Below are 108774 nucleotides of genomic sequence, written 5' to 3' on the forward strand. Positions count from 1 at the left end.
AAGTCTTTCACCTGCTGCTTCGTAAAGAAATGCCGGGAGACGTCCAGCATCAGACCCCTCCATCCGAATCGGGGGTAGTCGGTGATCGTCGTGCAACGCACCTGCCAGCTGGTCCTCTTTACGGCTCCGCGGCTTTCGATCTCACCGGGCAGCAGCTGCAGCAAGGTCTGAACGCCGTAGAAGACACCCGCCGGCTGGTTGGCTTTGATCACAATCGCCTTTGGCGTGACCGAAAGGGTATATCCTTCCGCGCCCAGGGCGTTGTCGGGAGTTTTATTTATAATAAGACGGATCGTCGCGGAGGAATTGCCGGCGGCGACCGATACGGCATAACCGGTGGCGGTCGAGAGATGGTCCTTCAGGTCCTGTACGGCCTGGCCCACGGCCGGGTCACTGGCTTCGATCACGATGCTCATCGGAAGCGTTAGACTGCCGGCGTCCATCTGCTGGCTGACCGGTGCGGGTATCAGCGCGATAGCGTCATCACTGCCGGGTGTTTGTGCGAACGATGCGAGTCCGGCGCCAAGTACTGTCAACAGTAAAAGGAGTGTCTTTCTCATGGTTAATGCAAGCTGGTTTAAATTTTTATAAATTGACTAAAATACTTCCTTAATAGTGGTATTTATCTGGCCGGATGTAATGTGGTCGCCGGCGGTTAAATTTTGCAGCAGACGGGCAAGTGGCGCATTCGGGGAAAGAAAAAAGATCGTCTCTCCGTCGATGTTATGCCTGCCCAGACCGGCGGCGATGAAGAAAGCGAGCCCCTCGCAGCGCAGAAAAGCGCCCGGCCTTCCGTCCTTAAAGAGCTGCTCCGTGTTGACGGCGTGCAGGGTCGCCAGCTCTTTCAGGGATTCCGTCAGCTGGCGGGAATGCATCTCCTGCTGCAGATGGCCCATGGCGCGGCCGGTCTCATACTTGTCGCCGGCGGAGCTCTTCTCCTCGCTGTTGGCGGCCTCCCGGGCCTGGTCGATGGCGGCCCTCGAGACATTGATGCGCTGGGTGATATGATCCAGCGCCCAGCGGCGAAGCCTGTTCTTAAACGCTATCTTTTCCGCATCCGTCACAGTGCAACTTTAAGAACGACCTTTTTGACCAGCTCGGGCTGGTGCCGGAATACTTCCGGCTGGTGGATGTCGGAGGGGAAAAGATGATGAACTGACCCGCGGGCAGCGTAATATAGTTGAGGGCTTCTTCGGGGATACTGTAGAGTGCGTAGTCTTTTTCGGGATTATAGGGAGAGGTCTCGGGTTGGTCGGTAAGGGGTGTGTAGCCAAATCTTTCCGTCCCGGATATGACGATCTGTATATCGGCATAGTCCCGGTGGCTTTCGGGGCTGCATTCGGCCACGGGTTTGGTGGTATATTCGTTGACGATGGCAAAGACATTGTCTCCGTCGATCAGGTACTTACCGGTTTCCATGTCGGCAAAATTGGCAGAAAGGGCGTAGTGGATGGCTTTCTCAAAGTTCGGGCTGATAACCTTATACCAATGCAGCTGGGACAGGGTGGATGTGATCATTTCGGTTCAAATATTTTCATGGAATGTGGGACAAAAAATCCTAATTTAAAAATAATTTTTTGTCCCAAAACTCTCAATGTCTGCACCCTTCGTGTGCGATTCGGCCTCCGGCCGGATCCGTACCAACTTTGATGGAAAAAAATAAATGGGAACTTTCCGGTAACCTTTTTCTCCCAGGGAAGTTTCCATTGACAGCACGGGGTAAAAATGTGGGAGAAAGGCCACCGGCATCATGAACCAACCAGAAATCTAATCAGTCGCTTGAACTCATTGACGGATAACGCGCTTATGCTAAAGGTAAAGTCCGGAGACCTGGACAAAATGGCCTTGCTGTTCCAGCGATACCATCGGCCCCTCTATGGCTTTCTGTATCATATGACCGGTCAGAAGGAGGCGAGCGAGGACATGGTGCAGAACGTTTTTTACCGGATGCTGCGGTCGCGCCATACGTTCACCGGCCAGGGGGAATTCAGGACCTGGATGTACCATCTCGCGAGGAACGTCCTGAAAGACCACCTGAAAAAGGACGGTCGCTACCGCCCAATGCCCGATTGGGAGGACCGCCTGGCCGGAGAAGAGCTGGTAGAGGAGCAGCTGGAAAGAAAGCAGGAGCTCGAAATGCTCCAGCTGAAAATGGAAAGCCTTAGCCCTGAAAGCCGGGAGGTGCTTGTCCTCAGCCGGTATCAGGACCTGAAATATTCGGAGATCGCCGGGGTGCTGGATATCAGCGTAGCCGCGGTAAAGGTGAGGATACACCGCGCGATCCGTCAGTTAAGAATGTTGTATCTGCAAACAGAATAGTATGAACTGCGAAAAAGGAAAACAATATTTGGCCGGATGGATGGACGACCAGCTGACCGACGCCGAAAAGGCGGAGGTGGAGCAGCATTTGGCGGATTGTCCCGAATGCCGGCAGCAGATGGAGGCCAACCACAACCTCTGGGATTCGATGGGGAACATACCCGTCCCCGCGCCGTCGGATAAGATGCAGGTCCGGTTCGACGCGATGCTCGAGACGTACCGGCGGGAACAGGAAAACAGACCGCCCGGCATAGCCTTTTTCTCCGGCAGCTGTTTGCCCTGAAGCCGGGCTTTACCCGGGCCTACAGCCTCGATCGTCCTCATACTCGGCGCGGGCCTTGGCTTCGTCATCAGCCGGGGAATGAACGACACCCCCAAAGGCCGGCCGGCGCAAGCTGTCGCAGCAACCAATCCCCCGAAACAGGACAGCCCTGTTACCACCGTCACGATCACCGGCTCATCCGCCAGCCAGCAGGTAGCCGATACCGGGGGCACCTCCGGCACGGGCGTCAACGACGGCACGGGCGGCGACGCCTCCGAAAAACAACAGCTGAAAGCCCTTGTCGTCCAGATGCACGAAATGCGGGAGATGGTGATGCTGGCCCTTCTGGAGAATCCCTCGGCATCCGAGCGCATCCGTGGCGTCGGCTATGCCAGCGATATCAAGTCGGTAAACAAGAACGTGCTGGACGCGCTGTTCAGCACACTGAATAATGATCCAAACAGCAACGTGCGCCTGATGACGCTCGACGCGCTAACCCGCTATGCCGACGTTCCTGCGGTGCGGCGGGGGCTGGTACAGTCCATCCTTCAGCAGGGGTCACCGCTGGTGCAGGCCGCCATGGCCGACGTTATGCTTCGGCTGCAGGAGAAAAAGGCGGTACAGCCATTGAAAGAGCTGTTACAGCAAAAAGACCTCAATGAAATGGTGAGAACAAAAGATCCAGCAGACCCTTACACGACTGATCTAAAACCAACCAAAATATGAAAAGAAAATTCATTCCCCGGATCATGGGAATCACGGGACTGGGCTTCTTATGCGCCGCCGGGACGGCCGCCTCCGCCCAGGAGTTCAAGGACCATATCAAAAAGGAGTTTACGGTGCAAAAGGCGGCCTCGACGGTCCTGGCCATTTACAATCTCGAAGGTTCTATCGACGTCCAGGGGATATGCCGGTGACAAGGTCGTGATCGAGATCGACGAAGTGATCCACGCCAGCACCCAGGAACAGCTGGAAACGGGGAAAAAGGAATTCAAACTCGGTTTCGACCAGAAGAATGACAGCATCATCGTCTATACGGCCGAGCCCTACGACACGCGGCCGCGGTATCAACCGGTGGAACGACCGGCACATCGAATATCGCTGTCAGCTGGAGTTCACCGTAAAGGTTCCCTATGATATGAGCCTCGACATCCGGACCGTCAACAAGGGCAGACTGGCGATCACCGACGTCGGCGGAACACTGAGAACGCATAACGTGAACGGAGCGATCACGATAAAAAACGCAAAGGGTACGACCGAAGCCCGGACGATCAACGGACCCGTGACCATCAACTATCTTCGCGTGCCGCCCGATACGTCCAGCTACTATACCCTGAACGGAACGCTGGAAGTCACCTATCCCGATGATCTCTCCGCCGACGTACAGTTCAAGAGCATGAACGGCAGTCTGTTTACCGATTATGACAATACGGAAACCCTGCCCGTCGCCGTGGTAAAGAACGTCGAGAAGGGCAGTAGTCGCGGTACGCTGTACAGGCTGGACATCGCGCGGCGGGTAAAATTCGGCAATGGCGGAAGGGTCCTGAAGTTCGAGACGATGAACGGAGATATCTATATAAAAAAACAATCCCAAAAACTATAGGATATGAAAAGGATAAGAATTGTATTTCTCACTGGTGTTATTTTGTTGGTGGCAGGTAGTAACAGGCTCATGGCGCAGTCGAAGGAGCAGCAGCTGGTGGTCCCCCTGAGTGAGCCCGGTAAACCGTTCAAGGTAAATGTGCACGTACTCTATGGATCGATAAAAGTAGCGCCTTATGAAGGGAAGGAGGTCGTGATAGACGTTTTTGGCGACTCTTCGCGCAAGCATAGGGACGACGAGGCGGCCCCGGGCGGAATGCACCGTATCGGCGGGGGGTCCGGCCTGAACGTCACCGCGGAAGAAAGGAACAACAACGTAGAGGTCAACGGCGGGCTGTCAAAGCTGTCGGGGATCATGGTAAAGGTTCCGGCCGGACTGACATCGCTGCAGCTGGGTGCGGTCAACGACGGCAGCATAACCGTCAACGGTGTGAGCGGCGCGGTGGAGATCAACAACGTCAACGGTCCGGTGACGGTCAAAGATGCGGTTGGATCGGTCGTTGCCAATACGGTCAACGGCGCGGTAATCGTCAATTTCAAGAGCGTCGATACCAGGGCGCCGATGGCTTTCTCCACGCTGAACGGCAATGTGGACGTGACTTTCCCCGCGGACATGAAGACCAACCTGAAGCTGAAGACCGACCGGGGTGGCGTGTTTACCGATTATGAGGTCGCGGTGGACAAGTCCCAGCCTGCAACGAAGAAGACGGAAGAGAACCATATGTACAAGCTTTCCATCGACGAGTGGATGTACGGCAAGATCAACGGCGGCGGACCCGAGGTAATGATGAAGACGATGAATGGGGACATATATATAAGGAAAGCCAAATAGCCGGCATATTTAGGTATATATTGTCATACTTAATTTATGGTATATCGATGGTCGAAAAGGAGCAGGGTCGTCTACGGCCTGCTCTCAGTGGGCGCCCTGTTCGGGGGCGCTTATCTTATATTAACTATCCTCAGCCGCGCCCCGGTTTTAGCCCCGCTGCCCGGCTCCCTGCTTTGTATCCTGGGACTAGGGGTTTTTTGGGCCATTACCCGGATCAGGCCGACCATTGGTGATCAGTCGCTGACGATAAATGAGTTGTTCACTTCAATGGTTCAAAGCGCGCGATCAGGACGTTGACCGGCGGGAGCAGGACCGCCGGATGCTGGTACCGGCTGCGGGAATGAGTCTGCGAAGTAATCGGTATATTAGCCTACACTTAAGAGCTCCGAATGAAGTCTTTCCTCATCCTTTTGTCCATCGTGTTGGCCTCCGCGACCGCGTCGGCCCAGACCACCGGGCGGCCAAAGACGGTCAAGCCGCCGAATACAACCCGAAACACCCAGCCTAACCAACTGTCCCAGTGCGCCCCAACCGCCGGAGAGAGTGAAGAGCATTTTTCCTCCGGGTACCGTTAGCTATCCCAATATTCCCTATGCCGGCGATACGCTGCAAAAGCATCTGCTGGATATCTATCTTCCTGCTAACGCAGGGCCGCACACACCACTGGTCGTCTGGATACACGGCGGCGCATGGATGCTGAATGATAAATATGCGGATATGGGTTATATGCGCGGTACGGTCCGCGGGTTCCTGGAGAAAGGATATGCCGTGGCGTCCATCGACTACAGATACAGTACGACGGCACTGTTTCCGGCGCAAATCCAGGACTGCTCGCAGGCGCTGGAATTTCTGTACCAGCACGCGGATCGGTACCGGCTCGACAACAGCCGTATCGCCCTTATCGGATTTTCCGCCGGCGGCCATCTCGCGTCGCTCATCGGCCTGTCGAACAACAATGCCATCGAGGCCTTTTTATCCTCCCGGAGGAGCGACGAATTACAAGATACGATGCGTGCTCGACTTTTATGGTCCGTCCGACTTCATCATGCTGGCGGGCGGTACCGATACCTCCATCAACAATGAGCGCAATCCGGTGTCCATCCTGCTGGGGGCAACGCCGCTGGCCCGGCCCGACCTGGCCAAAAGGGCGAGCCCGGCGACCTATGTCGATAAAAACGATCCGCCCTTCCTCATCGTTCAGGGAGAGAAGGACGAGTCGGTTCCAAACACGCAATCAAAAATGCTCCATTCCCTGGCTGACCCTTGCCGGCGTACCCAACGAACTGATCGTCGTCCCGAATGCTCCCCACTACGGCGAGATGTTCGACGCGGAGCATATCCGTGACCGGGTGTTTGCCACGCTGGAGAAGTATATGAAATAAGAGAACCAATAATTATTGTATCTTCGTCTTGCTTCGGATAGGGGAAATATTGTTCCTCAAATCCATTTACGATGCAAATTCAATATTGCTCGGATCTCCATCTTGAATTTCCCGAAAATCAAAAGTTTCTTGCGAGACATCCCCTGAAACCTGCGGGGGATATTCTTGTCCTGGCGGGCGATGTTGTTCCTTTCTGCGACCAGGAAAATGCCCGCGGATTTTTCGACTTTGTTTGTGATCATTTTTTCGGTATACTGGGTTCCCGGCAACCATGAATATTATGGTTCCGATATCACCGACAAGCAGGACCCCCTTTTCGAAAAGATCCGGGATAATTTATTTCTGGTAAACAATTGTTCTGTCGTCCACGAAGGCGTGCGACTGATCTTTACGACATTGTGGAGTCGGATCAGCCCGCAACTGCACTGGGACATGCAGAGAAGCGTCTCCGACTTTTCGGCCATCCGGTTCCGGGAAGAGAATTTAACCCCCCGCAATTTTTCTTTACTTCACGAGGAGTCTCTGCGGTTCATGAAAACGGCTCTCAGCGAAGGAGGGGAGAACTCGACAGTCGTCGTTACCCATCATGTTCCTACACTGATGAATTACCCAGGGTCTATAAGAACAGCTCCCTGACAGAGGCCTTCGCCTCAGAGCAGTTCGATCTTATCGCGGATTCCGGCGCCGACTGCTGGATCTATGGACACCATCACATCAATACGCCCGAATTCAAAATCGGGAAAACGCGGTTAGTTACGAACCAGCTCGGATACGTACACCGATATGAGTACAGGTCATTTGACCGGGGCAGGTTCGTGGAAATTTGAGGCCATCCGCCGGTGATAGGTCTCCTGCAACTTCCTGATCTCCGCGTCGTAAGTCGGCCGGTCAAAAAACGCTTCGGGATGGTATCCCTCACCCGGCTTGTGTTTCTTCTGCAGGTCGAACTGGCTGGCGTGGGAGGAGAGCCAGATATCAAACTGCATCTTCGGCATCTGACTTAGCGTATAAGCATAGTCCCGGCCTACTTCGGGGTAGGTTGGCATCGAGGGAAGTTTTGTCTCGCTGAGAATGGACGGCATATTGACGATCAGCACCTGGTAGCTGCGCGACTCGTCTTTCACGGTGACGGCAAAACTACACGCGCCTTTAGTATGCCCGGGATGATGCAACACCGTGACCACGGTCCCGCCGAGCGAGACGAGATCCTTGTCGTGCAGCAGCCGGTCGGCTTTCACCGGCCCGAACATCGGTCCATGACCCCCCATGTCAAAATCCGAATTCCCGCCATCTGCCATTACCGGGGCGTCTTTTTCCCCGATCATCAGCCTTGCACCCGTCTGACGTTTGATCGCCGCCATCGCACCAACATGGTCGAAATGGGCGTGCGTCGCGAGGAGTATCTTTATATCGGAGAATTTGAATCCAAGGGCCTCGACGTGTCTGCGGATCATCGTATCCGACCCGGGCAGACCGGTATTGATAAGGATATGACCCTTCGGCGTGGCCAGAAAATAGGAACAAAGGTCATAGGTCCCCACATAGTACAAATTTCCGGCGATCCGGAAGGGTTCCTGGTCTTTGACCCAGGCAGTGTCGAAATTGGGGACGTATAATTTCTGGGCAACTGAGCTCAGCCCGAGGCTCGTAATTACTAAAAGGATGGCAACCGATCTTTGTATGTACTGCATGACGATGGAAGTTAGCAAAAAGCGCGGACCCGCGGCGCGGGGCTTAATAAATAAAAAAACCTCCATAGAAATGGAGGTACGACCTATTATAACTATTAACACCTTGCTTACTTGGTAATCATCAGCTGACGGCTTTCTCTTGCACCATTCCCGTCGACAACCGACAGGATATAAACGCCGGGAGCGTAATTTCCTACAGCGAACGTAACCACCACACCGGCACCGGCCTGCGCTGTTTTTTCCTGCATCACCTGTCCGGCCATATTGATCAGACGAACGTCGGCCTTTGCGGTAGTGGCGCCGGTAGCAACACCCAGCGATACGTTAACATACTCTTTTGCGGGGTTGGGGAAGAAGCTCACCGAGCTGACCAGGCTGGTACGAACAACCTTTACTTCCGTATAACCAAAACTATTGTCGAGATCGCTCATCCTCAGGCGGTAGTAGTTGGTGCCGGCCAGGGGTTTTCGTCGGTAAAAACATAGTTGGAAGCCATATCGCTGTTGCCCTTTGCTGCAACCACACCGATCGTCGACCAGATCTGTCCGTCAGCGCTGCGTTCTACACGAAACTCTTTGCTGTTAACCTCCATCTTCGTGTCCCAGTTCAGCGTGATCGTCTTGTCGTTATTCAGGATCGCGCTAAAACCGACCAGGACAACGGGCAGCGTCGTATTTGCAACCGCGCCGGCAGAACCCAGAGAAGCGGGACCGTAAACAGCAGGATTCGCACAGGCGTGGGGAGCCGCGCCGCCGCAGTTGAGGTTGTTATTCTGCGTCGATTTGGTCTTTGTTGCGGCCGGGGCAGAATGCGTGCTGGGATGATAGTCGTAGTTCGACCAGTTATTATACGAGTTGTTTACATTCCCGATATTGACCGAAGAGTTGTCATACAGGGTCAGGGTAGGGCCGCTAACCGTGAAGGCTGCATTGCTGGTCTGCGATCCGTTGCCGATAACGATCTGGCTGTTGGTCATCAGGTTTATCGGGGTGCTGCTGCCACCTGTAGACATCATCGTAGCATTGTCGTTCAGGTAGACCACACTCGAAGTCAGGTCAACCTGGTAGCTGGTATTGAAATAAGAGCTATTATTAAAAGTGAAGACGCTGGTCGTCAGCGACAGGGGAGCGTTTACTACCACCTGTCCGTTGCCGTTGACCGTCATAGTAACCGAAGAAAAAGTAGTGGTAGTCACCGAACCGCTGTACTGCAGATTCAGGGTCTTGCTGTTCAACGTGATATTACCACCGGCAAAAGAACAGTTCTGACAGGTTACGTTGGCGTCGATGTTCAGGGTAACATTGTTCGCTATATTGATCGTACAGGAAGCACAGGTCGCGGGCATAACCGAAGACCAGTTCTTGTTGGAGTTGATATTATAAGTAGTGCCGGCAAAAGAACCAAGGCTCAGGGTTATCAGGGCGGCGATCAGTGTGGTGGTGTAAATGTTACGTTTCATACTCTGCGTTTTAATAGGTCGGATTATTTTCCTGACTGGAATATTACCAAGTCAGTGCCATTAATTCAAACCATTAAAAATCAAAGAGATACGCGCTTGTGCCATCCATCCAAACATCCAACAATGGGACCGTTTTCCCAATTTGGGTTATTTTCCAACAGACGTCGCCGTCTTCCCGGCTTCTGTTGCCGGGGCCCTTCCGTCTAATTCCGAGATCAATTCCGCGACCAGCGCAGTCCAGCCCGTCTGGTGACTGGCGCCCAGGCCCTGCGAGGAATCGCCGTGAAAATATTCGTAGAACAGCAGCAGGTGTTCATTCCCCGGTTTCTGGTAGAACCAGTTATACTTCCCGTGGGAAGGCCGGGCCCCCGTAGCATCCTTTTTGAAAAGGCTGATCACCCGGGCGGTCAGATGGTCTGCTATCTGTTCGAGATTCATCGACTTACCCGAGCCCGCAGGGAACTCGACCTGCAGACTGTCACCATAGAATTTCCCGTACTGCCGGATAGACTGTATAATAATATAGTTGATCGGTATCCAGACGGGACCGCGCCAGTTGGAATTACCGCCAAAAAAGTCGGAGGTCGAGTCTCCCGGGTCGTATTTGATATTGTAGTCGATACCGCTGATGTTGATGGTGTAGGGGTGCTGTTCGTGGTATTTTGACAGGGCCCTGATCCCGCCAGGCGACAGGAACTCCTCTTCGTTGAGCAGCCGGTCCAAAAGATAGATCAGTCTCTTCTGCGGCACGAGCGACAGCAAGATCTGTTCTCCGTCGCTGTGCTCCTCGTTGGGCCAGTACCGCCGGTTCTTCAGCCGGTAGTTCTCGAACCACGTGATCCTCTTCTTAAAATCGGTCAGCTTGTGCAGGGTCTTCTTCTCGATGATGCTCACGGCAAACAGCGTCGTCAGTCCCACAATGGACTGGATCCTCAGCTGTACCGGCGAGCCGCCGATGGACAGCGTATCGTAGAAGAAACGGTCTTCTTCGTTCCACATGCCGTGTTCGTTGAGCGCCTCGGCGATGAGAACAAAATGCTCGAAGAATTTGGTGGCCGTATCTTCGAACGACTCGTCCTTCATGGCGATCTCCAGCGCCATATCCATCATGTTCAGCGCGTACATCCCCATCCAGCTGGTACCGTCGGCCTGTTCCAGCTGCATATCGCCGCCCAGAGAGTGACTCCGGTTGAAAACTCCGATATTATCCAGCCCGAGGAAGCCTCCCTCGAACATGTTATTGCCGTTGGCGTCCTTCCGGTTGATCCACCAGGTGAAATTGATCAGCAGTTTCTGGAATATTCTTTTGAGAAAGGAGATATCTCCTTTGCCGGTCCGCTCTTTTTCTATCCTGTAGACGGTCAGCGCGGCCCAGGCCTGTACGGGCGGGTTGACATCGCTGAAATTCCATTCATACGCCGGTATCTGCCCGTCGGGTTTCATATACCATTCGCGCATGATCAGCATCAGCTGGTGCTTGGCGAATACCGGGTCCACCATCGCCATGGATATGCTCTGAAAAGCCAGATCCCATGCGGCATACCAGGGGTATTCCCATTTATCGGGCATGGCGATGATATCCTGATTTTTCAGGTGTTTCCAGTCATGGTTGCGGCCATTCAGTTTGCCGGCATTTACGGGAGAAATGCCGTCGCTGGTAGTCAGCCAGCGCTCGACGTCGAAATGATAATACTGTTTGCTCCAGAGAAGCCCCGCCAGCGCCTGGCGCTGAACGGCGGCCATCTCCTTGCTGATATGCGGAGGCAGTATGGCATGATAGAAGGCGTCGGCCTCCTGCTTGCGGCTCTGGAAAAGACCCGCGGGATCTCCGCTGAAAGGCTTCTCCATGATCTTATTGCTCAGGCGCAGATAGATCGAACGGGTTTCGCCCGGCGCCAGCGTATATTTATAAACGGCGGCGAATTTAGTTCCGCTCTTTTTGTTCTTCAATAACTCGAGGTTCTTCCCTTCTATGATGGCGTCGTGAAAAGCGTCCTTTACAAATGGCGTCTTGTTGGGGACTCCGGAAACCTTTTCAGTGTTGGTCTCATTTTCCGTGAACAGGCCATAGTCGGCCGGTTGAAAATAGAGATAATAGGGTCCCAGCCTGCTGTGCGTCGCCTTCACGGAGCTCTTGTCCCGGCTGGTTATGATAGGCTTTTTTCCAGTCCGTCATTGTTGCCGCGGTTGTAGAACCAGAGGGTAGGCAGGACCGTGATAGGGGCTTCCTCTGTATACCGGTTCTGAATGTCGATACGAATAAAAACGTCGCGCGCGTTCTGCTTGGCGTAGGTGATCGTCACGTCGAAGTATTCGTCGTTGTCAAATACACCCGTGTCGAGGATCTCGTATTCGGGCTCGTCTCTGGAGCGTTTCCGGTTCTCCTCCAGCAGCTGCTTGTAGGGAAACTCCTGCTGTGGATACTTATACAGGTACTCCATATAATAGTGCGTGGGCAGATTGTCCAGATAATAGTAGAGTTCTTTCACGTCCTCGCCGTGATTCCCTTCGTTATTACCCAGGCCAAAAAGCCGCTCCTTCAGAATGTGGTCCTTCCCATTCCAAAGCGCTACCGCAAAACAAAGATTTTGAAAAAGTCGGAGATACCCCCCAATCCATCCTCGCCCCAGAAGTAGGTTCTGCAATGCGCATGGTCATACGGAAAATAATTCCATGCGTCCCCGTATGCGCTATAGTCTTCCCTAACCGTCCCCCATTGTCTTTCACTCAGATATGGACCCCATTGTTCTAAAGGTATCTTTTTGGCAGCGTTAACCGCCAATCGTTGATGTTCAGCCGTCATGATTTTTGTCATTCACCTATAGTTACAAGATCGGCAAGCAAGCGTTTCCAGCCGGAAGTTACTAAAGTTCCGGCGGCAAGTGCCACTATTCCTGGCTTATTATTATTTTATCAAATTTGAACAGATGTGAATAAATTGATCGAAAAAGACCGAACTTTAACCCTTTAACTATATTCAATTTTGACTTTTAAAGAATTCGGCCTTAACGAAAGCCTCCTCGAAGGCATAGAGGCCTCAGGATACGAAAACGCCACCCCTGTACAGGAACAGGTCATTCCAATTATATTAAACGGCAGGGATCTTATTGCTTCCGCACAGACCGGCACCGGAAAAACGGCAGCTTTTCTCCTTCCCATCGTCAACAAGCTTATCAATGCACGCCACGACGATCAGATAAGTGCGCTGATCATCGTCCCCACGCGGGAGTTGGCTGTCCAGATCGCTCAGAACCTGGAAGGGCTTTCCTATTTCACTCCGATCAGCTCCATCGCCGTCTATGGCGGGGGAGATGGAAGCAGTTTCTCTACGGAAAAGCAGGCGCTCTCGAGTGGTGCGGACATCGTCATCTGTACCCCAGGAAGAATGATCGCCCACCTTAATATGGGCTATGTGAAGCTGAAGGCGCTCCAATTCCTCGTCCTCGACGAGGCCGACCGTATGCTGGACATGGGCTTCTATGACGATATCATGAAGATCATCTCCTTTATTCCGCCGGTGAGGCAGAACCTTTTGTTCTCGGCGACCATGCCCGTCAAGATCCGCGATCTGGCGAGAAAGATCCTCCATGATCCGGAAGAGATCAATATTGCGATCTCCAAGCCGCCGGCAAAGATCGTCCAGAAGGCATTCGTCGTCTATGAACCACAAAAGATACCACTCGTAAAATGGTTGCTTAAGTCAACTAATCTAAAGAGTACGCTTATCTTTTGCTCGAAAAGCACAACGTGAAACAGCTGACGGCGGAGCTGCGCAGGTCCCGTTTCAACGTCAAGGAGATCCATTCGGACCTCGAACAGGGCGAGAGAGAGCAAGTGCTGCTGGAGTTCAGAAGCCGGCGTTTACCCATACTCGTTGCGACGGATATTCTTTCGAGGGGCATCGACATCGACAGTATCGAAATGGTGATCAACTATGACGTTCCCAATGACGGAGAGGACTATGTCCACCGTATCGGCCGCACGGCACGCGCGGAGACAGACGGTATCGCCTTTACCTTCATCAGCGAAAAAGAACAGAATAAATTCCGGTCGATCGAAGAATTGCTCGGCCAGCCCGTGGACAAGGAACCCGTTCCCGCGGAGTTCGGTCCGGCGCCTGAATATTCTCCCCGCAGCAAGTCGGGGCGGGGCGGACGCGGCGGCGGTGGTGGCAACAGGAGACGGCCTGGCGGCAAACCCGGTGGCGGCCATGGAGGCGGCCCGGGTGGTCACGGCGGTCACTCGCGGAACAATTCTTCCGGTCATCAGGGCTCCCGGAATCATGGCCAGCAGGGTTCACGCAACCATTCCGGCGGCGGGGGACAGCGGGGGCCCGGGTCGGCTCCCCAGGGCGGTCATGGCGGCGGCCACGACAGGAGCGGAGCCCAATAAGATCAGTGAATATAACTAAGCGCGATCCCGCCGACCAGCCAGATCAGTACGATCACAGGCGAAGGCAGCCGGGAATATTTCAGCAGCAGCCAGGTCACGATGATCACCGTCAGCTTCATCACAATGTCTGACCATAGGGCCGTCTGGAGGTCTCTCATCATATACAGCGCAGCGCCGATCATGATCCCTGCTACCACCGCATTGATTCCTTCCAGCGCGCGGTAGACGACGGCGTATTTCTTCAGGTTGTGCCAGATGGGAAAGAAGAATAGCACGAGCAGTGCGCTCGGCAGGAAAATACCCGTGGTGGCGATAAAGCAGCCCAGTATCTGGTACCCTGTGCCTTTGTCCTTCATGATGATCCCACCCATATAAGAGGCAACGGAGAACACCGGGCCCGGTATCGCCCGCACCATCCCCCAGCCGGAGTAAAAATCATCCCTGTTCATCTTGATGATATTCGGATTCCGCTGCAGCAGTGTCTGCGACTGCGGGCGGGCTACATATTGTTCGTAGGTCATCGGCATCAGCACGTTGCCGCCGCCAAAGACCAGGCTTCCGAAACGGTAGGTATTCTCAAAAAGGTTCAGCGGCCGGCGACTCGGCCAGTTGTTGTTCTTCGCCAGTTCGGAAGCTGGTACCCGCCAGAAGGAAGATGACGGCAAACAACCAGATATTCCCCCACTTGACCTTCTTCGGCAGAACGTCCTTCTGCGGGATACGCCGGCTGCTGATGCTGGTCACGAACCCAGCGCCTACCAGCAGACAGGGAACGATCCACGGCGCCTTGAAAAGTAAAAAGGTCACGATCGTACTGATGACGAGGATCACCCGAGTGATGGTATTGTGTACAGAGATAGAAAAGGCTTTCTGTGCGGCAAAACAAAGGAACCCGATGGTCATCGGTCCGATGAAACGAAAAAGACCCGCACTCTTCATCGGAAAGAAGGAGAACAGACCCATCAGGATGCAAGCCGGTAAGGTCCAGATAATAAGCGTGAGCATCGCGAGCACAACGCCACCCCGTTTGTATCCGATAAGGGTAAGCGTTTGCGTAGAGGAAGCGCCAGGCAACAACTGACAAAATGCGTTGTAGTCGATCAACTCTTCTTCGGTCACATCCTTCCTCCGATATACAAAGGTCTTCAACATCATGCTGAAGTGCCCCTGCGGCCCGCCAAAAGCCGTGATACTATATAGAAAAACCGTCTTTAGAAAAGCAATATGTCGAAACAGAACTGTCAATACGGCCACAATATACAATATTCCTCCCTGCGCATTGATGGGGAATCGGTATATTTAGAAATACCAACACCCCTGCAGCATGAAAAGCCTCCTCCCTTGCTTTCTCATTCTTCTGACCTTTACAACACAGGCACAAAAAAGGTTTCAGCCGCAACCACGTCCGGGGCTACCCGCGAAACGATCCGCGCCGCGATTAACGCAGCTGCCGACAGGATCGAACCCAAAACCATCGCCTGGAGAAGGGATTTCCACCAGCATCCCGAACTCGGCAATCACGAGACGAGGACGGCAAAGATCATCGCCGATCATCTCCGTGCTCTCGGCCTGGAAGTACAGGAAGGGGTGGGGAAGACCGGAGTAGTAGGCATATTGAAAGGTGATAAGCCAGGACCCGTCATCGGACTCAGGGCCGATATGGATGCCCTGCCCATCGTCGAAAGGACGCCGGTACCCTTTGCCTCGACGGTCAAATCCAGCTTTGGTGGTCAGGAGGTCGGCGTGATGCACGCCTGCGGACATGACTCCCATATGGCTATCATGATGAGCGTGGCGGAGGTTCTGTCGGGAATGAAAAGCAGTCTGAAGGGAACGGTAAAATTCATCTTCCAGCCCTCCGAAGAAGGTCCGCCTCCGGGTGAGGAAGGTGGCGCGCCGCTGATGATCAAAGAGGGAGTCCTCGAAAACCCAAAGGTGGACGTGGTTTTTGGGCTTCATATCAACTCCGCTACAGAGGTCGGTAAGATCAAATACCGCAGCGAGGGTGCGATGGCGGCCTCGGACTGGTTCACTATAAAAGTACACGGGAAAGGTTCCCACGGCTCGCAGCCCTGGGCCGGTATCGATCCGGTGGTCGTTTCAGCCCAGATCATCGAGGGTCTCCAAACTATTATCAGCCGCCAGACCGAATTGACAAAGGATGCTGCGGTCATCTCCGTCTGTGTGATCAACGGAGGCGTGAGGTCCAATATCATCCCCGAGGAAGTCGGGATGACCGGGACCATCCGAACCCTGGACACGGGTATGCAGCGGAGCATCCATGAGCGTATGTACAGGACCGTGACCCGGATCGCCGAGAGCGCCGGCGCTACCGCCGAGCTGTCCATCGACAACAAGACCCTGATCACGTACAACGACCCGGCCCTCGTGAAAAAGATGCTTCCCTCGCTGCAGGCGACCGCGGGTGAGGATAATGTTCTCTGGATGGACGCGGTCACCGGGTCCGAGGATTTCTCCTTCTTTGGGGCAAAGGTTCCTTCCTTTTTCTTCTTTCTGGGGGGTATGAAAAAAGGACAGGATCCCCATACGGCCTTTCCGCACCATACGGCTGACTTTTATATCGACGAATCAGGTTTCAAGCTGGGTGTAAAGACATTTTGTAACTTAGTCTTTGACTATGCGGACCAAGTGCATAGTTAATTTATCTCATGCGTAAAGCCTTATTCAATTATGGATATTGAAAGTATAAGGGAATATTGTCTGGCAAAGAACGCAAGTGGAAGAGGGGTTTCCGTTTGGAGAGACCGTCCTGGTCTTTAAAGTGAAGGGAAAGCTGTTTCTTTTGGCGCGGCTGGATACTGCCCAGTTGGAATTCAATGTAAAGTGTGACCCCGAGAAGGCTATCGAATGGAGGGAACAGTTCGCGGCGGTTGCACCCGGATATCATATGAACAAGCGGCTCTGGAATACTATTACGATGGATGGAAGCATCCCGTCCCGGACTATAAAAGAGATGATCGACGACTCCTACCGGCTAGTTGTGAAGTCTCTGCCGAAGAAGGATCAGACTGGTTTGACATCCGACCGGCCGTAATGCGAAGGCAAGTTCATAACAATAAACCCCCTTTCCGGGGTTCTTTATAAGTAGTATCTGTTCCTCTCCATTTCAATCCTCACGTTTTCCGGTACCAGATATCGGATGGACCTTCCTTCTTTTATAGCCTTTCTGATCTCAGTGGAAGATATGGGTAGTAGGGGTGCATTTAATATATGGACATCCTTTGCCCCGGGGTAGGGTGAGATGTGCTCGTGTTCCGGCCTCCGGTATACATAGACAGAGTAATTCTTAAGCAGCCACTCATAGTTCTTCCATTTGGGGAGGTTCTGATAACTGTCGCTACCCATGATGACGGAGAACTCGTTGGTCGGGTATTTTTCCTGAAGATAGGTGAGGGTGTCGACGGTGAAAGAGGGCCTGGGAAGTTTGAACTCGATATCAGAGGCCTTGAATCGGCTTTCGCCCTCTACAGCCAGTTGCACCAGATAGAAACGGTGATATTCATTCAGGAGGGAGGCCGAGGGTTTGAGGGGATTCTGAGGTGACACTACAAACCATACCTGCTTGAGATCAGTATGCTGCACCAGATAACTCGCAATCAACAAATGTCCATGGTGGATTGGGTTAAAGGAGCCGAAGTACAGACCAATCTTCATTAGTACCCCTCCTCCATAAAGATCGTGGATGCTTCATCGAGACGAAGGCTCAGGTTATAGCCTGCCACGGTGATGGAAATAGGGTCTCCAAGGGGGCGATCTGCTCTACTTTTATCAGCTCACCGGGCACACAACCCATCTCCATAAGTTTGAGAAATAGTTCGTTCTTTTCAAAAGAATGGATCCTTGCAATGGTTCCGGGCTCTAATTCAGATAATCTCTTCATATTTTTCCCCTGGTGGGGTTATTTATCATTGTACGCTGGGGGCTGTCCTTAACTTTGGCTCACCGGAGTGATCCCATATACTTGCTGGAGGGTGTCCAATGAGCCACCAAAATTAATCTTTGTTATGTCAAATATCCTTACGATTTTCGGAAATGCCTTCACCTTCAACACCTACGATCCAGTTTCACTTCCTTTCCGAGGTTCCCCTAAGAGACAGACTGCGCCTTAAAACTTTCCTTCCTTCTCTGTTCAAAAAAGAAAAAAAACAGCTGGCGGAGCTCCGGTATATCTTTTGTTCCGATGACTATCTTCTCGAGATCAACAAACAGTACCTAAAACACAATTTCTATACTGATATTATAACCTTTGATCTATCCGAAGGGAATCAACCTATAAACGCCGAAATATACATTAGTGTTGATCGTGTTAGGGACAATGCCCGGTCTTTTGGGAATACTTTAAAGAATGAATTACACAGGGTGATCTTTCATGGTGCCCTCCACCTTTGCGGATACAAGGATAAAAGTCAGCAGGATGAAAAACTAATGCGGAAGATGGAGGATCAATACCTTAAATTATACTTTCCGGGATAATCAATGTTTCACGTGAAACAACCCTCCGCGGGGAACCGCAAAATATATCCCGTCAAGCGGCGTTCCACGTGGAACGCCGTTTTACCGGAATTATTCCACAAACCACCCAAGCCGGAAGGCTCCTTTTATGGTAACTTTGCGCCATGTTTCCTCAATATGATGTAATAGTAGTCGGCGCCGGACATGCAGGTTGTGAAGCTGCAGCCTCAGCCGCAAACCTCGGATCCAGGGTCCTTCTTATAACCATGAACATGCAGACCATTGCCCAAATGAGCTGTAACCCAGCTATGGGTGGCATCGCCAAAGGGCAAATTGTTCGTGAAATAGATGCCCTCGGAGGATACTCCGGAATCGTCACCGACAAAAGCATGATCCAGTTTCGCATGCTCAACCGCTCAAAAGGACCTGCCATGTGGAGTCCAAGAGCACAAAGCGATCGTATGCTTTTCGCCGCCACGTGGCGCGGAATGCTCGAACAAACCCCCAACGTAGATTTCTATCAGGATATGGTCAACTCTCTCATCGTAAAAGACGGGAAAGCCTGTGGCGTAATTACCGGACTTGGACACGAGATCCATAGCCGTGCAGTTGTAGTCACAAGCGGAACCTTTCTCAACGGCGTCATCCATATCGGCGAAAAGAGATTTGGGGGCGGGAGGGTAGCTGAAAAAGCAGCCACCGGTATCACCGAACAGCTCGTTAGTTTGGGTTTCGAAAGCGACCGTCTAAAGACCGGTACCCCTCCCCGTATTGACGGACGAAGCCTCGACTACAGCAAAATGGAGGAACAAAAAGGGGACGAGGAAATAGTCGGCTTCTCCTACCTGGACATTCCCAAACCACAACAGCAACGCAGCTGCTGGATCACCTATACCAATCAGACCGTTCACGACATTCTCAAGACCGGCTTCGACAGGAGTCCCATGTATACCGGTCGCATCGAAGGGGTAGGGCCGAGGTACTGTCCTAGTATCGAAGACAAAATCAACCGGTTTGCCGAACGTGACCGGCACCAGCTCTTTATAGAACCCGAAGGCTGGAATACGGTCGAAATTTATGTCAACGGCTTCTCCACCTCTCTCCCTGAAGAAGTCCAAAACCAGGCGCTTCGCCAGGTACCCGGCTTCGAGAACGTCCGCATATTTCGTCCCGGCTATGCCATCGAGTATGACTATTTCCCGCCAACCCAGCTGAAACACTCACTCGAAACCAAGCCCCTTGAAAACCTGTTCTTCGCCGGACAGATCAACGGGACCACCGGTTATGAAGAAGCAGCCTGCCAGGGCCTGATGGCAGGTATCAACGCCCACCAAAAGATCAATCAGCTCGAACCACTCATTCTTAAGAGAAGTGAAGCCTATATCGGAGTACTGGTCGATGACCTGATCAGCAAGGGAACCGACGAGCCCTACCGGATGTTTACCTCCCGCGCGGAGTTCCGGACACTCCTGAGACAGGACAACGCCGACCTCCGCCTCACCGAAACGAGCTATCGCCTCGGTCTGGCGTCGCAGGAAAGAATGGAGAAAACGATCCAAAAACAGCAGGGAGTAGAAAAGATCAAAGAAGTCCTCAAAGACTTCTCACTCGAACCTTCGGAGTCCCTCGAATACCTGAAGGAAAAAATTCAGCCGCGCTGCTTCAAAAACAAAAAGCGCTTCAGGTCCTGCTTCGTCCCAACATCGACCTCAACTCGATGTCAACTGCTATCCCCCGACTCAAAGAAGCGCTCAACGGTTACAATACCGAGACCCTCGAACAAGCAGAGATACAGGTGAAGTACGACGTATATATTGAAAAGGAAAAAGAACTCGTCGCAAAGATGGCCCAGCTTGAAGACCTTCTCATACCCGAAAATTTCAACTACGACCGGATCTCATCCCTCTCCAACGAAGCACTCCAGAAATTCAAAAAGATCAAACCAAGAACACTCGGACAGGCCAGCCGTATCAGCGGCGTCAATCCAAGCGATGTTCAGATACTGATGGTTTTCATGGGACGATAGTAAAACAAAGCCCCACATCTACGATGTGGGGCTTATATAATTGATAATCAACTAGTTATATCTATAGCCCGTATTTTGCGCTGATTTCCAGCATCCTTTCTATCGGTTTTCTCGCCGCAACCATCAGCCCGGGATCCATCAACAATTCAGGCTCTTCATACTTCATACACAGGTATAGCTTCTCAAGCGTATTAAGCTTCATATGCGGGCAGTCATTGCACGCACAGTTGTTGGTAGGGGGAGCGGGTATAAAGCTCTTCTGTGGGGACGCCAGCTCCATCTGGTGAAGGATGCCGGCTTCGGTGGCAACAATGTATTCCTTCGAGTCGTCTTTCTTCGTATAATTGAGAAGCGCCGTCGTGGAACCTATAAAATCCGCCAGCCGCAATATCGGTTCTTCACACTCGGGATGCGCGATCAGTTTTGCTTCCGGATGACGGATCTTTAGTTTCGTGATCTTCTCCAGGCTAAAGATCTCGTGTACCATACATGCTCCATCCCATAAAAGCATATCCCGCCCGGTCTTCTTTATCAGGTATGCCCCGAGGTTGCGGTCGGGTGCAAAAATGATCTTCTGCTCTTTCGGTATACTTTCCACGATCTTTTGTGCGTTGGAAGAAGTGCAGATAATATCGCTCAGCGCTTTTACCTCTGCGGAACAGTTGATATAGGAGATTACAATATGATCCGGATGCTTTTCCTTAAATGCCCTGAACAAATATCCCGGCGCCGAGTCCGCCAGCGAACAGCCCGCCCTGAGATCGGGAAGGACGACCTTTTTGTTGGGATTGAGGATCTTGGCGGTCTCCGCCATAAAATGGACGCCGGCGAAAACGATCAGATCGGCAGTGGTCTTTTCCGCCTGCTGCGCCAGGCCAAGGCTATCGCCGAGATAATCCGCGACGTCCTGGATATCCGAATTCTGATAATAATGCGCAAGGATGATCGCATTCTTCTCCTTCTTCAATTTTTCGATCTCGAGAAAGAGATCCAGCTCAGGCGAAACGGATACATCCAAAAAGCCGTTGCTGGTCAAATTCCTTTTCGCTGTTTCAATGTTAATATCTGCCATAGTATTTAATAATAAATATTTTATAAAAATAATCTACTACTATTATCTCGGTGGATTCGTGGATAACAATTTCGTAACACAGCTTGAAATTAGAAAACTACGTAGTTATTCACCGTATTCCACATTTACTTAACAATCGTATCTCCTTTTTGGATGCCTGTTTTGGCCGCTTTTCCACTTCTGTGGATGAAAAAGGGCTCCGGAAAACTATTTTGATGCTCCTATGTCAGCTGCCGTGGAATAAACCTTGAATTGTACACCGCCTCTCTCCCGCCATCCGACCCAACAAAAGTTGTTTTCCATCTATCCCCCGAATCCGAGCCGGCAAAAACCGGCTTTTCCACCGGTTTGCAAAGTTATTCATAACTGCCTGTTGATTACAGTTTCACGCAAATGTTTCACAAACTCTTCAAAAAGCCGCCAGTGCACTCCCGTCTGCTAAATTTCATACCGTCCTGCCTTTAAAACGCTGAACAGAAGCCCTTTTAACACCCTTTTCCACATTTTGTTCATAATACCAATTCCCCTATCTTCGCCATCCATTTTGCCCCAAAATACCATAATATTATAATGCAGGGGTGAGATGTAAAATAATCGAAGCAACTAGTCTATGTCAATTATTCAGCAAATACGGGAGAGAGCAGCGTGGTTAGTTTTTGGTGTAATCGCCTTGAGTCTGATCGGCTTTATCTTCATGGATGCCCGTACTACCCGTCTCTTTAGCGGTAACAAATCGTCGGATGTTGGTTCTGTCAATGGAAAAAACATCGGGATCGCAGATTTCCAGCGCCAGATCACGTCGGCCGAAGAGCAGGCCAAGATGCGTGGCTATCCCATGAACGAAGCCATGCAGCAGAATGTAAAAGAGTCCGTCTGGAGACAGATGGTGGAAGACGCGCTACTCACTGACGACTATGCGGCCCTGGGCCTCGACGTCAGCGACAAGGAAGTAAATGATATGCTCGTCGGCGCCAACGCTATCCCCGATGTCAAGAGGGCCTTCACGGATCCCAAGACCGGAATATTCGACAATCAGGCAGCTGCGGCTCAGATCAACCAGCTGAGGACCCTTTATAAATCCGGACCCAAACGTAGCGCGGACAACCAGCGTTATGAAGCGGCCCGCAGCTTCTTCGAAGAATCTGTTCCCCAGATCATCAAGATGCGTCTCCGCGAAAAATATATGGCCCTGATGGCGAACAGCTCTTACGTTCCGAAATGGATGATCGAAAAGGCGAACGCCGACAATAGCCAGATCGCGAAAATATCTTACGTCAATACTCCTTACTTTACGGTTTCTGACAGTGCTATCAAAATATCGGACGGAGAGATCCAGGACTATATCAGCAAACACCAGAGTCTGTACAAACAGGAAGAGAGCCGTAGTATCGCCTACGTGACCTTCGATGCTTCCGCCAGCTCAAAAGATTCGTCCCGCCTGAAAGACCAGCTCTCCGAGCTCGCCGCTCAGTTTGCAAAAGCGGACGATCCCCAGGCCTTCCTGAACCGCGTCGGAAGCCAGCAGCCCTATTTCGACGGCTACATCGGAAAAGCCCGGATACAGGTTCCAAATAAAGACTCCATCTTCGCCCTGCAGAAGGGACAGACGTACGGCCCCTATCTGGACGCCGGCAGCTATACGGTCGCAAAACTCATAGATATAAAGACGCTTCCCGATTCCGTTCGCGCGCGCCATATCCTGGTTGCAACGACCAACCCCCAGACAGGCCAGCCCATTATGGATGATAGCACCGCGAAAAAGAAGATCGACAGCATCAAGACCCTGCTCGCAAAAGGCGAAAGCTTCGACAGCGTCGCCGCCAAACTTTCCGACGACCCCGGTTCCAAGGAAAAAGGCGGAGACCTCGGTTATTTCACCGCAGACCGCATGGTAAAGGAATTTGCCGACTTCTGCTTCAACGGCAAGAAGGGTGAAAAAGGCGTCGTAAAAAGTCAGTTCGGATACCATTATATAGAGATCATGGATCAGAAGGATTTCGAACCTTCTTACAAGATAGCTTACCTGAGCAGGAAGATCGAACCAAGCCCGGAAACCGACCAGGCAGCGTCCGGTCTCGCCAGCCAGTTCAGGGCTGAAAGCACCGACGCCAAGGCATTCGACCAGAATGTGGAGAAAAGCCATCTGCAGAAATTACTGGCTCCCGATATCACTCCCGCCGAATACACAATTCCGGGACTAGGTACCAAACGCGAGCTGGTCAAATGGATCTATGGCGCCAATCTCGGAGAGATCTCCGATCCTTATCCGGTGGAAGACAAATATGTTGTCGCCATCGTAACCGAGATCAATAAGGAAGGGACCATGTCGCCTGCCAAGGCAAGAGCCCAGATAGAGCCGATCCTGCGCAACCAGAAGAAGGCCGAACAGATCGCCAAAAAACTCGGCAGCCCCGCTTCCCTCGATGCGGTAGCCAGCGCGTCCGGCCAGCAGATCCAGACGGCCGACAGCCTCCGGTTCAATTCTCCCTACCTGCCCAACGGCGCCGGCCAGGAACCCAAAGTGATCGGCACCGCCTTCGACAAACAGCTGGCCGGCAAGCCCGTTTCCCCAGCGATCAGCGGAACCAGCGGAGTATACTTTGTCCGGGTAGACAATGTCAGCGCACTCTCCAATGCGGAAGCCGACATCCAGCAGCAACGCTTCATGCAGGAACAGCAACAGCGCTACGGAGTGCAGAACAGACTGATCGACGCACTCCGCAAGATTGCTACGATCAAGGACAACAGGGGTAATTTTTACTAAAATTTCTTCCGCATAAGTCTAAAGACCCCGCAACCCGCGGGGTCTTTTTTTGTTATATCTTTGTACTGTGAGCGAAGAGATCATCAATAAAGTGGCACAAAGCGGGTTACTCAACCTGGACCTCGAAGATTACTATCCCCGGGAAGAGATCGTCGTCTTCGACCTGAAGCCTCTTTTGTTCATGGAGATGATCCTGAAAGAAAAAGATTTTCGCGCCGCGCTGCAGTCCGTCGACTGGGCGTCCTATCAGGACAAGATACTCGCCGTCACCTGTACGGCGGACGCCATCATTCCCGCCTGGGCCTATATGCTCGTTGCCGTGGCCGCTGAACCGTATGCAAAAAATATCGTGTTCGGCGACAGACAGGCCGCCCTGCAGCAGGCTCTTCTCACCAACCTTCGTTCGATAAATATCAACGAATTCATTGATAAAAGGGTTATTGTAAAGGGATGCGGAGACCTCTCCATAGAAGGCTTTGCCTATATGGAAATAGCAAGGCTCCTGCGTCCCGTGGTGAGAAGCATTCTATATGGCGAGGCATGCAGCAATGTCCCCGTATACAAAAAGAAATAACGCCTGCTTCGCCGAATCTAATGTCCGCTGCGCGCATGGCGCCTGCGGGGTAAAGTCCGCCAGGCGCGTGGCGCCGACGGGTAAAGTCCGCTGGTGCGTAATTGCCTCCGGCGGCGATAAACCGGAAAAGCTATGGATGTCGAAATTTTAGCCAGAGTACAGTTCGCCTTCACTATTGGTTTTCACTACATCTATCCCCCTCTCAGCATTGGTCTGGGACTAATGCTCGTCATCCTCGAAGGCCTCTACCTCCGCACAGGCAACCGCATCTACGAAATGGCCGTCCGCTTCTGGATCCGCATCTTCGCACTCATCTTCGGAATCGGCGTCGCCACCGGGATCATCATGGAATTCGAGTTCGGTACTAACTGGGCTACTTATTCGAAATATGTCGGCGATATCTTCGGCAGCGCCCTGGCGGCGGAAGGTATCTTCGCCTTCGCCCTGGAATCGGGATTTCTCGGGATCCTTATCTTCGGCTGGAACCGCGTCGGACCGCGCGTACATTTCTTCTCGACCATCATGGTCTTCTTTGGTTCGCTCTTTTTCCGCGGTATGGATCGTAGTTGCCAACTCCTGGCAACAGACGCCGGCGGGTTTTCATATCGTCGGCGAAGGCCTCAACGCCCGGGCAGAGATAACCGATTTCTGGGCAATGGTCTTTAACCCTTCCAGCGTAGACCGCATGCTCCATGTATGGGTCGGCGCCATACTCGCCGGGGCCTTCATGGTCCTCAGCGTGAACGCCTGGTATCTCCTCCACAAAAAACACGAAGAGATCGCCCGCCCGACATTCAAAATATCCCTGGTCGTAGTGACGATCTTCTCGCTGATGCAGCTGTTCATCGGCCACCGCAGCGCCGACGGCGTATCCCGCTACCAGCCGGCCAAGCTCGCCGCGATGGAAGGGCATTTCGACAGCTCGGCCCGGGCCGATATGTACCTTTTCGGCTATGTCGACAAGAAAAACGAGACTACCAGCGGAGTAAAGATCCCTGGCGGACTCTCCTTCCTCGTTCACGGCGATTTCCAGGCGCCGATACCGGGGCTCCGGGCTTTTAGACCCGAAGACCGCCCCTCACAGGTCAATTCGGTATTTCAGTTCTATCATCTTATGGTTGCCGCGGGCGTCGCAATGATCGGCCTATCCCTTCTCGGTTGCTGGCTCTGGTGGAGGAAGAAACTGTTCGAGTACCGCTGGCTGCTCTGGGTATATGCATTCAGCGTGCTCCTGCCCCAGCTAGCCAATCAGGCGGGCTGGTTTACCGCTGAGATGGGAAGGCAGCCCTGGGTGGTATACGGATTGCTCCGAACCTCGGACGCCTTGTCCCGCGCCGTCACGGCCAACCAGATCATCTTTTCGCTGATCCTTTTTACCATTGTCTATATCGTACTGTTTGCCCTCTTCCTGTTCCTGCTCAACCGGAAGATCCAGCACGGACCCGTAGATTATGGAACGAAAGAGGAGATAGAATCGGGAGCCCGGCGGGACAATCCGCTGCTGGAACACGAACCGGCCGGAGAACATTGACCGGGTGTCCAGCCGGACGGACCAAAAATATTGAATATGGAAACATTCCTCGGACTTGACTACACGACCTGGTGGTTCCTCGTTTTTGGCGCGGTGATCAGCGGATATGCCATCCTCGACGGTTTCGACCTCGGGGCCGGGTCGCTCCACCTCTTTCTGAAAAAGGAACAAAGCCGCCGGATCGCCATGAACGCCATCGGGCCCATCTGGGACGGCAACGAGGTCTGGCTGGTCATCGGCGGCGGGGCGCTCTTTGCCGGATTCCCAGTAGCCTACGCCGCAATATTTTCCGCTTTCTATGTTCCTTTTATGGTTTTTCTGGTCGGCCTGATCTTCCGCGCCGTGAGTATCGAATTCCGAAGCAAGGAGCCCTGGCCCTGGTGGAGGAAGTCGTGGGATATCGTCTATTGCGTCGCGTCCATCGTCATCTCCCTCTCGCTGGGACTCATGCTCGGCAATGTCGTGGAAGGACTGCCACTCGACGAGCACCAGGAGTTTGCAGGCAGCTGGCTCTCCTTTTTCAATCCTTTCGCCATACTCGTCGCGATCACCACGCTCGCGCTGTTCATGATGCACGGCGCCATCTTCCTTACGATGAAGACCGAGAACCGCCTCTTCGTAAAACTGCACGTCCTGGCCAATAACTTTATCGTCTTCTTTGTCGTGAGTTTTGTGATCACCACCCTGTACACCCTGCTCTATATTCCACACCTGAGCGACTTTTTCAAGGGACATCCGGTGTATTTCATTATCCCGCTGCTCATGACGCTGTCCATCGCCAATATTCCGAGACAGGTGAAAGTCGGAAAATACCGGTATGCTTTTGTCAGCTCGGCGGTCACTATCGCGCTGCTGCTGATCATGGTGGCACTGGAGGTTTTTCCGTATCTGCTTTACTCGCCGCTGCGGCCGGAGAACAGCATTACCATCTACAGCGCTGCGTCTTCCGCGCGGACCATGCATATCCTGCTGATCATGGCGCTGGTAGGAACGCCCCTCGTGGGGCTATATACTTCCTTTGTTTTCTGGACTTTTAAGGGGAAAGTCAAGCTGGATGAAATGAGTTACTAGTCGATCGGGGCCTCGGGCCCGCATGGTGCCGGCGGCAGTTCACGTGACCCGGCGGCAGGACGCTAGAGCAGCGTCCCCCGCATAACAATATAAGCGACCGTGAAGTAAATGATCAGTCCGGTCACGTCCACCAGCGTAGCCACAAAGGGCGCCGAAGATGCCGCCGGATCTGCGCCTAATTTTTTCAGTAACAGCGGCAGCATACTGCCCGAAAGGGTCCCCCACATAACGACGCCGATCAGCGCTAAAAACACGGTGGATGCAATGGCCAGATAGTGCGGGCCATAGTCGTAGAAATGAAACTCCTGCCAGAAGAAAACACGCAGGAATCCGACGACGCCAAGGATAGTGCCCAGCACCAGCCCCGAAAGGATCTCCCTGCGGACTACCCGCCACCAGTCGCGGAAATTGATCTCCCCGAGCGCCATCGCCCGGATGATAATGGAGGAAGCCTGGCTGCCGGAATTGCCCCCGCTGGAAATGATCAGCGGGATAAAAAGGGCCGAGGACCACGGCCTTGCTGATCTCTCCTTCGAAATGACCCATTGCGGTCGCCGTCAGCATCTCGCCAAGGAAGAGGATGATCAGCCAACCCGCGCGCTTTTTATCAGGCTGCCGAAAGAAATGGTGGTATAGGGTTCGTCGAGCGCTTCGGAACCCCCGATCTTCTGTATTTCACGGGTGCCTTCGGATTCCGCCAGTCTCAGGACGTCGTCCAGCGTAACGATGCCCAGCAGGACCCCGTTGTCGTCGGTCACGGGCAGCGCGTACCGGCTGTTATTTCGGAAGACCTTGATGGCCTCCTTCTGCGCCGCGTTTACGTTGAGCGCTATGAACTGGTAGTCCATGATCTCGGCCACGAGCGTGCCAGGGTCGACGATCAGAAAATCCTTGATATTGATATCATCGATCAAAACCCCTTTTCATCGACTACGAACAGCCAGTTGAGCGTCTCGGTCGCCTGGCCGCGTTTCCGGATTACGCCAAGTACGTCCTGGCAGGTCTCGTTGGTTTTTATGGACACATAGTCCGGCGTCATCAGCCGGCCCACGCTGCCCTCTTCATAGCCCAGCAGTTCCAGCGTCTCCGCCCGCCGCTCGGGGGTCAGGACCTTTAACAGCTCTTTTACATAATTACCCGGCAGCTCTTCCAGAAATGCGGTCCGGTCATCGGGCTGCATGGCGTTGAGCAGCTCGGCCGCCTTTTCTTCCGGCAGCGCCTTGATGATGATCTCCTGCTTGCTCTTGCGGAGGAACTTGAATGCCTTCGCCGCGTGTTTTGGGTCCAGATGCTGGAACAGCTTCACGGCCCACTGCGTATGTCGGTTGGTGAACTCGGCAATGTCGCGCGGGGTTAGCTTGTTCAGCTTGACAAAATCGGTGATCTTATTGTGCTGGAGCAGGTTTTTGATATCATTCAGGTTGAGCATAGGTCAAAAATAACGATCCCGGGCGTTCTGGCAAACTCTCTTCCATGGCTCAACTACACCAGGTTCGGGGGTCAGTCGCCCGGCACGTCTCCGCGATTCACGCCCGCGAAGAAAGCCTACTGTCCCGCGGTTTCACGCGTGGTTCACCATCCCTGGCGGGAAGCGCGGGGTAACGGTTCACGCGTGGTTCGTGGGTCCCGCGCCCGAACCTCCCCGGCCGGACGGTGGGACACACAGGGGACGGTTCACGTGGTTCACGTCTTCAACCTATGGAGAAAGTAACCCGTCGGAATAATGTAAGATCAGATCCGGACCCGCCACAAGATCCACAGACAACAGATTCACAGGATTGGGATTCCCGGCAGTAGTAAAATGCGGCATCCCGCCGCTATACGAAACGATCAGGTCGCTCCCTTGTACACGCTGTACACTGGCGGGGAACCGCGAAGAAAAGTAAGTCCCTTTTATGAACTGATTGGCCAGTAGCTGGACCACCGCGCTGTAACTGGCCGAGTCGATCGCGCCAACACTATCATATCCTGCATTGCGGAAGGCGTTATTGTTCGGGGCCAGCAGTGTATAGCTCGCTCCGCCCGGCAGGATGGCCGAATCGTAGAAATTGGTCCGGTAGATAGCCGCGGCAAAAAGCTCAGGCTGGTATCCTGGAACAACAGCTCCGGAAGGGAGTCTACCGGCGGCGTCAGCGTGGAATTGAGGAAATATACCTTCGCCTTACCCACCTGCCGCGGAGTGCCAGAGGCGGTATAGGAAGTGGTGTTGAATACGATAACCCCGCCCAGACGTTCCGCATAAATGGGCGAGCCCAGCAGGGTAGGATTGGCCGTCAGCGTGCCGCTGTCCGCAGCCAGCCCCGAAGGAAGATACTGGTACCGGAGTAGCCGGTCGGCTACCGCGGAGCTCGCGGAGTCGATTATACTTTCGGGGTAGCCTGCCTGCCGGAGCGCATTATTGGTCGGGATCAGGATCGTCGCGGAATCGTCGGCCAGCAGGGCCACGTCATTGCCCCGCAGCAGCAGGTGGTGGAACAGGGTCAGGCTGGTATCCGTATTGACCAGCGTCTGCAGCGGCGTATTGGGATTGTTGACCGTAGACGACTTCGTCTTCGTACAGGCGATCACGCCCATAAAAAACAGGACGATGAGCATCCAGGCCATCCAGCCGCCGGCCCGGGGGCCGCCAGCACCTATGACGGAAAAATTCTTCATTTACAGTTTTTCGTACAGCGCTCTCAGCCGGTCGCGGGTCATGATCTTCTCCCAGTCCTTTCCGAGGGCGTTCTCCCACAAAGGCTTCATCACCAGAGAAACGTCAATCATCGTATTGAATTGTTCGTCGGTAAGACCTTTTGTGATGTGCTGGGGGATATCGATCTTGTTTTTTTCCACCATCTTTTTGAACTCGTAGACACCAGCCGGATAGAATTCCTCCAGCTTGTCAAAAACGATACAGTTGCCGATGCCGTGCTTGGTTCCCAGCAGATAAGCCAGGCCATAGCTGACCGCGTGCGCCACCCCTACCTGAGAATAGGCAATGCTCATGCCCCCGGCATAGGAGGCCATCATCAGCTTGTCATCGGAATCGGCGTCCCATACGTCCTTGTTCACATAGACTTCCCTGGCAGAGCTGCAGGGCCTTTTCACCGTATGACTTGGAAAACTCATTCAGATAGGTGCCGGTCAGGCTTTCGATACAATGGATATAGCAGTCCATACCCGTATAAAAACGCTGATTGACAGGGGCTCCCGCCGTCAGTTCGGGGTCGAGGACGATCTGGTCGAAAGGCGTATAGTCGGAGTTCATCCCAAGCTTCTTGGTCGGGCCGGTCAGGACGGTCGTACGGGATACTTCTGCCCCCGTTCCGCTAAGTGTCGGGATACCAACCTTATAAACACCGGGAAGCTTTACCAGGTCCCAACCCTGATAGTCTGCCGATGAACCGGGATTGGTCATCATCAGCGAAACCGCCTTGGCCAGGTCCATAGCTGAGCCACCTCCAATCCCCACGATGCCGCTGACGGTCCCAAATTCCTGTTTCAGCTGGGAAGCCAGCTTGTCCACATAAGAGGTCTTGGGTTCATAGGTGACGTCGGCAAAGATCAGCTGGTCCTTACCCCGCAGCGGGATGCGGCGGACCAGAGGACTATTTTCAAAAAATGATCGAGTAAAAAAACCATCGGAGCATCCCCCTTGCGCTGGGGTGTCAGAATTTCATCGAGCTGGTTGAAACATCCCCTGCCATAGACCACATATCCTACCATCTTAAAATTACGGTGCTTCATAAAATATTAAAATTGAGCCGTAAAATTAAGGGAATGTTACCATACTGGGGCAACGGGCCACCGCCCCGCCGGAATCGTCGGCTCCTACGGCAAACAGTGCCGCAGCCCCAAAGACCCCGGCACTGTCTCCGAGACTGGGCTTCAGCAAGGGCACTTGCACGCCATTGTTAAAAATGAACTTCCCCAGCTGGGCCAGGGCCTTCGGTATACAGGGCGTCGATATTCCCTACACCCCCGCCGATGACCAGCACGTCAGGGTCGAGCAGATTCGTAATAACAGAGATCCCTTTGCCAAAGAAATGACAGAGACGCTCGATCGTTTTTGTGGCCGCGGGATCGGAGCCTTCCTTGTGGCGGCTGACGATCTCTTTCAGCTTTAACCGCTGGCCGGTGAGTTTTTCGTAGTAGCGTTCGGTACCCGGTCCGGAGATTACCGTTTCCACACAGCCGGACTTGCCGCAGTAACAGGGTCCACCCGACTCATCGAGGAAATTATGACCCCATTCCCCGCCGATACCGTGCCGTCCGCTCCAGATCTTTCCATCTATCACGATCCCGCCGCCGACACCCGTGCCCATGATAACGCCAAAAACCATCTTCGCGTTAGGCGCGGACGTTTTGACAACGCCCCAGTGCGTTTCAGCCAGTGCAAAACAGTTGGCGTCATTGGCCAGCTCGATCCTGAGTTGCAAATTTTTCTCAAGATCTTTTTGCAGCGGCTTACCATTAAGGGCAACGGTATTACAGTTCTTCATCGTCTGTAAGGTGGGATCGAGGACACCCGGAGTGCCGATTCCGACAGCGGTCGGCTTCATTCCGGACTGCTCCTCCATATTGGCCACCAGCCTTGCAATCTGGCCGATGATGTGGTCGTATCCCTTCGGTGCTTCTGTGTCCACGCGCGTGCGGACAAGTGGTGTGGGATTGTCAATCGATTCGAGTATGACACCTTCGATCTTGGTGCCACCGAGGTCAATGCCCCATAATGGTTGATTCATTTTTTTTGCAGTTCGTTTATCGGAGTGCGCGCGGGACATCGTCTCAAACGCCCTCCGGGCGCTAATTTAACGAATCAGCGTTTTAGCATTTTCACAAAAATCAGGAAAGGAGTTTAGCAGCCCTCTCGAGGTCTTCCGGGGTGTCGATCTCAACGCCCATATAGGTCGTGACCACCATCCGCATGGGGATCCCGTTCTCGAGATAGCGAAGACACTCGATCTTCTCCACCGCTTCCAGCGGACTCATCGGCCAGGCGGTGAACTGGAGGAGCGCCTGTTTGCGGAAGGCATATACACCGATATGTTCGTAATAGGTCACGCCCGCCGCCGCGTCACGGCGGTAGGGGATGACGCTGCGGCTAAAGAACAGGGCATTGTTATTTTTATCCAGGGCGACCTTGACGTAGTTTGGATCATCTATAAACCGCTGCTCCTTCAGCACCTGCACCAAAGAACCTACCTGCACCTGCCTGCCTTCCCCGCCGCGGAAGACAGACAACAATTTTTCCAGGGGTTCTTTGCGGACAAAGGGCTCGTCCCCCTGCACATTGACGACGATGTCCACGTCCATATCCGCGACGGCTTCCGCGATCCGGTCGCTACCGCTTTCGTGTGAACGAATACTCATTTTCGCCTTACCCCCGTGACCGGTGATCTCCTTATAGATAACGTCGCTGTCTGTGACCACCATCACTTCGTCGAACAGGCCCGTAGCGACGGTATTGTCGTAGGTATGCCGGATCACGGTCTTGTCGCCCAGCGGCTGCATCAGTTTGGCCGGAAAACGGGTTGCCGCATAGCGTGCGGGAATCATGGCAATTATCTTCATATTTAATTCAATATTGTCCGAAAATAAGTATATTTAGAACATTAACATTTGCCTGCCGGAACCGGACAAGATCCGGTTCTTTCGACACTAACGACGTCCGACCCGGACCGCTGTCAGAACCAAAACCATATTTTCATGCAAACAACCGAACTGCTTAACAGCTACCTCGCTGAAACGGCCGGGTGGGACGAAATGTACACCGACAACAACGTACGTCAGCAATACCGATGCGTACTGGACCTGCTGGAGCGGATGACCATCGAAGAGCTCAACAGGAAGGAAGAGCTGGCAAAAAAGATGTTCATGAGCCAGGGCATTACTTTCACGGTTTATAGCAGCGGCGAAGGTATAGAGAAGATCTTTCCGTTTGATATTATTCCCCGCATTATTACGGCTTCCGAATGGAACTATATCGAGACTGGCATCCGCCAGCGGCTGAAGGCTCTCAACCTGTTCCTGAAGGACGTTTACAACAGCCAGTTCATCCTCAAGGATGGGGTCGTCCCGACGGAGATCGTCTACAGCTGTCCCCATTTTCTCCGGGAAATGATCGGTTTTCCCGTTCCCCACGATATTTACGTGCACGTTGCGGGCATCGACCTGATCCGCGACCAGGACGGTACTTTTTATATACTCGAGGACAACCTGCGCACGCCCAGCGGTGTAAGCTATATGCTTGAGAACAGGGAGATCACAAAACGGCTCTTCCCCGACCTGATCCCCGGAACAACGTCCGGACCGTGACGGAATATCCGGATATCCTCCATCGCAATCTCGTGGCCCTGTCCCCCCGCCAAACGGCCAGTCCCACTATCGTTCTGCTGACACCGGGCATCTATAATTCCGCCTATTTCGAGCATACGACACTGGCCCGGCTGATGGGCGTCGAGCTCGTGGAAGGCCGCGATCTGGTGGTGGAAAACCATCGGGTATATATGAAGACGACCGCGGGTCTCCAGCAGGTGGACGTCATCTACCGTCGCGTCGACGACGAATTCCTCGACCCCCTCGTCTTCAGGCCAGACAGCATTCTCGGCGTAGCCGGCATCATGAGTGCCTACCGGAAAGGCAACGTGGCCATTGTCAACGCTGCCGGCAACGGGGTCGCGGACGACAAGGCGATATATGCCTATGTTCCCGCCATGATCCGTTATTACCTTAACGAGGAGCCCATCCTGAAAAATGTGCCCACTTATCAACTCGACAACAGGGACCAGCGGGAATATGTCTTCTCCAACATGAACAACATGGTTGTGAAAAAACGAATGGTAGTGGGGGTTACGGCATGCTGATGGGCCATTCCGCGAGCGACGAGGAAATTGACCGCTACAGGGCTGAAATAATCAAGGACCCCCGGCAGTATATCGCGCAGCCGATCATCAATCTCTCCTCGGCGCCCTGCTATATGCACGGCCGGCTCAAACCACGCCGCATCGACCTGCGCCCCTACGCTCTCTGCGGGCCCGGCGGTATTCAGATCGTGCCCGGGGGCCTCACCCGCGTAGCGCTGCGGGAAGGCTCGCTGGTGGTCAACTCATCCCAGGGCGGCGGCAGCAAAGACACCTGGGTACTTGCCTCTTAAACAATAAAACCTAAACCTCTTCGGATATGCTAAGCAGAGTAGCAGATAGCCTATATTGGATGAGCCGCTATATGGAACGCACCGACGGCATTCTACGCATGCTGCGGATCAACTACGCTTCCTCCCAGGACGATATACAGGATTTTTCCTGGCGTCCGGTCCTTCGCATTTTCTCCTATATAGACGACGAACACGCCGCGGCCATCTCGCACAAGTCGCGCGCCGTCCTGCAGTACATGGTCACCGACAGAGAGAACGCCAACTCCGTGCTCAACATCGTCACCCGCGCCCGGGAGAACGCCCGCAGCGTACAGGACCATATCACAAAGGAGCTGTGGCAGTGTCTGAATGAGTTTTACCATACGGTTCGCGACGGCAATCTGATCCGCGGCCTCCACGAAGACGATCCGGTCTCGATCCTGGACGTGCTCATCCGGCAGGGACTTTTATACTATGGGGTCACCGACGTCACCATGGCCAGGGGCGAAGGATACGCCTTTATCAATATCGGAAAATTCCTCGAGCGCGGCGTGCAGTCAGCAGACATTCTGGACATCAAATTCAGCGACCTGGATATTACCCGGATGGACACCACCTACTGGAAATACCTTCTGCTCTCCATCTCGGGTTATGAACTCTATCTAAAAACCTACCGCAGCGGGTTCGACGCCCGGAATGTCCTCGAACTTGTCGTCCTGAACGAGGACTTCCCCGGTCGGTCCTTTATTCGGTAAAACAGCTGCAAAAGTATTTCGAACGGCTGAAGACCGACCGCAACAAGGAAGGCTATCAAAAGCTGGACTTTCTTATCGGAAGATTTCAGAGTCGCATAAAATACAGCACGGTCGACTCCATCCTCCAGCAGGGGATCCATGGCTTCCTCAACGGGGTCAGGCAGGACCTTTATGAAATGGGAAATGCATTCAACCAGCACTATTTTGCCTATACCTAAAAGAGCATTTCCCTATCTTTATCCTTCATCTACTATGCCCCGGTTCAACATCCACCATATAACGAAGTATACGTATGAAGGTCTGGTAAGGGATAGCGCCAACCAGATCGTCCTGTATCCGATAAAAGACGAATACCAGGAAGTACTTTGCCATGACCTTTATATTACCGGCGAGCCGCCCGTGGAAATATTCAGGGATTATTATGGCAATGAGGTCGGCTCGTTCACCCACGCCGACCCCCATACCTCTCTCACCATCGACAGCCGGATCGAAGTGATCACGAAACAGCGTCCGCCGCTGAACGACACAACGGACAAGGCGGAGCAGTGGCGGCAGCTCGAAGACCTGCGGTGGCAGGCGCCATACATCGACTATTTAAAGCAGGAGCAATTCGATTCGCTTGGAAAGGTGCTGGAGACGGTCTGCCCTGACAAGGCGCGGTCGCAGACGCCGCTGGAGGCGGCGCAGCAGCTAAAGACCTATGTATTCGACCGGTTCAAGTATATCAAAGGCATCACCAGCGTCGAGACGACCCTCGACGAGGTGTGGCGCTTGCAGGCGGGCGTCTGCCAGGACTTTGCCCATATGCTGCTCGTCTTCCTGCGGCAGATACAGATACCCGCCAGGTATGTCAGCGGCTATATCTGTCCCAACCGCAATGGCATGCGGGGCGAAAGCGCTACGCACGCCTGGATAGAGGCCTATATTCCGTCGAATGGGTGGGTGGGGCTCGACCCAACCAATAACTGTATCGCCGGCGATCTCCACGTGAGGCTGGCCGTAGGCCGCAGTTTCTCGGATTGTTCTCCAGTAAAGGGGACGTATAAGGGCGTGGCCGGTCAGACGCTGGAAGTTGGTGTTTCCGTTGCTTATGAGGCCGAGCAGCTCGTTGAGGACGTAACTACGACCCTTGTGATACAGCCCGCGTCCAATGGGAACGCCGACGGCTCGAATTCCTACCGGAGATATATGGAGATGATGCAGCAGCAGCAGTGAACCGTCTGGTTCACGTTCCAACCCGAAGAACGCCAGCCCGCTTTCCGTGAACCGTGTGGCTCACACACTTGGCCGTTGGTCGTTTCCGCGGTTCACGCTCCGGCCCGTGCCAGGAGGTATGCTGCTGGTGGTTGGGGGACCGCGTCGGTAGTCGGCGGCCGGTAAGTCTGAAAGGGCATCCCGAGGAGATTCCCCATCCGGTTGTTCTCCTTTTCTTCCGGATGTGTATCGATGCCATAGTGAAGGCTCTTCGTGTCCTTAACGAAAGCGAAGGTTCCGAAAATCCGGTCCCAGAAAGAAAAGATATTCCCGTAGTTGGTATCGGTCAGCGGTCGCCGGTAGTGATGGTGCACCTTGTGCATATCGGGGGAGACAATGACCCAGCCCAGAATGGTGTCCAGCCATTTCGGGAGAGAGATATTTGCGTGGTTCAACTGCGAGAGCAATACCGACAGGGACTGGTAGAGAAAGACCAGCCATACCGGGGATCCCGCTACGACCACCGCCAGCAGCGTAAATATGGCGCGGAAGACGCTTTCGCCCGGATGGTGCCGGTTGGCTGTAGTCGTATCCACCCAGGTGTCACTGTGATGCACCAGGTGAAACTTCCACATCCATTTTATACGGTGGTGCAGCAAGTGGATCAGCCAGGCGCCGATCAGATCGAGGATCATCAGCCCCACCAGTGTAAACAGCCACAAGGGCATCGGGAAAAGATAGAGCAGACCGGAGTGATGGCGGGTGCTATAGGCCGCGGCCATAATGATCAGGGAGGCAAAAAAGAGATTGACGACGATGGTCGTCAGCGTGAAGAAGAGATTTAGTCCCGCATGACGGACCCTGTGATACCGAAACCGCACCAGCGGGACGAGACCTTCCAGGATCCAGAAGAGCACCAGTCCGCCGCCCAATATCAGCGAACGATGCCATGAAGGGATATGCTCGAAATAAAGAACAAGCTTTTCCATATGGCCTCCTCGATTTTAACCGGCTCAACCCCTGGCCCACCCGCGGATCACACCCCGGCCCTAGCTATTCAGCATCAGCGGCATCACCAGCATCAGCACCTCTTCATTCTCGTCCTCTTCCGTCGGCTTGATAATACCGGCCTTGGTGGGCGTAGACAGCTCCATCCGAACCTCGTCGCTGTCCGTTGACGCCAGCATCTCGATCAGGAAGCGGGCGTTGAAAGCGATTGCCAGATCCTCACCATCATACTGACACTTCATTCGCTCGTTACCTTCGAACGAAAAGTCCACATCCTGCGCGGTCAGCTGAAGCTCGCTGCCCTGGATGTTCAGGACCACCTGATTCGTGCTCTTATTGCTAAAGATGCTCACACGACGCAGGGCGCTCTGGAAATCATTGCGTCCCACCACTAATTTATAGGGATTGTCTGCAGGTATAACGACCTTATAGTCAGGGAAACGGGCGTCGATCAGACGGCAGCTCATCTGCGTCGTGCCATGGCTGACGAACAGGTGGTTGCTGTTATAGCTGATGGTGATCTCGTCCTGGTTGGCCGGCAGGGCGGACTTGAGAAGGTTCAGCGGTTTTTGGGAACGATCAGAGAATCGTTCTTCGGGCAGCTAACGTCCTTCCTTTTATAACGTACCAGGCGGTGCGCGTCCGTCGCAACGAACTGAAGCCCTTTCTTATCCATTTCAAAGTAGACACCTGTCATGGCAGGACGAAGATCGTCATTGCTCACAGCGAACAGGGTCTTGTTGATAGCGGTTACCAGCGCCGATGAAGTTGTTGTAAAAGACGTGGTTTCATCCGAAGCAGGCTCCTTGGGGAAGTTGTCGGGATTTTCACCCATGACCTTGTACTTACCGTTGTCGCTGGTCAGCTCGACGGCGAAATGTTTGTCGATATTGAAGGTCAGGGGCTGATCGGGGATATTCTTCAGTGAGTCGATCAGGATCTTGGCGGGGATACAGACTTTGCCAGTATCCTTGGCCTCGACCTCCAGATGCACTTTCATGACCGTTTCCGGGTCGGTTGCGACAACTGTCAGCTTGTTTTTCTCGACTTCGAATAGAAAATCTTCCAGGATTGGCAATACGGTATTCGCATTGATCACACCACTAATCTGTTGCAGTTGTTTCAATAATGCCGAGGAGGAAACGATAAACTTCATGAAATTTGTCTTTGGGCGAAACTACTAATTTATGTCTAATATCCAAGATATAAGAAAATCGGGCGACAATCTACGACTCAATTTGTTAATTTCCTGTGACTAACGGGACTTTTTTCTAACTACTTTTGCGGGATGCCCTTTTCGCGCACATTATCCCCTGGAACAGGCCCTGCAAAAAGCAAGACACTACTGTGGCTACCAGGAACGCAGCCACGGCGACGTCCAGGAAAACTGTATTCCTTCGGCCTCCGCAAAAAAGACGTCGAGACGGCGCTGGCCACGCTCATCGAGGAGAACTACCTCAACGAACAGCGTTTCGCCGAGCAATTCGCCGGCGGCCATTTCCGGCTGAAAGAGTGGGGGAGGGTGAAGATCCGCTACGAGCTGAAGCAGCGCCAGGTCAGCGAATACTGTATCAGGAAGGCGCTGACCCTCATCGACGAGGAAGAGTATCAGCGGGCCCTCGCCCGGCTGGCCGAAAAAAATGGGAGACCCTCCGCGGGGAAAGCAATCTCTTTGTCCGGAAAAGGAAGCTGCAGGACTACCTCCTGCAGAAAGGCTATGAGTCGGACCGGGTCTCCGCGGCCGTCAGGACCGTGGCGGGAAAAGGAGACGAGGAGTAAACGAATTCGACCAAGGTCTTTAGCGGGAACACGGATCCCTCGCCAGCGGAAGTCGACCACCACCAGGGCCGATCACACCGGCAGCAACCGCCGAAAAACCTTACTTTCACACCATGCCTGCGCCAACGATCTCCATTACGATCATCCAGACCGACCTGAAATGGGAAGACAAAAAGGCCAACCTCCGCGATCTGGAAGAAAAGATCCTGTCTGTCCGGGAAAAGACCGAGCTCGTCGTTCTCCCCGAGATGTTCAGCACGGGATTCAGCATGAACCCGGAAAAGCTCGCCGAAGACATGAATGGCCCCACAGTAGCCCTGGATGCGTGACGTGGCAGCCCGGAAAAGGATCATTCTCACCGGCAGTATAATAATAAAGGAGGAAGAAGACTATTTCAACCGACTCATCTGGATGTTGCCGAATGGCAACTATGGGTTCTACGACAAACGCCACCGTTTCGCCTTCGCCGGAGAGGACGAACACTATACGGCCGGCCGCAAACGCCTGCTGACCTCCGTCAAAGGATGGAAGATACTGCCGCTGGTCTGCTATGACCTGCGCTTTCCCGTCTGGAGCCGTCAGACCCCGGTAAGACCTCACGACCCCGCGGATCAGGACCCGACAGATCTGGATCACCCAGTGCCAGGAACTCGGGCTCCAGGACATTGCCGAACGCGACCCGGCAGACCAGACCCCGTCGAGCGAGGACACCCCAGGCGACCCAGCCCTCGAATACGATATTTTATTATACGTCGCCAACTGGCCCGCCCGACGCAGCCTGGCCTGGAAAACCCTTCTCCGCGCCCGCGCCATAGAAAACCAGTCCTATGTCATCGGCGTCAACCGGGTCGGCGACGACGGCAACAATATCCACCACAGCGGCGACTCCATGATCATCGACCCGCTGGGAGAGATCCTCTATGAAAGTTCGGAGACCCAGGACGTCCATACGATCACCCTCCAAAAGACAACCTTACAGAGGTCCGCCGTCGTTTCCCATTCTGGCGCGACGCCGACCATTTTTCCATTCAATCATAAAGCACCTATGGCAACCGCATTCATAGCCCGCGAGATTTTCACAGGAACCGAGATACACACCGGCAGCGCAGTCCTCGTCAGGGAAGGTACCGTCACCGGCATTGTCCCAATATCGGATATCCCCGCCGGTTACCGCCAGCGCGAGCTTTCGGGTTATCTGCTGGCCCCGGCATTCCTCGACCTCCAGATCTATGGCGGCAACGGCAAGCTTTTTTCCGCCGAAATGACCACGGAAGCCCTCGAGGCAACCTATGAATACTGTCTCCAGGGCGGCTGCACACAGTTTCAGATCACCCTGGCCACCAACTCCATCGAGAAATTCCTCCGCGGGCTGGAGGTTGCAAAACAATACCGCAACCAGGGCGGGAAAGGCCTGCTCGGCGTCCACCTGGAAGGACCCTATATCAACCCCGTCAAAAAGGGCGCCCACATCGAAAAGTTCATAAAAAAGCCGACCGAAGAAGAATTGGCCAGCTGCTGCATGAGGGAAAAGAGATCTTCACCATGATGACACTCGCCCCGGAACAATGCGATCCGGGCTGCATACAGCTGCTGCAGCAACAGGGAGTCGTCGTTTCCGCCGGGCATAGCAACGCGACGTACGAACAGGCGATCGACGGATTTTATCTCGGCATTCCCGCCGCCACCCATCTGTTCAACGCGATGTCCCCCTGCAGGGCCGCGCGCCTGGAATGGTCGGCGCCATCTATGACCACAACGACGTCCGGGCAAGCGTCGTTTGTGATGGCGTACACGTTGACTTCGCCTCCATCCGCATCAGCAAAAAGATCATGGGCGACCGTCTCTTCTTTATTACGGATGCTGTAGCCGAAGTTTCCTATGGCGAATACGTCCATGTATTCAAGGAGGACCGGTTTACCCTCCCGGACGGGACCCTCTCCGGCTCTGCCCTCACCATGCTGCAGGCCGTCCGCAACGGCGTCGAAAAAGCGGGTATCCCCCTGCCGGAAGCACTCCGCATGGCCTCGCTATATCCCGCAGGATTAATGGGAATCGAAAACAGATTTGGGTGCATCCAGCCCGGATCACAGGCAGACTTCGTCCTGCTCGACGACCAGCTGAACCTTTTACAAGTATTTGTAGAGGGGGAGTAAATGTGAACCGCGCGGTTCACGCCGGGAGGTCACCGCGCAAAGGGAAACCACGAACCAAACAGACGGAGGCCGTGAACGAGGAAACAGGGCCGACCGGCGGGACCGTGAACCAGAGAACCCCGAGGGGCAACCGCTGCGGTCGTGAACCAGGAAACAGGGCCGACCGGCGGGACCGTGAACCAGAGAACCCCGAGGGGCAATCGGCGCGGCCATGAACCTATATCTTAAACCTCACCGTCGCCATCGCCCCCTTCCCGGGGCCGTCACTGCTCAACCCCACCACGCCATCATGGCTATCCATGATCGTCCTGCAGTGGTGTAGCCCCATCCCCGCGCCGCCGGCCTTCGTCGTAAAACCCTGCTCGAACAGCCTGCCTACCATACCCGTGTCAAATCCATTCCCATTGTCGCAGACCTCCACCGTCAGATAGTCCGAATCCCGCCAGGCCTTCAACTCTATATTCTTCTCTCCACTATTGGCCGCGACAGACTCGATACTGTTCTTCAGAATATTCAGCATCACCTGCATCAGCCGGGTCTTGTCGCCCCTCACCGCCGGCAGCCCGTCCGGCAGCTCGAAGGAAACAGCAACCCCGTGCTTGTCAGCAGAAGCCAACAACATCGACATACTGTCATTGATAATATCCCGAAGGTTCACCGCCTTCCTCTCCTTGTCCTGCCCGCTGATATACTGCCGCTGGATATTCAGGATGTCCTGTATCCGCGTGATGATGGTCAGCTGCTCCGTGATCGTCCGGCCGATCTCCTCCTGGTTGCTCTTCTGCGTCTGCGCGATACCCCCAGCATTGTCGCCATGGCGTCCACCCGGGTCTCGCCGATAGCGCCGGCCAGCGCCACCCGCTGAGACTGGACAAAAGCGGACAGCTTTACCAGATGTTCCGGATTGTCGTTCTCCTGCATCCGCCGGATCCGCGTAAGATAGGACCCGAAACCCACCACCGCATTTCCAATATCGTGCAGGATATCGGAAGCGATCTCGTGCTTGCCCTGGGCTACGGCCTTGTCCAGCAGCGCGGCAACCTGCCGTTCGAGCTCTTCCTTTTTTATATTGGCCGCGTCCAGCGCTTCCTTCTGAAGCCTCTCCACCTTCGCCGCCTGCAGGACGCGGATAGTACGGGATTTGTTCAGCTGATAAGACCAGAGTCCGCAGATAAAAAAGATCACGGCCGCCAGTACGATGTGAATGATAAACGTGTTCAGCTCGAAAGACTCCAGCTGCGTAAAATAGACGCCGTCGAGCCCGCCATTCTGCAGGTAGCCGAACATCGCATGATGACCGACCACCACGACCGCCATCGGGATCTGCAGCTTCCAGTTCTGATACGTGATCAAAACCGCACTGCCAATAAAAGCTGTAAAATGCATCTCGAACATCCCGTGCATCTGATAGATATACTGCGCCATGAACACGGCCAGTACGACGCTGAGAACATACTGATACAGGTCAGACTCCGGCGCGAAAAAACGCGCGGAATAATATGCCGCAAGCGACAGACCCCCGACCCCCACGGCTATCAGCCAGGTATCATAGTAGAAGGCCAGCAGCAGTCCCCCAACAAAATAGGAGGCAAGGAAGTAGTCCATCAGCTGGTCGGACCGTCTTTTCACTTCAAACCCGGCAGCCAAGGCATGCTGCTGCAGCTCGGGATCGGCGTGGAGAAGCTTTTTTCATTTTGTACAGGTTGGAAGCTGACAGCCATACGCCTTTACAGCGTATGGACTAAATGAGAGATCAGGGTGATTGCTCAACAGGTCTTCAAGGGCGAGACGGGCAAAATCGCTCTTCTTATTGGTACAATAGCGGCTCTTGTTGTAATTTCCCCGATAATATAGTTTGTGTCCGGCGTCGATGATCGCGGCCTGCGGAGTAGAATATACCCCGCACTCACGGGCGATGGCACTGTCGAACAACACAGGAATATCCAGCCCGAATCTGTCCTCGGATCTCCCGCACCGTATGCGGCTTGTCGCTCATCACCACGATCGCAAAATCGGCCTTCGCCCCGTACTGTTTTACCAGCGACTGAAAATGAGGCATGTTGAATCGCGAACACGGACAGGATGGATTAAAGAAATGCAGGAACAACGGCCTGTTGCCCGACTGCAGCTGGCGAAGCACATTTATCGGAGTGCCGCAGCTCACCGTCTTATATCCTTCCGGAACCGGCGTCGGCAGACTGTACTTCCAGTCATAGAACCAGAAGAACGAGGTTATGCCGATAAAGATCAGGGCCAGCAAGGCGGCCATGGTATACTTTTTTCATAGACTATAGTGGTAGTGCGATCGTAAAGACGGCTCCATTGTCATTCTCCACCCAGATCTCGCCGCCGTGCGCAATGACGTATTGCTTGACGATGGCCAGGCCCAGCCCGGTCCCGTTGTTCTTCTGCCGGGTGACGAACGGTTCGAAGAGGGTTTTATGAATATCCGCGGGAATGCCTTTTCCGTTGTCACGGATAGAGATGAGCATAGTGCCGTCCCCAACGGCGGCGGAAATATCGATATGGGCATTGGCGACCTTCTGATCCTGCAGGGCTTCGACGGCATTGCAGACAAGGTTCATGATACAGCGTTTGAGCTTGCTTTCGTCACCCGGCACGGTCAGGTCACCGAGGTCTCCGACCTGGATCGTTACCGGCAGCCTCGTGTTTTTTGACTCGGCCAGCCGGATGCCTTCTTCTATGACCTTCTCCAGCTTCACGGGAACTTTTCTTACGGGATTCTCCCGGATAAAATCCAGAAAATCCTCGAATATAGCCGAAGCCTGCTCGCCGCACTGGTCGACCATATCCAGCCAGTCGCTCTGTATGCCTTCATCACGCATCATACCCGTAAGGACCTTGATGTTCTTGATGGGCGAACGAAGGTCGTGCATCATCATGCTGACGGCCTTGCCTACTGCCGACAGTTTCTCGCGCTGCATCAGCTTCTCCCGAAGCTTCCGCGTTGCGGATAGCCTTGGCGGCATTCAGCACGAAAAGTTTGAGCAGGTACATTTTCTCGGTCTTCAGCCTTTCCTGTTTTTTCAGGATAGCGAATACGGTATAGTTGTCCAGCCGCGCAAGCACGACGTCTTCGAACTGCGCTACCTCGCCGTCATTGACCCGGACGGATTTTACCTGCCCAATGAGCTCGATCATATTGATCTTTTGCTCGATGGGCCCGATGCTGAATATCTTCTCGTAGTTGTCGTTCTCGTGGAGTTTGCCCAGCAGGGCAGTGTCGGTGTCCACATAGGTGGCCGAGCTGGTCCAGAATATTGCGCAGCAGCGGCATCAGCTGTTGTTCGTCGAGGCTGATGGAGGAAATTGCCCCGATCAGGTTTTCCAGATTGCGCAGCTTATTGTAGTCGGAGACGGCTTTTGTAGCGAGTTGCGTGATCTCCTCGGAAGCGTAGGGCTTGCAAGTGGTAGCCTACGTTCTCGCCGGCGCGCGCCACGATGTCCTCGATGCTCCGGTCGCTGAAGGCGGTTACAAATATGATCTCCGCTTTGTTGTCGTATCTCCTTATCTGTTCGGCGGTCTCCATCCCGTCGAGCCCGGGCATGCGCATGTCCAGGAAGATGACGGCGTAGGGGCGACCCTCGTTGACCGACCGCTTCACCATTTCTACGCCTTCATGCCCGTTGGCGGCCTTGTCCACCCGGAATTTCGGCATATTGCCGTTCTTGGGCGCGGCGGCGGCCGGCGCGTCAAACAAAATGCTCGCCGCCATGTCGATGTTCTCGCTGTCAACGCTTTTCTTTCTGGGCACCAGGATCTCTTCGATATTATCCCGGACCATTTCCTCATCGTCGATGACAAGTACGGATGCATTTATGATCTCTCTCATTTTCTGCTGGATTTATATTTTATCAATGTTTGAACGTAATGGTGGTCAGTGAGCCTCTGCCCCTGCCCTCGCTGGAGATCGATATGTCCCCGGCGTGACTTTCGACGATCGACCGGCAGTTGTGCAGCCCCAGCCCTGTACCGGAAGACTTTGTCGTAAACCCCCGGTCGAAAAGCCGTTGACCCGTTGCCTCGTCAAAACCGCAGCCACTGTCCTTTATCTGCAGCGTCAGCAGGCCATCGGCAACCATCAGCCGGACAGAGATATCTTTCTCGGCGCCGGTCATATCGATGGCCTCCATGCTGTTCTTCAGAATATTGAGGATGACCTGCATCAGCCTTGTGCGGTCACCGACAATGGGCGGCACCTGCTCGGGAACTTCTTTTGTCACCGAGATGCCCCGCTTCTCCATCGAAGCGTGCTGCATGGAGAGACAGTCCTCGATAATACCGCGCAGGTTGATATTTCTCCGGTCCAGCGTAGCCTGCCCGTTGACATACTGGCGCTGGATATGCAGGATCTCCTGCACATGGGAGATGATATTGGTCTGCTCGGCTATCGACTGAAGGATATCGTCGCGCTGTCCCTTCTGCGTTTCCACCATGCTGTTGAGCATATTGACCACGGCGGCTGCTTTAACGTCTCCCAGCGCGCCCGCAATGTGCGCCTGCTGAACGGAGAAAAAGGCCGCCAGTTTGGACAGGTTGTCGCTGCTGTGCTGGTCCAGGGAACGGCGCATTCTGGTCAGGTTCGATCCGATGCCCACGATGGCGTTGCCGATATCGTGCAGCACGTCGGATGCGATCTCGAATCTTCCCTGCATGACAGACTTCTCCAGCATCGCCTGATGCTTCTCCGATATGTCGTCGATCGAAACGACCATCGTATTGTCAGGAAGTTTGCTTATAGTGATGGTGAACTGTTTCTGAGAAAAGCCGATCACTTCATTCAATACGATCACGCCGACATTATTACCAAACGCCTTTGTCTTCTTCAGAACGTCAGGCGCAACAAGTCCAAGCAGGGGAAACAGATTGTCCTCGTCCAGCCCGTTCGCCGCCATGGCGGGTGGAGTGTCGCCTGCGCCGCTACATTCAATTCAAGGATCCGCCCGTCGTCACTAATCTCGATGAGACACACGGGAGCGTGCTTCATCATCCATCTGATCCGTTGCTCGGAAGCGCTGATTTGATTTTCCATGCTGCAATCAACGGAAGAAAACGAATACTGTATCTGGAGATCACCGCACATATATATAAAATAAATAGAACCTACTAGCGCAGTCTTCGCTTTTGCCTATTCGGCGAATAAAGCCGCGATTCAACTGAATAAAAGATATCTGTCCACAGTTTATGAGCAAGTTATGAGCAAGTCGATCTCCTCCAGAATCACTATTTATTTATCTGTTGATCAGCAGACGCTGAATAGTTATTTCAATGGTCATGACCCGGCTCCTATCTACAAACGGCAAGCTGAGCCACGCTTTCGAACAATATATTATGACGTCCATCCAGGCGGTAAAAAGATATTCCGTCCTTTCCTATAAGATCTGCTACAGGAACGACCAGGATAAGGAGTATATCGATCCCCTGATCTATGCCATCAAAGGACATTTTTCGGAAAGGAGGCTGCTGAAGCAGGCGGAGTTCGAGAAGTTCAAACGCCGCACCTATTTCCTGCTGTTCATGAGCCTTGGCGTTCTCATGCTCTGTCAGGGACTGACGAGTATATTGGAGAAAGCGGTCCACCAGCTGTCATCGAGCATCATCAACGGTCTGGACGTATTCAGCTGGGTGATCCTCTGGCATCCTATAGACAGACTTATCTTTTCGTGGAACCCTTATCTGAAAGAAATATCCATAGAAGACAGACTGGCCAACGCCGAAGTGATCCTGATAAAACATGAGGAATAGCATACTTATGATAGCGCTATTGGTTGTAAATACGATACAGGGACAGACCCGCACCGGGTTCGAAGGATATTATTATACGGGCTGCAGCGCAAATTCCGCGCTGGTGCCCAGAGTGTATTTTCGGAGCGGCAGCAACTGGTACGGCGAAGCCCGCTATAACTATGAAAGCGGCCAGACCCTTTCGCTTTATGCCGGACACAGCTTCTCCCATGAAAAAGACCTGACCTGGTCTGTCACGCCAATGGTCGGCGTCGTTGCCGGAAAATTCCGCGGAGTCTCCCCAGGGGCCAATGCAACGCTGGAAATACAACGTGTCAGCCTCAGCTCGACGCTGCAATACACAGCATCGGCCCGAAACAGCGACGAGAGCTTTTTCTTTGGCTGGACAGAGCTCGGCTACCACCTGACGGATCATTTGTATGCAGGGGCAGTACTTCAGCAGACGGGATTTTGCAAAAACCACAGCAGCCTTGACCCAGGGCTGCAGCTGACTTTCTCGGCGGGAGCCTGGCAAATCCCGGTGTATGTCTTCAGTCCTCAGGGAGCACAGCGCTACTGGGTATTGGGGGTCAGCCGGGAGTGGGTATACGGAAAACCGATCAATCACGCAAAACCTACCACCACACCATGAAAAGGTTGTATATCATATTCTATATCGCGGGCGTAATCGCCGTTGTCCTGCTGACCCGATCCACCGTGTGGCTGTTGGCCGGGATTCTGGGGTGCATGCTCTTTCTGCTCTACCGCATCTATGCCAGCCGGCTGCTGACCGTGAGCATGAGGGCGTCCGCGCTTGAGCAGCAAGTAGAGTCCCTCTACGACCAACTGGACTCCAGCATCCGGAAAGAACAGCGGCTGAGCAAGGCCGCCGAGCAGGCCACCGCCGTAAAGAAAAGAGTGATGGCCGCGATGAGCCACGAGATCCGAACGCCGATGAACGGCGTGGTGGGCATGGCCACCCTGTTATCAGAGACCCCGCTGGATGCGCAGCAACGCGAATACATCAGCGGCATCCAGCACTGCAGCCACCGAGCTCGATCGCCGTGGTCAATCATATTCTTGTAGACGACATGTTAAATATCTCCAAGGCCGGAGAAGACAAAACCCCGCTGATGAACGAAGACTTTGACCTGAGAAGCTGTATCGAGGAAGTGCTGGATATGTTCGGCGCTACCATCGGAACGACCGGTCCCGAACTCCTTTATCATATCGACGGCGAAATTCCCGCGCAGCTGTCCGGCGACGCGGGCCGTCTTCGCCAGATACTGATCAATCTGCTCGAAAACGCCGTAAGGGCCACCAGCCACGGCGAAATATTTGTGGGTGTCAGGCTGCTCAAAAAAGAAAACAACAGGCTGGAGCTCGGCTTCGAAGTCCGCGATACGGGTGTCGGGATACCTGCGGAGAAGATTGGAAGGATATTCGAAGGACTGTCCGGTTCACTGGATGCCGCGAACGCGACCGCTGCGGACGCGGACGAACCCTCGGGCCTGGGCCTCGTCATTTGCCGCAGACTCGTGGAGATGATGGATGGATGGATCGAGGTCCAGAGCGAGCCCGGAAAAGGATGCACCTTTACCTTCTGTGTACAGGTGAGCCTCGGCCGCAAACCACTGAGAAATTCCCTCCACCCCGGCATGGCGGCGCTTCAGGGAAAAAAGATACTTCTAATAGACGACAACAAGCTCGCCCTTTCCCTCCTGTCAGGTCAGCTGCAGCAATGGAAAGCTATACCGGTAATTGCCGGCTCCGGAAAACAGGCCCTGAAAGAACTCTCGGCCGAAGGCGGCTTCGACCTGATCATCGCCGATGCGGGCCTGCCAAATAGCAGCCAGCTGACGGGTTCCATACGGGAACAGAGTCCCCATACGCCGGTGATCCTGATGACCCGGCCTGGAGCTGTCGGGAAAGATGCGGCTGGCGTCACCGCCCAGCTGAACAAGCCGGTAAAGCAACACCTGCTGAGAGATCAGCTGGTCCACCTCTTTTTCTCGGCAGATTCCGGCGATACCCCCGGCGGCAACAACAATACCGCCGCCCCCGCTGAAAAGCTCAATGCCGACTTCGCCGGCCGCTGCCCCCTGCGGATCCTGGTCGCGGAAGACAACCCCATGAACCAGAAAATAGTCATGAAAATGCTCACCAGACTTGGATACGCGCCGACCATGACGGCCAACGGTAAAGAAGTGCTGGAAGAAGTCAGCAACCAGCGCTATGACGTGGTATTCATGGACGTACAGATGCCGGAAATGGACGGCCTCGAGGCGACCCGGATGATCCGGCTTTGCCTTGAAGTACAGCCTATTATCATCGCCATGACCGCCAACGCCATGCAGGGGGACCGCGACAGCTGTCTGCAGGCCGGAATGGACGACTATATCAGCAAACCGATCGACCTCAACGATCTGCTGAACCAGCTGGAGAAATGGAGCTCCGTCGTCAACGGCAACCGCAAGGTCTCGTGAACCGCGGGGGTATCCGATGCCGGGACATCCCCCTGCCTGGCTCTCCGCGACCCTGCGGACCCGCACCTGTTTTTAATGGTTTCCACTTATAAAACACACCTATTATCTACTTAAAATTAAAACCACCTGCAGCATGTTAAAACCCGCGCCTACTAAAAATCGGTATATTGATCTTCCAATTTTTCCTTCTCATTTCCTCCCTTAAATATTCCCATCGCTAGCCCCCGACCAACCGGAGTAACAGCGTATTTCCACACATCACATCATCTTACCCCAAACAAACACAAAATGAAAAAAAGTCTAATTTTTTCAATCGCCTGCTCGTTCTCTATTCCCCTCTTCGCCCAGGTCGGGATCGGCACAGCCTCTCCCAATTCGACACTGGACGTTCGCGGATCGATGTCAACGGCCTACCGGTCGTTCACCGGCGCTACATCTGCCGCGTCTTCAGATAATACCCTGGCCTTTACCGGTACATCTGCGACTACGCTGACCCTTCCGGACGCCACTACCTGCTCCGGACGTCAATACTGGATAAAGAACGCCAGCGCGACCTCCCCCGCTCCGGTCCTCACCGTTGCAACGACTTCTTCACAGACCATCGACGGCAACACCTCGTGGATCCTGGACGAAACGAACGAGATCATCCGCGTCGTCAGCAACGGCGCCAACTGGTATGTATTGAACCAGGACGTTGCCACCGCCAAGACCGGGACCACCGGCGGCGCGTGGAATGAAGGCGGCAACCGCGTCCCTTCCGCCAAAGCCATCGGCACGATCAGCAATTTCGACCTCCCCTTCATCACCAATAATACCGAGAACATGCGCCTTACGACCGGCGGATTCCTCGGCCTGGGTACCACGTCTCCGTCCGGCAGGATCCACGCCGTCTCACAGAACTCCGAGTTCGGCGACGACTATATTTTCGACGACTATGGCGCTGGTGTCTCTCAGGGAATATTTATGACCAAGTCGAGAGGAACGGTCGCATCCCCCGCCAACCTCGTCAGCGGTGACCAGATGGGCTGGCTGCGTTTTGTACCCCGCTACAACGGATCGCTCGGATATACTCCCGGATCATCGGTCGAGTGCAACTACAAGGGGTCGGGGACCAACAACCTCACAGACATGGGGTTCTTTACGAGCGGAACACAACAGATACAGATCAGCGAGAATGGCAATGTCGGGATCGGAACGACTACTTTCGACGCCAGCAATCCGGAGAAGCTGCTGGTGCAGGCGGGATCGACCAGCTCCTATAACGTGATCAGCGGAAAAGGCACTATCGATAACTACCTGCAGCTGAATATCCAGAACCAGTCCAATACCGCCAACGCCAGCTCGGACGTCGTGGCCACGGCCGCGAACGGCAATGAAACTACCAACTATATCGACATGGGCATCAACTCCGGTATCTATTCCAATGCGTCGCAGCCCATCACGGGCGGCGCCAACAACGCCTATCTGTATAGTACAGGCAAAGACTTCGTCATCGGCAACGGCTCTTCCGGAAGAAGCCTCATCTTCTTCACCAATAGTTTTGCCACCGCGGACGAGAAGATGAGGATCACCTCGGCGGGTAACGTGGGCATCGGCACTACCAGCCCCGCCGACAAGCTTTCCGTCGCGGGTGTCGTAGCTCCTTCCGCCGATAATACCTATACCCTCGGTAAGAGCACGGCAAGATGGAGCGCCGTCTACTCGGCGAACGGAACGATACAGACCTCAGACGCGCGTCTCAAAACCAATATCCGGCCCCTTCACTACGGGCTCAAAGAGGTCATGCTCCTGCAGCCGGTGCGTTATAACTGGATCGACCAGCCGACCGGCGCTGAGAAGATCGGCCTTATCGCTCAGGACGTCCGCAAGGTCGTACCGGAGGTCGTCGTCGGGGACGAGACAAAGGAAAATCTGGGCATGAACTACGCCGAGCTGGTTCCGGTGCTGATCAACGCCATCAAGGAACAACAGCACGAGATCCGCGACATCCAACACCAGATCAATCACCTGAAACGGTCAAAATAATCGCCATGAAACAACTACTATCAGCTATACTCCTGCTTCTGCCCGGCGCGTTTGTTTTTGGCCAGGCAGGCATCGGCACGACTAGTCCGACGTCGTGGCTGGACGTGCGGGGATCGTCCTCTGCGACCATCCGCACGATAACCGGTTCCGCTACGGCGGCCTTCAACGACCAGACCCTGATCTTCACTGGAACTTCCGCGGCTACGCTCCTGCTGCCGGACGCCTCGGCCTGTACGGGAAGGATGTACTGGATAAAAAATGCGAGCACGACGCTGCCCACGCCGGCCCTGACCATCGACCCCGCCGGGTCACAGACCATCGAGGGGGGCGCCAGCTATCTGCTCGACGAACCCTACGAGCTGGTGAAGATCACCAGCGACGGATCCAACTGGTCGGTGATGGCGGCAGATATTCCGGTACCCAAATCCACCACCGCCGGCGGGTCATGGGAAGAAGGCGGAAATACCATCAAGACGATAAAGTCCATCGGCACTATCAGCAATTATGACTTCGCCTTTCTCAACAACAATACCGAGTCGATGCGGCTTTCAGCAGCAGGTCTTCTTGGAGTGGGCACCAACGCTCCCGACGGCAGACTGCATTTTGTCTCGCAGAACAGCGAGTCGGGCGACGACTATATCTTCACCGACTATTCCAGCACGACCACCGCGGGACTCTATCTCAGAAAGGCACGGGGTACGGTCGCGGCGCCGGCCAACCTGGCGCAGGGCGATATAATCGGTCAGTTCAGGGTCGCCCCCGTGTACAACGGACAAGCTGACGCGCAACGACGGCTCGGGCTTCGACGCCTACTACCAGGGCAACGGAACCACCAATCTGTCGGACCTGCGCTTCTATACTTCGAACACCGAGCAGATGCGTGTAAATGAGCTTGGCAACGTCGGCATAGGCGCTACGGCGTTTAATTCCAGCAATCCCGAACAGCTGCTGGTCAACGCCGGCGGCACCTCGTCCTACAACGTGATCAGCGGCAAGGGCACCATCGACAACTATCTCCAGCTGAATATCCAGAACCAGTCCAATACGTTTAGCGCCAGCTCAGACGTGGTAGCGACCGCCCCGAATGGCAGCGAGACCGCTGACTATATCGACATGGGCATCAATTCCGGACTTTTTATCAATGGTTCCCAGCCGATAGTCGGCGGCGTCAACACCGCATATCTCTATAGTACCGGCAACGACTTCGTCATCGGCAACGGTGTATCCGGGCAGAACCTCATCTTCTTCAACGGCGGTTTCGCCACCACCAATGAGGCTTTCAGGATCACCCCCACCGGAGTCGGGGTCGGCACCAGTTCCCCCGCCGACAAACTCAACGTCGGGGGCGTTCTCGCTCCCACGCTGGACAACAGCTATACCATGGGAAAAAGCACCAGCCGCTGGAGCGCCGTCTACGCCGCCAACGGGTCGATACAAACTTCGGACGCGAGGCTCAAGACGAATATACGTCCGCTGGACTATGGTTGGCATCAGCTGTCGGCGATGCATCCGGTGCAGTACAACTGGAAGGACAAACCTGGCGGCGCAGCCAAGATCGGCCTGATCGCGCAGAAAGTGCGGACCCTCGTGCCGGAGGTCGTCTCCGGCGATGAAAGCAGGGGCCATCTCGGCATGAACTATTCCGAGCTGATCCCGGTGCTGATCAAAACGCTAAAACAACAGCAGCGCCAGCTGGACCTCCTGAAAGAGCAGCTGGCCCACCTGGAAGACGCCAAATAATCTATTCGTTTCGCAAAACTGAAATAATGAAACCAATCATATTTTTCTTCAGCGTCGTAGCGGGTACGCTGGTCTCCCTGACAGGACGATCGCAGCAGACGATCCTTTCGGCGGGCAGCAGTTCGACGCTGTTCATAAAGGCGGGCACCATCCTCGGCGCGGACAGCCTGGTGCTCACCCCCTCGTCCAATTTCACGCTCTCGTCCAATACGCTAACGGTAACGCCTACCGCAGTCAATGTGGTCCCGGCACCCGGTATCAACAGGGTATACAATCTGACCAGCCAGATCAATTTTACGGGCACCATTCAGCTGTACTATCAGACCTCGGAGCTCAACGGAAATCCGGAATCGGCGCTGCAGTACACGGACTCGTCCATTGGTAATTTCTGGCTGGCCTCCCCGTCGAGCACGGTAAACACGACGCTGCACTATGTCCAGCAGACCGCCAGCGCACGAAATTTCATAGCTGCAACGGCCTCCCACCAGGGCACCGTACTGGCACTATCGCTGATCTCTTTCACCGGCGCATGGGAGGGCAGCAACGCCGGGCTCTACTGGACCATCGACCAGACGGCCGAATCGGCGGACTATACCGTTGAAAGAAGCACGGACGGAAGCAGTTGGACCGGCGTAGGCGTTGTCGCGGGAAAGGACGGCGACGGCATGCAGCAGTATGCGTTCACGGATGCCAATCCTCCCTCGGGTGCGTTGTTGTACCGGCTCGTAATCAGCAGGACTTCGGGACACAAAGACTATTCGAATATCGTCAGACTTCAGCGCGGGTCCGACGGGCAGATGCGGCTGGTTGCGGTCAGCCGGACGGTTACCGTCTGGTTCGACGGAGCGCTGCCTTCCAGCGTCCGCGTCGTCAATTCTGTTGGGGCTGTACTGAGGGCCGACCTGACGAGCCGGCCGAAATATGAGTTCTCCGGACTACCCGCGGGAGTATACTTCCTTCAGTATGAGATCAACGGGAACCCGGGAGTAAGAAGTTTTCTTATCAATTGACGGGTGCGGCGGCCCGGGTACGGATCAGCTCTTTTGCCCGGGCCGTTTTAAAATCGAGACCTTTGCCGATGGCCTCTGCCGACGGCAGCGCCGGCACGTCAGGCTGTATGCCCAGCCCGTTCTTTTCGCGCTGTCTGTCCACTACCAGCCTGAATCGGGGGAGCCTGAAGCGGATCCTGGTTTCCGGAAGCGTCACGTCCGGGATCATCCAGGCCGTGTTACCATAGTACGCACCCCCGGTCTCTTCGCCGACTAGCGTCACGTTGGACTGTCCTTTCAGCGCCCCGGCAAACAGACAGGTGGCCGAAAAGGAATTCCCGCCTGTAAGGATATAGACCTGGCCGTCGAAATGATCCGTTTTGTAAGGACGATAATAGTGCCGCTCGAAATAGCCGAAATGGTACTTGCCGTCGGACCTCCTGCTGCTGGCGATAAAGGTCAGGAAACTGTATAGAAAGCCATTGTTGATATAGCGGTCGTACCGGCTATGCCGCCGGATGGCGTATAGCGAGTCCGCGAGCTTGAACTTCTTGTCGATCAGATAACGCGTAAGCACAGTGGAAAGAGAGGCGTCTCCGCCGCCGTTCGACCGGACGTCGACGACCAGATTGTTCACGTGCTGGTCGGCCAGGACTTCGAAGGAGTGCCGGAAGAAGCTACGCAGGTGGTATCCGTGCTCGAAGGTATTCAGTGTCAGGAAGGCCGTATGGCTCGCGCTGTCTACCTGAAGATTGCGGGTGAACAGCAGTTCGCGCCTTTTGCGGGCGCGGCGTCCCGGCGGGCGCATCTTCTGGGCGGGCCCGGGTCCACGCTGTGCGGTTCCCGGCTGTAGCGAACGCCCCAGGCTTCGTCTGACCGTATCGCCCCGGGGGTCGTAGATCGGGATCCGCGTCTGACGCAACTTCCCGGCCGTATCGAGATAGCCGATCTCGAACGTATCCGTATAGCCGAGCAATTCTTTGTACCACGAGCTGAAATGAAGCCCCGTGCTGAGATACTGATATTTTCCCGTGAGGTTGTAGCCGTCGGTGACGATATAGGGGAAAAGCGTATCCGTCAGCTGTCGCGGCGACCAGCCGTTGATGCTTGCGATCGGTGTTCCCCTTCTCAGTACCGAATCCCGGCGGTTGAGGTTTGCCGCCACTACCATCGTATCGGGCCAGAACTTCAGGATGAGGGGAAACTGCCTCAGCTTAGCGGTGTCGAGATAGCGGCTGTATGCTTTCGAATAGCGGATGGAGGTATGCCCGCAGTCTACCTGGGCGATGACGTAACTGAGGACGGTCCTGAACTGCGGTTCGGTCATACTATCGGTGATCTCGGCATAACCCCTGTCGAAATAGTAGTTCATGCTGTCGCGGGGGTATACCAGTAAAGACTGGGATGCCAGGCCTCCAGCACGCCGCGGAATACGCGGTAGTCTTCTTTCAGCTGTTCGGGCGCGTACTTCCTGTCGGGTCTGAAATCCTTTTGGGAGGTACTGCAGGCCGTAAGAAAAAGACACAGTGTGACACTAATTGACAGTACGAATAGTTTCATGCAGGCTCATTTGGAGGCAAAGGCATTCCATCCCTGCGCCGTGATATCGAACGTATTGCCTCCTTTGGTAATGATCTTTTTTCCTTCTTCCGGCCCGGTCATATAACCGATGACGCTGATCTGTTCGTTGAGGACCAGCTTGTCGTATTCCTCCTGCGGAATGGTGAACAGCAGTTCGTAGTCCTCTCCGCCGCTGAGCGCGCAGGCCGTCGGGTCCAGCTCGAATTTATAAGCGGCCATCCGCGTGTCTTCCGCGATCGGTATCTTGTCTTCATACAGCACGCAGCCGAGCTCGCTCTGGCGACAGATATGCAGGATCTCCGAGCTAAGGCCGTCGCTGATATCCATCATCGAAGTAGGCTGGATATTCGATTTCTGGAAGAACTCGATGATATCCTTCCGCGCTTCCGGCTTGAGCAGCCTGCCGATGACATATTTTTCTCCTTCGAGGTCTGCCTTGACGCCGGGGTTCTCCAGAAAGATCTTTTTCTCCCTTTCCAGCAGGATAAGCCCCAGATAGGACGCTCCCAGATCGCCGGAACAACAGAGCAGGTCCCCTTCCTGGCGGTGCTCCTTTTTACGAATTTATCAGGCGTCACCTCGCCGATCGCCGTGACGGAGATCACAAACCCCTTTGTGAAGAGGCCGTATCCCCGCCGACCAGGTCCACGCCATAGGCTTCGCAGGCAGCATAGACGCCCTCATAGAACTCGTCCAGCGCCTCGAGGCTTATCCGGTTGCTGATGCCGATGCTCATGGTGATCTGGGTGGGGGTGGCATTCATCGCATATACGTCACTGAGATTGACGACGACGGATTTGTACCCCAGATGCTGCAGGGGGTATACATGAGATCAAAATGAACGCCCTCGATCAGCAGGTCGGTGGTAACAACGGTCTGCTTTCCAAAATGGTCGATGACGGCCGCGTCGTCTCCTACGCCCACGAGGGTCGAGGCATTCTTTATCTCGATGTTCGCCGTCAGGTGTTCGATCAGCCCGAACTCCCCAAGGCTCGATATTTCGGTCCTGTTTTCACTCATAGTCGATTCGTTTTTCCGGACCATGTCCGGTGTCCCATATTAAAGTCCCGGGTGTTTGTCGTTGACCACAGCCACCAGCTCGTCATGGATCTTCCCATTCGTCGCGATGATATGCGGCTGATAGGGCGAATACCGCCCGCCGGTAAAATCAGATACCCTTCCTCCGGCTTCTTCTACGATCAGGACCCCGGCCGCGCTATCCCAGGCCTGCAGTTTGTGTTCGTAAAAGCCGTCAAACCGACCCGCGGCCACCCAGCAGAGGTCCATCGCCGCCGAGCCCAGCCGCCGCACCGGCACTCCGCTGCGGATCAGCCTCGAAAAGACGTCCAGCGGACTATTCGGCTGGTCCAGATAGGAATAGGGGAAGCCCGTCACCAGGCAGGACTTCAGGACCGAGCTCTCGTTGCTGACGGCTATCTTCTTGTCATTCAACGTGGAGCCATAGCCTTTCTGGGCGAAGAAGAATTCCCCGATAAAGGGATTGTACACCGCCCCCAGTATCATTTCGCCGTCCTGTTCAACCCCGATAGATACACAACATAAAGGCAAACCATGTGCAAAATTTACCGTTCCGTCGATAGGGTCGACAATCCACTTGAAATTCGAGTCCGTGACGATCTCGCCGGCCTCTTCGCTCAGGATAAAATGGTCGGGGTAGTCGCGCCTGATGACTTCGAATATGGCCTTTTCGGAAGCATGGTCGGCCTCCGTGACCAGGTTATTGATGCCTTCTTTATTGGAGATGGTAAATGAACCCTGAAAATAGTGTTGCATCACGGCAGCGCCCGCCTCGGCCGCCCTTATAAGTGTGGATTTTAACATGGCACAAATATATGACCACGGCCGGGTTCCTCCTAACTGAGTACTATGGATGCCATGCTGCGGGGCGACTCCAACTGCTGCAGGGACTCGATATACTTGTTCAGTACGGCGCCGTTCAGGGTATACCTGAAATTGCGGCCTTCTTTTTCGCCTTCGATAAGACCGGCTTCCTGCAGGATCTTCACGTGGTGGGAGATGGAGGGCTGTGCAAGTTCGATCACGTCCTGAAGGCCGCTGCACTCGCCGCACCCGCCCTTTCCGGAGATATAGTGTAGTATTTTGAGGCGGTTGCTGTCACCAAGGGCCTTGGATATCTTCTCGATTTGCTTAAAGGTCAGTGTCATTATATTAGATTGACAAATGCAAATATATCAATTTTTTCCCATCTTCCAAATCCCCGCCCGTCGCCCGGTCCCACATTTTGCCCGCAATCCCAAAAAGGCGTACTTCGCAGAATATCATGATCCTCTCCGTCATTATCGTCAATTACCGGGTCCAATATTTTCTGGAGCTCTGCTTGCGGAGCGTCCAAAAATCAACACAAGATGTTGAATCAGAGATAATTGTAATCGATAATAACTCCGAAGACGACAGCCTTGCCTATCTTCGGCCCCTCTTTCCCTCCGTCAAATTTATCGCCAATACGGAGAATACCGGCTTCGCCCGGGCCAACAACCTGGCCCTGAAGCAGGCCCGGGGGAAATATATCCTCTTCCTCAACCCGGATACCATAGTCCCGGAAAATTTTGTGAAGGAGGTTTTGGAGTTTTACGCGTCGGCCGCCATGGAGACCTACAAATCCGCCGTCAAGGGGACTGGCAATCCCGCCGATCCGGGCCTGGCGGTCCACATCCCATCGGGGCCGTCGGGGTCCGCATGATCGACGGCAGCGGGCTGTTCCTGAAAGAATCGTTTCGCGGTTTCCCCTCGGCGTGGGTGGCGTTCTGCAAGCTCTCGGGTCTGACTGCGGTCTTCCCGAAAAGCCGTCTCTTCTCCACCTACTATCTCGGCTACCTGCCCTCCGGAACAACGCACCCTGCCCCCATACTCTCCGGTGCCTGCTTCTGGGTGGCCCGGGACATTCTGGAAAAGACGGGGGCTTCGACGAGTTGTTCTTCATGTACGCCGAAGACATCGACCTCAGCTACCGGATCGAAAAGGCCGGGTATACCAACTATTATCTGGCCACGACGACGATCATCCATTTCAAAGGGGAGAGTACCCGGAAAGACGCCCGGTACGTGAAACTATTTTACAAGGCGATGAGCCAGTTCAGACGGAAACATTTCAGAAGCGGGCTGTCCAAAGTTTTTAATGCGGGAATGGATCTGGCCATCTGGCTGAGGGCGGGAGTAAGCGCGGCCGGGCTCGCGGGTCGGGGAGTACGCGGGGGCGAACAGGGCACGGCGGAGGGGCCGATCCCCACCTTTCTGGCAGGCGATCCATTTGCGATCGCATTCCTGAAAAGCTCTCCCGTCTTCCTACGGGACAGGGTCCTGGTCGAAACGGCGGGACAGGCGAAGGACATCATTCTTTGCGAGGGACAAACGTTCTCCTTTGCCGAATGTATAAAAGCGCTGGAAGAGACAGAGCCGTGGAAGGCCGGCCTTCGGGTCAAATTTTATGCAGAGGGTAATGGATCGGTACTCGGGAGTGTTCACAGGGAGGGGAGGGGAGAGGTCGCGCCGCTATAGGTCAGGCTGCCGGCGATCGACGCGACCGCAAGACCTAGATCGGCAACTCTTCATCACTGATCAGTGTTCTTAGCCGGCGCCGGGTCAGTAACCAGATGACCATCATAAGAAACGTCCAGCCGATAACCCATTCATAGGCAGCCGCCTGCCCCGTACCTGGGGAATCAGCCACCGGTTGAGCATCTTCCCGATCAGCCACTGGTCCAGTACACCGGGCAGGACCAAAAAAACGGGGAAGAAGAACAGCTTTCCCGCCCACCAGGGCAGGACCACAAAAGCCTTTATCAGCGGAGGAATGCAGATCATCGCGACGATCACCAGACCCACCAGGCTGAGGAAGCGATGGTTGCCGTGGGGAAACAGAAACCGCAGCGCCGTCGTCGGATCGCCCCCGCCCTGAAGGGCCGCCAGCAGACTGTTGAAGGGCAGCGCGGCAAAAACCATCGAAACGCCTACCGAATGTTCGACCTGATCATCCTCGTCGGCAGTCATCCGCTGCCAGCCAGCCCACATTATGATAAAGTTGACCAGGGGACCGGCCAGGACCGCCAGCACCCGCTTGCCGAACGCCGAATTCGCGTCGCAAAAAGTCCAGCTATCGAAACCGCGGGAACCCCAGCACCCGGTAGTAAGCCACGCTATCAGCGTATGAGCCCAGTCGTGTACTTCGTGTATGAAGAATGTCAAAGCGACAAAACATAGGACGTAAAGGGGGTCAGTTTTAGCTTCATAAATAAATGTAACAAAAATATCATCCAAAACAGTAAGTTTGCAGCACTAACAAACGACCTGTACCACTCAATGGCGTTGATTGAAATTCAATTACCTAAATCTTTGGCTAGAGCGCTGCGGCTGCCCCAGAAATCACCTCGTCGGCAGCAATTGAAGGTATTGCGAAAATTACTGAAAAAAGCGAGATTCACAGAATTTGGTCAACAATACCGCTTCGACGAGATATTGCTCAGCAAACATCCCGGAAAAAATTCCAGGAGATCGTGCCTACTTTTGACTATAACAAGATCCACGCGGCCTGGTGGAATCAGACACTCGAAGGAAAGGCAGACGTGTGCTGGCCCGGAAAGATAAAATATTATGCGCTCTCTTCCGGCACCTCAGAGGCCGGCAGCAAATACCTGCCCATAACGAATGACCTGCTGCGCGGCAACCGCATCGTCATGATCAAACAGCTGCTGACCCTCCGCACTTACCGGGACATCCCAGTCAAGAGTATCGGAAAGGGCTGGCTGATGATCGGCGGTACCACCAGTCTCCAGAAAAGCGCCGGCTACTACGCCGGAGACCTCAGCGGCATTACCGCCCGCAAGGTTCCGTTCTGGTTCCAGCCCTTTTACAAGCCCGGCAGAAAGGTCGCCCGCACCAAGGACTGGACGAAGAAGCTGGAGGAGGTCGTCAGGCTCGCCCCCCAGTGGGATATCGGCTTCCTGGTCGGCGTGCCCGGCTGGATCCAGCTGTGCATGGAAAAGGTAATCGAGCGCTACAAGCTGAATAATATTCACGAGATCTGGCCCAACCTGGGCTTCTTCGTACACGGCGGGGTGTCCTTCGACCCCTACCGGAAAGGCTTTGAGAAACTGCTGGGGAAACCCATCACCTATATCGAGACCTATCTGGCCTCGGAAGGCTTTATCGCCTACCAGGACGCCCAGTATGCGAAGGGCATGAAACTGGTGACGAACCAGCATATCTTTCTGGAGTTCGTTCCCTTCGACAACAAGAACTTCAATTCCGACGGTGACCTGATCGAAAATCCGGAAGCCTATATGATCCACGAGGTGGAAGAGGGCAAGGACTACGCGCTCCTGCTGAGCACCAGCGCCGGAGCCTGGCGCTATATGATCGGGGACACCGTCCGCTTCGTAGACAAAGAGCGCTGCGAGATCATCATCACGGGCCGGACCAAGCACTTCCTCAGCCTCGTAGGCGAGCACCTCAGTGTCGACAATATGAATAAGGCCGTACAGCTCGCCACCGAAGAGATGAACCTGTCGATCCCCGAGTTCACCGTGGCCGGGGTACCCCATGGTTTGTTTTTGCACATCAATGGTGGTTGGCCTGCAATGATCCGGTCGACGAAGACGTTCTGAGACAAAAGATCGACGCGAGGCTGAAAGAGCTGAATGACGACTATGCGGTCGAAAGGGACAGTGCCCTGAAGGACGTATATGTAAAAGTTCTGCCGGAGGAGAAGTTTATGGAATTTATGCGTCTGAAGGGGAAGATCGGTGGTCAGCATAAGTTTCCCAGGGTCCTGAAAGGTAATATGCTGTTGGATTGGCAAAAATTTCTGGAGACCGGTAGTCTCTGAGACCGGAGTTAGAAGAACATCCGAAACTTGACATTCTATGATGGAGGCCGTATTGAAAGGATTGGCATTGGGATTCGCACTAGCCCTATCGGTTGGGCCGATTATTTTTACCATTATCAAGCAAAGCCTCAACAACGGGCACAAAGGCGGATTCAGTTTTGTCGCGGGGGTATGGGTCAGCGATATAGTCCTCGTCGTCCTCAGTAATACCCTCACGGTCTTTGTTTCGGCGCTTACGGAACATTCGACGATCATCGCCTACTGCGGCAGCGCCTTCCTTATCGCACTCGGCTTTTATTTCGTGTTTTTCAAAAAAGTATCACTGGCCCGGGACCCGGAAGGCAACGAATCCCGTTTTCGCAAAAGGGATATGGCAAAGGTCTTCGCTTCCGGCTTTCTCATCAATACGCTGAATCCGAGTGTCATCCTGTTCTGGCTGGGCAATGCGACCTTCCTCGCAGCCAACCATACGCTGCAGGAAAGGATCGTTATCTTCTCCATCTGTCTGCTGATCAATATGGCCGCCGACGTTCTCAAGGTGATGATGGCCGGGAGGCTCCGCAGCAAGCTCAACCTCCACACCCTGTCGGTCATCAACAAGATCTCGGGGACTATTCTTATCGTTTTTGGAGTTGCGCTGATCTTTTTCCACAAGCAGGTGGTTCACTAGCAGAACGGACCCCGCAGAGGATTTAACAAGTAACTTGCAAAATGAATCGTTAAGTTTGATGCGTATATGCGCCTCGCTGTCATCATATTAGTTTTATATCTCATCCCCGTAGCAACCCACGCGCAGCACGACGTCCTCGTATTACAGAAGAGAGGTATGCACGTCCGTTCGTATACGATCGGTGATCCCATGACTTTCAGAACGATCTATGACCAGTGGTTTACCGGTGTGATCGACGATCTCCGCCGGGACACGGTCTATATCAACGGACAGGCATTCGATTATAAAGAGATCGCCGCAGTCAAAAGGGACAAACCCGGCGGGGGATGGGCGCCGGCACTTATCGGCGTCGGCGTCGGTTATCTTGCCATCGGCGCATTCAACGGGGCCTATCGTCATGACGCCGCGAAGGACTGGTATACGAAGACAGATTTTTATTGTCAGCGGAGCCCTAGTCGCCACCGGTGCGATACTGATGGCCTCGAAAACGAAATCCTACGATATGGGGAGGAAATACCGGTTATTATACTTGCAGATCGGGAAGAGGTAGAGTATATTTGGAACCGAAAAACCAGTGGATGGCCAATAACAACCCAGGACTGATAGCCCGCATCTGGAGAATATTCAAACGCGTCGTCATCACCCTCTTCTTCCTCCAGCTATTTTATCTTCTCCTGCTCAAATGGGTCGATCCACCAATCACACTTACGCAGCTGGGCAGTGTATTCCGGGGCGAAGGCCTCCACCGCAGCTATGTCAGCATGAAGAATATCTCCCCTTACGCCAGGCTGGCGGTCATCTGTTCGGAAGACCAGCTCTTCCCCGACCACGACGGATTCGATTTCAAGTCTATTGAAAAGGCGATGAAGCACAACCAGAAAAGCAAGTCTCTGCATGGCGCAAGTACCATCAGCCAGCAGGTGGCAAAAAACGTTTTTCTCTGGCAGGGCAGGGACTGGTTTCGGAAAGGGCTGGAAGTCTACTTTACGTTTATGATCAGAATGGCTCTGGGGCAAGAAAAGAATTTTGGAAATGTATCTCAATATTAGCGAGATGGGCAAGGGGATTTATGGTATCGAGGCCGCCTCGCATTTTTATTTCAACAAACCGGCCAGGACGCTCACCCGCCAGGACGCCGCCCGCATCGCGGCCTGTCTGCCGAATCCGAAGGTATTTACGATCAGGCCGCTCTCGCCGCATGTGGCGACCCGCGCCGCGTGGATACAGGCCCAGATGGGAAATTTGCAGGAGGATCCCGATATCCAGAAATTATTGCAGTAGATGATGGATCACCGGGTCGGTGGTTCACGGTACCCTGCCGGTTCAACGGTTCACGGTACCCCCGCCGGTTTAATGTTTCACGTGTGGTTCACCAGTCGGTTCACGGCATCAATCCCGGCCTCCAGCCGCTGCTGGCCCTCTCCCCCGACCTCGGCCCACGGCACCGGCTGATTGATCAGTATATCGCGGTAGATATGGAACAGCTTTTCCCTCGACAGCAGGTCCGGGTATTCCCTCAGTTCGTCTTTCGTCCAGGGCAGGTCCGTCCGTGGCAGCAGATAGGCGTCATAGTGACGCTCGTTGATCTGGTCCAGGATCCACCTGTCGCAGCGCCCGAAAACGAATTCGCCCCAGACCTTCATCACATACAGATCCGTGTCGATAAAGATCATGGACTCTCCGCGTGATTCCGCCGCAGCCACCAACCTGTCCTCCAGCTCCAGCTGCCCCCGGGCAATCGTCACAAGGTCTTCGTAGCGGTAGCCCATCCCGTGCTTCAGCAGGTATTCCCTCGCGTATTCCGGGACCCAGCTTGCCTGAAAATGCGCGGCCAGTCCCTCGCAGAGGGACGATTTCCCGGTCGACTCCGGTCCTACGACGACGATCTTTTTAAGACTCTGCGGCATGTTCGACGGCTCCCGCCCTTTTGCCCCATTCCAGTAATCCGGATATGGCGATGATCAACAAAACGACATAGTATACGCTGGTGAAAACGTAGTGCTTGACAAAATACAGCGGGATCGACGCACAGTTAGTTGCGATCCACCAGTGCCAGCTTTCCACTTTCTTCCTTGTCATCAGCCACATGCCGGTATAGGCCGTTGCCGAGGCAAAGGCGTCGGCCCAGGGAATGGCCTGCGGCGCGAAACCCCGCTTGAGCCAGGTCAGTGACGCAAATACGAGGATATAGAAACAGGAAAAGAACGCCAGCTGACCCGCCAGCTCCCGCCGGGAAGACCGCGTGACCTGCAGCACATACTGGTCCTGTCGGTCCTTCCGGGTCCACATCACCCAGCCGTAAATGTTCAGAACGGTATAATAGAAATTGACGCTGGCCTCGCCCAGCAGGGAGGTCTTAAGACTGAGATAAATATAAATGATCGTATTGACGAGGCCGGTAGGGTAGACCAGAATGTTCTCGCTACGGCTGAACCAGACGCTCAGAATACCGGCGATCACCGCAATAAATTCCCACCAGCCTGTATGCTGCAGATCCTGGACGAACTGATGGAGGATATCCATTACTCAGCTTCGGCCACTACTTCTTTTACCTCGGGGATCATGCGTTTCATCATGCTCTCGATACCGGCCTTCAGCGTGATCATGGAAGAAGGGCAGCCGGAGCAGGAGCCCTGGAGCATCAGGTTGACCGTGCCTTCGTTGTAGCTCTTGAACGATATCGCACCTCCGTCCATCTCGACGGCGGGCTTCACGTAGTTCTCGAGCAGCTCTTTGATACGCTTGACCACGTCGTCGTCGTCGGCAGAGATCTCATTGCTGCCCTCGGGCTTGATGTTGACGACCTCTTCTTCATTCACGACGGGTTTGCTTTCTTCAAGGTATTCCTTGAGGAACTGGCGGATGGCGGGGATGACGTCGTCCCAGTCGGTGTCTGGCGTCTTGGTCAGCGTCACGAAATTGCTCGCGATAAAAACGCTTTTTATAAAGGGGAAGCCAAAAAGCTCGATTGCCAGGGGCGATGGTTTGGCCGACTCGACATCCGGGAAATCAATGATCTTACCGGGATACAATAACTTATTTGCCACAAACTTCATCGTCTCCGGGTTCGGAGTCATTTCGGTATAGATGCTGATAACCGGATTGCCTGTTTTGATCATAGCGAAACCATTTGAGGGACAAAGGTACTAAATAAATATTTTTCTCTGGCTCCCCATCCCTGGACAAGGGATAATAGAGGCGTGAACCGCGCCTAAGCCGCCTCCCTTTCCAGACCGGGATCGGCCGGATCCGTCACACGGGATGGATTGACCGGGCAGGATCGGGTCCACCGCAGGTTGACCCCATGGGCAGCCACGATGAACACGACGGCGAAGGGCAGGATGGCCAGTTCGTAGGAATGCCATACCTGCTTGGCTATCAGTAGGATTATGCCCCCGACGAAGAGCAGCCGGGGAGGATCCGGCCGTGGTGATAGCGGAACCCGTGCCAGAGGGCCCAGGTGCCGATCAGGAACGCCAGACCGATCATCCCAAACTCAAATAGCTGATTATGGATGATATTGATCCCCAGTATCGGGAGTGATGCCACCAGCAAGGGCAGCAGCGCGCAAGTGGATGGCGCAGAGCAGCGATGTCGTGATGCCCAGGGCATCCCAGTTGATTTTCCGGAACATAGCTTCCTTTTAGGTCAGCCGACCAATTGTGTCGGGCGACAAAAATACAACAATGTTGCAATTAATTTGTTTAAATTTTTATGTCCCCGGCACCGCCGGACAGTGCTAACTTTGTAGACTTCCGGCCAACGGCGGGACGCCAAGGCCCCAATGATTCGAACATGAAAAAGAATAAAATAGCGCTCCTCCTCGGCTTCTTCGTACTCCTGTTTGCAGGGTTTTACTTTTTCCTGACGCGTATGATACCGGGCTTCGGAGGACCCCAGCTGCCCGTGATCAGCCAGGTACCCCATTTCGCCTTCAGCAACCAGGACGGCAAGCTGATCACGGAGAAGGACCTCGACGGAAAGGTCTATGTAGCGGAATATTTCTTTACCACCTGCAGAGGCATCTGTCCCAAGCTGAACACGAATATGCGGAAGCTCGCCGAAGACTATAGCAAGGAGCCCGACTTCCGACTCCTTTCCTATACCGTCGATCCCGAAACGGACAGTGTTGCCCGCATGAAACACTATTCGGATTCTCTTGGCGCCGACCCCAGCCGCTGGTGGTTCCTGACCGGTCGCAAAGATAGCCTCTATCACCTCGCGCGCAACGGCTATCTGCTCGACGACCCGAAGAACAATGCGCTGAATATAGACGAGCAGTTCCTTCACACACAGTTCATCGCGCTGGTCGACAAAGGCGGACGGGTCCGCAAGATCTATGATGGACTGAAAAAGGACGAACTGGACGAGCTCGAGAAGGACATTTCGACGCTGCTGAAGGAGAAAGCTTCGGCGCCGAGATTTGCGAATTCTCTGTTTAACAATAACCCAGGATGATGATGGAAAAGAAAATAGACGAGCTCCTCAAAAAAATCACCTGAGCATCACCGGTGGGCGCCGGCGGATCCTCGAACTCTTCCTGCAGCAGGAAGGCGCTCTCTCGCACAGCGACATCGAGAAAAGGGCCGGGGAGAAGTTCGACCGCGTGACGGTGTATCGTACCCTTCAGGTATTTCTTGAAAAGGGGCTGATCCACAGTATACCGACTGCGGATAATTCAATACGTTATGCGTTGTGCAAAGACGACTGTTCCGGTGGACAACACCGTGATGACCACGTTCACTTCATCTGCAATACCTGCGGCAATACGACCTGCCTCGAACACGTCACGGTACCGGAGATAATGCTCCCACGGGGTTATGTGGCCGAGCAGGTCGAGATGCTGGTCAGCGGAGTTTGTAAAAATTGTAATCAGTAATGGCTGCGGCGGCGGGTGCGGGTACCGCCGCCATGAAAAGATTCTGTAAAAGAAAGCCCCGATGTAGAAACACCGGGACTTTTGGTTAAGGCTCTGATTAGTAGCTTCTTTATGATTAACGCGGTTATATATTCACCGCATACATTTTTTCAAAACGCTTATTGCAAATATAGCCGTAAAAAGGCATACGAACAAGAGGTATAAGTACTACTTTCCGGGTATTTTTTGAACTTTTTTTCTTCAAATTTTTTGCAACTCTGTACTGACAAAATCCATCAGCTGTTTGATATGCTCTTTCGAGAAGTCGAATTTCAATCCGGCAGCTGCATACAATTCCGGCAGCGTCTTCGTGCCACCGAGACTGAGTGCGTTCATGTAGTTGCTTAACGCCTTCTCTTTGTTATTCTTATACTGCATCCAAAGACCGATGGCTCCTAATTGAGCGATGCCGTACTCGATGTAGTAGAATGGAACCTCGAACAGGTGCAGCTGTCTCTGCCACCCAAACTCCCTGTACTGTTCAAGGCCGCTCCAGTCGATGGACTCGGTAGAAAATTCATTCAGGATCTGCAGCCACATCTGCTTTCTTTCCTCTACCGTGTGACCAGGGTTTTCGTATACCCAATGTTGAAATTTGTCAATAGTTGCGATCCAGGGAAAATGGTGATAACGCGTTCGAGCTGGTGCTCATAGGCGCGTGCTAAATCGTTTTTATCCTTAAAGAATAATTCCCAATGATCCATGCTAAACAATTCCATCGACATGCTCGCCACTTCCGCGATCTCCATGGGGTAATCCTTGAACGAGCTTAGCTTCAGCGGGTGTGACAGGAAAGAATGAATGGCGTGGCCGCCTTCGTGGACCATCGTCGTCAGGTCGCCCATCAGCCCCGACGAGTTCATAAAGATGAAGGGCGCGCCGGTCTCCGCTAACGGACAATTGTAACCGCCCGGAGCCTTTCCTTTCCGGCTCTCCAGATCGAAGCGTCCCATTTTTTGCATGGTGCGCAGACAGTCTCCGAAAAAACGATTCAGGTCGTCGAAGCACGCGATCGTTTTTGTCAGCAGGTCTTCGCCGTTGGTAAACGGCCTCAGCGGTTCCGTCCCTTCCGGTTCGGCTTCCGAGTCCCGGGGACGCAGACTTTCCAGCCCCAGCTTTTCCTTCTTCCGCATATTGATCTGCTTCACCAGCGGCAGCACGTATTCCCGGACCGCCTCGTGAAAACGGAAACAGTCTTCCTTCGTGTAGTCGAACCGTCCCAGCTCTTCGAACTTATAGTCCCTGTAATTCTTAAATCCGGCGTTCAATCCGATCTGGTTGCGAATCCCGATCAATTTGGTATACAGCTCGTTCAGTGCATCCCTGTCCTGCAGTCTTCTCTCCTGGACCTTCCGGTATACGTCTTCCCGCAGCCGTCTGTCGGGGCTCTCGAGAAACCTGGCCGCCTGCTGCAGGGTATATTCCTGTTCTCCGACTTTTATGGTCATTTTACCTGAAATCACACCAAACTGCTGTCCCATTACACTGGCCTCGGCCATCAGCGGAATATTCGATTCACGGAACAATTCGATGCGCTTGCGAATGCTGCGCAGATAGGTGAAATACTCCTTCTGGTCCAGCTCCTGCGTATGGGGGTTCTCCACCAGTCTTCTGTTGAGACGGTCCGCATAGGGCTGGATCTTTGGCTGGATCTCCATGAAGAAATAGTTGAAGGATTCTTCCAGCTCCTTGCTCTCCGTGTCACAGGTCATTCGGATCTGGCGCCAGCTGGCGTCCTCGCTAACTACCGCTTCCAGCTCGCTCATGTCCAGCAGCCATTTCTCCAGGTCGGCTCTGGTCTCCAGCGGGCGCTGGTCCGAGTCCTGGAAAAAGGCTCCAGCGTTTTCCAATCGGTCAGAACAAATCCATCCGGCAGGAAATGCCGTTCAGGTTTCGTCAATTCTGCTGTAGGTGTCATAACAGGTGTTTATTTCTTTTTGCCGGGGCCTTCTTTGGCTTTTCGGCAGCGGGCTCTTCGGCGGCTTTCTCCGCTTTTTCTTCGGAGCCGGCTTTTCTTCGCTCTTTGCTGCAGCGCTCTTCTTCGCCTTCGGCTTTTCTTCCTCTTCCGCCTTTACTTCAGCCTTCGCTGCTTTCTTCGCGGGCTTCTCTTCGCTCTTCGCAGTCTCGTTCTTCTCTTCCTTCGCGGCGGCCTTCTTCTTCGGAGCGGGCGCTTCTTCTACTTCTGCTTCGGCTGTTTCTGCCTCTTCTTCCGCAGGCACTTCAGAAAGCTTGATCTCTATATCGTTTGCCTTTAATACGCTAAACCATTTTACCATCTTCTTCAGGTCGCTGCTGTATACGCGGTCGAAGTCGAGGTCCGGATAGACCTTGCCGAAATAGCTTTTCAGCGCGGCGTTGTCCTTGTCGTCGGGCAGCTTTTCAGAGCTGGCTTCCATCGCCTTGAGAATATCCACCAGATTTACATTATCGCGAACCGTATAAACCTCGATACTTTCCAGGTGTGAAAAATTGTGGATACGGCTGGATACAAAACGGGTGGTCTTGTCATCCAGTGCGCGTACGATGGCTCCGTCAGATTTGCTGCTCAGCAATTCGTATAGTCCCGGCAATCCGGTGACGGCTATTACTTTGTTGTATTCCATATTGGTTTAAATTCAGTATTCATGGCCCGTGGGCCGTTTTTAAGGGACATGCAAGTTAACGTTAATTGCCTATTTGCGGACAATTATTTTCCCTGCAACTCCAGGTCTGTCAGCACCCGGGTGATCCCGTTCTTAAGGGTTTGGTAGTCGGTATAGCCCTGCGTGAGCAGGTAAAATTTCGATTCTGCTACCTGTAAAAATACGGTAGGAAAGCCGGTGACCTTTAGTTGCCGCACCAGTGCAAACTCATCATATGCTTTTTCCTTATATGCGGGGTGATGCAGCTTTCCATAGAATTCTTTTTCCGGTATCCCATATTTTATCATCAGATGCCGGTAGGCTTCATCATCGCAAAGATCGCGCCCTTCATAGTGCAGTGCATACTGAAGCTCGCCGGCGAAGGGTACGGCAAGTTCCGCATGGTAGTCCTTGAAAACGCACATCGCGATGGCAGGCTTTTCCGAGTTGGGGAACCAGTCGCTTTCGTCGGGATTGCGCATATGCCAGAGCCAGTCTTCGCCGAAACGAATGCCCGTACGTTCTTCTACGGTTTTATAAGCGCCGAGAATATAGTCGGATATGACCTTGACGGGCTGCGGTTTTTCCGGAAGGATCATTCCGCCGGACAGCACTTCGAACGCTATCTGCTGCCGGTACTCTTCGAAGATGCGGCTTATGACCGGGCTGAAACCATAGCACCATCCGCAGTAGGCGTCGTAACAATAATATAAGGTCGGGTTCATAAATTTAATTTCCTTCGGGCCGCCGGGAGCCCCTAAAATGTTTTGCCGGAAACACACCATCAGGCATGCTCCCGGCAAAGTTGAAATAAAATTATTTAAGATTGGGTTAAGATCGTGGATCTTTCAGATCAATGGCCTCTGCGGCTACTTCCTCCTCCCCCGCCGCCCCCGGACGATCTCGAACCACCGCCGCCGCCGCCACCACTGGGACGGCTGAAACCGCCGCCGCCACCGCTCGGACGACTAAACCCGCCACCGCTGGGTCTGCTAAATCCACCGCCGCCGGGATTGCTGCGCGCCTGGTTGAAATTCTGCTCCCGGGTTTGGCCGCGGTCGCGCATCTGCTGTTCGCGGTTGAGGTTCTGCTGAACCGAAGGATTGTTGTTCAGCGGCCTCCACTGGTTGGACTGACGCTGCTGCCACTGGTTGGTCGACTGATTCCGCTGGTATACATTTCCGCTGCGATCGGAGAAAACGTTGTTGCTGCCTCTCGAATAACCGCCTGGTCTTCCACCCTGCGAGTTGATAGGTCTCGAGCTGCCGTTGTAAGACGGGCGGCCGCCCTGAACGTTGACTGGCCTTCCCACGGAGCCGCGCATTCCAAAGCTGTGGTTGTCCCGGGTTACCACTCCACGGGTATTTCTGTAGACGTTGTTGTGGTAGTTGTTCACGTATACATTTCTGTTCCGGTAGTAGTTATTGCCATAGAATCCCGCAACGCGGTACCTGTTCCATGCATAGGCGGGGCGATAGACGCGGGGACCCCACCAGCCGCCGCCCCAGCCGTGCCAGTAGCCGCCGCCAAAGCCTACGCCAAAATGGAACCAGCCTAACCCGAATCCATAGCCCAGCGTCCAGCCAGCCCAGGGTTATAGCCCACGCCGAAACCCCAGGTCCAGGGGCGGGCGTAATAGTAACCATTGAACCAGGGATCATAGTAGAAACCTGTTCCATAGACGACGGTCGGACCGTAGATATAGGTGTTGAGATAACCAGGCGTATAGCCCATATATACATACTGGGGCGTCACGTCATAGATGTAGACATATTTTGTGTTATACAGTGGAGAGCTCGGCGGGATCCTGTCGACTTCGTCGGGACGCTCGGTAGACACCGTCCAGGGGCCGTTCGGGCTAGCAGACTGGAACCAGACCCCGTTATCGACAGTATAGTAGATGCCGTGGTCGAGCATTACCGAGTTGGGCGTGTTCGTCGCATACTGCATATCCGTACCCTGCAGCGGGGCAAACTGCGGATCGCCGTTGTAGTTGACGTCCGTCGACGCCGTACTGCGGTCTACCTTTGCCGTTTGAGGGATCTGTGCGTCCATGATGGCTTCCCTTGCGGCGTCTGTTCCGGCTACGCTGGCCAGTACGTTGTCCTTCGGCGAGCCTTCGGGGATCTTTGCAAAATCAGCCGGCAATGAATTGGAAGCGACATAGTGCCAGCCACCCGTCAGCGAGGACGAGCTATACCAGCGACCGGAGATGAGCACATAATATTTTCCGTCCTGATCCTGGAAGAGATCGTTGGGTGAGTTCGTCGCATAGGAGAGGCTGGTGCCCGTGATTGGCGACATGCTCGGTTTTCCGTCCGTCTGGATCAGCTCGGCGGGAGAGGTGGTCACGATGATATTGGAAACGACCTTGTCCTGCTGCGCGGCGGTCGAGTCGATATAGCCGGCGTCGCTGCTGTTGGCGTTGTCGATCGCGTTCTTCACCCGGCCTAGACTGGGGGGAACGTTACCACCGGCTTCCGAGTAGGGACCGGTAGCGCTCTGCGCCGTATACCAGCGTTTCCCGCCATAGAGATAGAATCGTCCGTCCTCCGGCTTAACGATCGTGAACGGAGAGTTGACGACTACGTCCATGCCCCAGTCCTTGTTGTTCTGTAGTTTGGGCTGGCCGTCGATCATCACCAGCAGCGACTGCCGGTCGGTGTAAATGATCCGGGGCGCGGTGGTATTGAGGTCTTTGGACAGCTTTTTCTGCTCGAGGTTCTGGTCGAGGGAAGAAAGGATCTCGTCGAGGGAGAGGTCTCCTGCTGTTGCCGGGAGGTTGGCCTCCAGCGCCGACTTCAGGCTGCTGATGAAATTGTCGTCGTTCTGGCCCGGGAACTTCACGTTGGGCACCCTGACCGACTGGATGATGACCCTGCGGGCGTCCTTATCCGTTTCCACGTTGGCTACCGACCAGAATGTGCCGAAAACGGGGTCTGTCTTGCCGTTCTGCAGGACAGAGATCGCCCATCGGGACTTGAGAATATTATCGGAGAAGGACTCCGGCTGCGGCTGGTATATTTTGACCACAGTCCCGTCGTCCGTTGTAAAACTGCGGGGCCAATCCTGCTGTTGCTGCTGCTGTTGAGGGGCGGGGCTAGCGTCCTGCGCCCTTCCGACAGCCGACAGGCTGAGGACTGCGAGGATCATTGAGAACATAATGCGAATGCTTCTCATACGTTATGTTTGTTTATCGTTAACAAGGTTTTATACAAATGCACCGGCTTTTTGGATCATTCGGCCGCGGCTATGTCGCGTGAACCGTCCGTGAACCGTCCGTGAACCGCGCGATCCGTGAACCGGGACCCGCCAAATGGCGTGAACCGGCCGTTGCGATGATTCGGTGTTTAGGGACTGAACCCCTATAACATAGGTTTGACTATTTTCGGACGCTAAAGTTTGATGGGGTTTATAAACAACTTGTTAAAATTCATGGAATTTTAATGGGAGGACAGAAAAATTCTAATCAAATGTAATTTTTTGTCTCTCATCCATCATGTCTGGACTCCGTCCGGTTAATGCGCTTCGAGCCAGTTGACCCCCGTCCCCATCTCGGCGATTGCCGGGACGTCCTGCGGCAGGGGCAGCGCCGTCTGCATACAACGCATAATTATGGGTTTAATTATCTCTATTTCAGTTTTATGTGCGTCGAAAACCAATTCGTCATGCACCTGCAGGAGCATTTTTGACTTTAGCCCGGCCTTCCCGAACTCCTCGTGCACTTTTATCATCGCCAGCTTGATCATATCCGCCGCGCTACCCTGAATCGGAGAGTTGATCGCATTTCGCTCGGCAAACCCCCGGACGGTAAAATTGGCCGAGTTGATGTCCCGCAGCCACCGTTTACGGCTCATCAGTGTCTCCACATACCCGTTCTCCCTGGCGAAGTTAATGGTATCGTCCATATACTTCTGGATGCCCTCAAACTGTTTCTTGTAGTTATCAATGATTTCCCTGGCTTCTGTACGGCTGATCCCCAGATTGTCCGCGAGCCCGAAGGCGCCCTGACCATAAATGATCCCGAAATTCACGCTCTTGGCCTTGTACCGCATCTCCTTGGTAACGTCTTTCTCTTCCACGCCAAAAACCTTCGCTGCCGTAGCCGTATGGATATCCTTCCCTTCCCGGAAGGCGGCACTCATATTGGGGTCTCCGCTGATAGCGGCGACAATACGCAATTCGATCTGGGAATAGTCCGCCGACAGCAGCAGGAATTCCTCGTTCCGCGGCACAAATGCCTTGCGGATCTCCCGGCCCCGCTCGGTCCGGATGGGAATATTCTGCAGGTTGGGGTTGTTCGAGCTCAGCCGCCCAGTCACGGCCACCGCCTGCGCATAGCTGGTATGTACCCTGCCCGTTTTACGGTTGATCATCTCCGGCAACGCATCCACATAGGTCGACCGCAGCTTGGTCAGCTCGCGGAAAGCCAATATATCGTCCACGATCTGGTGTTTGACGGCCAGCTTGAGCAGCACGTCCTCGCCCGTAGCATATTGTCCCGTTTTTGTCTTCTTTGCCTTGGGGTCGAGCTGCATCTTCTCGAACAGCACTTCACCCAACTGCTTGGGCGAAGCGAGATTGAACTGCAGCCCGGCCTGCTGGTAGACCCGTTCTTCGGCCTGACGCGCCTCCCTTTCCAGCTCCTTCGAATATTCGCGAAGAAAATCCACGTCCAGCTTTAACCCCTTCGAATTCCATATCGGTCAGGACCTTCACCAGCGGATTCTCCACCTGATAGAAAACCTTTTCCACGTCCTGTTTTTTCAGCAGCGGGAAGAACGAATGCTTCAGCTGCAGCGTGATATCGGCGTCCTCGGCGGCATAGTCGGTTATCTTCCCCAGCTCGACGTCCCGCATATTCAGCTGCCCCTTTCCTTTTTCCCGATGAGCTCTTCGATATGTACCGGCTCATACCCAAGGTATTTGGCGCTCAGCAGGTCCATGCCCCTTTTGCCCTCAGGATCGATGACATAGTGCGCCAGCATGGTATCGAACAACTCTCCCTTCAGCGTCACTCCGTACCAGCTGAGGACCAGCAGATCGTATTTCAGATTTTGCCCGATCCAGACAATGTCCGGAGCCTCGAACAGCGGTGCGAAAATCTTCAGGATGCTTTTTGTGGCATCCTGGTCCGCCGGACAGGGGATATACCAGGCCTCGCCGGGAGTTATGGAAAAACTCATTCCGACGAGCTCGGCATTGTTCGCGTCCAGACCCGTCGTTTCCGTATCGAAACAGATCTCTTTATGCTTCAGCAGCTGCTGTACGAGCCCGTTGAGCGCCTTTTCTTCGCTTACTGAGGTATAGGTATGCGTCGTATTATGAATGTTTTTCCTCCCGGCGGAAACGAGCCGCCTTCGCCTTCTTCCCTTGGTCCTTCAGACTCTTCCCCTCTTTCCACGGCGGCTTCCAGCTGGGCGCTTCCTTCCTCCAGTCTGTCGGCCGGAGCCTTTTTCTTTTTGCAGCCGCTGTCTTGACGGCATTCCCGAAAAGATCGGTCTGAACGCCTTCCGGCGGGGTGTACCCGCCTTCAAATCCGTCACCCAGAATGCGCTTGCCCAGGGTCTTGAATTCCAGCTGATTGAAGATGTCGTTCAGTGCGGTTTTGTTCCAATCCCTGAGCCTGAAATTCTCTTCGTGGAATTCGACCGGCACCTCGGTGATGATGGTCGCCAGCTTCTTGCTCAGGATCGCCAGGTCTTTCCCCCCGCGGATCTTTTCCCCAAGGGCGCCCTTGATGCTGTCCGCGCTGGCTACCACATTCTCGAGCGTACCATATTCCGCCAGCAGCTTGGCCGCAGTCTTTTCCCCTACTCCCTTGATACCCGGTATATTGTCCACCGCATCTCCCATCAGTCCAAGGATGTCGATGACCTGGCTTACGTCCTTAATATTCCATTTCTCGCAGACCTCTTTGGGACCCAGTATCTCGGCGAGACCACCCTGATAAGGAGGCTTGTATATTTTGATCTTATCCGACACCAGCTGACCGTAGTCTTTATCCGGCGTCACCATATAGACCTCGTAGCCGGCTGCGGCAGCCTGTTTGCTCAGCGTGCCGATGACGTCGTCGGCCTCATAGCCGTCCAGCTCCATGATCGGGATATTAAAACCCTCCACGATAGTCTTTATGTCCGGCATCGCGCTCAGCAGGTCCTCCGGCGCCTCCTGCCGGTTCGCTTTGTAGTCGGCAAACTCCGTGTGCCGCTCTGTCGGCGCATGCGTATCAAAACACACCGCCATATGCGAGGGCTTCTGATTATTGATAAGGTCGACGAGAGCATTGGTAAATCCAAACTGCGCGTTCGTATTCCGGCCCTTTGACGTGATCCGTGGACTATTGATCAATGCATAGTAGGCGCGAAAGATCAATGCGAATGCGTCCAGTAAGAATACCCTTTTGTCCGTATTTTCCATAGGAAGTAAAATTAGGTAATTTTAACCCTTCATCTCCTTCAACCTCTTCTGCAACCCAAACATCTCGTCCCTCAGTCTGGCGGCCTCCATAAAATCGAGGTCGCGCGCGGCTTTCTCCATATCCTTTTTGGTCCGGGTGATCGCTTTCTCCACCTGGGGAATGGTCTGGTAGACCTCTTGGTCTTCGGCTGCCGCGGTCACCAGCTCGCCGTCGGGCGCTACGGCGTAGTCGTCGCCGGGATTATAGCCTTTGATATCCAGCACCGAGGTCTGCGCGAACACCTGCTCCTTGGACTTCTTCACCGTCTGCGGGATGATGCCGTGTTCGAGGTTGTAGGCCATCTGTTTTTCGCGGCGGCGCTGGGTCTCGTCGATTGTGCGCTGCATGCTCTCTGTCATGACGTCGGCGTAGAAGATGACGAGGCCGTCGACATTTCGCGCGGCGCGTCCTGCAGTCTGCGTCAGCGATTTCTCGTTGCGCAGGAACCCTTCCTTGTCGGCGTCGAGAATAGCTACCAGCGACACTTCGGGGAGGTCGAGGCCTTCTCTCAGCAAGTTCACGCCGACCAGCACGTCGATATCGCCCAGCCTCAGCTGCCGAAGGATCTCCACCCTTTCGAGGGTGTCCACCTCGCTGTGAATATATTTTGATTTGATGTCGATCCGGTGAAGGTACTTGTCCATTTCTTCCGCCATCCGCTTGGTCAGCGTCGTCACCAGCACGCGGTCTCCCTTCTTCACCCGCTTGTCGATCTCGTCCAGCAGGTCGTCGATCTGGCCTGCACTTGGCCGTACTTCGATGGGAGGGTCCAGCAACCCGGTAGGACGCACTACCTGCTCGACAACCACACCCTCGCTCTTCTCCAGTTCATAGTCGCCGGGGGTGGCACTGACAAAGACGGTCTGACCCGTCATCGCTTCGAACTCATGAAAGTTCAGCGGCCGGTTGTCCAGGGCGCTCGGCAGACGGAAACCATAGTCCACCAGCACCAGCTTGCGGCTGCGGTCGCCGCCGTACATCCCGCTGATCTGCGGCACCGTCTGATGACTTTCGTCCAGCATGAGCATGAAGTCCTTCGGGAAATAGTCGAGGAGACAGAAAGGCCTGGTCCCGGGATTACGCCGGTCGAAGAATCGGGAGTAGTTCTCTACTCCATTGCAATAACCCAGCTCGCGGATCATCTCCACGTCGTAGTTGACGCGTTCGGCGAGTCGCTGCGCCTCGATATATTTTCCGACACTCTTGAAATATTCTACCTGTGCCGCCAGTTCGTCCTGGATCTCGTAGATCACCTGGTGAAGGATATCCTTCGGCGCCAGGTACAGGTTGGCCGGGAAGATGGCTGCGTTGTCCATGGGCCCGATCCTCTTGCCCGAAGCGATATCAAAACTTTCGATGGAGTCGATCTCGTCGCCGAAGAAACTGATCCGATAACCATAGTCCACATAAGGAAGATTGATGTCTACCGTATCTCCCTTCACGCGGAAATTGCCGCGGGCAAACTCCACCTCGCTTCTTCTGTACAGTGAGTTGACCAGCGAATGCAGGAAACCCTGGCGCGAGATCACCTGCCCCTGCTCAAGACGGATGATACCATTCTCGAACTCGGCGGGGTTACCGATACCGTAGATACAACTGACCGATGCGACTACGATGATGTCCCGTCTTCCGCTAAGCAGCTGGGTTGTGGCCTGCAGCCTTAATTTCTCGAGCTCTTCGTTGATGGAGAGGTCCTTTTCGATATAGGTGTTGGAGACCGGCATGTAGGCCTCGGGCTGATAATAGTCATAGTAGGAGACGAAATATCCTACGGCGTTGTCGGGAAAGAACTGCTTGAATTCCCCGTAGAGCTGCGCTACCAGCGTCTTGTTATGTGTCAATACGAGCGTTGGCCTTTGTACGTTCTGGATCACGTTGGCCATGGTAAAGGTTTTACCCGAACCCGTAACGCCCAGTAAGGTATGATATTGGTCTCCCCGAAGAATGCCTTCCGTCAGTTGTGCGATGGCCGATGGCTGATCGCCGGCGGGAAGATAAGGAGCGTTGAGCTTAAATTGCATGGGTGCAAAATTACCGATTTTTCTTCTTCAACGCCTTCTTAAAGGGGTCCCAGCTGATCTTCAGTTTCCCGTCGTCCCCGTTGCGGGCGCGGAGCCGCAGACTTATCCCGGCCCTGCTGTCATTCCCTTTGCTGTCCGGCGGAATATCGGGATTCCGGTCCTTTTTCAGATTGCTCAGGGGCACCTGCAGACTCATATCGGGTCCCGTCTTCAGGTCATAGGTCCCCTCCGCAAACAAAGTAAAAGCTGTGGACTGGATCTCCATCCGGTGAATAGTGATCGTCGTGGAATCCACGTCGAGCTGGTTCTTCAGTTCGGCAAAACGGATCTGCGACAGGTCCCGCTTCTTCAGCACCTTTTCGTGTATCGTTTCCATCGGCCCAAAGTCGATCAGCTCGCCGTCTTTGAGACTAAAATCGATCGTCCCCTTCAGGCTGTTAGGCGCGACCTTCGCCTTACCCGTGAGCGCGCCCGACAGCCGCAAATCGGCCGTCAGCCGGCCTTTCAGGTTGCGGGAAATCAGCGCCTCCTGACCGAAATTGTTGAAGTCGCTGAACAGCCTGGGCAGATCGACTCCCGTCAAATGCGATTCGAGGGTCAGCGGATTGGTGGTCCCGCCGGGATTGCGCTTCAGCATCGCCTTCAGCTGCAGGACGCCGGTGCCCTGCTCGATCATCAGCCGGTTCAGCGTGATCGCTTGATTGTCGAACAACAGGTCGCCCTTCGCGTGGGCTCCGGAGAATTTCCGGTAACTGATATCGGAGGCTTCCATCGCGACATGTACCACTCCTTCTTTTAACAGATTGTCGACACGCGTAAAAGTTGCTCCGAAGAGACTTCCGTGCGAGTCAGCCGATCGGCCTGAGCCTGCCGCCGAAACCCGCCGCCAGGCCGCGGTAGAACCAGCCAGCACGCTGAAATCCTCGAGATCCATATGCGCCATCTGCAGGTTCCAGTCCATACTGACATTCTCCGCATTCCGGTCGAGCAGTGCGACAAGATTTTTCGCTATTCCCTTTACGCGGATATTCGTTTTTCCCGCGTTGATCGCGAGCTGGTTGACCAGCATATCCTGGTCTTTGAATAATAGCCGGCCCTTTCCGCCGGTCAGTTCCCATTGATAAGGGACATAGGTCACTGCCGCCGAGTCGATATCCAGCCAGCCATTTACCACTGTGCCCGCCGTATCGTTCTCCGACATCGGCCCTCTGTAATAAACATTGAGATCGCCGCGACCGGCGACGAACCGCATCGCCTGGCTTCCGGTCAGGTCGTTCAGCTGGTCCAGCGTAAAATGGGAGTGGATATCGCTGGCAAGACGGGGATATTTGAGATTGGTAATAGTCATGGTATCCGATCGCAGCGGAAGGTCGCCAAGATGACCGGAGAAGCCCAGTAGCCGTATCGCGGAGTTGTCGTCCCCCCGACGGCGCCCGCGGATCCATTCGTTGGTGAAACTCGCGCGGAACGAAGTCTCCGTAAACCGGCCTATCGGTGTCAGTACGCCACCCTTGTCGAGGTTCAGCTTCACCGTGATCTGCGGCTGCGGGTCGTCGGCGTTCCCCGCGTCCAGCTGCACAGATACGGAGACGGGCCTGTCGATATCATACTCATCCAGTTTTTGCTGAATGCCAGGCGTCAGAAGAGAAGACGCAACATGCCATGGGATCTCCGGCACTTCGATCGTCAGAAAGAAGGGGTCCGGCGAGACTGCTGGAAAGAACCTGCCGGTAAAACTGACGGGATGCCCGTCGATCTTTATAGTGGCCCCGGCAAACTGAACGATCTTACTCGCCGTGTTGTAACTTACCCGGAACCGGCCCGCCAGCTTCCTGCCTTTGATAAAACTGCCCTTTGATGTGTTGAAGGAAAAACTATTTGCGGTGATGTCAGCGCCGATGCCCATCTGCAGCACGCGTCCCTCCTTGTTCATATCGCAGACAAGCCGGTGAATATCCAGATCGAAGAGCTTGTTTTTGTCCCCGAGGTCCTGCACCCATCTAATATCGGTAAGGGAGATATCGGGAGGGTTCTCCGGCTTGCCGCCGCGCAGGGAAGGTTTGCGGTCCTTGAACACATAGGTGTTGGAATAGCCCGTACTGTCTCTGTAAAAATAGACGACGCCGTGCTCGAGGGAGACCTTACTTATCCGGACTTTGCCCGAGAAAAGGCTACCGAGCAGCGGACAATCGGCATACACGGTGCTGACCTTCAGAAGATCGTGGTGGTGCCGGGACCAGAGGCTGTCCCTGAGCGAGACGTCGGACAGCTGAAAAGCAACGGACGGAAAATGCCGGAAAAGGGATATGTCCAGCTGCCCGATGCTAATATCGGCCCCGAAATGTTCCTTCACCTCTTCGGTGGCCTTCTGCAGAAGGCGGGCCTTGTTATAGTGTACATAGACGGACAGGCCTGCCCATACAAGCAATAGCAGGCACATAAGGGCGCCTGCTATTCGTAGTGTATATCGTAATATCTTCTTCAAGGTCTTTAAAAGGCTATCGAGCCCAGGTAGCCGGCGAACTTACGCAACACCGCCGCGTCTACCTCGATCTGCTCCTGCGCCTCTTTCCAGTTGCGCTGTTCGATGGCCTCCCGGATGCCCGGCAGTGTCTTGACGCCATAGCCGGTATAAAAGCCGGGGGCGTAAATGGAATGCCGGTACCAGGGGCGGCGGGGCAGACCATTATCCGACAGCAATTGTTGTTCCGCCCTGTAGAGCGCCTGATTTACAAGGTCTGCCCTGCTTCCTGTCAGGTGGGAGTGGGACAGGCTGTCGGACAACCGGGTAGTCGCCGCCTCCAGCAGGGTCAGCGCATTCTGGAGGCTCGACCAGCTGAGAAAGGGCACTTCCGCCTTTGCCGCAGGGGGCGCCAGTTGCACGGTCGGGTCGGCGGCATAGCCATAGTGGTTCTCTTTGAGCACCTGGTTCGTCAGCGCCGTGGTCTCTCTCATCTGGTCGACAAGACCGATCAACTCGTTCGCATAGCCGCTGACGGTATGAAAGAAGGCGCGGAAGTCGAAGGGAAGGACCGTGGCGTCCGCCATTCGGAGGGTGATGCGGCCCGCCGTCCTGGCGAGGGTGACCCCATACTGGAAGCTCGGGTCTTTGAATCGGCGGAAATCGTCATAGCTGTCATAGATGGAATGGTATTCGCCGCCGGAGGACTCGCCCCCAAAACCGATGTTGAAACAGGGGATACCAAGGTGCTGAAGGAAGGGAGAATAGTCGGATCCCGAGCCGAGCGCGCCCAGGCTAAAACCTTTTTTCTGTAGCAGGGCTTTTCCCAGTCTGCCGTTGTCGGCGGCGTTGACCAGCTCACGGGAGTGACGGCGGTCGAGGATGCTGATATGGGTCTCGGGGTCGGTGACGTCGCGGGCGACCTCATTCATCATCGGCTCGAGCGCATGTGACCCACCTGCTTCCAGGTAACCGCGGCCGTTCTCATCGGAGTTGATATAGACGACGGCTTTTTTCTGCAGCTCTTCGGCGTGCTGCTCCACCCATTCGGTAGAGCCGATCAGGCCGGGCTCTTCTCCGTCCCATGCGCAGTATACTATAGTCCGTTTGGGCTTCCATCCTGTCTTCCGCAGCTTCGCTGACGGCGCGGGCTTCCTCGAGCAGGGCGGACTGACCGCTGATCGGGTCGGCGGCTCCGTTGACCCAGGCGTCGTGGTGGTTTCCCCGGATGACCCATTCGTCGGGAAATTCGCTTCCGGGCATCTTTGCGATGACGTCGGTGACGGGTTTGGTATCCCAGTTGAAGGCCAGTTTCAGGTGGACCTGCGCCCTGCCGGGGCCGATATGATAGGTTATTGGCAGCGCGCCTCTCCATTCTTCCGGAGCAACAGGGCCATCCAGCGCGCGCAGCAGCGGCTCGGCGTCGTGATAGCTGATGGGCAGCACCGGTATCTTCAGGAGGGTGGGGGCGTCGGAGCGTTCGAGTCTTTTTGCCTCTTTGGTGGCGCCAACGCCCGGGGTCAGCGGGTCGCCGGGGTAAATGGGCATGTCCATGATAGAGCCCCGCTGCACGCCGTATTCGCTTTTGAATGCGCCTTTCGGATAGACATCGCCCTGGCCATAGCCGTCGTCGCGTGGATCGGAGTAGATCAGACAGCCGATGGCGCCGTGCTCCTGGGCTAGTTTTGGCTTGATGCCCCGCCAGGAATGACCGTATTTAGCTATAACGATTTTGCCTTTTACGGAGATGCCCATTCGCTCCAGCCGGTCAAAGTCTTCGGGTATACCATAGTTCACGTATACCAGCTGCGCCGTCACGTCCCCGTCGGGTGACCAGCAGTTATAGGTGGGCAACTGCTCGCGGGTCTGGCCGGACGTGGCGTCCTCTTTCAGGGCGGGTTCGGCGAGTCCGGCTTTCCAAACGGCAGGAGACGTCATTTCGAGCAGCCTTTCTTTCGGAGTGGGGAAGAGGGTATAGAAGGTTTCCGTCTGAACGTCGTAGCCCCAGCTCTTCAGCTTATTATAGATATAATCGACGACGGCCTTATCGCCCGGAGAGCCGACATGATGGGGCCGGGCGGACATGATGCGGATGCCGCTGTCGATATTGGAGGCCCGCAGATAGCCGTCGTAGGTGGACTCGAGTTGTTGCTGGGCCTGGGAGGAGGCGTCGTCGAAGCCCGCCAGCGGTTTGGGCTGGGCCCAGGTCAGGGAACAGGCCAGCAGCAGGCCCGTAGTAAGCAGTTGTTTTCTCATGATTAAACGATTTAGCGCTGTAGTCTTGTGGTGTATTGCGTGTAGTCAGGAACGAGGATCTCATATTCTTCCAGCATCAGCGGGGATGTGAGGATGAAGTCGGCGGTTGCCCGGTCGCAGGCAAAGGGGATATTCCAGGTAACGGCTACCCTCAGCAGCGCCTTGATATCGGGGTCGTGGGGCTGGGCTTCCATGGGGTCCCAGAAGAAGATGAGGATGTCGAGTTTGGCTTCGGCGATGCTGGCGCCTATCTGCTGATCCCCGCCCAGCGGGCCGCTGAGGAACTTGCTCACAGACTGGCCCAGCGCCTGTTCTATGAGACTGCCGGTCGTTCCGGTGCCATACAGCCGGTGCTGCGCCAGCGCCCGTTTGTTATAGACGGCCCATTCGATGAGCTCGGCTTTTTTGTTGTCGTGCGCAACGAGCGCTATCCGTTTGAAAGTACTCAGTTTCCTTATCGGTGTTTGCATGCCGTAAGATACCGGGCTTTAAGAATATTATAACACCTTCAAAGAAATTTTCCCGGCGATGCAGCGTTTTTCGTTCAGGCATGAAATTTGTTAGACTCTTCGTCCCATTATTCTGACGGTATCGCCGATATACTTACTAACCTAGGTCAATGAAACGACTAACCTATTGCTTTCTGTTGGCTGTGGCCATGGCATGCTCTGCCCGCGCCCAGCAGGCGCCGGATTCCGCGACGGATCCGCGTATGCAGTCGGCGGGTCAGCCGGCGATCGTCAACTTTACTGCAGCGGTAAGAGAGTCCAATAAGGTCTGGTTGGGATGGGATGTCGACAGTGCCATAGAAGGCGATTACTTTGTTGTTGAACGTAGTCCGGATGGCTTGCACTATGAGACGATAGTCGCGCTGCGATCGGCAAAGCAGCAGCGGCGTTACGAGATAATCGATATAGCACCCCCCAACGGCCCCAATTTCTACCGGATAAAATATACCAGTCAGTCTAACGGCCTTTTCTATTCAAAGCCGCTCCAGCTGAGTCTTTCCGGCGATGTCGACTTCAGGTTTTACCCCAATCCCGTAGATAAATTGTTTATTGTCCGCACCGAACACAGCATCGATATCCAGATCGTCGATGCCGCGGGTTCTATACGCCTGAGCAAACGGTTGCAGCCCGGTATCCAGATAATAAATGCATCGTCGCTCGAGCGCGGGATGTATGTACTCCGAGTTACTGATAAAGAAAGCAATAGAGCAATTTCCCAGCAGTTGTTGAAGAATTAAAAAAGCCTTAAAAAAGAAATTACCGAAAAATGGTATTGCAGAATTGATTTTATTCCTCTACCTTTATCTTGGTTTTTCATAGGATATTGGATTTTAAAACGGGGTTGAATTTCTATTCAGACCCCTTTTTTATTTTTAGGGAGTTATGGACGGGAGCCCGCACCAGCAGCGGGATGCGTAGTTATACGTATTGAATGAGTAGAACTTCCTGAACACATCGAAATTGTCAAACTTCGTCTTCACAACTCGTTTACCAGCCAATAACAATTCCATCACTCACTCGCAAGTTCCGCGGACGCGGTGCTATATAAACTCGTTCCCCCAACACTGCAAAATAGCCGGCGCAAGGCCAATAAAAAAAGCCCCGATAGACATCGGGGCCGTATACTTACTAACCCAATTAAAATAAAAACAAACTAACTTCTTAGCTATTCTGCATCTCTTTGACTTTCTCTCTGATCTTGCCTTCGATCTCGCCGGCCAGTTCAGGATTATCGTGCAGCAACTGTTTTACCGTATCACGACCCTGTCCCAGCTTGTCAGTGCCATAGCTGAACCAGCTGCCGCTCTTGTTGACGATCCCAAGTTCGACGCCCATGTCGACGATCTCACCCATCTTGGATATGCCTTCACCAAAAACGATATCGAATTCGGCAGCGCGGAAAGGCGGAGCCACTTTGTTCTTTACCACTTTAACTTTTACTCTGTTACCTACCGCTTCTTCGCCGTCCTTGATCTGCGCCATACGGCGGATGTCCAGACGAACCGAAGCATAGAATTTAAGCGCGTTACCGCCGGTTGTCGTTTCGGGATTGCCGAACATGACGCCGATCTTTTCGCGCAGCTGGTTGATGAAGATACAGATGGTATTGGTCTTGCTGATAGTAGCCGTCAGCTTTCTCAGCGCCTGAGACATCAGACGCGCCTGCAGTCCCATCTTGCTGTCGCCCATCTCGCCTTCGAGTTCACCCTTTGGCACGAGTGCGGCAACGGAGTCGATGACTACGACATCCAGCGCGCCGGAAAGGATCAGCCGGTCGGCGATCTCGAGGGCCTGCTCGCCATAGTCGGGCTGAGAGATCAGCAGGTTGTCGACGTCGACGCCTAATTTCTGCGCATATATGCTGTCGAAAGCATGCTCCGCGTCGATGATGGCGCACATCCCGCCCTTCTTCTGGGCTTCCGCTATGATATGGGTTGCGATAGTCGTCTTACCGGAGGATTCGGGGCCGTAGATCTCGACGATCCTGCCTTTGGGTAAACCGCCAACTCCCAGGGCCATGTCGAGTCCGATCGAACCCGTGGAAATGACCTCCATCGGATCCTGGCTCTTCTCATTCATCATCATCACGCTCCCTTTCCCAAAGTCCTTGTCTATTTTATCCATCGTCAGCTTTAAAGCCTTGAGCTTCTCGGCATTGGCACCTGTTTGATTTGACATAAAGTAGTTTTTAATTCTCCCAAATTTATTGATTCAGTAAAGGTATGGGAATTATTTTATACACACTAATCTTTTTAGCATTCAACACTAACTTTTTTGGTTCAGCGCTTTTTTTGGGAGGAGATCGGATCGGTTTTGCGCGGTCCGCGGAGGAAGGCGGATCGGCTTTTCAACGTCCGAACCTGGGTTGTGGCCGCAGTCTGTGAACCATTGCGTGAACCGCGGATTTTTCAACGCCAAAACATTTTAACTTTCCGGGCAACCCGGTCTTCATAAACTGCATTTAACCAGCGACGCCCGGAACCCGCCGGGTAACACAACCAGCACCGATGAATATATCCGAACAGATCGAGGACGCCCGGCATGGGGACGCAGCAGCGCAGCGGGGTCTTTTGACCTCCTCGCCGACCCCATGATGGCCCTCTGCTGCCGGTACGTGAAGAATCGCGAGGACGCCGAAGAGATCCTGCTGGACGGGTTCTGCAAGTTCTTCCGGAACCTGAAGGAGTTCCGCTACCAGGGAGATGCCGCCCTTTACGCCTGGATCAAACGGATAATGGTCAACGAGTGCCTGATGTTCCTTCGCCGGCGCCCCATTTTTTCCTTCGGGACGGAGACCGTCGCCGAAGACCTTGTCGAAGAGCCGCTGTCCAGTCTGTCGGCGTCAGAGATATTCGACCTTATCGTCCGGCTGCCCACGGGCTACCGCACGGTATTCAACCTCCACGTTATAGAAGGAATGGAACACAAAGAGATCGCCGCGGCCCTCGGTATCTCGGAGGGGACCTCCAAGTCCCAGCTGAGTAAGGCCCGGCTGCTATTGCAAAAAATGTTATCGAAAAAAGGGATTAGTTATGTCAAACGAAAAGCACGATGAATTTTCTTCATGGCGAAGCCTGCTCGGCTCACGTGACGCCCTGCCCGAACACGGCCTCGACAGCCGGGACCACAGCTGGGAAAAGCTGAACCGCCGCATCGGAAACGGACCCGTCGTCCGACGTCCGCGCCGCCATTTGATATACTGGATCGCCGCGGCCTGCCTGCTTCTGATGCTGGCCCCTGCCGCCCTGTACCTGCCGGCCAGACGCAAGTTCCCGCCCCCGCCCGACCGGGTACCGTGACCCAGCCAGCCAGTCACACCACCGAGGGCGAAGTCGTTTTCAGAACCAGCCCAACGGCTGACGAAGCGGTCGTTCCCCATCCCGTGAACCGCCGTCCCCAATCCGCCTCTGGGTTGTCAAAGCGTCCAATCCCCCCGTCGCCCGCGCCGGCGATCCCCGCCTCAAACCCCGCGTCGGCGCCCCCCGCCTCAAACCCCGCGTCCGCGTCCCCCTCAACCACTCCACCAGCCCCTATAGTCGCGGCATTATTCCCGGACTCAAACAATAAGTTATTAATAACCAAACAATTAAGAGTAGTCCATATCAACGAGATCGACAACCCCATCCATTCCGGGCCCGCCATGACCTCGACATTCAAACACAGCGGTGAACCAGATCTAAGAATCGAAATACTTCTCAAAACCCGACAATAAACTATATGCGAACCTTACTCAATGGCCTGCTTAGCCTCCTGCTGCTAAGCATCCAGGCCTCTTCCTATGCCCAGGACAGAACCTACGAACATCTTTCCCCGGAAGACAAGCTCTTTACCCCGCCTCCCTTCAGCATCAAAAGCACGTACTATGTCACTCTTGGCAAAGGCAACCGGCTTCAGGCAGAATTCGGTGATGCCAGCGGCCCCGACCGACTCCGGAATATCGACTCTGTTCTGATGGTCTTCCTCAGCGACCTCCGACCATTTCATGACTCGCTGGCCAATCCGCTGACCGCAAAACGCATCGACTATCTGTCCGACGCTTCCGGTCATAAGAAGATGCGCCTTCGCCAGGTCTTTCCCCAGGGCGCTACCTTCCTGCTCGGCGACGGCGAACCCGCCCGGCTCCGGCTGAGACAGGACACCATCTTCATCCTGCTGGTGTCTCTCCGTAATGGACAAACGCTTTATGACCGGATAGGGTTTTTTATCAACAGCTATGACGAATTGGAAAGCCTGGTCACCGCCGGCCTTGGCGAAAAGATAAGGCTGATGAAGGACGGAGGCTCCCGGAGCACGAAGGACGGGGTTTTCAGAAGGGACTCCGATCCTTCTGTCACACAGAAACCGTGGGATAAAGTCCAGCTCAGGCTTGACGGCTACCTCAACATACAGAACTACAAGAATTATTTTGTCCCGTCCGCAAGCCTGGGCGCCACCATACGCCTCGAAAGAAAATACAATATCCATACATTCGGCGCCTGGTGGGAGCCGGGTTTCTTTTTCGGAAACGACCCGCAGGGCCGGCCCGGCACCTTTCGCAACGATTTCGTGGTTCTCCGCTACGGCTATGACAGATCCGACAAGAAAGGGGCGCCCACGGAGAGTACCGGACTATATACAAACATTTCTATAGGTTATCTGGTCCGACGGGAGGGAACTTACTTTCCGGAACACAGTTTCAGGCTCTCAGCAGGTGACTGGCGGCTCAGGGGAGGCAAGCTCGTGATCGAACCACTCGTCTATTTTAACGATTTCTTCCGCGGCGTCACTCCCGGCTTACGGGTTAGGTTCCGCGCTCTGTAATACAAGCCTGGCCTGAGTTTGCGGCGACCGGGACCCTCAATGGCAGGCCTGGGGCCGCTTTTTCGTCCCATTGCGCGGGTGATTTTAAAATATACGGCAAAACAAGGATACACGGGCGTTCCACGGCTTGTTTAATACCTTTCAGCATTTGCATATATCATGGCTGCCATGAATTTGGCATTAAATTCGCCTATTTTTCCAACCAACAAAGTATGGTATCTTGGTTTGTTGCTATATCTTTGGCACATTATTCTAATCCGGCCGCATGACCATAGGCGAGGGAGAATAATAATTTTTTAAATAAATGATATTACTATGATGAAGCTTAAACAAACATTGCTCTTCACTGCTCTCTCTGTGTTCCTATTCTCTTGCGTAAGCTCAAAGAAATTCAAAGCTGCTCAGGCAAAGATCGACTCCCTTACAGCCGCTAACGCGAAGCTGGCAGGCGACCTTAAAAACTGTAACGACCTTACCGCTCAGGATGCAAGCCAAAAAACAGCTCTGCAAAACCAGATCGACGCCCTCAACAAGCAGATCGACTTCCTGAAGCAAAACCACGACGCTACCCTCAAACAACTGCAAGATCTTTCTGTTATCTCCAACTCTCAGGCAGAGAGCATAAAGAAATCTCTGGATAATATCGGTAACAAGGACGCCTATATTCAGAACCTTCAGGCTGAACTGGCGCACAAGGACTCCGTAAACATGGCGCTCGTCATGAACCTGAAAGGCGCTATCGGCAATATGGACGACAAGGATATCAACATCAAGGTCGACAAGGGTGTCATCTATATCGACATCTCCGACAAGCTGCTCTTCAACAGCGGTAAGTTCGAAGTCACTCCTTCTGCCAAGACCGTTCTCGGCAAAGTCGCTTCTGTCCTGAAGGCTCAGCCTGATATCGAGTTCATGGTTGAAGGCCACACCGACAACAAGCCTTACAATCATCCCGGCATGCTGAAAGACAACTGGGACCTCTCTGTTAAGCGTGCTACCTCTGTGGTTCGCATCCTGCAGAAGGAATACGGCCTCGACCCGGCTCATATCACAGCTGCCGGCCGTGGCGAATACGTTCCCGTTGCCGACAATGGTACTGAAGAAGGTCGCGCCGCTAACCGCCGCACCCGCATCGTTATCCTGCCTCAGCTGGATCAGTTCTTCAAACTTCTCGAGAAGAAATAACTTATTCCCAAATTACTTAGGAGAGACCTGCCATGACGGCGGGTCTCTTTTTTATCGGATTGATCAATTTTATCGGACAATCTGCGTTAAAGGACGAGAACTGGACCCCGGTCCGGCTGACACCTATTATTCCTGATTGTAGCACGGCTTTATGAAGAGAAGACTGCCGATTATAACCGTATTCACCCTGCTGATGGCCCCGGGTCTCTCCTGCCTTGCCGGAGGTGACACTACACCCGTGGCCAAAATGGGGGTATTGGACCTTCGGAAGACCAGTCTTTTCTCGAAACCGGTTCCGATCAGCGGCGAATGGGGCTTTTACTGGGATCGTCTACTCACCCCCGACAGCCTGCCCTCCGCGACACCCACCTATATTCCCTTTCCCCTGCTATGGAGCGACGTTACGCTCAACGGAGCAAAGATCCCGTCCCAGGGCTATGCAACGTATACCCTTACCATCCTTCTCCCTTCCAAAAGACCAAGGCTGGGTCTCGAGGTCCCGGACGCCTATTGTTCGTTCGCACTATATGTGAATGGTATCGTACAGGCGCAGAACGGCCAGCCGGCAACAACGGAAGAAAAAGCCAAACCTTTCTGGGTCACCCGTACCGTAGTCCTTCCCGCAAACGGCTCCGATACCCTGGTCATGGTCATGCAGGTAGCCAACTTCTGGCACAACCGCGGCGGGCCCTATAAGGAGATCCTGCTCGGCGACAAGGACCAGCTCATCCTGAAAAATACCGCGACTCAGCCTATGACTTCCTGCTGGCCGGCTGTCTGTTCATGGGAGGCTTGTTTTTTCTGGGCCTATTCGTATTCGGACGCAACGACCGCACGATCCTCTATTTCGCGTTATTCTGTATCGTTTTTAGCTACCGGATGGTAGGTACCAATCACTACGCCCTCCACTCGCTGTTCTCCGACATGGACTGGTTTATCACCACCCGTCTGGAATACCTTACGCTGTCCATAGGGATAATTCTATTCACACTCTACACCGGTAAGCTTTACCCCGACGATTCCCACCCGGTGATCCTGAAAGGGATGATCTGGTTCTGCATTCTTTATACCGCCGTCATCATCTTTACCCCGACCCTGGTGTTCACCAAATTTCTCGTCTACTTCCTGCTGGTGATGTTCCTCTGCATCGCCTATGCGATGTATATCTATATCCAGGCCGCGCGGCACAAACGAAGCGGCTCTCTCTTCGCGCTGCTGAGTACCGCCGTCATGCTGTTCATCTTTTTGATGATGAACCTGCACTATTTCCTCGTCATCCCCGACCTGCGGATACCGCTGTTCTTTCGGCTATATCGGGTTCTTTTTTCTACAGTCCCTCGCGCTGTCCCACCGCTTTGCGCATACCTTCCGCCGTGCTACATTCCTCGCGCAGCAGGGCCTCCGCGTAAAATCCGAATTTCTGTCCACCATGTCGCACGAAATAAGGACGCCCCTCAACGCTGTCATCGGGATGACGCACCTGCTGCTGCGCAACAAGCCCAGGGCCGACCAGGAAGAAGACCTCGGCGTCCTGCTTTTCTCCGCCAATAACCTGCTTTCTATCGTGAACAATATTCTTGACTATAATAAGATCGAGGAAGGCAAGATCGGCTTCGAACAGATCTCCTTTGACCTGCCCGCCATCGCCCGCAATATCGTGGCCGGCCTGAAGAACACGGCGGACGAGAAGGGAATAGCGCTCCTGATCGACATCGACCCCAGCCTCGACAAACGCCTCATAGGAGACCCGACCAGAACCAGCCAGGTGATCAATAATCTTGTACACAACGCGATCAAGTTTACCCGCGAAGGATCGGTGACGCTGGCGCTCGTCGTGGACCATCGGTGGCCGGATTCTTTGTCGGTTACCGTAAAGGTCACGGACACGGGCATCGGGATCGCGCCGGAGAAGCAGCAGATGATCTTTGACAGATTTACCCAGGCGGATTCCTCCACCTCCCGCAGCTATGGCGGCACAGGCCTGGGTCTGGCCATCACGAAGAAGATCCTCGAGCTGCAAGGCGTCCTGCTCCAGCTGCGGAGCAAACCCGGCGAAGGCTCCTGCTTTTATTTTACCCAGACCTTCCCGATCAGCGCCGAAGCCGCGGGTGAAGAGAAAAGCGCCTCGCCGGCTGACGGCCAGGCTCCCCTCCACGGCATCCAGATCCTCCTGGTCGAAGACAATCCGCTCAACGTACTCGTCGCCCGGACGATGCTGGAGAACAACGGCGCCATTGTAGACGTGGCCACCAATGGAGAAGAAGCGCTGACCGCACTCAATCCCGCACGCCATCAGCTGGTCCTGATGGACCTGCACATGCCGGTGATGGACGGCTATGAAGCCACCATCCTACTCCGTAAAAGAGGTGAAACGATCCCCATTATTGCCCTGACCGCCAGTATGCCGAAAGAGTGGAAAGCGAAGCATTCGCCGCTGGTCTCAACGACATCGTGGTAAAACCCTTTAGCCCGGAAGAGCTCTATCGCGTCGTCCTCCAGCACGCGCGAACTACTTAAGCATATTCAGCGCGTTCAGCCATGCGGGCCGCCTGGTAGCCCAGCTGCTGAGCATCGCCTCCGGCTTGAGCCCGCCCTCCAGACTCTTCAGCACATTGCCGGCGTCAGCGTACGTCTTGACGGCGCCCGCGGCCTGCGTAAGACTTCCGACACTAAAACCCTGCTTGAACATATCCGGCTTGATAAACCCGGCCAGCCCGCTGACCGACTTCGCCATACTAACGGCGCTGGACACCTTACCCGCGGCCGCGAGCCAGTCGGTCTTCCCGCCGCTGCCCCATGACGGAAGGAAGGAGGTCGGTTTTATCGCGCCCGCAAATTGTTTCAGCAGACTACCGGCATTGGCCGCTCCGGAGCTGGTCGCCCTGGAAAGTGCGTCTTTTATCTGGGCCTGGGAAGTGACGGTGAGGAGACCCGCGAAGAGGAGAAAGAGGCTTAATTTTTCATAGCATTTATTTCTAATATAAATGATTTTTCCCATATGGCCCAAAACTATCGGATACCGATGGCGGAGTGAGCGCTCAGGCGCCTGGTGTCCGGCCTACCTCCTGAACCTGGCCTCCTCAAGGTCCAGCTCGAACTCCCTTACTCCGCAGGAGCTCTTCCCCGAATTCGTTGACGCGGCGCATATGGGAGAGTTCTTTGCGCTGGATGTCCACCAGCTCGAGCAACAGCTGCCGGTAACGGGGTAAAAAGGCGGGGGCCACTTCGTCTCCTTCTTCGCTCTCGAGGCGCTTGCCGGTGATCTCTACCATCCGCTCGTACCGGGCCTTTAGCCGGTTGAATGCGTCGATCGACTCGGACTCCGCGCTGTAGGCGGTGGTGATGTGTTCCAGCGCCGCGGTAGCAAGTCTCAGCCTGATGGATAGCCGCTGTTCCTCCTCGTTCTCCTTGACGGTAATATCCAGCCTGCGGATGATATAGGGAAGGGTTAGCCCCTGGAGCACCAGGGTGAAAAGAATGACGATAAAGGTGATGAAGAGAATGAGGTTGCGGTGGGGAAACGGCGACCCGTCGCCGAGCAGCAGGGGGATGGCCAGCGCAGAAGCAAGGGAGACGACGCCGCGCATACCGCTCCACCCGACCACCAGAATGGTTTTCCAGCCCGGATTGACCTCCTTCAGCCGGATCCGTTTGCTGCATATCCGCGGCAGGTAGGCGCCGGGGAAGACCCAGGCGATGCGGATCAGTATCGTCACCAGACTGATGACGACTCCGTAGAGTATCGCGGCCCCCAGCGAGTATTCGCCCAGGTCTTTAACGATGCCGGGCAGCTGAAGTCCGATCAGGATGAACACGACGCCATTGAGCAGGAATACAAGTACATTCCAGACGCTCTGGCCCTGCAGCCGGCTGCTGTAGCTGAAGATCTCGTGCGAGCGATAGCTTACAAAAAGCCCGCCGCTGACCACCGCAAGCACGCCGGATGCGTGAAAATGTTCGGCTGTTATATACATCAGATAGGGAGACAGCAGGGTGATGACGGTATCGATACTTGGTGTCGTCGGCAGCCACCGGTGCATGGCATAGACGATATTGCCGATGATCAGCCCGATCAGTATGCCAAAAAAGACCACGCTCATGAAGTCGACGCCCGCCTTCCACAGGAGAAACTTCCCCGTAAAAATAGTCGCCAGGGCAAACCGGAAGACGATCAGCGAAGACGCGTCGTTGACAAGGCTTTCTCCTTCGAGGACGGTCACGATGGGCTTTGGCATCTTCAGATTTTGAAGGACCGTGGTGGCGGCTACCGCGTCAGGGGAGAAATGATCCCTCCCAGCAGGAAACCGCAGGCCAGAGAAAAGTCCGGGATCAGCAGATTGGAGACCAGCGCCACCGTACAGGAGGTAAAGATGACCAGCCCGAACGCCAGCATGCCGATGGGCCGCCGCATTTTCCAGAAGTCATGCCAGGACGTGTACCAGGCGGCAGAATACAGCAACGGCGGAAGAAAGATGACAAAGACGATATCCGGCTCGAGCCTGATCATCGGGATCCCCGGCACCAGACTTATGGCCAGTCCCGCAAGTACAAGGAAGATAGGATAGGAGATACGCAGCTTATTGCTTAGCATTGCCAGCATGGAAACCACGAACAAAAGGGATATGATCAGCAGAAGGTTGTCCTGTAGCATGGGTGTAAATTAAAACTTTCGGTGGCACCATTTTTGAAAATCATATCAAAAACACCGCCATGAAACTTCTTCCAGTTATCTTCATTCTGGCTTTGGCCGCCTGCCAGAGCCCTCTGCCGAAGCCGGAAAAGCACCAGGCCGACACATCCGTCACCGCGACGGCAAAGCCGCTTCCCCGGACACCAGCACCCTCGGTGGTTCCTGGTGGCTCCAGCCCGTCCTGCCCTCGGACACCGCGGCAGGCAAGACGCCGGTAATGGAGTTTGACATGGCCAAATCCCGTTTTTCCGGCAACACCGGATGCAATTCGATGCGCGGGTCGTTCTATTTTAGCAAAACGGACAGCAGCCTCACCTTCTCCGATAAAATAATTACAACAAAAATGGCCTGTCCCGGTTATAATGAACCGGCATTTATGAAAAGCCTGAGGAGCACCGCCCATTATCGCCTCCGCAACGGGGTACTGACCCTGCTCGCGGAAGACAATACGGAGCTTTCACACTGGATGAGGAAACCGGCCGTCGCGTCAAAGACGCTGAAGGCCTGATCCACAGGAAATACACAGTTCTCCCTGGCAACAGTAGCTTAACATAGGCTTCACGGTCCGTTAATATAATAGCCGGAACTTTTAGAAATAATTCAACCACCAAAAGAGCGTTTATGGCAAACACACTCGTGGATTTGACAAGGGAACTGCTAAACAGCGGGGTATTCAATCACCTTCCGGACAACGAGATCTCGCGTCTGCACTGGATGATCCTCCAGGGTCAGGAAGAAGACCGGATCCCTCTGCAGCCTTTGTTCAGCTATTGGTACCGGGGAGACTACTATTCTTCCAACGCTTCACCCGGACTACTGCAGCGGTGCAACGAATACCTGCAGCGCATGGGCCAGCCGCTCATCGACGTATACGGGGAAGAGTTTTACGAGGCTTAGACGCGGCCAACGGCAACCGCGCTGCCCGACCCTCAGATCTTCGGCCGGTAATAAGTATCCGGATCCGTCAGTACCTTCTTCCACTGACGCTGATGACTCTCCTGCCACTTCCTGTCCGGATGCACCGACCAATCCACCGCCGCCAGTTGCTGCCGCACAAAATCCCGCTGCTCCGGGTGTACGAACATCGGATGCAGATAATACCATTTACGATCCGAGGTCAGCATGTTCCAAAATTCCGCGAAGTCCGCGTACCGCGTCTCGAAGATCTTCACCTCATCTTTCGCGTCATCGTAGGTACTGTGATTGTAATAGTAGTGCACCCCCCCTCACCCGTAACCCGGTAGAGACTCCCGCCGCTGTTCTCACTGGAAATGTCGAAATAGAGCTCTTTTGCCAAGAAAATAGTATTTTCGGTTACCGAAGTCCCCCGAGGGGGTATTTTTCTGTTATCTTATTAAAAATAATTCATATGGCACTCATACCCAATAATAAAAAGAAAAAGGACGGCAAACTGCCCGCGGCCCCCAAGAGCAATATCCCCGGATTCCCCTCGGGAAAAGGTAAGGCCACCAAGGGCGCAGTAAAGAATACCCGTCTTACCGGCGGCTCGCAGCGCGGCTCCTAAGCCTCGCGGAATCCCTTTGTTTTCTGCTCCTTCTCCTGCCGGTCCTGCTCCCTTCGCGCAGCCTCCTCATCAGGAAAAGTTTTCAGCTGTATTTGTCCCCGCTTGCCTGTCTTCCCCCAGCGGACAACCAGTCTGTTGCCATCGATAGCCGACTCCCAGAACCGTTCCTCATCGGCGACAAGCCGACGAAATACCAAAAGATCGTATGTCGATGTGACCCCTGATCACCGGCCGCTAAACCACTGCCAGCCGCACCCGGTCCGCCGGGCACCACTGCTGTAGCCGGCGATGCCGGATCGTTCAACACCTTCACGACCAGCTCGAGCACTTTTTGCGGCTGGTGCAGCCAGTCCTTGGCATATACCGGCAACACCCTCCATCCAAACGCCTTCAGTATCGCCGGCCGCTGATAATACTGCTCCACCAGATTGCCGTTCCGGTAGTGCGAGTCGTCGTCGATCAGTATCGCCAGCGAATAGGCTTCGTCATCCCCGTTCCTCCTTACGGCCAGCGAACACTTGAAATCGGACTGCCCCACCTGTTCCGCCACCTCATAGCCCAGCGCCACCAGCTGCTGCTTCAGCTGCTCCCGTACGACGGTCGGCCCTAAGGCGCCCCTGGCCTCCGCCTTGCGCGGCACCAGCCCATCCAGTATCGCCCGCGCCGTCGCCATCTGCCCGAGACTGACCAGCTCGGCATACTGCAGGAAGCGGCGCAGATAGTTAGCGCCTTCATTGTATTCATTCGTGATCTGGTCATAGCGGATGCTGCTTACGACCGCCATATGTTTTCTCGCGCGGCTGAAAAGTACGTTCAGCCGTTTTTCCCCACCTTTTTTATTGACGGGACCGAAATTCATCAGCATCCGCCGCCGGCTGTCGGGGCCGTAGCAGACGCTCATGATAATAATGTCCCGCTCGTCCCCCTGTATGTTCTCCAGATTTTTGATGATAAGTCCCGTGAACTGGTCGTTCTCGGTCCTGTTATAAGCCTCTTCCAGCTGCTGCGCGAACACGGCGTCCTTCTCCGCCAGCAGGTCCAGTGCCGTCCCGATGGTATGCTGCTGCTCCTGGCTGAAAGCGACGATGCCGATACTTTCACGGACCCCCCGCTTCAAAAGCTCACGAACGATATGCGCAATATAGTCCGACTCCCCGGCATTGCTCCTCTTTTCATACACGCTGTCCGGCAGCAGATGATAGCTGATGCTTCGGTCGAACAAACACTCCACCGTGGACAAGGCCTCTTCGGGTGCGGTGATCCTGAGCGGCTGTTTTTCGTGGTGGTGAATGGTCTTATCCGGGATGGTCAGCAGGTCGCCCTCGTAGAAGGCGTGATTGCTGTAGCTGATCAGCGTCTCATAGTGACTCCTGTAGTGCCAGCTCAGCAGGGTGGAGTCCAGCTTGCGCGCGCCCTGTGCCAGCAGGCTGTCCGCGTCGTCGCTGAGCCATTCGTTCTCCTCCCGGTCTTCGGCCTTGTCCATATCGTCCGGGTCATTTCCGTTGGCGGCCGCACTGAAAAAATCCGTTGGAGGCATCTGTTTCTCGTCTCCCACAATGATCGTCTGCCCACTGCGGTACAGGGCCGGCACACCCTCTTCCAGGGTGATCTGGCTGGCCTCGTCGAAGATGACGACGTCGAAATGCCCGGTATCCAGCGGGAGGCTGTCGCTGACGCTGTAAGGGCTCATCAGCCACACGGGTTTGATATCCTTCAGCACGAGGCCACTGTCTTTCTCCGAAAGCTCGCGGATGCTTTTATAGCGCATACTCTTCCCGAACTCGTTCTCCAGTATCTTACGTCCTTCAGTATACGCTTTCTTGAATTTTTTCTGGTCTTCCGTCAGCTGGCCCGCCGGTCTGCCCGAGACCTCCAGCTGGTGCAGGAATTTCTGGCGTACATAGGCCCGGATCACCTCCGCGTTCAGCCCGAGCAGGGAACCATACGCTTCGCCCAGCTGCTGTACGGCCTTGTCCAGCGACTGCTTGTCGATGCCCCTGTAAACGCGGTTCGACTGATATACCTCGTCCAGACTTTTTCTCGCGATGGCCACGTCTATCTGTATGGTGCGCATCGGCAATAAGCGAACCGCCCTCTTCACCGGCGGCGGAAGCGCGCAGAAAGCTCTGAGCACCGGCAACCAGTCCCGCAGCCCTTCGGCATTCGCCTGGATATTCTGCAGCTCGTCCCGTATCTCCGACAGGCTTCCAGTTGGCGGCTCCTGCAGACAGCGCCGCAGTTGCGTCCCGAGCCTGCTCAGCGGCTGGTGCAGGGCCTGCAGCGCGGCGACCAGCGCCGGCCCGTCCGGATGCCGCAGCAGGTATTCCAGTTCCGGCTGTGCCCGCCGTCCATGCAGCAGGTCGATGCTGAGCCTGGCCGTATCGGGGTTGTCCATGCGATAGTCTTCTTCCAGCTTGCGCTTCTCCTCTTCGACCTCCGCCTGCGCGTCATATTCGGCCTTCAGCTGTAGGAGCAGGCTGAGACAGGTAGGTTTCACGGCGTGCTGCGAGAGATCGTAGCTGGTCCCGATCTGTTGCTTCAGCCGTTGCCAGGCGCCGCTGAACATGCTGAAGAACTTTCCTTCTTTTTCGGTTGCCAGCCTGATCGCGGCGTCGAGATCGCGCGCCGGCAGCTTGTTTGTCCATCCATTGTTCTTAGTCGCCGCCTGCTGGTGCGCGTCCTGCAGCTGTTTGTACTTCCTGAACCTGCGACCCAGCCGTTTCGCTTCCTCGCGGTCGGGGTCGGCGACGGCCATATGCCCCGTCTGCGCAAATGGATATAGAAGCACGGCCAACTGTACCAGACTCTTCAGCCGCTCGGGATCCTGCACGTGCTGCGGGTCGACCCGACAGCCATTCAGCAGGGCCTCTACCTCGTCCACCAGCGTCAACGCCAATGCCAGCGCCGCATCCAGCTGCCGGTGAGGGCTATCCGACAAAATGATCTGTTCCTGTATTCGGCTGAACGGGTGCGCAGAATAGACAGGGTCTGCACCCGACTCTTCCAGCATTTCGTCCAGTTCTTTCAGGACTACCGCGGAATCCCGCCAGTCCCGGTAAGTCGGGAGCAGCTCTTCGTCTTTGGGCGCCATAGTCAGCAAATGCTCCCGGAGAAGGATGACCCGCTCTATGAGCTGCCGCACGTCCATGCCCGCACCCGCCCCTTCCGAAAGGCTGACCGCGTGAAACTCACGGATTAGGGCGATCGAAATATTCATTTTATCCAGCAGCTGCTGGCGCCGCGATTTCAGCTGTGCCAGATCGAGCCTGTCCTGGGTGAACGCTTCGTACGTGGCCTTCAGGTTGCGGATGAACTCCCGCTTGTCTCCCTGACTGTCGTGGATATAACAGCAGAGTTCCTCGAGGCCTACCTGTTTGAGCCTGTGAAAAACCACGTCCAGTGCAGCCCTTTTCTCACAGACAAAAAGTATGCTCTTGCCCCGCGCGACAAAATCCGCAATAAGATTGGTGATGGTCTGACTCTTGCCCGTACCCGGAGGCCCCTGTATGATATAGCTGTAGCCCGCCCTGCTCTGCAGGATGGCCCTCGCCTGAGTGGGGTCGGCGGTGATCACGTGGTACCACTCGTCGGGCTTGTTCAGGTCGAAGGAATGTTCCGCGAAATTGCGCGGCTGTTCGCTGAACAGTGCGTCGAAGACGTGGTGCTGCAGCTCCTGATCGATGACCGTATTGTAGTCCCTGACCAGACTCATCTTCTTGTAGTTGAAGTTGCCGAGAACCATATGGCAGACGTCGAAGTCCCAGCTATAGGGATTGCTCTCGCTTTCTGCCAGCGCATATAACTGACGCTCGCGGGAGGGCCCGTCATCCACCAGAAAACGAATATTCGTCCGGACTTCGGAATTCACCATCGATTCCAGAAAACTGCCCCGCGGCTCGATCCGCTGACGGAAGATCTCCAGCCCCAGCGGCTTGTAGTGCTCCGGGTCATAGCTATAGGGAATGGACTGGTAGCCCGTTTCCCTGAATCCCCGGCGCCGCAGCCTTTTGCGGTAGTTGTTGACGGTCTGCCGCGCCTCGCTATGGATCAGCCGGATCCGCGGCCTGTCGATATAGTGCAGGGCGATGCCCTGGCCGGCCTCTTCGATCTGCGCCCGGACGTGGTTGTAGAACTGTTCGGGACTCATCTCGTCGAGGTCGATAAAATCCGGCAGGCGAATGCCGTAGAGTTCTTTCAGCTGTCCTGCCAGGACCGGATTGACCTCGGCGGCGTTGTCGAGGACCTTTAATACATAGTGGTCCTCTTTTAGTTTCTTATTCTTTTTCAGATCGACCGGCAACAGGAGCAGCGGGCTCTGTATCCTCTCCCGCGGCTCTTCTTTCAGGTTGTGCCAGTTGAGGAAGGCGATCACCAGCCGCAGCTGGCTGAAACCGTATTCCTGCACGTCCCGCTGCGATTCTACCCGCACCCGGTCGAGAGAGGCGGGCAGATAGCCATGATCTTCAAAACGGAGGTATTTGTTCAGAACGATCTCCTTCATCCCCGTGATCTTTTCCGCCAGTTCGCCATGCCAGGTAAACAGCAGCTCGGGACGGATACTCTGGTAGTGAAGAACGATCGGCACGCTGCTGACCGTCAGATTGACAAACCGCATATTCGGCTTGTAGTACAAAAGCCTGTTGCGACGGCTGGTATCGAACAGGCGGTTGCGCAGCCGGTTGAGGATAAAAGCTTCGCGCTGTTTCAGTTCCTTATGCACCCAGCCAGCGATCTGGCTGAGGTCGGTCTGTTTTTCCGGGTCAAAATCGCGGTAGTGTTCGAGACGCCGGATGATATCATACAGGTCCTGCGACCGGCGGCCCCTGTCCAGCTCGGTCATCTCGGTGATCAGCCGCCCCAGAGTCGGGTGTATCCGTCGGTTAAACAGCGAAGGGTTTGTGCGCTGCTGTACAAAGACAGTAAGGTCATGTCCGTCGTAGAGGTCCAGTCCCATTGCCACGCTGCCAAGGACAAGCCCCAGACAAAAAGATATCGGTCTGCGGATCGTGATGACCGAGCATGATCTCGTGGCTGCGATAGCCCGGCAGATAGGCGGGATATTTCAGCGGCTCACGTAAGTCCGTGTGGATCTTCAGCGTCTCCGAATGCATCGTGTCGTTGCCCGTGTCAGCCTGCAGCCGGATCTTGTCGGTCACGTCAAAACTTTTGGTGCGCAGTTCGGGATAGAGGGCCTCCACCCGGTAAAGTGCCTGCGCCGGCGCGTGGGCCAGGGTCTCGTCGATATCCAGCGCCCCTTCGGTGGTAAACAGGGCGTCCTCTCTTTCGAATGGTCCTACCAGCCCCGCTTCGTGGAAGCTGAGGACTTCCCTGAAAGAGGGGTATGACGAAGGCGATGCTGTCGTCGGTGGAATAGTCGCCCTTGTCAAAGGCCGTCGTGAGAAAGTCGGATAATGGTATTCGCATAGGTTTCCTGAACTTTTTGTTTGTACTGCAGCCATTTCTTATCGCTGAGCTGCAGCTCTTTTTATACGCGGAGTCAAAGGCCGCCGTTAGCTGCGTCTCCCCGGCGAACTCAAAGGCGCGGCCCGCCGGCATCTCCCCGAGGGAGGGGTCGGTCAGCACGAAGTCCAGCAGTACATAGGCGAAATAGTCCTGGATGCTGGGGTGCGCTCCGGCAAGGCGTTCTGCGAGCGCCGCGGGCGCGGAGGGGTCCTGATCCTGCGCGGTAAACGAGATCTTAGGAAAATACTGTTCCGCCAGCCCTTCGACCAGGGCGCTCCGAAACCATTCGGGACGCAGATACTCAACCAGGAACGCCCTGGTCAGATCATTCAGGTCCTTCTGCGCAAAAAGGTCCAGCCGGTCCAGTTCGGGGCTGCCCCCGATCATCTGAGCAACGAGGCCGCCCGCCTCATCAGGCCGGTCCGCCCATAGCCGAAGCGCCCTCGTCCGTATAAAATTCGTAGGATGGCTGGGGGTAACGGACCGCGTCCCCGGCTCCGCGGCAAAGACGGCCTCCGCCTGCTCGGCATAACTCTCGGCACTCACCTCCCCGAGACCCGTCGCGATCTTCAGCAGGGAGGTTATCACCGGGCCGGTGTCCCCCACCACAGTATAGGCGCCGCGGTCGCAATAAATTTCTGTATATAGTTTGAAAAGTCTCGCCGTCTCGAACCAGGGCGGCTCGCTCTGGTAGTTATTGGCAATGGCGGTGATGATCCGGTCCGCAACCTCCAGCTCTCCGTCAAAAGCGCGGAACAACCGCACATGACTCAGCTCGTGCGCGATCACGGCCAGCAGCTCGGCGTCGTTGAGCCGCCCGATGATCGGACCGCTAAATACGATATGCGCCTCCTGGTCCAGATAGACGATGCTCGCATTCATCTCGGGGCTGTCATATAGCTGCGCCTGACTGATGGTCACGACCAGGTCACCCAGCCCCAGTTTTTCGCGCGCAAAGCCGACCTTTTCGTAGAGGGCCTTGTCCGTCTCCGGGCGAAACTGATAGGTGTTCTTCAGCAGCTCGGTCCTGAAAGCGGCCAGCTGCTCTTCGCGAGTACGCGCAGCGGCAAAAACTCCCAGGTGGAGCCCTGCTGTTTAAAATGATCGCGGACTTTCAGATGATAAGGAAGAGCCTCGGGTAACATAAGACGGTAAATTAATTAACTTCTTTCATTCGGGAATGACTTCTTTAACTACATGACAATCAGGCTGGCCGCGCCAAAAACGCGGGCACCTGAGTTCGCGCGGATTTAATTAACTTCGCGGCATGCAAGACTATCTCAGCGGATTGAACGACCGGCAGAAAGAAGCGGTATTACACATAGACGGCCCTATCATGATCGTGGCAGGCGCGGGCAGCGGCAAAACCAAAGTGCTTACTACCCGTATTGCCCACCTCCTGGCCCAGGGGTGAACGCATTCAATATTCTCGCCCTCACGTTTACCAATAAGGCGGCTAAGGAGATGAAAGAACGGGTGGAAAAGATCCTCGGCGACTCCCAGGCCAGAAACCTGTTCATCGGTACCTTTCACAGCGTCTTTGCACGGGTCCTGCGCGGCGAAGCCCACCATCTGGGTTACGACAGGAACTTCACCATCTATGACACCGACGACGCCAAGAGCGTTCTGAAGACCGTCATCAACGAGCTGAACCTCGACGACAAACACTATAAGCCCAATGCGGTATACAACAGGATCTCCCAGGCCAAGAACAGCCTCGTGGGGCCTGTCGAATATGCCAACGACTATGCCGTCCAGCAGGAAGATATGCGCGCGAACAGGCCGGCTATCGCACAGATCTTCGCCGCCTACGTTGCCCGCTGCAGAAAGAATGGGGCGATGGACTTCGACGACCTGCTGGTCAATATGTACGAGCTGCTCAAGAACCATCCCGAGAGCCTGCACAAGTTTCAGCATAAGTTCAAATATATCATGATCGATGAGTACCAGGATACGAACCCTGCGCAGTACGAGATCATCAAGCTGCTTGGGGCTGCGCACGAAAATGTATGCGTGGTAGGGGACGACGCCCAGAGCATCTATAGTTTCCGGGGCGCGACCATCGAGAACATCCTCCAGTTTCAAAAAGACTATGACGACGTCAGGGTGGTCATGCTCGAACAGAACTACCGGAGCACTCAGAGTATCCTGAATGTCGCGAATGAGATCATCCGTAATAATAAAGGGCAGATCCCCAAAAATCTCTGGACGGACAATTCACCGGGGGAGAAGATCCGCCTCGTCCGGCTCATGACCGACAACGAAGAGGGAAAATTCATCGCCGACACGATCCAGGAGCAGCGCCTGCGCAATCATTATAACAACCGCGACTTTGCCGTCCTCTACCGGACCAACGCACAGAGCCGCGCCTTTGAAGAAAGCCTGAGGCGGATGGCGATCCCGTATACGATGTTTGGCGGGGTCAGTTTTTATTCAAGAAAAGAGATAAAGGACTTTGTGGCCTATCTGCGCATCATCGTCAACCCGAAGGACGAAGAAGCGCTCAAACGCATCATCAACTATCCCGCCCGCGGCATTGGTAAAACGACGATCGACAGGGCTGTACTCGCCGCTAACGAAAATAATATTTCCCTCTGGGAAGCTGGTGGAAAGAGCGAGGGAATTCGGCTTTAAGGCCGGGACGCTGGAGGCGCTGGAGAATTTTGCGGTGATGATCCGCAGCTTTGCCAGCATGCTCGAAAAGCACAACGCCTATGACGTCGCGGCCCATGTCGGCAAACAGACCAATATCGTCAAAGAGCTGTTCAACGACAAGACGACCGAAGGGCTCGCCCGGTATGAGAACACACAGGAGTTGCTCAACTCTATCAAGGAGTTCACCGAAAGACCCGACGATGACGGCGTGCTCGAACCCGAGACAAAAGGTCTGGGCAATTACCTCCAGCAGATCACGCTGCTGACGGACGCCGACGAGAAGGATCCCAATGCCGACACGGTCAAGCTGATGAGTATCCACGCCGCCAAAGGTCTGGAGTTCTCCTGCGTCTTTGCGGTCGGACTGGAAGAAATGCTGTTTCCCAACGGGATGGCTATCAATACCCGCGAAGAGCTGGAAGAAGAAAGAAGACTTTTCTACGTGGTGATCACGAGGGCAAAGCAACGACTCTGGATATCCTATGCCAATACACGCTACCGGTTTGGCAACCTGGTACAGAACGAGCCCAGCCGTTTTATAGACGAGATCCCCTCAGAATATTTAGACCGCAGTTTTGCAGGCGGCGGCATACGCAACCAGGGTTTTTCAGGACCCTCGGGATCCGCCTTACGACCGTATGCACGGCAATAGTTTTGGCGGCAATTCCGCCTCACAGGCAGAGAAAAGATACGGCCCTCCGCCGGCAAAGAAAGAGACCAAGCCATCCTACGTTCCTCCAAAGCCATACATGAGAACTATCGAGCACAATCCGTCGCCCGATTTTGTTGCCAGTGATACTTCGAGTCTGCGGGTCGGACAAAAAGTAGAGCACCAGAAATTCGGATTCGGCGAAGTTATGAGCATCGAAGGCTCTGCGCATAGTCCGATCGCAACCGTCAGATTCCAGAACAACGGAGAGAAAAAGATCATGCTCAACTTTGCCAAGCTGCGCATTGTTGAAGGATAGAGTGAGTTGCTTTTCAGCAAGGCATGATGCGGCCTGCCGGGTTTCAACGACGAAATGTTGCAAATTTTTTGCACAACTGAGACGAATTTGCAGTCGTTGGCCCGGGAATGAATCTCCTTTATAGAACTTTTCTAACACTGGGAAAAAATGACTTGATTTGCAGCAGCGATGAAAAAAATGACGGAGTCCGTCGCGCTGAAAATGGCCACAGCTATTGACTTTAACAAAATTTTGCTACCTTTTACGCATGACCGAAATGTACAAGATACAGCCGGATGGATTGTATTTTGTAACCCTAACCGTAGTTGGCGGGATCGACGTGTTCACCCGCTACGAATATTGTGATCTGCTTGTAGATAATCTAAACTACTGCATAGAGAACAAACGGTTACGGGTATACGAATACGCCATCCTGCCCAGTCAACTGTATATGATCGCGGACGTCGAACAAGGAAAAGGTAACCTGCCCAAAGTTTTACGGGATCTGAAAAGCATCTCGGCTAAACAACTCCTCCGCGCCATATCCGAACACCCCGAAGAAAGCCGTAAAGAGTGGCTCATGCGCCTGTTCCATTTTTTTGCCAACCGGTACCAGCACGATTCCGAACACCATTTCTGGCAGTTCGGCAATCAGCCCGTCGACCTCGAAAAGCTGGCCAGGAAAGAGAAGCCTCTTCCGTCACCGATCGACAAACTCCAAAGGGCCAAATGGGTCGACGACCCCCGGCACTATATCTATTGCAGCGCCTATCCCCGGCAAAGAGTAAAACTTACTTCGGTGAATGGACATCCAACGGATGTTACAGATGTAGAAAAAATAACATGAGCTATGTAAACAAAAGATACATTTTTTTGTACCTTTAAAGACATCCCTTTCCCATAACCTGTCACGTAAGCCGGACATCCTCCGGTGGAAACGCTATTTTATCACCAAACCGAAGGTTATGTTCTCAAAGGATAAGCCGAAAGTTCCCCTCGACGCGTGTCACCTTTTGACGCTGAATACGGTAGATAAGATTGATGTATTCGTCAGGCCGGCTTATAAACAGGTGATAGCAGAGGCCCTTAACTACTTCGTCGACACCCAGTGGTCTGACCATCTATAGCTGGTGTCTGATGTCCAGCCATCTCCATCTCATTATCCGGACAAAAGACGGCGTAACTCCATCCTATTTCGAGCGGGACTTCAAGAAATTTACAACGCCGGCGGTCCTGAAGACGATCGATCTGGAAATGGACTTTCGCCGCGACTGGATGCTGCGGCATTTCGAGGAATATCCCAAGTCCCTCCGAAGGCTGGAGAAGTTCCACCTGTGGCAGAACTGCAGCAGCCCCCTGCGCATCGAGGGCGACTGCGATACGCTTTTGTCCCGGATCGCCCATATACACGAGAACCCAGTCCGCGAAAGGATTGTCGAACTGCCTGAGGCTTATATCTTTAGCTCCGCACGTGACTATGCAGGGATCCGGGGTCTGGTGAGGGTAAAAGCTGGTCCGGCAGCAGGGTTTTTCGGGACCAAAATGCTGTCGCAGAACTGAGGGGCAATGACGGCTACTTTTTCTTATTCAGCGCGTCCCCGAGGGCCGCAACAGTCTTTTTATCATTCCCTACAAATAGTTTGTCCCCGACAACGGCGACCGGACGCTTGAGGAAAGTATATTCTTCCAGGATCAGCCGGCGGTAGTCCGTCTCATCCAGCTGCTGGTCTTTCAGCCCCATTTCCTTATACTTTATAGCCCGGCGGCTAAACAACGCCTCGTACGAACCCGCCTTTTCTTTCAGCTGGTCCAGCTGCTCCGGACTGATCTGTTCGGTCTTTATATCCTGCAGGGCAATCCCCTTTTTACCCGCACCCGTCTCTTCCAGGATCCGCTGACAGGTAGTGCAGGTAGCGAGATGATAGATCTTATTCATAGGCGCGAATGTAATATTTTCCTTCAATTGCCGACAAATAGTGATATTACTGCATAAACCTTTTTACAAACGATTCGTGGTAATCAACGGGCAACAGGACGAATTTATCCGCCTCGTCGACCAGCACAGGGGGATCCTGCATAAGGTATGCAGACTCTACTGCTTTACCGATATCGACCGGCAGGACCTCTTCCAGGAGATCGTCATTCAGTTGTGGCGGTCATATCCCGGATTTCGCGGAGACGCCAAATTCAGTACCTGGCTGTACCGGATCGCGCTGAATACCGCCATCTCCGACCTGCGCAAGCAGCGCCCCCCGACGACACTTACCGATCCGGACGAGCTCCCCACCCAGCTGCAGGACATCCAGTACTCCGGGGAGAAGGAACAACAGCTTCAGCTGCTCTACACCGCTATCAACAGGCTGACAGAAGTGGAAAAGGCGCTGACCATGCTCTATCTGGAAGACAAATCCTATCAGGAAATGGAAGAGATTCTGGGTATTCCCCAAAACAATCTCAGAGTAAAGATGAACAGGATCAAGGACAAACTTCGTAAAATGACAAAGGAGGCCGCTTATGGAATTGGATAGTCTTAGAGATCTGGCGCGGCAGCGCCCCTGAGGCCCCGGCACCGGCGATCGCACCGGCGGCCGTAGCCACGGCGTCGACGACGACCGCTATCCCGGTCGCGAAAGCCTGCTGCCCCTGCTGCAGCAACGGTCCCGCGGGCCCGTGGCCCGGATGCGGCGCAACCTCCGTATCGAGCTGCTCTGCATCATCGTAGCCTATGTACCCCTGATCCTCTTCTACCTGGTGGAGTTTCAGGGCAGGCTGCGGGCTATCTCGCTCGCCCTGCTGATCGTAGGGGGCTGTTCTGCGCCTACTACTACCGCAAGTCCCGGCTCCTGAACACGATGCAGTGCCTTTCCTGCCAGGTCCGCTCAAACCTCGCCCGTCAGGTCGCGACCCTGAAGAAATACACCCGTTTCTATCTGCTGGCTTCGACCATCGTCATCCCCGCCATGGCCATTCTGACCTATCTCATCTTCCATTTTCAGCTGTTCTATCCGGACAATACAAGGGTCTACCATAGCCTGTCCCCGGCGCCCTGGTGGAAGAATTCGACGATCTGGCTGCTGATGCTGATACCGTTAACGGTCGCCATGTACTACTTCAATGTCTGGTACATCAACAAACTCTATGGCCGTCATATTAAAAAACTACAGGAATTGCTGCGGGAAATGGATGAGGAATAGGAAATTTATGAAAAACACCGCATGCGAACCTTCCTTTTGATTTTTCTTCTTGCGGCCACGGGGATCATCGGCTCTTTCCGGCCCGTCCGCGTCTCCGCGCAAACCCCCGAGTCCGCGCAACCCGCCCCCGAGTCCGCGCAACCCGCCCCCGTCTCCGCGCAAACCCCCGAGTCCGCAATCCGCCGGCTGATGACCGACCAGACGGCAGCCTGGAACCGAGGCGATATCGACGACTTCATGAAAGGCTACTGGAACAACGACTCCCTCGTTTTTATCGGCAAATCCGGTCCCAGCTACGGCTATGCCGCCGCGCTTGCCCGCTACAAATCCAACTATGACAGCCCGGACAAAATGGGACAGCTGACCTTCTCCGAAATAAAGATCACCCGGCTCGCGCCGGACTACTGTTTCGTCATCGGAAAATGGGCGCTGAAAAGAAAGGCCGGCGATGTGGGAGGACGTACACGCTGCTGTTCCGAAAGATCAGTGGACGGTGGTTGATAATAGTGGATCA

Annotated in this window: 139 protein-coding genes and 4 pseudogenes (1 of these 143 running past the window's edge); 69 read left to right on the top strand and 74 right to left on the bottom strand. The window is 54.4% G+C overall.

What is annotated here, in order from left to right:
- The 3 genes in view from ACQ86N_RS44635 to ACQ86N_RS44645 are tightly spaced (at most 36 nt apart) and all read right to left on the bottom strand, a layout consistent with a single transcriptional unit that may run on beyond the window.
- On the bottom strand, positions 1 to 560 hold the 5' end (the start) of the coding sequence (locus ACQ86N_RS44635) for a beta-N-acetylhexosaminidase (protein WP_431212691.1). Its footprint begins 1246 nt before the window's first position; only the first 560 of its 1806 coding nucleotides appear in the window; the start codon lies at positions 558 to 560; its stop codon lies off the left edge, out of view.
- 36 nt (positions 561 to 596) lie between these two features.
- Entirely contained in the window at positions 597 to 1064 is a 468-nt protein-coding gene (locus tag ACQ86N_RS44640; protein ID WP_431212692.1) for a hypothetical protein, read from the bottom strand.
- Positions 1036 to 1518: a YhcH/YjgK/YiaL family protein gene (locus ACQ86N_RS44645; RefSeq protein WP_431212693.1), complete on the bottom strand. Its 483-nt coding sequence runs from the start codon at positions 1516 to 1518 to the stop codon at positions 1036 to 1038. Before ACQ86N_RS44645 ends, ACQ86N_RS44640 begins: the two co-directional genes overlap by 29 nt.
- A 288-nt stretch (positions 1519 to 1806) precedes the next feature.
- On the opposite strand from ACQ86N_RS44645, the gene ACQ86N_RS44650 reads away from it, so the two are divergent.
- The 9 genes and pseudogenes from ACQ86N_RS44650 (at position 1807) to ACQ86N_RS44690 (ending at position 7033) form a co-directional block, all read left to right on the top strand.
- Entirely contained in the window at positions 1807 to 2319 is a 513-nt protein-coding gene (locus tag ACQ86N_RS44650; RefSeq protein WP_431212694.1) for an RNA polymerase sigma factor, read from the top strand.
- A 1-nt stretch (position 2320) separates the two neighbouring features.
- Positions 2321 to 2602 (top strand): anti-sigma factor family protein, encoded by a 282-nt coding sequence (locus tag ACQ86N_RS44655; RefSeq protein WP_431212695.1) that lies wholly within the window; start codon positions 2321 to 2323, stop codon positions 2600 to 2602.
- 78 nt (positions 2603 to 2680) lie between these two features.
- Complete coding sequence (locus ACQ86N_RS44660) at positions 2681 to 3307, top strand: HEAT repeat domain-containing protein (RefSeq protein ID WP_431212696.1); 627 nt, start codon at positions 2681 to 2683, stop codon at positions 3305 to 3307.
- The gene (locus tag ACQ86N_RS44665; protein ID WP_431212697.1) at positions 3304 to 3498 is read left to right on the top strand and encodes a hypothetical protein; all 195 of its coding nucleotides are present in this window, start codon (positions 3304 to 3306) and stop codon (positions 3496 to 3498) included. The genes ACQ86N_RS44660 and ACQ86N_RS44665 overlap by 4 nt, the downstream gene beginning before the upstream one ends.
- A 7-nt stretch (positions 3499 to 3505) precedes the next feature.
- Positions 3506 to 3718: a hypothetical protein gene (locus ACQ86N_RS44670; protein WP_431212698.1), complete on the top strand. Its 213-nt coding sequence runs from the start codon at positions 3506 to 3508 to the stop codon at positions 3716 to 3718.
- Between the two features lies 1 nt (position 3719).
- Complete coding sequence (locus ACQ86N_RS44675; protein WP_431212699.1) at positions 3720 to 4184, top strand: hypothetical protein; 465 nt, start codon at positions 3720 to 3722, stop codon at positions 4182 to 4184.
- Between the two features lie 3 nt (positions 4185 to 4187).
- On the top strand, positions 4188 to 5015 hold the full coding sequence (locus ACQ86N_RS44680) for a DUF4097 family beta strand repeat-containing protein (RefSeq protein WP_431212700.1): 828 nt from the start codon (positions 4188 to 4190) through the stop codon (positions 5013 to 5015).
- A 543-nt stretch (positions 5016 to 5558) separates the two neighbouring features.
- Positions 5559 to 6360: pseudogene (locus tag ACQ86N_RS44685) on the top strand (alpha/beta hydrolase fold domain-containing protein).
- A gap of 244 nt (positions 6361 to 6604) precedes the next feature.
- On the top strand, positions 6605 to 7033 hold the full coding sequence (locus tag ACQ86N_RS44690) for a metallophosphoesterase (RefSeq protein WP_431212701.1): 429 nt from the start codon (positions 6605 to 6607) through the stop codon (positions 7031 to 7033).
- Positions 7034 to 7191: 158 nt separating this feature from the next.
- Here the strand turns inward: ACQ86N_RS44690 and bla are convergent, their stop codons facing one another.
- The 5 genes from bla to ACQ86N_RS44715 form a co-directional block, all read right to left on the bottom strand.
- Positions 7192 to 8088, bottom strand: coding sequence for a subclass B3 metallo-beta-lactamase (gene bla / locus ACQ86N_RS44695; protein WP_431212702.1), 897 nt, complete (start codon positions 8086 to 8088; stop codon positions 7192 to 7194).
- 107 nt (positions 8089 to 8195) lie between these two features.
- Complete coding sequence (locus ACQ86N_RS44700) at positions 8196 to 8519, bottom strand: T9SS type A sorting domain-containing protein (protein ID WP_431212703.1); 324 nt, start codon at positions 8517 to 8519, stop codon at positions 8196 to 8198.
- A gap of 2 nt (positions 8520 to 8521) precedes the next feature.
- Positions 8522 to 9547, bottom strand: coding sequence for a hypothetical protein (locus ACQ86N_RS44705; RefSeq protein ID WP_431212704.1), 1026 nt, complete (start codon positions 9545 to 9547; stop codon positions 8522 to 8524).
- Between the two features lie 147 nt (positions 9548 to 9694).
- A complete protein-coding gene (locus ACQ86N_RS44710; RefSeq protein WP_431212705.1) occupies positions 9695 to 11674 on the bottom strand; it encodes an MGH1-like glycoside hydrolase domain-containing protein in 1980 nt (659 codons plus the stop codon).
- A gap of 20 nt (positions 11675 to 11694) precedes the next feature.
- Entirely contained in the window at positions 11695 to 12192 is a 498-nt protein-coding gene (locus ACQ86N_RS44715) for a hypothetical protein (RefSeq protein ID WP_431212706.1), read from the bottom strand.
- 338 nt (positions 12193 to 12530) lie between these two features.
- Between ACQ86N_RS44715 and ACQ86N_RS44720 the strand changes: the two genes are divergently transcribed.
- Both ACQ86N_RS44720 and ACQ86N_RS44725 read left to right on the top strand, forming a co-directional pair.
- Positions 12531 to 13298 carry a DEAD/DEAH box helicase gene (locus ACQ86N_RS44720; RefSeq protein WP_431212707.1) on the top strand — a complete coding sequence of 256 codons (768 nt, stop codon included), beginning with the start codon at positions 12531 to 12533 and terminating at the stop codon, positions 13296 to 13298.
- Entirely contained in the window at positions 13295 to 13939 is a 645-nt protein-coding gene (locus ACQ86N_RS44725; RefSeq protein ID WP_431212708.1) for a helicase-related protein, read from the top strand. Before ACQ86N_RS44720 ends, ACQ86N_RS44725 begins: the two co-directional genes overlap by 4 nt.
- A gap of 2 nt (positions 13940 to 13941) precedes the next feature.
- Here the strand turns inward: ACQ86N_RS44725 and ACQ86N_RS44730 are convergent, their stop codons facing one another.
- Both ACQ86N_RS44730 and ACQ86N_RS44735 read right to left on the bottom strand, forming a co-directional pair.
- Positions 13942 to 14604 carry a chromate transporter gene (locus tag ACQ86N_RS44730; RefSeq protein WP_431212709.1) on the bottom strand — a complete coding sequence of 221 codons (663 nt, stop codon included), beginning with the start codon at positions 14602 to 14604 and terminating at the stop codon, positions 13942 to 13944.
- A complete protein-coding gene (locus tag ACQ86N_RS44735) occupies positions 14516 to 15193 on the bottom strand; it encodes a chromate transporter (protein ID WP_431212710.1) in 678 nt (225 codons plus the stop codon). Before ACQ86N_RS44735 ends, ACQ86N_RS44730 begins: the two co-directional genes overlap by 89 nt.
- An 87-nt stretch (positions 15194 to 15280) precedes the next feature.
- On the opposite strand from ACQ86N_RS44735, the gene ACQ86N_RS44740 reads away from it, so the two are divergent.
- Both ACQ86N_RS44740 and ACQ86N_RS44745 read left to right on the top strand, forming a co-directional pair.
- Positions 15281 to 16600 (top strand): amidohydrolase, encoded by a 1320-nt coding sequence (locus ACQ86N_RS44740; RefSeq protein WP_431212711.1) that lies wholly within the window; start codon positions 15281 to 15283, stop codon positions 16598 to 16600.
- A 76-nt stretch (positions 16601 to 16676) separates the two neighbouring features.
- Positions 16677 to 16994 carry an MmcQ/YjbR family DNA-binding protein gene (locus ACQ86N_RS44745; protein ID WP_431212712.1) on the top strand — a complete coding sequence of 106 codons (318 nt, stop codon included), beginning with the start codon at positions 16677 to 16679 and terminating at the stop codon, positions 16992 to 16994.
- 44 nt (positions 16995 to 17038) lie between these two features.
- On the opposite strand, the gene nadD is transcribed toward ACQ86N_RS44745, so the two are convergent.
- Positions 17039 to 17614, bottom strand: a complete 576-nt coding sequence (gene nadD / locus ACQ86N_RS44750) for a nicotinate (nicotinamide) nucleotide adenylyltransferase (RefSeq protein ID WP_431212713.1) — start codon at positions 17612 to 17614, stop codon at positions 17039 to 17041.
- Positions 17614 to 17840 (bottom strand): annotated as a pseudogene (locus ACQ86N_RS44755) (FeoA family protein). Before ACQ86N_RS44755 ends, nadD begins: the two are co-directional and overlap by 1 nt.
- Positions 17841 to 17992: 152 nt before the next feature.
- Here ACQ86N_RS44755 and ybeY point away from each other — a divergent pair.
- The 3 genes from ybeY to ACQ86N_RS44770 all read left to right on the top strand — a co-directional run bounded on the left by ybeY (position 17993) and on the right by ACQ86N_RS44770 (position 20438).
- Positions 17993 to 18433, top strand: a complete 441-nt coding sequence (gene ybeY / locus ACQ86N_RS44760; protein ID WP_431212714.1) for an rRNA maturation RNase YbeY — start codon at positions 17993 to 17995, stop codon at positions 18431 to 18433.
- A 143-nt stretch (positions 18434 to 18576) separates the two neighbouring features.
- On the top strand, positions 18577 to 20211 hold the full coding sequence (gene mnmG / locus ACQ86N_RS44765) for a tRNA uridine-5-carboxymethylaminomethyl(34) synthesis enzyme MnmG (protein WP_431212715.1): 1635 nt from the start codon (positions 18577 to 18579) through the stop codon (positions 20209 to 20211).
- Positions 20100 to 20438 (top strand): hypothetical protein, encoded by a 339-nt coding sequence (locus ACQ86N_RS44770; RefSeq protein ID WP_431217850.1) that lies wholly within the window; start codon positions 20100 to 20102, stop codon positions 20436 to 20438. Before mnmG ends, ACQ86N_RS44770 begins: the two co-directional genes overlap by 112 nt.
- Before the next feature lie 61 nt (positions 20439 to 20499).
- On the opposite strand, the gene nadA is transcribed toward ACQ86N_RS44770, so the two are convergent.
- A complete protein-coding gene (gene nadA, locus ACQ86N_RS44775; protein ID WP_431212716.1) occupies positions 20500 to 21474 on the bottom strand; it encodes a quinolinate synthase NadA in 975 nt (324 codons plus the stop codon).
- Positions 21475 to 22120: 646 nt separating this feature from the next.
- Between nadA and ACQ86N_RS44780 the strand changes: the two genes are divergently transcribed.
- The 5 genes from ACQ86N_RS44780 to cydB all read left to right on the top strand — a co-directional run bounded on the left by ACQ86N_RS44780 (position 22121) and on the right by cydB (position 27450).
- Positions 22121 to 24274, top strand: coding sequence for a peptidylprolyl isomerase (locus tag ACQ86N_RS44780; protein ID WP_431212717.1), 2154 nt, complete (start codon positions 22121 to 22123; stop codon positions 24272 to 24274).
- A gap of 67 nt (positions 24275 to 24341) precedes the next feature.
- Positions 24342 to 24848 carry a DUF2480 family protein gene (locus tag ACQ86N_RS44785; protein WP_431212718.1) on the top strand — a complete coding sequence of 169 codons (507 nt, stop codon included), beginning with the start codon at positions 24342 to 24344 and terminating at the stop codon, positions 24846 to 24848.
- Positions 24849 to 24980: 132 nt separating this feature from the next.
- Positions 24981 to 25514 (top strand): cytochrome ubiquinol oxidase subunit I, encoded by a 534-nt coding sequence (locus ACQ86N_RS44790; protein ID WP_431212719.1) that lies wholly within the window; start codon positions 24981 to 24983, stop codon positions 25512 to 25514.
- Positions 25408 to 26379, top strand: a complete 972-nt coding sequence (locus ACQ86N_RS44795; RefSeq protein ID WP_431217851.1) for a cytochrome ubiquinol oxidase subunit I — start codon at positions 25408 to 25410, stop codon at positions 26377 to 26379. The genes ACQ86N_RS44790 and ACQ86N_RS44795 overlap by 107 nt, the downstream gene beginning before the upstream one ends.
- A 36-nt stretch (positions 26380 to 26415) precedes the next feature.
- Positions 26416 to 27450, top strand: a complete 1035-nt coding sequence (cydB, locus tag ACQ86N_RS44800; RefSeq protein WP_431212720.1) for a cytochrome d ubiquinol oxidase subunit II — start codon at positions 26416 to 26418, stop codon at positions 27448 to 27450.
- Positions 27451 to 27512: 62 nt separating this feature from the next.
- On the opposite strand, the gene ACQ86N_RS44805 is transcribed toward cydB, so the two are convergent.
- The 10 genes from ACQ86N_RS44805 to kdsB all read right to left on the bottom strand — a co-directional run bounded on the left by ACQ86N_RS44805 (position 27513) and on the right by kdsB (position 33006).
- Positions 27513 to 27989, bottom strand: coding sequence for a magnesium transporter (locus ACQ86N_RS44805; RefSeq protein ID WP_431217852.1), 477 nt, complete (start codon positions 27987 to 27989; stop codon positions 27513 to 27515).
- A gap of 45 nt (positions 27990 to 28034) precedes the next feature.
- Positions 28035 to 28364: a CBS domain-containing protein gene (locus tag ACQ86N_RS44810; RefSeq protein ID WP_431212721.1), complete on the bottom strand. Its 330-nt coding sequence runs from the start codon at positions 28362 to 28364 to the stop codon at positions 28035 to 28037.
- Positions 28361 to 28879, bottom strand: coding sequence for a magnesium transporter MgtE N-terminal domain-containing protein (locus ACQ86N_RS44815; RefSeq protein WP_431212722.1), 519 nt, complete (start codon positions 28877 to 28879; stop codon positions 28361 to 28363). Before ACQ86N_RS44815 ends, ACQ86N_RS44810 begins: the two co-directional genes overlap by 4 nt.
- Positions 28880 to 29146: 267 nt before the next feature.
- Positions 29147 to 29455, bottom strand: coding sequence for a hypothetical protein (locus tag ACQ86N_RS44820; RefSeq protein WP_431217853.1), 309 nt, complete (start codon positions 29453 to 29455; stop codon positions 29147 to 29149).
- Positions 29344 to 30105 carry a hypothetical protein gene (locus ACQ86N_RS44825; protein WP_431212723.1) on the bottom strand — a complete coding sequence of 254 codons (762 nt, stop codon included), beginning with the start codon at positions 30103 to 30105 and terminating at the stop codon, positions 29344 to 29346. The genes ACQ86N_RS44820 and ACQ86N_RS44825 overlap by 112 nt, the downstream gene beginning before the upstream one ends.
- On the bottom strand, positions 30106 to 30504 hold the full coding sequence (locus tag ACQ86N_RS44830; RefSeq protein ID WP_431212724.1) for a hypothetical protein: 399 nt from the start codon (positions 30502 to 30504) through the stop codon (positions 30106 to 30108).
- Positions 30470 to 30958, bottom strand: a complete 489-nt coding sequence (locus tag ACQ86N_RS44835) for an iron-containing alcohol dehydrogenase (RefSeq protein ID WP_431212725.1) — start codon at positions 30956 to 30958, stop codon at positions 30470 to 30472. The genes ACQ86N_RS44830 and ACQ86N_RS44835 overlap by 35 nt, the downstream gene beginning before the upstream one ends.
- A gap of 38 nt (positions 30959 to 30996) precedes the next feature.
- Complete coding sequence (locus ACQ86N_RS44840; protein WP_431212726.1) at positions 30997 to 31179, bottom strand: hypothetical protein; 183 nt, start codon at positions 31177 to 31179, stop codon at positions 30997 to 30999.
- A gap of 167 nt (positions 31180 to 31346) precedes the next feature.
- Complete coding sequence (locus tag ACQ86N_RS44845; RefSeq protein ID WP_431212727.1) at positions 31347 to 32177, bottom strand: ROK family protein; 831 nt, start codon at positions 32175 to 32177, stop codon at positions 31347 to 31349.
- A 100-nt stretch (positions 32178 to 32277) separates the two neighbouring features.
- Positions 32278 to 33006 carry a 3-deoxy-manno-octulosonate cytidylyltransferase gene (gene kdsB / locus ACQ86N_RS44850; protein ID WP_431212728.1) on the bottom strand — a complete coding sequence of 243 codons (729 nt, stop codon included), beginning with the start codon at positions 33004 to 33006 and terminating at the stop codon, positions 32278 to 32280.
- A 303-nt stretch (positions 33007 to 33309) separates the two neighbouring features.
- Here kdsB and ACQ86N_RS44855 point away from each other — a divergent pair.
- From ACQ86N_RS44855 to ACQ86N_RS44865, 3 genes and pseudogenes are all read left to right on the top strand, one after another.
- Positions 33310 to 34588 (top strand): annotated as a pseudogene (locus ACQ86N_RS44855) (circularly permuted type 2 ATP-grasp protein).
- 71 nt (positions 34589 to 34659) lie between these two features.
- A pseudogene (locus tag ACQ86N_RS44860) lies at positions 34660 to 35540 on the top strand (alpha-E domain-containing protein).
- Between the two features lie 34 nt (positions 35541 to 35574).
- Entirely contained in the window at positions 35575 to 36537 is a 963-nt protein-coding gene (locus tag ACQ86N_RS44865) for a transglutaminase family protein (RefSeq protein WP_431212729.1), read from the top strand.
- 92 nt (positions 36538 to 36629) lie between these two features.
- Here the strand turns inward: ACQ86N_RS44865 and ACQ86N_RS44870 are convergent, their stop codons facing one another.
- From ACQ86N_RS44870 to ACQ86N_RS44885, 4 genes are all read right to left on the bottom strand, one after another.
- Positions 36630 to 37505, bottom strand: coding sequence for a sterol desaturase family protein (locus tag ACQ86N_RS44870; protein WP_431212730.1), 876 nt, complete (start codon positions 37503 to 37505; stop codon positions 36630 to 36632).
- A gap of 60 nt (positions 37506 to 37565) precedes the next feature.
- Positions 37566 to 37991, bottom strand: a complete 426-nt coding sequence (locus tag ACQ86N_RS44875) for a DNA polymerase III subunit beta (RefSeq protein WP_431212731.1) — start codon at positions 37989 to 37991, stop codon at positions 37566 to 37568.
- A gap of 92 nt (positions 37992 to 38083) precedes the next feature.
- Positions 38084 to 38680 (bottom strand): DNA polymerase III subunit beta, encoded by a 597-nt coding sequence (locus tag ACQ86N_RS44880; protein WP_431212732.1) that lies wholly within the window; start codon positions 38678 to 38680, stop codon positions 38084 to 38086.
- Between the two features lie 195 nt (positions 38681 to 38875).
- On the bottom strand, positions 38876 to 39022 hold the full coding sequence (locus ACQ86N_RS44885; RefSeq protein ID WP_431212733.1) for a hypothetical protein: 147 nt from the start codon (positions 39020 to 39022) through the stop codon (positions 38876 to 38878).
- A gap of 68 nt (positions 39023 to 39090) precedes the next feature.
- On the opposite strand from ACQ86N_RS44885, the gene ACQ86N_RS44890 reads away from it, so the two are divergent.
- From ACQ86N_RS44890 to ACQ86N_RS44910, 5 genes are all read left to right on the top strand, one after another.
- Positions 39091 to 39303, top strand: a complete 213-nt coding sequence (locus ACQ86N_RS44890) for a hypothetical protein (RefSeq protein WP_431217854.1) — start codon at positions 39091 to 39093, stop codon at positions 39301 to 39303.
- Between the two features lie 113 nt (positions 39304 to 39416).
- The gene (locus ACQ86N_RS44895) at positions 39417 to 39632 is read left to right on the top strand and encodes a nitrilase-related carbon-nitrogen hydrolase (RefSeq protein WP_431212734.1); all 216 of its coding nucleotides are present in this window, start codon (positions 39417 to 39419) and stop codon (positions 39630 to 39632) included.
- Between the two features lie 449 nt (positions 39633 to 40081).
- Complete coding sequence (locus ACQ86N_RS44900; RefSeq protein WP_431217855.1) at positions 40082 to 40849, top strand: nitrilase-related carbon-nitrogen hydrolase; 768 nt, start codon at positions 40082 to 40084, stop codon at positions 40847 to 40849.
- Complete coding sequence (locus ACQ86N_RS44905) at positions 40846 to 41169, top strand: hypothetical protein (RefSeq protein WP_431212735.1); 324 nt, start codon at positions 40846 to 40848, stop codon at positions 41167 to 41169. The genes ACQ86N_RS44900 and ACQ86N_RS44905 overlap by 4 nt, the downstream gene beginning before the upstream one ends.
- Entirely contained in the window at positions 41133 to 41456 is a 324-nt protein-coding gene (locus ACQ86N_RS44910; protein WP_431212736.1) for an amidohydrolase family protein, read from the top strand. Before ACQ86N_RS44905 ends, ACQ86N_RS44910 begins: the two co-directional genes overlap by 37 nt.
- A 217-nt stretch (positions 41457 to 41673) precedes the next feature.
- On the opposite strand, the gene ACQ86N_RS44915 is transcribed toward ACQ86N_RS44910, so the two are convergent.
- The 8 genes from ACQ86N_RS44915 to ACQ86N_RS44950 form a co-directional block, all read right to left on the bottom strand.
- Positions 41674 to 42114 carry an ATP-binding protein gene (locus ACQ86N_RS44915; RefSeq protein WP_431212737.1) on the bottom strand — a complete coding sequence of 147 codons (441 nt, stop codon included), beginning with the start codon at positions 42112 to 42114 and terminating at the stop codon, positions 41674 to 41676.
- Between the two features lie 77 nt (positions 42115 to 42191).
- A complete protein-coding gene (locus tag ACQ86N_RS44920) occupies positions 42192 to 43085 on the bottom strand; it encodes a hypothetical protein (RefSeq protein WP_431212738.1) in 894 nt (297 codons plus the stop codon).
- Between the two features lie 60 nt (positions 43086 to 43145).
- On the bottom strand, positions 43146 to 43388 hold the full coding sequence (locus ACQ86N_RS44925; RefSeq protein ID WP_431212739.1) for a hypothetical protein: 243 nt from the start codon (positions 43386 to 43388) through the stop codon (positions 43146 to 43148).
- Positions 43363 to 43725, bottom strand: coding sequence for a deiodinase-like protein (locus ACQ86N_RS44930; protein WP_431212740.1), 363 nt, complete (start codon positions 43723 to 43725; stop codon positions 43363 to 43365). The genes ACQ86N_RS44925 and ACQ86N_RS44930 overlap by 26 nt, the downstream gene beginning before the upstream one ends.
- Positions 43726 to 43744: 19 nt before the next feature.
- Entirely contained in the window at positions 43745 to 44401 is a 657-nt protein-coding gene (locus tag ACQ86N_RS44935; RefSeq protein ID WP_431212741.1) for a sensor histidine kinase, read from the bottom strand.
- Positions 44295 to 44711, bottom strand: coding sequence for a hypothetical protein (locus ACQ86N_RS44940; protein WP_431212742.1), 417 nt, complete (start codon positions 44709 to 44711; stop codon positions 44295 to 44297). Before ACQ86N_RS44940 ends, ACQ86N_RS44935 begins: the two co-directional genes overlap by 107 nt.
- Positions 44712 to 44818: 107 nt before the next feature.
- A complete protein-coding gene (locus ACQ86N_RS44945; RefSeq protein WP_431212743.1) occupies positions 44819 to 45310 on the bottom strand; it encodes a response regulator transcription factor in 492 nt (163 codons plus the stop codon).
- Between the two features lie 22 nt (positions 45311 to 45332).
- A complete protein-coding gene (locus ACQ86N_RS44950; RefSeq protein ID WP_431212744.1) occupies positions 45333 to 46373 on the bottom strand; it encodes a sensor histidine kinase in 1041 nt (346 codons plus the stop codon).
- 379 nt (positions 46374 to 46752) lie between these two features.
- Here ACQ86N_RS44950 and ACQ86N_RS44955 point away from each other — a divergent pair, with 379 nt between their 5' ends.
- The 8 genes from ACQ86N_RS44955 (at position 46753) to ACQ86N_RS44990 (ending at position 54463) form a co-directional block, all read left to right on the top strand.
- Positions 46753 to 47223, top strand: coding sequence for a hypothetical protein (locus tag ACQ86N_RS44955; RefSeq protein ID WP_431212745.1), 471 nt, complete (start codon positions 46753 to 46755; stop codon positions 47221 to 47223).
- 7 nt (positions 47224 to 47230) lie between these two features.
- Complete coding sequence (locus ACQ86N_RS44960) at positions 47231 to 47854, top strand: hypothetical protein (protein ID WP_431212746.1); 624 nt, start codon at positions 47231 to 47233, stop codon at positions 47852 to 47854.
- A complete protein-coding gene (locus ACQ86N_RS44965) occupies positions 47851 to 48288 on the top strand; it encodes a histidine kinase dimerization/phospho-acceptor domain-containing protein (RefSeq protein ID WP_431212747.1) in 438 nt (145 codons plus the stop codon). The genes ACQ86N_RS44960 and ACQ86N_RS44965 overlap by 4 nt, the downstream gene beginning before the upstream one ends.
- A gap of 5 nt (positions 48289 to 48293) precedes the next feature.
- Positions 48294 to 49688: a response regulator gene (locus tag ACQ86N_RS44970; RefSeq protein ID WP_431212748.1), complete on the top strand. Its 1395-nt coding sequence runs from the start codon at positions 48294 to 48296 to the stop codon at positions 49686 to 49688.
- A 288-nt stretch (positions 49689 to 49976) separates the two neighbouring features.
- Entirely contained in the window at positions 49977 to 51713 is a 1737-nt protein-coding gene (locus tag ACQ86N_RS44975) for a tail fiber domain-containing protein (protein ID WP_431212749.1), read from the top strand.
- Between the two features lie 5 nt (positions 51714 to 51718).
- A complete protein-coding gene (locus tag ACQ86N_RS44980) occupies positions 51719 to 52603 on the top strand; it encodes a hypothetical protein (protein WP_431212750.1) in 885 nt (294 codons plus the stop codon).
- Positions 52590 to 53453, top strand: coding sequence for a tail fiber domain-containing protein (locus ACQ86N_RS44985; protein ID WP_431212751.1), 864 nt, complete (start codon positions 52590 to 52592; stop codon positions 53451 to 53453). Before ACQ86N_RS44980 ends, ACQ86N_RS44985 begins: the two co-directional genes overlap by 14 nt.
- A 26-nt stretch (positions 53454 to 53479) precedes the next feature.
- Positions 53480 to 54463: a hypothetical protein gene (locus ACQ86N_RS44990; RefSeq protein ID WP_431212752.1), complete on the top strand. Its 984-nt coding sequence runs from the start codon at positions 53480 to 53482 to the stop codon at positions 54461 to 54463.
- Here the strand turns inward: ACQ86N_RS44990 and ACQ86N_RS44995 are convergent.
- Genes ACQ86N_RS44995 through ACQ86N_RS45025 form a run of 7 tightly spaced genes read right to left on the bottom strand, consistent with a single transcriptional unit; the run spans position 54456 to position 58209 of the window.
- Complete coding sequence (locus tag ACQ86N_RS44995; protein ID WP_431212753.1) at positions 54456 to 55814, bottom strand: S41 family peptidase; 1359 nt, start codon at positions 55812 to 55814, stop codon at positions 54456 to 54458. The two genes, ACQ86N_RS44990 and ACQ86N_RS44995, sit on opposite strands and share 8 nt — an antisense overlap.
- The gene (locus tag ACQ86N_RS45000) at positions 55811 to 56002 is read right to left on the bottom strand and encodes a hypothetical protein (RefSeq protein WP_431212754.1); all 192 of its coding nucleotides are present in this window, start codon (positions 56000 to 56002) and stop codon (positions 55811 to 55813) included. The genes ACQ86N_RS44995 and ACQ86N_RS45000 overlap by 4 nt, the downstream gene beginning before the upstream one ends.
- A 6-nt stretch (positions 56003 to 56008) precedes the next feature.
- On the bottom strand, positions 56009 to 56587 hold the full coding sequence (locus ACQ86N_RS45005; RefSeq protein WP_431217856.1) for a thiamine-phosphate kinase: 579 nt from the start codon (positions 56585 to 56587) through the stop codon (positions 56009 to 56011).
- A 37-nt stretch (positions 56588 to 56624) separates the two neighbouring features.
- Positions 56625 to 56786: an AIR synthase related protein gene (locus ACQ86N_RS45010; protein ID WP_431212755.1), complete on the bottom strand. Its 162-nt coding sequence runs from the start codon at positions 56784 to 56786 to the stop codon at positions 56625 to 56627.
- Positions 56783 to 57043 (bottom strand): hypothetical protein, encoded by a 261-nt coding sequence (locus ACQ86N_RS45015; RefSeq protein ID WP_431212756.1) that lies wholly within the window; start codon positions 57041 to 57043, stop codon positions 56783 to 56785. Before ACQ86N_RS45015 ends, ACQ86N_RS45010 begins: the two co-directional genes overlap by 4 nt.
- A 39-nt stretch (positions 57044 to 57082) precedes the next feature.
- Complete coding sequence (locus ACQ86N_RS45020; RefSeq protein WP_431212757.1) at positions 57083 to 57865, bottom strand: inositol monophosphatase family protein; 783 nt, start codon at positions 57863 to 57865, stop codon at positions 57083 to 57085.
- 32 nt (positions 57866 to 57897) lie between these two features.
- A complete protein-coding gene (locus ACQ86N_RS45025) occupies positions 57898 to 58209 on the bottom strand; it encodes an ArsR/SmtB family transcription factor (RefSeq protein ID WP_431212758.1) in 312 nt (103 codons plus the stop codon).
- Between the two features lie 116 nt (positions 58210 to 58325).
- Here ACQ86N_RS45025 and ACQ86N_RS45030 point away from each other — a divergent pair, with 116 nt between their 5' ends.
- Positions 58326 to 58745 carry a glycosyltransferase gene (locus tag ACQ86N_RS45030; protein ID WP_431212759.1) on the top strand — a complete coding sequence of 140 codons (420 nt, stop codon included), beginning with the start codon at positions 58326 to 58328 and terminating at the stop codon, positions 58743 to 58745.
- Positions 58746 to 58983: 238 nt separating this feature from the next.
- Positions 58984 to 59559: a glycosyltransferase family 2 protein gene (locus tag ACQ86N_RS45035; protein WP_431212760.1), complete on the top strand. Its 576-nt coding sequence runs from the start codon at positions 58984 to 58986 to the stop codon at positions 59557 to 59559.
- Between the two features lie 102 nt (positions 59560 to 59661).
- Here ACQ86N_RS45035 and ACQ86N_RS45040 read toward each other — a convergent pair whose 3' ends face one another.
- The gene (locus ACQ86N_RS45040) at positions 59662 to 60246 is read right to left on the bottom strand and encodes a hypothetical protein (protein ID WP_431212761.1); all 585 of its coding nucleotides are present in this window, start codon (positions 60244 to 60246) and stop codon (positions 59662 to 59664) included.
- A 308-nt stretch (positions 60247 to 60554) separates the two neighbouring features.
- On the opposite strand from ACQ86N_RS45040, the gene ACQ86N_RS45045 reads away from it, so the two are divergent.
- The 6 genes from ACQ86N_RS45045 to ACQ86N_RS45070 all read left to right on the top strand — a co-directional run bounded on the left by ACQ86N_RS45045 (position 60555) and on the right by ACQ86N_RS45070 (position 63836).
- Positions 60555 to 61664 (top strand): GH3 family domain-containing protein, encoded by a 1110-nt coding sequence (locus ACQ86N_RS45045; protein WP_431212762.1) that lies wholly within the window; start codon positions 60555 to 60557, stop codon positions 61662 to 61664.
- Positions 61628 to 61885 (top strand): hypothetical protein, encoded by a 258-nt coding sequence (locus ACQ86N_RS45050; RefSeq protein WP_431212763.1) that lies wholly within the window; start codon positions 61628 to 61630, stop codon positions 61883 to 61885. Before ACQ86N_RS45045 ends, ACQ86N_RS45050 begins: the two co-directional genes overlap by 37 nt.
- A 37-nt stretch (positions 61886 to 61922) precedes the next feature.
- A complete protein-coding gene (locus tag ACQ86N_RS45055; protein WP_431212764.1) occupies positions 61923 to 62555 on the top strand; it encodes a LysE family translocator in 633 nt (210 codons plus the stop codon).
- A 66-nt stretch (positions 62556 to 62621) separates the two neighbouring features.
- On the top strand, positions 62622 to 63158 hold the full coding sequence (locus tag ACQ86N_RS45060; protein WP_431212765.1) for a hypothetical protein: 537 nt from the start codon (positions 62622 to 62624) through the stop codon (positions 63156 to 63158).
- Positions 63134 to 63604, top strand: a complete 471-nt coding sequence (locus tag ACQ86N_RS45065) for a transglycosylase domain-containing protein (RefSeq protein WP_431212766.1) — start codon at positions 63134 to 63136, stop codon at positions 63602 to 63604. Before ACQ86N_RS45060 ends, ACQ86N_RS45065 begins: the two co-directional genes overlap by 25 nt.
- Complete coding sequence (locus tag ACQ86N_RS45070; RefSeq protein WP_431212767.1) at positions 63588 to 63836, top strand: transglycosylase domain-containing protein; 249 nt, start codon at positions 63588 to 63590, stop codon at positions 63834 to 63836. Before ACQ86N_RS45065 ends, ACQ86N_RS45070 begins: the two co-directional genes overlap by 17 nt.
- 77 nt (positions 63837 to 63913) lie before the next feature.
- Here ACQ86N_RS45070 and ACQ86N_RS45075 read toward each other — a convergent pair whose 3' ends face one another.
- From ACQ86N_RS45075 to ACQ86N_RS45090, 4 genes are all read right to left on the bottom strand, one after another.
- Positions 63914 to 64462: an AAA family ATPase gene (locus ACQ86N_RS45075; RefSeq protein ID WP_431212768.1), complete on the bottom strand. Its 549-nt coding sequence runs from the start codon at positions 64460 to 64462 to the stop codon at positions 63914 to 63916.
- Positions 64446 to 65078: a nicotinamide riboside transporter PnuC gene (gene pnuC, locus ACQ86N_RS45080; protein WP_431212769.1), complete on the bottom strand. Its 633-nt coding sequence runs from the start codon at positions 65076 to 65078 to the stop codon at positions 64446 to 64448. Before pnuC ends, ACQ86N_RS45075 begins: the two co-directional genes overlap by 17 nt.
- Positions 65078 to 65674 carry a NifU family protein gene (locus ACQ86N_RS45085; protein ID WP_431212770.1) on the bottom strand — a complete coding sequence of 199 codons (597 nt, stop codon included), beginning with the start codon at positions 65672 to 65674 and terminating at the stop codon, positions 65078 to 65080. The genes pnuC and ACQ86N_RS45085 overlap by 1 nt, the downstream gene beginning before the upstream one ends.
- Before the next feature lie 268 nt (positions 65675 to 65942).
- Positions 65943 to 66167 carry a MerC domain-containing protein gene (locus ACQ86N_RS45090; RefSeq protein ID WP_431212771.1) on the bottom strand — a complete coding sequence of 75 codons (225 nt, stop codon included), beginning with the start codon at positions 66165 to 66167 and terminating at the stop codon, positions 65943 to 65945.
- A 183-nt stretch (positions 66168 to 66350) separates the two neighbouring features.
- Here ACQ86N_RS45090 and ACQ86N_RS45095 point away from each other — a divergent pair, with 183 nt between their 5' ends.
- Positions 66351 to 67013: an SCO family protein gene (locus tag ACQ86N_RS45095; RefSeq protein ID WP_431212772.1), complete on the top strand. Its 663-nt coding sequence runs from the start codon at positions 66351 to 66353 to the stop codon at positions 67011 to 67013.
- The gene (locus tag ACQ86N_RS45100) at positions 66979 to 67434 is read left to right on the top strand and encodes a Fur family transcriptional regulator (protein ID WP_431212773.1); all 456 of its coding nucleotides are present in this window, start codon (positions 66979 to 66981) and stop codon (positions 67432 to 67434) included. Before ACQ86N_RS45095 ends, ACQ86N_RS45100 begins: the two co-directional genes overlap by 35 nt.
- A gap of 240 nt (positions 67435 to 67674) precedes the next feature.
- Here ACQ86N_RS45100 and ACQ86N_RS45105 read toward each other — a convergent pair whose 3' ends face one another.
- The 15 genes from ACQ86N_RS45105 to ACQ86N_RS45175 all read right to left on the bottom strand — a co-directional run bounded on the left by ACQ86N_RS45105 (position 67675) and on the right by ACQ86N_RS45175 (position 83762).
- A complete protein-coding gene (locus tag ACQ86N_RS45105) occupies positions 67675 to 68085 on the bottom strand; it encodes a M3 family metallopeptidase (RefSeq protein ID WP_431217857.1) in 411 nt (136 codons plus the stop codon).
- Complete coding sequence (locus tag ACQ86N_RS45110; RefSeq protein ID WP_431212774.1) at positions 68028 to 69323, bottom strand: M3 family oligoendopeptidase; 1296 nt, start codon at positions 69321 to 69323, stop codon at positions 68028 to 68030. The genes ACQ86N_RS45105 and ACQ86N_RS45110 overlap by 58 nt, the downstream gene beginning before the upstream one ends.
- A gap of 36 nt (positions 69324 to 69359) precedes the next feature.
- Entirely contained in the window at positions 69360 to 70076 is a 717-nt protein-coding gene (locus ACQ86N_RS45115; protein ID WP_431212775.1) for a DUF5606 family protein, read from the bottom strand.
- A gap of 83 nt (positions 70077 to 70159) precedes the next feature.
- Complete coding sequence (locus ACQ86N_RS45120; RefSeq protein ID WP_431212776.1) at positions 70160 to 70819, bottom strand: DsbA family protein; 660 nt, start codon at positions 70817 to 70819, stop codon at positions 70160 to 70162.
- Between the two features lie 128 nt (positions 70820 to 70947).
- Positions 70948 to 71490, bottom strand: coding sequence for a hypothetical protein (locus ACQ86N_RS45125; RefSeq protein ID WP_431212777.1), 543 nt, complete (start codon positions 71488 to 71490; stop codon positions 70948 to 70950).
- A 158-nt stretch (positions 71491 to 71648) separates the two neighbouring features.
- On the bottom strand, positions 71649 to 73274 hold the full coding sequence (locus tag ACQ86N_RS45130; RefSeq protein ID WP_431212778.1) for a hypothetical protein: 1626 nt from the start codon (positions 73272 to 73274) through the stop codon (positions 71649 to 71651).
- Positions 73275 to 73612: 338 nt separating this feature from the next.
- On the bottom strand, positions 73613 to 74767 hold the full coding sequence (locus tag ACQ86N_RS45135) for a DNA polymerase (protein WP_431212779.1): 1155 nt from the start codon (positions 74765 to 74767) through the stop codon (positions 73613 to 73615).
- A complete protein-coding gene (locus ACQ86N_RS45140) occupies positions 74649 to 74954 on the bottom strand; it encodes a hypothetical protein (protein ID WP_431212780.1) in 306 nt (101 codons plus the stop codon). Before ACQ86N_RS45140 ends, ACQ86N_RS45135 begins: the two co-directional genes overlap by 119 nt.
- A gap of 2 nt (positions 74955 to 74956) precedes the next feature.
- Positions 74957 to 75424 carry a hypothetical protein gene (locus tag ACQ86N_RS45145; RefSeq protein WP_431217858.1) on the bottom strand — a complete coding sequence of 156 codons (468 nt, stop codon included), beginning with the start codon at positions 75422 to 75424 and terminating at the stop codon, positions 74957 to 74959.
- Entirely contained in the window at positions 75417 to 76514 is a 1098-nt protein-coding gene (locus ACQ86N_RS45150; RefSeq protein WP_431212781.1) for a 5'-3' exonuclease, read from the bottom strand. The genes ACQ86N_RS45145 and ACQ86N_RS45150 overlap by 8 nt, the downstream gene beginning before the upstream one ends.
- A 21-nt stretch (positions 76515 to 76535) precedes the next feature.
- On the bottom strand, positions 76536 to 78575 hold the full coding sequence (gene uvrB, locus ACQ86N_RS45155; RefSeq protein ID WP_431212782.1) for an excinuclease ABC subunit UvrB: 2040 nt from the start codon (positions 78573 to 78575) through the stop codon (positions 76536 to 76538).
- 10 nt (positions 78576 to 78585) lie between these two features.
- On the bottom strand, positions 78586 to 81060 hold the full coding sequence (locus ACQ86N_RS45160) for an AsmA-like C-terminal region-containing protein (protein WP_431212783.1): 2475 nt from the start codon (positions 81058 to 81060) through the stop codon (positions 78586 to 78588).
- A 5-nt stretch (positions 81061 to 81065) separates the two neighbouring features.
- The gene (locus ACQ86N_RS45165) at positions 81066 to 82136 is read right to left on the bottom strand and encodes a transferrin receptor-like dimerization domain-containing protein (protein WP_431217859.1); all 1071 of its coding nucleotides are present in this window, start codon (positions 82134 to 82136) and stop codon (positions 81066 to 81068) included.
- On the bottom strand, positions 82021 to 83292 hold the full coding sequence (locus ACQ86N_RS45170; protein WP_431212784.1) for a PA domain-containing protein: 1272 nt from the start codon (positions 83290 to 83292) through the stop codon (positions 82021 to 82023). Before ACQ86N_RS45170 ends, ACQ86N_RS45165 begins: the two co-directional genes overlap by 116 nt.
- An 11-nt stretch (positions 83293 to 83303) precedes the next feature.
- The gene (locus ACQ86N_RS45175; protein WP_431212785.1) at positions 83304 to 83762 is read right to left on the bottom strand and encodes a methylglyoxal synthase; all 459 of its coding nucleotides are present in this window, start codon (positions 83760 to 83762) and stop codon (positions 83304 to 83306) included.
- Between the two features lie 149 nt (positions 83763 to 83911).
- Here ACQ86N_RS45175 and ACQ86N_RS45180 point away from each other — a divergent pair, with 149 nt between their 5' ends.
- Positions 83912 to 84538, top strand: a complete 627-nt coding sequence (locus ACQ86N_RS45180) for a T9SS type A sorting domain-containing protein (protein ID WP_431212786.1) — start codon at positions 83912 to 83914, stop codon at positions 84536 to 84538.
- A gap of 424 nt (positions 84539 to 84962) precedes the next feature.
- Here the strand turns inward: ACQ86N_RS45180 and recA are convergent, their stop codons facing one another.
- On the bottom strand, positions 84963 to 85979 hold the full coding sequence (recA, locus tag ACQ86N_RS45185) for a recombinase RecA (protein ID WP_431212787.1): 1017 nt from the start codon (positions 85977 to 85979) through the stop codon (positions 84963 to 84965).
- Between the two features lie 415 nt (positions 85980 to 86394).
- Between recA and ACQ86N_RS45190 the strand changes: the two genes are divergently transcribed.
- Positions 86395 to 86856 (top strand): RNA polymerase sigma factor, encoded by a 462-nt coding sequence (locus ACQ86N_RS45190; RefSeq protein WP_431217860.1) that lies wholly within the window; start codon positions 86395 to 86397, stop codon positions 86854 to 86856.
- The gene (locus tag ACQ86N_RS45195; protein ID WP_431212788.1) at positions 86834 to 87100 is read left to right on the top strand and encodes a hypothetical protein; all 267 of its coding nucleotides are present in this window, start codon (positions 86834 to 86836) and stop codon (positions 87098 to 87100) included. Before ACQ86N_RS45190 ends, ACQ86N_RS45195 begins: the two co-directional genes overlap by 23 nt.
- Before the next feature lie 13 nt (positions 87101 to 87113).
- Here the strand turns inward: ACQ86N_RS45195 and ACQ86N_RS45200 are convergent, their stop codons facing one another.
- Positions 87114 to 87320: a hypothetical protein gene (locus ACQ86N_RS45200; protein WP_431212789.1), complete on the bottom strand. Its 207-nt coding sequence runs from the start codon at positions 87318 to 87320 to the stop codon at positions 87114 to 87116.
- Positions 87321 to 87518: 198 nt separating this feature from the next.
- Between ACQ86N_RS45200 and ACQ86N_RS45205 the strand changes: the two genes are divergently transcribed.
- The 5 genes from ACQ86N_RS45205 to ACQ86N_RS45225 all read left to right on the top strand — a co-directional run bounded on the left by ACQ86N_RS45205 (position 87519) and on the right by ACQ86N_RS45225 (position 92244).
- Positions 87519 to 88601, top strand: coding sequence for a hypothetical protein (locus tag ACQ86N_RS45205; RefSeq protein WP_431212790.1), 1083 nt, complete (start codon positions 87519 to 87521; stop codon positions 88599 to 88601).
- Positions 88602 to 88958: 357 nt separating this feature from the next.
- Positions 88959 to 89786 carry an OmpA family protein gene (locus ACQ86N_RS45210; RefSeq protein ID WP_431212791.1) on the top strand — a complete coding sequence of 276 codons (828 nt, stop codon included), beginning with the start codon at positions 88959 to 88961 and terminating at the stop codon, positions 89784 to 89786.
- A gap of 151 nt (positions 89787 to 89937) precedes the next feature.
- A complete protein-coding gene (locus tag ACQ86N_RS45215; protein WP_431212792.1) occupies positions 89938 to 90672 on the top strand; it encodes a hypothetical protein in 735 nt (244 codons plus the stop codon).
- The gene (locus ACQ86N_RS45220; RefSeq protein WP_431212793.1) at positions 90579 to 91337 is read left to right on the top strand and encodes a 7TM-DISM domain-containing protein; all 759 of its coding nucleotides are present in this window, start codon (positions 90579 to 90581) and stop codon (positions 91335 to 91337) included. The genes ACQ86N_RS45215 and ACQ86N_RS45220 overlap by 94 nt, the downstream gene beginning before the upstream one ends.
- Positions 91252 to 92244 carry an ATP-binding protein gene (locus tag ACQ86N_RS45225; protein ID WP_431217861.1) on the top strand — a complete coding sequence of 331 codons (993 nt, stop codon included), beginning with the start codon at positions 91252 to 91254 and terminating at the stop codon, positions 92242 to 92244. Before ACQ86N_RS45220 ends, ACQ86N_RS45225 begins: the two co-directional genes overlap by 86 nt.
- Positions 92245 to 92295: 51 nt before the next feature.
- Here the strand turns inward: ACQ86N_RS45225 and ACQ86N_RS45230 are convergent, their stop codons facing one another.
- The 3 genes from ACQ86N_RS45230 to ACQ86N_RS45240 all read right to left on the bottom strand — a co-directional run bounded on the left by ACQ86N_RS45230 (position 92296) and on the right by ACQ86N_RS45240 (position 94437).
- Positions 92296 to 92784 (bottom strand): hypothetical protein, encoded by a 489-nt coding sequence (locus ACQ86N_RS45230; protein ID WP_431212794.1) that lies wholly within the window; start codon positions 92782 to 92784, stop codon positions 92296 to 92298.
- An 82-nt stretch (positions 92785 to 92866) separates the two neighbouring features.
- Complete coding sequence (locus ACQ86N_RS45235; RefSeq protein WP_431212795.1) at positions 92867 to 94021, bottom strand: cation:proton antiporter; 1155 nt, start codon at positions 94019 to 94021, stop codon at positions 92867 to 92869.
- A 29-nt stretch (positions 94022 to 94050) separates the two neighbouring features.
- Positions 94051 to 94437: a cation:proton antiporter gene (locus ACQ86N_RS45240; RefSeq protein ID WP_431212796.1), complete on the bottom strand. Its 387-nt coding sequence runs from the start codon at positions 94435 to 94437 to the stop codon at positions 94051 to 94053.
- A gap of 145 nt (positions 94438 to 94582) precedes the next feature.
- Between ACQ86N_RS45240 and ACQ86N_RS45245 the strand changes: the two genes are divergently transcribed.
- On the top strand, positions 94583 to 94984 hold the full coding sequence (locus tag ACQ86N_RS45245; protein ID WP_431217862.1) for an META domain-containing protein: 402 nt from the start codon (positions 94583 to 94585) through the stop codon (positions 94982 to 94984).
- Between the two features lie 113 nt (positions 94985 to 95097).
- A complete protein-coding gene (locus ACQ86N_RS45250) occupies positions 95098 to 95373 on the top strand; it encodes a hypothetical protein (RefSeq protein ID WP_431212797.1) in 276 nt (91 codons plus the stop codon).
- A 32-nt stretch (positions 95374 to 95405) separates the two neighbouring features.
- Here ACQ86N_RS45250 and ACQ86N_RS45255 read toward each other — a convergent pair whose 3' ends face one another.
- Entirely contained in the window at positions 95406 to 95696 is a 291-nt protein-coding gene (locus ACQ86N_RS45255) for a hypothetical protein (RefSeq protein WP_431212798.1), read from the bottom strand.
- A 149-nt stretch (positions 95697 to 95845) separates the two neighbouring features.
- Between ACQ86N_RS45255 and ACQ86N_RS45260 the strand changes: the two genes are divergently transcribed.
- Positions 95846 to 96001 carry a hypothetical protein gene (locus tag ACQ86N_RS45260; protein WP_431212799.1) on the top strand — a complete coding sequence of 52 codons (156 nt, stop codon included), beginning with the start codon at positions 95846 to 95848 and terminating at the stop codon, positions 95999 to 96001.
- On the opposite strand, the gene ACQ86N_RS45265 is transcribed toward ACQ86N_RS45260, so the two are convergent.
- The 5 genes from ACQ86N_RS45265 to ACQ86N_RS45285 all read right to left on the bottom strand — a co-directional run bounded on the left by ACQ86N_RS45265 (position 95998) and on the right by ACQ86N_RS45285 (position 102609).
- A complete protein-coding gene (locus ACQ86N_RS45265) occupies positions 95998 to 96147 on the bottom strand; it encodes a WGR domain-containing protein (protein ID WP_431217863.1) in 150 nt (49 codons plus the stop codon). The two genes, ACQ86N_RS45260 and ACQ86N_RS45265, sit on opposite strands and share 4 nt — an antisense overlap.
- The gene (locus ACQ86N_RS45270; RefSeq protein WP_431217864.1) at positions 96084 to 100955 is read right to left on the bottom strand and encodes an AAA domain-containing protein; all 4872 of its coding nucleotides are present in this window, start codon (positions 100953 to 100955) and stop codon (positions 96084 to 96086) included. The genes ACQ86N_RS45265 and ACQ86N_RS45270 overlap by 64 nt, the downstream gene beginning before the upstream one ends.
- On the bottom strand, positions 100927 to 101157 hold the full coding sequence (locus tag ACQ86N_RS45275) for a hypothetical protein (RefSeq protein WP_431212800.1): 231 nt from the start codon (positions 101155 to 101157) through the stop codon (positions 100927 to 100929). Before ACQ86N_RS45275 ends, ACQ86N_RS45270 begins: the two co-directional genes overlap by 29 nt.
- A gap of 1 nt (position 101158) precedes the next feature.
- Positions 101159 to 102385: a M48 family metalloprotease gene (locus ACQ86N_RS45280; RefSeq protein ID WP_431212801.1), complete on the bottom strand. Its 1227-nt coding sequence runs from the start codon at positions 102383 to 102385 to the stop codon at positions 101159 to 101161.
- Positions 102386 to 102477: 92 nt separating this feature from the next.
- Positions 102478 to 102609, bottom strand: coding sequence for a hypothetical protein (locus ACQ86N_RS45285; protein ID WP_431212802.1), 132 nt, complete (start codon positions 102607 to 102609; stop codon positions 102478 to 102480).
- 122 nt (positions 102610 to 102731) lie between these two features.
- On the opposite strand from ACQ86N_RS45285, the gene ACQ86N_RS45290 reads away from it, so the two are divergent.
- The 7 genes from ACQ86N_RS45290 (at position 102732) to ACQ86N_RS45320 (ending at position 106626) form a co-directional block, all read left to right on the top strand.
- The gene (locus ACQ86N_RS45290) at positions 102732 to 102878 is read left to right on the top strand and encodes a UvrD-helicase domain-containing protein (protein ID WP_431212803.1); all 147 of its coding nucleotides are present in this window, start codon (positions 102732 to 102734) and stop codon (positions 102876 to 102878) included.
- Positions 102875 to 104098, top strand: a complete 1224-nt coding sequence (locus ACQ86N_RS45295; RefSeq protein WP_431212804.1) for an ATP-dependent helicase — start codon at positions 102875 to 102877, stop codon at positions 104096 to 104098. Before ACQ86N_RS45290 ends, ACQ86N_RS45295 begins: the two co-directional genes overlap by 4 nt.
- Entirely contained in the window at positions 104070 to 104771 is a 702-nt protein-coding gene (locus ACQ86N_RS45300) for a 3'-5' exonuclease (RefSeq protein WP_431212805.1), read from the top strand. Before ACQ86N_RS45295 ends, ACQ86N_RS45300 begins: the two co-directional genes overlap by 29 nt.
- Before the next feature lie 97 nt (positions 104772 to 104868).
- Positions 104869 to 105087, top strand: coding sequence for a hypothetical protein (locus ACQ86N_RS45305; RefSeq protein WP_431212806.1), 219 nt, complete (start codon positions 104869 to 104871; stop codon positions 105085 to 105087).
- Positions 105088 to 105334: 247 nt separating this feature from the next.
- Positions 105335 to 105913, top strand: coding sequence for a hypothetical protein (locus ACQ86N_RS45310; RefSeq protein WP_431212807.1), 579 nt, complete (start codon positions 105335 to 105337; stop codon positions 105911 to 105913).
- A gap of 118 nt (positions 105914 to 106031) precedes the next feature.
- Positions 106032 to 106193, top strand: a complete 162-nt coding sequence (locus ACQ86N_RS45315; RefSeq protein ID WP_431212808.1) for a hypothetical protein — start codon at positions 106032 to 106034, stop codon at positions 106191 to 106193.
- Between the two features lie 10 nt (positions 106194 to 106203).
- A complete protein-coding gene (locus tag ACQ86N_RS45320) occupies positions 106204 to 106626 on the top strand; it encodes a hypothetical protein (RefSeq protein WP_431212809.1) in 423 nt (140 codons plus the stop codon).
- Between the two features lie 13 nt (positions 106627 to 106639).
- Here ACQ86N_RS45320 and ACQ86N_RS45325 read toward each other — a convergent pair whose 3' ends face one another.
- The gene (locus ACQ86N_RS45325; RefSeq protein ID WP_431212810.1) at positions 106640 to 107002 is read right to left on the bottom strand and encodes an arsenate reductase family protein; all 363 of its coding nucleotides are present in this window, start codon (positions 107000 to 107002) and stop codon (positions 106640 to 106642) included.
- 76 nt (positions 107003 to 107078) lie between these two features.
- On the opposite strand from ACQ86N_RS45325, the gene ACQ86N_RS45330 reads away from it, so the two are divergent.
- The 4 genes from ACQ86N_RS45330 (at position 107079) to ACQ86N_RS45345 (ending at position 108761) form a co-directional block, all read left to right on the top strand.
- Entirely contained in the window at positions 107079 to 107594 is a 516-nt protein-coding gene (locus ACQ86N_RS45330; RefSeq protein WP_431212811.1) for an RNA polymerase sigma factor, read from the top strand.
- A gap of 151 nt (positions 107595 to 107745) precedes the next feature.
- A complete protein-coding gene (locus tag ACQ86N_RS45335; protein WP_431212812.1) occupies positions 107746 to 107913 on the top strand; it encodes a hypothetical protein in 168 nt (55 codons plus the stop codon).
- Positions 107914 to 107918: 5 nt separating this feature from the next.
- The gene (locus ACQ86N_RS45340; RefSeq protein WP_431212813.1) at positions 107919 to 108260 is read left to right on the top strand and encodes a hypothetical protein; all 342 of its coding nucleotides are present in this window, start codon (positions 107919 to 107921) and stop codon (positions 108258 to 108260) included.
- Positions 108261 to 108281: 21 nt separating this feature from the next.
- Positions 108282 to 108761, top strand: a complete 480-nt coding sequence (locus tag ACQ86N_RS45345) for a YybH family protein (RefSeq protein WP_431212814.1) — start codon at positions 108282 to 108284, stop codon at positions 108759 to 108761.
- Positions 108762 to 108774: the final 13 nt, after the last annotated feature.

Origin of the sequence: Puia sp. P3, assembly GCF_050632245.1 — a bacterium.
In the GTDB taxonomy this organism is placed as follows: domain Bacteria; phylum Bacteroidota; class Bacteroidia; order Chitinophagales; family Chitinophagaceae; genus Puia.

What these genes read in the sequence shown, in the direction of transcription:
- ACQ86N_RS44645 (WP_431212693.1), bottom strand. Translation starts at nt 1,518, where the DNA reads ATGATCACATCCACCCTGTCCCAGCTGCATTGGTATAAGGTTATCAGC.
- ACQ86N_RS44650 (WP_431212694.1), top strand. Translation starts at nt 1,807, where the DNA reads ATGCTAAAGGTAAAGTCCGGAGACCTGGACAAAATGGCCTTGCTGTTC.
- ACQ86N_RS44655 (WP_431212695.1), top strand. Translation starts at nt 2,321, where the DNA reads ATGAACTGCGAAAAAGGAAAACAATATTTGGCCGGATGGATGGACGAC.
- ACQ86N_RS44660 (WP_431212696.1), top strand. Translation starts at nt 2,681, where the DNA reads ATGAACGACACCCCCAAAGGCCGGCCGGCGCAAGCTGTCGCAGCAACC.
- ACQ86N_RS44665 (WP_431212697.1), top strand. Translation starts at nt 3,304, where the DNA reads ATGAAAAGAAAATTCATTCCCCGGATCATGGGAATCACGGGACTGGGC.
- ACQ86N_RS44675 (WP_431212699.1), top strand. Translation starts at nt 3,720, where the DNA reads ATGAGCCTCGACATCCGGACCGTCAACAAGGGCAGACTGGCGATCACC.
- ACQ86N_RS44680 (WP_431212700.1), top strand. Translation starts at nt 4,188, where the DNA reads ATGAAAAGGATAAGAATTGTATTTCTCACTGGTGTTATTTTGTTGGTG.
- ACQ86N_RS44690 (WP_431212701.1), top strand. Translation starts at nt 6,605, where the DNA reads ATGCCCGCGGATTTTTCGACTTTGTTTGTGATCATTTTTTCGGTATAC.
- bla (WP_431212702.1), bottom strand. Translation starts at nt 8,088, where the DNA reads ATGCAGTACATACAAAGATCGGTTGCCATCCTTTTAGTAATTACGAGC.
- ACQ86N_RS44700 (WP_431212703.1), bottom strand. Translation starts at nt 8,519, where the DNA reads ATGAGCGATCTCGACAATAGTTTTGGTTATACGGAAGTAAAGGTTGTT.
- ACQ86N_RS44705 (WP_431212704.1), bottom strand. Translation starts at nt 9,547, where the DNA reads ATGAAACGTAACATTTACACCACCACACTGATCGCCGCCCTGATAACC.
- nadD (WP_431212713.1), bottom strand. Translation starts at nt 17,614, where the DNA reads ATGAAGATTGGTCTGTACTTCGGCTCCTTTAACCCAATCCACCATGGA.
- ybeY (WP_431212714.1), top strand. Translation starts at nt 17,993, where the DNA reads ATGCCTTCACCTTCAACACCTACGATCCAGTTTCACTTCCTTTCCGAG.
- mnmG (WP_431212715.1), top strand. Translation starts at nt 18,577, where the DNA reads ATGTTTCCTCAATATGATGTAATAGTAGTCGGCGCCGGACATGCAGGT.
- ACQ86N_RS44780 (WP_431212717.1), top strand. Translation starts at nt 22,121, where the DNA reads ATGTCAATTATTCAGCAAATACGGGAGAGAGCAGCGTGGTTAGTTTTT.
- ACQ86N_RS44790 (WP_431212719.1), top strand. Translation starts at nt 24,981, where the DNA reads ATGGATGTCGAAATTTTAGCCAGAGTACAGTTCGCCTTCACTATTGGT.
- cydB (WP_431212720.1), top strand. Translation starts at nt 26,416, where the DNA reads ATGGAAACATTCCTCGGACTTGACTACACGACCTGGTGGTTCCTCGTT.
- ACQ86N_RS44815 (WP_431212722.1), bottom strand. Translation starts at nt 28,879, where the DNA reads ATGCTCAACCTGAATGATATCAAAAACCTGCTCCAGCACAATAAGATC.
- ACQ86N_RS44825 (WP_431212723.1), bottom strand. Translation starts at nt 30,105, where the DNA reads ATGAAGAATTTTTCCGTCATAGGTGCTGGCGGCCCCCGGGCCGGCGGC.
- ACQ86N_RS44840 (WP_431212726.1), bottom strand. Translation starts at nt 31,179, where the DNA reads ATGAAGCACCGTAATTTTAAGATGGTAGGATATGTGGTCTATGGCAGG.
- ACQ86N_RS44845 (WP_431212727.1), bottom strand. Translation starts at nt 32,177, where the DNA reads ATGAATCAACCATTATGGGGCATTGACCTCGGTGGCACCAAGATCGAA.
- kdsB (WP_431212728.1), bottom strand. Translation starts at nt 33,006, where the DNA reads ATGAAGATAATTGCCATGATTCCCGCACGCTATGCGGCAACCCGTTTT.
- ACQ86N_RS44865 (WP_431212729.1), top strand. Translation starts at nt 35,575, where the DNA reads ATGCCCCGGTTCAACATCCACCATATAACGAAGTATACGTATGAAGGT.
- ACQ86N_RS44870 (WP_431212730.1), bottom strand. Translation starts at nt 37,505, where the DNA reads ATGGAAAAGCTTGTTCTTTATTTCGAGCATATCCCTTCATGGCATCGT.
- ACQ86N_RS44875 (WP_431212731.1), bottom strand. Translation starts at nt 37,991, where the DNA reads ATGAGCTGCCGTCTGATCGACGCCCGTTTCCCTGACTATAAGGTCGTT.
- ACQ86N_RS44880 (WP_431212732.1), bottom strand. Translation starts at nt 38,680, where the DNA reads ATGAAGTTTATCGTTTCCTCCTCGGCATTATTGAAACAACTGCAACAG.
- ACQ86N_RS44885 (WP_431212733.1), bottom strand. Translation starts at nt 39,022, where the DNA reads ATGGCCGCCGGCGAATTGCTCGGCGAAACGCTGTTCGTTGAGGTAGTT.
- ACQ86N_RS44895 (WP_431212734.1), top strand. Translation starts at nt 39,417, where the DNA reads ATGCCTGCGCCAACGATCTCCATTACGATCATCCAGACCGACCTGAAA.
- ACQ86N_RS44905 (WP_431212735.1), top strand. Translation starts at nt 40,846, where the DNA reads ATGATGACACTCGCCCCGGAACAATGCGATCCGGGCTGCATACAGCTG.
- ACQ86N_RS44910 (WP_431212736.1), top strand. Translation starts at nt 41,133, where the DNA reads ATGGGCGACCGTCTCTTCTTTATTACGGATGCTGTAGCCGAAGTTTCC.
- ACQ86N_RS44930 (WP_431212740.1), bottom strand. Translation starts at nt 43,725, where the DNA reads ATGGCCGCCTTGCTGGCCCTGATCTTTATCGGCATAACCTCGTTCTTC.
- ACQ86N_RS44935 (WP_431212741.1), bottom strand. Translation starts at nt 44,401, where the DNA reads ATGCAGCGCGAGAAACTGTCGGCAGTAGGCAAGGCCGTCAGCATGATG.
- ACQ86N_RS44945 (WP_431212743.1), bottom strand. Translation starts at nt 45,310, where the DNA reads ATGAGAGAGATCATAAATGCATCCGTACTTGTCATCGACGATGAGGAA.
- ACQ86N_RS44950 (WP_431212744.1), bottom strand. Translation starts at nt 46,373, where the DNA reads ATGGCGGCGAACGGGCTGGACGAGGACAATCTGTTTCCCCTGCTTGGA.
- ACQ86N_RS44955 (WP_431212745.1), top strand. Translation starts at nt 46,753, where the DNA reads ATGACCCGGCTCCTATCTACAAACGGCAAGCTGAGCCACGCTTTCGAA.
- ACQ86N_RS44960 (WP_431212746.1), top strand. Translation starts at nt 47,231, where the DNA reads ATGATAGCGCTATTGGTTGTAAATACGATACAGGGACAGACCCGCACC.
- ACQ86N_RS44965 (WP_431212747.1), top strand. Translation starts at nt 47,851, where the DNA reads ATGAAAAGGTTGTATATCATATTCTATATCGCGGGCGTAATCGCCGTT.
- ACQ86N_RS44970 (WP_431212748.1), top strand. Translation starts at nt 48,294, where the DNA reads ATGTTAAATATCTCCAAGGCCGGAGAAGACAAAACCCCGCTGATGAAC.
- ACQ86N_RS44975 (WP_431212749.1), top strand. Translation starts at nt 49,977, where the DNA reads ATGAAAAAAAGTCTAATTTTTTCAATCGCCTGCTCGTTCTCTATTCCC.
- ACQ86N_RS44980 (WP_431212750.1), top strand. Translation starts at nt 51,719, where the DNA reads ATGAAACAACTACTATCAGCTATACTCCTGCTTCTGCCCGGCGCGTTT.
- ACQ86N_RS44985 (WP_431212751.1), top strand. Translation starts at nt 52,590, where the DNA reads ATGCGTGTAAATGAGCTTGGCAACGTCGGCATAGGCGCTACGGCGTTT.
- ACQ86N_RS44990 (WP_431212752.1), top strand. Translation starts at nt 53,480, where the DNA reads ATGAAACCAATCATATTTTTCTTCAGCGTCGTAGCGGGTACGCTGGTC.
- ACQ86N_RS44995 (WP_431212753.1), bottom strand. Translation starts at nt 55,814, where the DNA reads ATGAACTACTATTTCGACAGGGGTTATGCCGAGATCACCGATAGTATG.
- ACQ86N_RS45000 (WP_431212754.1), bottom strand. Translation starts at nt 56,002, where the DNA reads ATGAAACTATTCGTACTGTCAATTAGTGTCACACTGTGTCTTTTTCTT.
- ACQ86N_RS45010 (WP_431212755.1), bottom strand. Translation starts at nt 56,786, where the DNA reads ATGAATGCCACCCCCACCCAGATCACCATGAGCATCGGCATCAGCAAC.
- ACQ86N_RS45015 (WP_431212756.1), bottom strand. Translation starts at nt 57,043, where the DNA reads ATGAGTGAAAACAGGACCGAAATATCGAGCCTTGGGGAGTTCGGGCTG.
- ACQ86N_RS45020 (WP_431212757.1), bottom strand. Translation starts at nt 57,865, where the DNA reads ATGTTAAAATCCACACTTATAAGGGCGGCCGAGGCGGGCGCTGCCGTG.
- ACQ86N_RS45025 (WP_431212758.1), bottom strand. Translation starts at nt 58,209, where the DNA reads ATGACACTGACCTTTAAGCAAATCGAGAAGATATCCAAGGCCCTTGGT.
- ACQ86N_RS45030 (WP_431212759.1), top strand. Translation starts at nt 58,326, where the DNA reads ATGATCCTCTCCGTCATTATCGTCAATTACCGGGTCCAATATTTTCTG.
- ACQ86N_RS45035 (WP_431212760.1), top strand. Translation starts at nt 58,984, where the DNA reads ATGTACGCCGAAGACATCGACCTCAGCTACCGGATCGAAAAGGCCGGG.
- ACQ86N_RS45055 (WP_431212764.1), top strand. Translation starts at nt 61,923, where the DNA reads ATGATGGAGGCCGTATTGAAAGGATTGGCATTGGGATTCGCACTAGCC.
- ACQ86N_RS45060 (WP_431212765.1), top strand. Translation starts at nt 62,622, where the DNA reads ATGCGCCTCGCTGTCATCATATTAGTTTTATATCTCATCCCCGTAGCA.
- ACQ86N_RS45065 (WP_431212766.1), top strand. Translation starts at nt 63,134, where the DNA reads ATGGCCAATAACAACCCAGGACTGATAGCCCGCATCTGGAGAATATTC.
- ACQ86N_RS45070 (WP_431212767.1), top strand. Translation starts at nt 63,588, where the DNA reads ATGTATCTCAATATTAGCGAGATGGGCAAGGGGATTTATGGTATCGAG.
- ACQ86N_RS45075 (WP_431212768.1), bottom strand. Translation starts at nt 64,462, where the DNA reads ATGCCGCAGAGTCTTAAAAAGATCGTCGTCGTAGGACCGGAGTCGACC.
- pnuC (WP_431212769.1), bottom strand. Translation starts at nt 65,078, where the DNA reads ATGGATATCCTCCATCAGTTCGTCCAGGATCTGCAGCATACAGGCTGG.
- ACQ86N_RS45085 (WP_431212770.1), bottom strand. Translation starts at nt 65,674, where the DNA reads ATGATCAAAACAGGCAATCCGGTTATCAGCATCTATACCGAAATGACT.
- ACQ86N_RS45090 (WP_431212771.1), bottom strand. Translation starts at nt 66,167, where the DNA reads ATGCCCTGGGCATCACGACATCGCTGCTCTGCGCCATCCACTTGCGCG.
- ACQ86N_RS45095 (WP_431212772.1), top strand. Translation starts at nt 66,351, where the DNA reads ATGAAAAAGAATAAAATAGCGCTCCTCCTCGGCTTCTTCGTACTCCTG.
- ACQ86N_RS45115 (WP_431212775.1), bottom strand. Translation starts at nt 70,076, where the DNA reads ATGGAATACAACAAAGTAATAGCCGTCACCGGATTGCCGGGACTATAC.
- ACQ86N_RS45120 (WP_431212776.1), bottom strand. Translation starts at nt 70,819, where the DNA reads ATGAACCCGACCTTATATTATTGTTACGACGCCTACTGCGGATGGTGC.
- ACQ86N_RS45130 (WP_431212778.1), bottom strand. Translation starts at nt 73,274, where the DNA reads ATGAGAAGCATTCGCATTATGTTCTCAATGATCCTCGCAGTCCTCAGC.
- ACQ86N_RS45140 (WP_431212780.1), bottom strand. Translation starts at nt 74,954, where the DNA reads ATGCGGGACGTCGAGCTGGGGAAGATAACCGACTATGCCGCCGAGGAC.
- ACQ86N_RS45150 (WP_431212781.1), bottom strand. Translation starts at nt 76,514, where the DNA reads ATGGAAAATACGGACAAAAGGGTATTCTTACTGGACGCATTCGCATTG.
- uvrB (WP_431212782.1), bottom strand. Translation starts at nt 78,575, where the DNA reads ATGCAATTTAAGCTCAACGCTCCTTATCTTCCCGCCGGCGATCAGCCA.
- ACQ86N_RS45170 (WP_431212784.1), bottom strand. Translation starts at nt 83,292, where the DNA reads ATGAGAAAACAACTGCTTACTACGGGCCTGCTGCTGGCCTGTTCCCTG.
- ACQ86N_RS45175 (WP_431212785.1), bottom strand. Translation starts at nt 83,762, where the DNA reads ATGCAAACACCGATAAGGAAACTGAGTACTTTCAAACGGATAGCGCTC.
- ACQ86N_RS45180 (WP_431212786.1), top strand. Translation starts at nt 83,912, where the DNA reads ATGAAACGACTAACCTATTGCTTTCTGTTGGCTGTGGCCATGGCATGC.
- recA (WP_431212787.1), bottom strand. Translation starts at nt 85,979, where the DNA reads ATGTCAAATCAAACAGGTGCCAATGCCGAGAAGCTCAAGGCTTTAAAG.
- ACQ86N_RS45190 (WP_431217860.1), top strand. Translation starts at nt 86,395, where the DNA reads ATGGCCCTCTGCTGCCGGTACGTGAAGAATCGCGAGGACGCCGAAGAG.
- ACQ86N_RS45195 (WP_431212788.1), top strand. Translation starts at nt 86,834, where the DNA reads ATGTCAAACGAAAAGCACGATGAATTTTCTTCATGGCGAAGCCTGCTC.
- ACQ86N_RS45205 (WP_431212790.1), top strand. Translation starts at nt 87,519, where the DNA reads ATGCGAACCTTACTCAATGGCCTGCTTAGCCTCCTGCTGCTAAGCATC.
- ACQ86N_RS45215 (WP_431212792.1), top strand. Translation starts at nt 89,938, where the DNA reads ATGAAGAGAAGACTGCCGATTATAACCGTATTCACCCTGCTGATGGCC.
- ACQ86N_RS45230 (WP_431212794.1), bottom strand. Translation starts at nt 92,784, where the DNA reads ATGGGAAAAATCATTTATATTAGAAATAAATGCTATGAAAAATTAAGC.
- ACQ86N_RS45235 (WP_431212795.1), bottom strand. Translation starts at nt 94,021, where the DNA reads ATGCCAAAGCCCATCGTGACCGTCCTCGAAGGAGAAAGCCTTGTCAAC.
- ACQ86N_RS45240 (WP_431212796.1), bottom strand. Translation starts at nt 94,437, where the DNA reads ATGCTACAGGACAACCTTCTGCTGATCATATCCCTTTTGTTCGTGGTT.
- ACQ86N_RS45250 (WP_431212797.1), top strand. Translation starts at nt 95,098, where the DNA reads ATGGCAAACACACTCGTGGATTTGACAAGGGAACTGCTAAACAGCGGG.
- ACQ86N_RS45260 (WP_431212799.1), top strand. Translation starts at nt 95,846, where the DNA reads ATGGCACTCATACCCAATAATAAAAAGAAAAAGGACGGCAAACTGCCC.
- ACQ86N_RS45270 (WP_431217864.1), bottom strand. Translation starts at nt 100,955, where the DNA reads ATGGGACTGGACCTCTACGACGGACATGACCTTACTGTCTTTGTACAG.
- ACQ86N_RS45285 (WP_431212802.1), bottom strand. Translation starts at nt 102,609, where the DNA reads ATGTTACCCGAGGCTCTTCCTTATCATCTGAAAGTCCGCGATCATTTT.
- ACQ86N_RS45290 (WP_431212803.1), top strand. Translation starts at nt 102,732, where the DNA reads ATGCAAGACTATCTCAGCGGATTGAACGACCGGCAGAAAGAAGCGGTA.
- ACQ86N_RS45305 (WP_431212806.1), top strand. Translation starts at nt 104,869, where the DNA reads ATGAGAACTATCGAGCACAATCCGTCGCCCGATTTTGTTGCCAGTGAT.
- ACQ86N_RS45310 (WP_431212807.1), top strand. Translation starts at nt 105,335, where the DNA reads ATGACCGAAATGTACAAGATACAGCCGGATGGATTGTATTTTGTAACC.
- ACQ86N_RS45315 (WP_431212808.1), top strand. Translation starts at nt 106,032, where the DNA reads ATGTTCTCAAAGGATAAGCCGAAAGTTCCCCTCGACGCGTGTCACCTT.
- ACQ86N_RS45320 (WP_431212809.1), top strand. Translation starts at nt 106,204, where the DNA reads ATGTCCAGCCATCTCCATCTCATTATCCGGACAAAAGACGGCGTAACT.
- ACQ86N_RS45325 (WP_431212810.1), bottom strand. Translation starts at nt 107,002, where the DNA reads ATGAATAAGATCTATCATCTCGCTACCTGCACTACCTGTCAGCGGATC.
- ACQ86N_RS45335 (WP_431212812.1), top strand. Translation starts at nt 107,746, where the DNA reads ATGCGGCGCAACCTCCGTATCGAGCTGCTCTGCATCATCGTAGCCTAT.
- ACQ86N_RS45340 (WP_431212813.1), top strand. Translation starts at nt 107,919, where the DNA reads ATGCAGTGCCTTTCCTGCCAGGTCCGCTCAAACCTCGCCCGTCAGGTC.
- ACQ86N_RS45345 (WP_431212814.1), top strand. Translation starts at nt 108,282, where the DNA reads ATGCGAACCTTCCTTTTGATTTTTCTTCTTGCGGCCACGGGGATCATC.